The organism is Leifsonia sp. 10N434, from assembly GCF_056394405.1.
This window is the reverse complement of record NZ_JBFTHV010000010.1, coordinates 1-113,619: the sequence shown is the minus strand read 5'-3', so window position 1 is coordinate 113,619 and position 113,619 is coordinate 1. Positions and strand designations below refer to the sequence as shown.

99 protein-coding genes, 1 tRNA gene and 2 pseudogenes (1 of these 102 only partly in view) are annotated in these 113,619 nt (G+C 67.2%); 54 read left to right on the top strand and 48 right to left on the bottom strand.

The window, feature by feature from the left end; all coding sequences use genetic code 11:
* Window positions 1-1,931, bottom strand: the 5' portion of a protein-coding gene (locus AC1DB1_RS19405) for a beta-glucoside-specific PTS transporter subunit IIABC (protein ID WP_477202005.1). The gene continues 67 nt to the left of window position 1, outside the view; 1,931 of the gene's 1,998 nt are visible here — the first part of the coding sequence; its start codon is at window positions 1,929-1,931; its stop codon lies off the left edge, out of view.
* A 377-nt stretch (window positions 1,932-2,308) separates the two neighbouring features.
* On the opposite strand from AC1DB1_RS19405, the gene AC1DB1_RS19400 reads away from it, so the two are divergent.
* Entirely contained in the window at window positions 2,309-2,635 is a 327-nt protein-coding gene (locus AC1DB1_RS19400; RefSeq protein WP_477202004.1) for a hypothetical protein, read from the top strand.
* A gap of 214 nt (window positions 2,636-2,849) precedes the next feature.
* Window positions 2,850-2,993: a hypothetical protein gene (locus AC1DB1_RS19395; protein ID WP_477202003.1), complete on the top strand. Its 144-nt coding sequence runs from the start codon at window positions 2,850-2,852 to the stop codon at window positions 2,991-2,993.
* Window positions 2,994-3,014: 21 nt separating this feature from the next.
* Here the strand turns inward: AC1DB1_RS19395 and AC1DB1_RS19390 are convergent, their stop codons facing one another.
* Together AC1DB1_RS19390 and AC1DB1_RS19385 are read right to left on the bottom strand one after the other, a co-directional pair.
* Window positions 3,015-3,500 (bottom strand): hypothetical protein, encoded by a 486-nt coding sequence (locus tag AC1DB1_RS19390; RefSeq protein ID WP_477202002.1) that lies wholly within the window; start codon window positions 3,498-3,500, stop codon window positions 3,015-3,017.
* 40 nt (window positions 3,501-3,540) lie between these two features.
* Window positions 3,541-4,248: a TetR/AcrR family transcriptional regulator gene (locus AC1DB1_RS19385; protein WP_477202001.1), complete on the bottom strand. Its 708-nt coding sequence runs from the start codon at window positions 4,246-4,248 to the stop codon at window positions 3,541-3,543.
* Window positions 4,249-4,336: 88 nt separating this feature from the next.
* Between AC1DB1_RS19385 and AC1DB1_RS19380 the strand changes: the two genes are divergently transcribed.
* The gene (locus AC1DB1_RS19380; RefSeq protein ID WP_477202000.1) at window positions 4,337-5,365 is read left to right on the top strand and encodes an NAD(P)-dependent alcohol dehydrogenase; all 1,029 of its coding nucleotides are present in this window, start codon (window positions 4,337-4,339) and stop codon (window positions 5,363-5,365) included.
* Between the two features lie 211 nt (window positions 5,366-5,576).
* On the opposite strand, the gene AC1DB1_RS19375 is transcribed toward AC1DB1_RS19380, so the two are convergent.
* The 4 genes from AC1DB1_RS19375 to AC1DB1_RS19360 form a co-directional block, all read right to left on the bottom strand.
* On the bottom strand, window positions 5,577-6,290 hold the full coding sequence (locus AC1DB1_RS19375; RefSeq protein ID WP_477201999.1) for an SDR family oxidoreductase: 714 nt from the start codon (window positions 6,288-6,290) through the stop codon (window positions 5,577-5,579).
* 35 nt (window positions 6,291-6,325) lie between these two features.
* The gene (locus AC1DB1_RS19370) at window positions 6,326-7,147 is read right to left on the bottom strand and encodes an aldo/keto reductase (RefSeq protein ID WP_477201998.1); all 822 of its coding nucleotides are present in this window, start codon (window positions 7,145-7,147) and stop codon (window positions 6,326-6,328) included.
* Window positions 7,148-7,298: 151 nt separating this feature from the next.
* Entirely contained in the window at window positions 7,299-8,117 is an 819-nt protein-coding gene (locus AC1DB1_RS19365) for an alpha/beta fold hydrolase (RefSeq protein WP_477201997.1), read from the bottom strand.
* 57 nt (window positions 8,118-8,174) lie between these two features.
* Window positions 8,175-8,837 carry a DUF4097 family beta strand repeat-containing protein gene (locus AC1DB1_RS19360; RefSeq protein ID WP_271178010.1) on the bottom strand — a complete coding sequence of 221 codons (663 nt, stop codon included), beginning with the start codon at window positions 8,835-8,837 and terminating at the stop codon, window positions 8,175-8,177.
* 238 nt (window positions 8,838-9,075) lie between these two features.
* Here AC1DB1_RS19360 and AC1DB1_RS19355 point away from each other — a divergent pair, with 238 nt between their 5' ends.
* The gene (locus tag AC1DB1_RS19355) at window positions 9,076-9,798 is read left to right on the top strand and encodes a GbsR/MarR family transcriptional regulator (protein ID WP_477201996.1); all 723 of its coding nucleotides are present in this window, start codon (window positions 9,076-9,078) and stop codon (window positions 9,796-9,798) included.
* Here AC1DB1_RS19355 and AC1DB1_RS19350 read toward each other — a convergent pair.
* Entirely contained in the window at window positions 9,786-10,709 is a 924-nt protein-coding gene (locus AC1DB1_RS19350) for an NADP-dependent oxidoreductase (RefSeq protein WP_477201995.1), read from the bottom strand. The genes AC1DB1_RS19355 and AC1DB1_RS19350 overlap by 13 nt on opposite strands.
* A 114-nt stretch (window positions 10,710-10,823) precedes the next feature.
* Between AC1DB1_RS19350 and AC1DB1_RS19345 the strand changes: the two genes are divergently transcribed.
* Window positions 10,824-11,432, top strand: coding sequence for an HD domain-containing protein (locus AC1DB1_RS19345; RefSeq protein WP_477201994.1), 609 nt, complete (start codon window positions 10,824-10,826; stop codon window positions 11,430-11,432).
* Window positions 11,433-11,441: 9 nt separating this feature from the next.
* Here AC1DB1_RS19345 and AC1DB1_RS19340 read toward each other — a convergent pair whose 3' ends face one another.
* Window positions 11,442-12,140 carry a FadR/GntR family transcriptional regulator gene (locus AC1DB1_RS19340; RefSeq protein WP_477201993.1) on the bottom strand — a complete coding sequence of 233 codons (699 nt, stop codon included), beginning with the start codon at window positions 12,138-12,140 and terminating at the stop codon, window positions 11,442-11,444.
* Window positions 12,137-12,898, bottom strand: coding sequence for an SDR family oxidoreductase (locus AC1DB1_RS19335; protein ID WP_477201992.1), 762 nt, complete (start codon window positions 12,896-12,898; stop codon window positions 12,137-12,139). Before AC1DB1_RS19335 ends, AC1DB1_RS19340 begins: the two co-directional genes overlap by 4 nt.
* Before the next feature lie 59 nt (window positions 12,899-12,957).
* Between AC1DB1_RS19335 and AC1DB1_RS19330 the strand changes: the two genes are divergently transcribed.
* Genes AC1DB1_RS19330 through AC1DB1_RS19320 form a run of 3 tightly spaced genes read left to right on the top strand, consistent with a single transcriptional unit; the run spans window position 12,958 to window position 15,482 of the window.
* Entirely contained in the window at window positions 12,958-13,719 is a 762-nt protein-coding gene (locus AC1DB1_RS19330) for an SDR family NAD(P)-dependent oxidoreductase (RefSeq protein ID WP_477201991.1), read from the top strand.
* The gene (locus tag AC1DB1_RS19325; protein WP_477201990.1) at window positions 13,716-14,660 is read left to right on the top strand and encodes an SMP-30/gluconolactonase/LRE family protein; all 945 of its coding nucleotides are present in this window, start codon (window positions 13,716-13,718) and stop codon (window positions 14,658-14,660) included. The genes AC1DB1_RS19330 and AC1DB1_RS19325 overlap by 4 nt, the downstream gene beginning before the upstream one ends.
* A gap of 24 nt (window positions 14,661-14,684) precedes the next feature.
* Complete coding sequence (locus tag AC1DB1_RS19320; RefSeq protein ID WP_477201989.1) at window positions 14,685-15,482, top strand: hypothetical protein; 798 nt, start codon at window positions 14,685-14,687, stop codon at window positions 15,480-15,482.
* Here the strand turns inward: AC1DB1_RS19320 and AC1DB1_RS19315 are convergent.
* The 3 genes from AC1DB1_RS19315 to AC1DB1_RS19305 all read right to left on the bottom strand — a co-directional run bounded on the left by AC1DB1_RS19315 (window position 15,457) and on the right by AC1DB1_RS19305 (window position 19,651).
* Entirely contained in the window at window positions 15,457-16,890 is a 1,434-nt protein-coding gene (locus AC1DB1_RS19315; protein WP_477201988.1) for a DUF1254 domain-containing protein, read from the bottom strand. The two genes, AC1DB1_RS19320 and AC1DB1_RS19315, sit on opposite strands and share 26 nt — an antisense overlap.
* Before the next feature lie 169 nt (window positions 16,891-17,059).
* Window positions 17,060-18,568, bottom strand: coding sequence for a flotillin family protein (locus tag AC1DB1_RS19310; RefSeq protein ID WP_477201987.1), 1,509 nt, complete (start codon window positions 18,566-18,568; stop codon window positions 17,060-17,062).
* A 168-nt stretch (window positions 18,569-18,736) separates the two neighbouring features.
* The gene (locus AC1DB1_RS19305) at window positions 18,737-19,651 is read right to left on the bottom strand and encodes a helix-turn-helix transcriptional regulator (RefSeq protein WP_477201986.1); all 915 of its coding nucleotides are present in this window, start codon (window positions 19,649-19,651) and stop codon (window positions 18,737-18,739) included.
* A gap of 86 nt (window positions 19,652-19,737) precedes the next feature.
* On the opposite strand from AC1DB1_RS19305, the gene AC1DB1_RS19300 reads away from it, so the two are divergent.
* The 3 genes from AC1DB1_RS19300 to AC1DB1_RS19290 are packed head-to-tail and all read left to right on the top strand — an operon-like array spanning window position 19,738 to window position 22,135.
* Window positions 19,738-20,625 (top strand): aldo/keto reductase, encoded by an 888-nt coding sequence (locus AC1DB1_RS19300; protein WP_477201985.1) that lies wholly within the window; start codon window positions 19,738-19,740, stop codon window positions 20,623-20,625.
* Between the two features lie 24 nt (window positions 20,626-20,649).
* A complete protein-coding gene (locus AC1DB1_RS19295; RefSeq protein WP_477201984.1) occupies window positions 20,650-21,669 on the top strand; it encodes an aldo/keto reductase in 1,020 nt (339 codons plus the stop codon).
* Between the two features lie 46 nt (window positions 21,670-21,715).
* The gene (locus AC1DB1_RS19290) at window positions 21,716-22,135 is read left to right on the top strand and encodes a (R)-mandelonitrile lyase (protein ID WP_477201983.1); all 420 of its coding nucleotides are present in this window, start codon (window positions 21,716-21,718) and stop codon (window positions 22,133-22,135) included.
* Between the two features lie 20 nt (window positions 22,136-22,155).
* Here the strand turns inward: AC1DB1_RS19290 and AC1DB1_RS19285 are convergent, their stop codons facing one another.
* Window positions 22,156-22,524, bottom strand: coding sequence for an META domain-containing protein (locus AC1DB1_RS19285; protein ID WP_477201982.1), 369 nt, complete (start codon window positions 22,522-22,524; stop codon window positions 22,156-22,158).
* 122 nt (window positions 22,525-22,646) lie between these two features.
* Between AC1DB1_RS19285 and AC1DB1_RS19280 the strand changes: the two genes are divergently transcribed.
* Window positions 22,647-23,147 (top strand): hypothetical protein, encoded by a 501-nt coding sequence (locus tag AC1DB1_RS19280; RefSeq protein WP_477201981.1) that lies wholly within the window; start codon window positions 22,647-22,649, stop codon window positions 23,145-23,147.
* Between the two features lie 27 nt (window positions 23,148-23,174).
* Here the strand turns inward: AC1DB1_RS19280 and AC1DB1_RS19275 are convergent, their stop codons facing one another.
* Window positions 23,175-25,028 carry a DUF2207 domain-containing protein gene (locus AC1DB1_RS19275; RefSeq protein WP_477201980.1) on the bottom strand — a complete coding sequence of 618 codons (1,854 nt, stop codon included), beginning with the start codon at window positions 25,026-25,028 and terminating at the stop codon, window positions 23,175-23,177.
* A gap of 345 nt (window positions 25,029-25,373) precedes the next feature.
* On the opposite strand from AC1DB1_RS19275, the gene AC1DB1_RS19270 reads away from it, so the two are divergent.
* Complete coding sequence (locus tag AC1DB1_RS19270) at window positions 25,374-27,566, top strand: beta strand repeat-containing protein (RefSeq protein WP_477201979.1); 2,193 nt, start codon at window positions 25,374-25,376, stop codon at window positions 27,564-27,566.
* A 2,554-nt stretch (window positions 27,567-30,120) separates the two neighbouring features.
* Window positions 30,121-30,531 (top strand): hypothetical protein, encoded by a 411-nt coding sequence (locus AC1DB1_RS19265; RefSeq protein ID WP_477201978.1) that lies wholly within the window; start codon window positions 30,121-30,123, stop codon window positions 30,529-30,531.
* Between the two features lie 425 nt (window positions 30,532-30,956).
* Here the strand turns inward: AC1DB1_RS19265 and AC1DB1_RS19260 are convergent.
* Window positions 30,957-31,027: transfer RNA gene (locus AC1DB1_RS19260), tRNA-Gly, on the bottom strand.
* 249 nt (window positions 31,028-31,276) lie between these two features.
* On the opposite strand from AC1DB1_RS19260, the gene AC1DB1_RS19255 reads away from it, so the two are divergent.
* The 4 genes from AC1DB1_RS19255 to AC1DB1_RS19240 all read left to right on the top strand — a co-directional run bounded on the left by AC1DB1_RS19255 (window position 31,277) and on the right by AC1DB1_RS19240 (window position 35,244).
* Window positions 31,277-31,909 (top strand): hypothetical protein, encoded by a 633-nt coding sequence (locus AC1DB1_RS19255; RefSeq protein ID WP_477201977.1) that lies wholly within the window; start codon window positions 31,277-31,279, stop codon window positions 31,907-31,909.
* The gene (locus AC1DB1_RS19250; protein ID WP_477201976.1) at window positions 31,909-32,388 is read left to right on the top strand and encodes a hypothetical protein; all 480 of its coding nucleotides are present in this window, start codon (window positions 31,909-31,911) and stop codon (window positions 32,386-32,388) included. Before AC1DB1_RS19255 ends, AC1DB1_RS19250 begins: the two co-directional genes overlap by 1 nt.
* Window positions 32,385-34,769, top strand: a complete 2,385-nt coding sequence (locus AC1DB1_RS19245; protein ID WP_477201975.1) for a hypothetical protein — start codon at window positions 32,385-32,387, stop codon at window positions 34,767-34,769. Before AC1DB1_RS19250 ends, AC1DB1_RS19245 begins: the two co-directional genes overlap by 4 nt.
* A gap of 73 nt (window positions 34,770-34,842) precedes the next feature.
* Window positions 34,843-35,244 (top strand): hypothetical protein, encoded by a 402-nt coding sequence (locus AC1DB1_RS19240; protein WP_477201974.1) that lies wholly within the window; start codon window positions 34,843-34,845, stop codon window positions 35,242-35,244.
* Between the two features lie 16 nt (window positions 35,245-35,260).
* Here the strand turns inward: AC1DB1_RS19240 and AC1DB1_RS19235 are convergent, their stop codons facing one another.
* Together AC1DB1_RS19235 and AC1DB1_RS19230 are read right to left on the bottom strand one after the other, a co-directional pair.
* Window positions 35,261-37,930, bottom strand: a complete 2,670-nt coding sequence (locus tag AC1DB1_RS19235; RefSeq protein WP_477201973.1) for an AAA family ATPase — start codon at window positions 37,928-37,930, stop codon at window positions 35,261-35,263.
* Window positions 37,931-38,761: 831 nt separating this feature from the next.
* The gene (locus tag AC1DB1_RS19230; RefSeq protein ID WP_374008525.1) at window positions 38,762-39,022 is read right to left on the bottom strand and encodes a hypothetical protein; all 261 of its coding nucleotides are present in this window, start codon (window positions 39,020-39,022) and stop codon (window positions 38,762-38,764) included.
* A gap of 897 nt (window positions 39,023-39,919) precedes the next feature.
* Here AC1DB1_RS19230 and ctaD point away from each other — a divergent pair.
* Window positions 39,920-41,641, top strand: a complete 1,722-nt coding sequence (ctaD, locus tag AC1DB1_RS19225) for an aa3-type cytochrome oxidase subunit I (protein WP_477201972.1) — start codon at window positions 39,920-39,922, stop codon at window positions 41,639-41,641.
* 49 nt (window positions 41,642-41,690) lie between these two features.
* Here ctaD and AC1DB1_RS19220 read toward each other — a convergent pair.
* A pseudogene (locus tag AC1DB1_RS19220) lies at window positions 41,691-43,207 on the bottom strand (phytoene desaturase family protein).
* 147 nt (window positions 43,208-43,354) lie between these two features.
* On the opposite strand from AC1DB1_RS19220, the gene AC1DB1_RS19215 reads away from it, so the two are divergent.
* Both AC1DB1_RS19215 and AC1DB1_RS19210 read left to right on the top strand, forming a co-directional pair.
* The gene (locus tag AC1DB1_RS19215; protein ID WP_374008523.1) at window positions 43,355-44,329 is read left to right on the top strand and encodes an MIP/aquaporin family protein; all 975 of its coding nucleotides are present in this window, start codon (window positions 43,355-43,357) and stop codon (window positions 44,327-44,329) included.
* A 131-nt stretch (window positions 44,330-44,460) separates the two neighbouring features.
* Window positions 44,461-45,000 (top strand): MarR family transcriptional regulator, encoded by a 540-nt coding sequence (locus AC1DB1_RS19210; RefSeq protein WP_477201971.1) that lies wholly within the window; start codon window positions 44,461-44,463, stop codon window positions 44,998-45,000.
* Here AC1DB1_RS19210 and AC1DB1_RS19205 read toward each other — a convergent pair.
* From AC1DB1_RS19205 to AC1DB1_RS19160, 10 genes are all read right to left on the bottom strand, one after another.
* Window positions 44,967-46,097: an enolase C-terminal domain-like protein gene (locus AC1DB1_RS19205; protein WP_477201970.1), complete on the bottom strand. Its 1,131-nt coding sequence runs from the start codon at window positions 46,095-46,097 to the stop codon at window positions 44,967-44,969. The two genes, AC1DB1_RS19210 and AC1DB1_RS19205, sit on opposite strands and share 34 nt — an antisense overlap.
* Window positions 46,094-47,950 carry a thiamine pyrophosphate-requiring protein gene (locus AC1DB1_RS19200; RefSeq protein WP_477201969.1) on the bottom strand — a complete coding sequence of 619 codons (1,857 nt, stop codon included), beginning with the start codon at window positions 47,948-47,950 and terminating at the stop codon, window positions 46,094-46,096. The genes AC1DB1_RS19205 and AC1DB1_RS19200 overlap by 4 nt, the downstream gene beginning before the upstream one ends.
* The gene (locus AC1DB1_RS19195) at window positions 47,947-49,599 is read right to left on the bottom strand and encodes a GMC family oxidoreductase (protein WP_477201968.1); all 1,653 of its coding nucleotides are present in this window, start codon (window positions 49,597-49,599) and stop codon (window positions 47,947-47,949) included. Before AC1DB1_RS19195 ends, AC1DB1_RS19200 begins: the two co-directional genes overlap by 4 nt.
* Entirely contained in the window at window positions 49,589-50,269 is a 681-nt protein-coding gene (locus AC1DB1_RS19190) for a gluconate 2-dehydrogenase subunit 3 family protein (RefSeq protein WP_477201967.1), read from the bottom strand. Before AC1DB1_RS19190 ends, AC1DB1_RS19195 begins: the two co-directional genes overlap by 11 nt.
* Entirely contained in the window at window positions 50,266-50,733 is a 468-nt protein-coding gene (locus AC1DB1_RS19185) for a hypothetical protein (protein WP_477201966.1), read from the bottom strand. The genes AC1DB1_RS19190 and AC1DB1_RS19185 overlap by 4 nt, the downstream gene beginning before the upstream one ends.
* Window positions 50,730-51,527: an alpha/beta fold hydrolase gene (locus AC1DB1_RS19180; protein WP_477201965.1), complete on the bottom strand. Its 798-nt coding sequence runs from the start codon at window positions 51,525-51,527 to the stop codon at window positions 50,730-50,732. The genes AC1DB1_RS19185 and AC1DB1_RS19180 overlap by 4 nt, the downstream gene beginning before the upstream one ends.
* 46 nt (window positions 51,528-51,573) lie before the next feature.
* Window positions 51,574-51,819 (bottom strand): hypothetical protein, encoded by a 246-nt coding sequence (locus tag AC1DB1_RS19175; RefSeq protein WP_477201964.1) that lies wholly within the window; start codon window positions 51,817-51,819, stop codon window positions 51,574-51,576.
* Window positions 51,820-51,919: 100 nt separating this feature from the next.
* Complete coding sequence (locus AC1DB1_RS19170; protein WP_477201963.1) at window positions 51,920-53,251, bottom strand: NAD(P)/FAD-dependent oxidoreductase; 1,332 nt, start codon at window positions 53,249-53,251, stop codon at window positions 51,920-51,922.
* Entirely contained in the window at window positions 53,244-55,067 is a 1,824-nt protein-coding gene (locus AC1DB1_RS19165; RefSeq protein ID WP_477201962.1) for a glycoside hydrolase family 15 protein, read from the bottom strand. Before AC1DB1_RS19165 ends, AC1DB1_RS19170 begins: the two co-directional genes overlap by 8 nt.
* Window positions 55,064-55,831: a glucose 1-dehydrogenase gene (locus AC1DB1_RS19160; RefSeq protein WP_477201961.1), complete on the bottom strand. Its 768-nt coding sequence runs from the start codon at window positions 55,829-55,831 to the stop codon at window positions 55,064-55,066. The genes AC1DB1_RS19165 and AC1DB1_RS19160 overlap by 4 nt, the downstream gene beginning before the upstream one ends.
* A gap of 241 nt (window positions 55,832-56,072) precedes the next feature.
* Between AC1DB1_RS19160 and atpB the strand changes: the two genes are divergently transcribed.
* Together atpB and AC1DB1_RS19150 are read left to right on the top strand one after the other, a co-directional pair.
* Window positions 56,073-56,852: a F0F1 ATP synthase subunit A gene (gene atpB / locus AC1DB1_RS19155; RefSeq protein WP_477201960.1), complete on the top strand. Its 780-nt coding sequence runs from the start codon at window positions 56,073-56,075 to the stop codon at window positions 56,850-56,852.
* Between the two features lie 103 nt (window positions 56,853-56,955).
* Window positions 56,956-58,023, top strand: coding sequence for a sodium:calcium antiporter (locus tag AC1DB1_RS19150; protein WP_477201959.1), 1,068 nt, complete (start codon window positions 56,956-56,958; stop codon window positions 58,021-58,023).
* Window positions 58,024-58,239: 216 nt separating this feature from the next.
* On the opposite strand, the gene AC1DB1_RS19145 is transcribed toward AC1DB1_RS19150, so the two are convergent.
* On the bottom strand, window positions 58,240-59,124 hold the full coding sequence (locus AC1DB1_RS19145) for an ArdC-like ssDNA-binding domain-containing protein (protein WP_477201958.1): 885 nt from the start codon (window positions 59,122-59,124) through the stop codon (window positions 58,240-58,242).
* A gap of 1,081 nt (window positions 59,125-60,205) precedes the next feature.
* On the opposite strand from AC1DB1_RS19145, the gene AC1DB1_RS19140 reads away from it, so the two are divergent.
* The gene (locus tag AC1DB1_RS19140; protein ID WP_477201957.1) at window positions 60,206-61,213 is read left to right on the top strand and encodes a tyrosine-type recombinase/integrase; all 1,008 of its coding nucleotides are present in this window, start codon (window positions 60,206-60,208) and stop codon (window positions 61,211-61,213) included.
* A 286-nt stretch (window positions 61,214-61,499) separates the two neighbouring features.
* Here AC1DB1_RS19140 and AC1DB1_RS19135 read toward each other — a convergent pair whose 3' ends face one another.
* Both AC1DB1_RS19135 and AC1DB1_RS19130 read right to left on the bottom strand, forming a co-directional pair.
* A complete protein-coding gene (locus AC1DB1_RS19135; protein ID WP_477201956.1) occupies window positions 61,500-61,877 on the bottom strand; it encodes a VOC family protein in 378 nt (125 codons plus the stop codon).
* 62 nt (window positions 61,878-61,939) lie between these two features.
* Window positions 61,940-62,866, bottom strand: coding sequence for a slipin family protein (locus tag AC1DB1_RS19130; RefSeq protein ID WP_271177991.1), 927 nt, complete (start codon window positions 62,864-62,866; stop codon window positions 61,940-61,942).
* 124 nt (window positions 62,867-62,990) lie between these two features.
* Here AC1DB1_RS19130 and dcd point away from each other — a divergent pair, with 124 nt between their 5' ends.
* Complete coding sequence (gene dcd, locus AC1DB1_RS19125; RefSeq protein WP_477201955.1) at window positions 62,991-63,596, top strand: dCTP deaminase; 606 nt, start codon at window positions 62,991-62,993, stop codon at window positions 63,594-63,596.
* A 108-nt stretch (window positions 63,597-63,704) separates the two neighbouring features.
* On the top strand, window positions 63,705-64,232 hold the full coding sequence (locus AC1DB1_RS19120; RefSeq protein WP_271177989.1) for a hypothetical protein: 528 nt from the start codon (window positions 63,705-63,707) through the stop codon (window positions 64,230-64,232).
* Between the two features lie 194 nt (window positions 64,233-64,426).
* On the opposite strand, the gene idi is transcribed toward AC1DB1_RS19120, so the two are convergent.
* Together idi and AC1DB1_RS19110 are read right to left on the bottom strand one after the other, a co-directional pair.
* Window positions 64,427-64,978, bottom strand: a complete 552-nt coding sequence (gene idi, locus AC1DB1_RS19115) for an isopentenyl-diphosphate Delta-isomerase (protein ID WP_477201954.1) — start codon at window positions 64,976-64,978, stop codon at window positions 64,427-64,429.
* Window positions 64,979-65,166: 188 nt separating this feature from the next.
* The gene (locus tag AC1DB1_RS19110; protein ID WP_477201953.1) at window positions 65,167-66,318 is read right to left on the bottom strand and encodes a hypothetical protein; all 1,152 of its coding nucleotides are present in this window, start codon (window positions 66,316-66,318) and stop codon (window positions 65,167-65,169) included.
* A gap of 56 nt (window positions 66,319-66,374) precedes the next feature.
* Here AC1DB1_RS19110 and AC1DB1_RS19105 point away from each other — a divergent pair, with 56 nt between their 5' ends.
* Window positions 66,375-67,127 (top strand): MarR family winged helix-turn-helix transcriptional regulator, encoded by a 753-nt coding sequence (locus AC1DB1_RS19105; protein ID WP_477201952.1) that lies wholly within the window; start codon window positions 66,375-66,377, stop codon window positions 67,125-67,127.
* A gap of 150 nt (window positions 67,128-67,277) precedes the next feature.
* Here the strand turns inward: AC1DB1_RS19105 and AC1DB1_RS19100 are convergent, their stop codons facing one another.
* The 3 genes from AC1DB1_RS19100 to AC1DB1_RS19090 all read right to left on the bottom strand — a co-directional run bounded on the left by AC1DB1_RS19100 (window position 67,278) and on the right by AC1DB1_RS19090 (window position 70,596).
* The gene (locus AC1DB1_RS19100) at window positions 67,278-68,801 is read right to left on the bottom strand and encodes an MFS transporter (RefSeq protein WP_477201951.1); all 1,524 of its coding nucleotides are present in this window, start codon (window positions 68,799-68,801) and stop codon (window positions 67,278-67,280) included.
* An 81-nt stretch (window positions 68,802-68,882) separates the two neighbouring features.
* Window positions 68,883-69,728 carry a serine protein kinase RIO gene (locus tag AC1DB1_RS19095; protein WP_477201950.1) on the bottom strand — a complete coding sequence of 282 codons (846 nt, stop codon included), beginning with the start codon at window positions 69,726-69,728 and terminating at the stop codon, window positions 68,883-68,885.
* A gap of 217 nt (window positions 69,729-69,945) precedes the next feature.
* On the bottom strand, window positions 69,946-70,596 hold the full coding sequence (locus AC1DB1_RS19090; RefSeq protein ID WP_477202009.1) for a GTP pyrophosphokinase: 651 nt from the start codon (window positions 70,594-70,596) through the stop codon (window positions 69,946-69,948).
* A gap of 226 nt (window positions 70,597-70,822) precedes the next feature.
* Between AC1DB1_RS19090 and AC1DB1_RS19085 the strand changes: the two genes are divergently transcribed.
* The 13 genes from AC1DB1_RS19085 (at window position 70,823) to AC1DB1_RS19025 (ending at window position 85,732) form a co-directional block, all read left to right on the top strand.
* Complete coding sequence (locus tag AC1DB1_RS19085; RefSeq protein ID WP_477201949.1) at window positions 70,823-71,620, top strand: ABC transporter ATP-binding protein; 798 nt, start codon at window positions 70,823-70,825, stop codon at window positions 71,618-71,620.
* On the top strand, window positions 71,602-73,170 hold the full coding sequence (locus tag AC1DB1_RS19080; protein WP_477201948.1) for a transporter: 1,569 nt from the start codon (window positions 71,602-71,604) through the stop codon (window positions 73,168-73,170). The genes AC1DB1_RS19085 and AC1DB1_RS19080 overlap by 19 nt, the downstream gene beginning before the upstream one ends.
* A gap of 371 nt (window positions 73,171-73,541) precedes the next feature.
* The gene (gene dnaK, locus AC1DB1_RS19075) at window positions 73,542-75,410 is read left to right on the top strand and encodes a molecular chaperone DnaK (RefSeq protein ID WP_477201947.1); all 1,869 of its coding nucleotides are present in this window, start codon (window positions 73,542-73,544) and stop codon (window positions 75,408-75,410) included.
* 2 nt (window positions 75,411-75,412) lie between these two features.
* On the top strand, window positions 75,413-76,099 hold the full coding sequence (locus AC1DB1_RS19070) for a nucleotide exchange factor GrpE (protein WP_271177979.1): 687 nt from the start codon (window positions 75,413-75,415) through the stop codon (window positions 76,097-76,099).
* Between the two features lie 118 nt (window positions 76,100-76,217).
* Window positions 76,218-77,204, top strand: coding sequence for a DnaJ C-terminal domain-containing protein (locus AC1DB1_RS19065; protein ID WP_477201946.1), 987 nt, complete (start codon window positions 76,218-76,220; stop codon window positions 77,202-77,204).
* Window positions 77,205-77,206: 2 nt separating this feature from the next.
* A complete protein-coding gene (locus AC1DB1_RS19060) occupies window positions 77,207-77,620 on the top strand; it encodes a heat shock protein transcriptional repressor HspR (protein ID WP_271178022.1) in 414 nt (137 codons plus the stop codon).
* Between the two features lie 151 nt (window positions 77,621-77,771).
* Window positions 77,772-79,034, top strand: a complete 1,263-nt coding sequence (locus AC1DB1_RS19055; protein ID WP_477201945.1) for an ABC transporter substrate-binding protein — start codon at window positions 77,772-77,774, stop codon at window positions 79,032-79,034.
* 3 nt (window positions 79,035-79,037) lie between these two features.
* Window positions 79,038-80,024 carry a carbohydrate ABC transporter permease gene (locus AC1DB1_RS19050; RefSeq protein ID WP_477201944.1) on the top strand — a complete coding sequence of 329 codons (987 nt, stop codon included), beginning with the start codon at window positions 79,038-79,040 and terminating at the stop codon, window positions 80,022-80,024.
* A complete protein-coding gene (locus tag AC1DB1_RS19045) occupies window positions 80,017-80,874 on the top strand; it encodes a carbohydrate ABC transporter permease (RefSeq protein WP_477201943.1) in 858 nt (285 codons plus the stop codon). The genes AC1DB1_RS19050 and AC1DB1_RS19045 overlap by 8 nt, the downstream gene beginning before the upstream one ends.
* Before the next feature lie 4 nt (window positions 80,875-80,878).
* Complete coding sequence (locus AC1DB1_RS19040) at window positions 80,879-81,910, top strand: LacI family DNA-binding transcriptional regulator (RefSeq protein WP_477201942.1); 1,032 nt, start codon at window positions 80,879-80,881, stop codon at window positions 81,908-81,910.
* Between the two features lie 213 nt (window positions 81,911-82,123).
* On the top strand, window positions 82,124-83,308 hold the full coding sequence (locus AC1DB1_RS19035) for a Gfo/Idh/MocA family protein (RefSeq protein WP_477201941.1): 1,185 nt from the start codon (window positions 82,124-82,126) through the stop codon (window positions 83,306-83,308).
* A gap of 187 nt (window positions 83,309-83,495) precedes the next feature.
* Window positions 83,496-84,539 carry an L-threonine 3-dehydrogenase gene (tdh, locus tag AC1DB1_RS19030; RefSeq protein WP_477201940.1) on the top strand — a complete coding sequence of 348 codons (1,044 nt, stop codon included), beginning with the start codon at window positions 83,496-83,498 and terminating at the stop codon, window positions 84,537-84,539.
* Window positions 84,539-85,732: a glycine C-acetyltransferase gene (locus AC1DB1_RS19025; protein WP_477201939.1), complete on the top strand. Its 1,194-nt coding sequence runs from the start codon at window positions 84,539-84,541 to the stop codon at window positions 85,730-85,732. The genes tdh and AC1DB1_RS19025 overlap by 1 nt, the downstream gene beginning before the upstream one ends.
* Window positions 85,733-85,814: 82 nt before the next feature.
* Here the strand turns inward: AC1DB1_RS19025 and AC1DB1_RS19020 are convergent, their stop codons facing one another.
* Window positions 85,815-86,846 (bottom strand): LacI family DNA-binding transcriptional regulator, encoded by a 1,032-nt coding sequence (locus AC1DB1_RS19020; protein ID WP_477201938.1) that lies wholly within the window; start codon window positions 86,844-86,846, stop codon window positions 85,815-85,817.
* Between the two features lie 143 nt (window positions 86,847-86,989).
* Between AC1DB1_RS19020 and AC1DB1_RS19015 the strand changes: the two genes are divergently transcribed.
* The 3 genes from AC1DB1_RS19015 (at window position 86,990) to corA (ending at window position 92,031) form a co-directional block, all read left to right on the top strand.
* The gene (locus AC1DB1_RS19015; protein WP_477201937.1) at window positions 86,990-88,375 is read left to right on the top strand and encodes an MFS transporter; all 1,386 of its coding nucleotides are present in this window, start codon (window positions 86,990-86,992) and stop codon (window positions 88,373-88,375) included.
* Between the two features lie 120 nt (window positions 88,376-88,495).
* Window positions 88,496-91,018 carry a beta-glucosidase gene (locus tag AC1DB1_RS19010; RefSeq protein WP_477201936.1) on the top strand — a complete coding sequence of 841 codons (2,523 nt, stop codon included), beginning with the start codon at window positions 88,496-88,498 and terminating at the stop codon, window positions 91,016-91,018.
* 41 nt (window positions 91,019-91,059) lie between these two features.
* Window positions 91,060-92,031 (top strand): magnesium/cobalt transporter CorA, encoded by a 972-nt coding sequence (gene corA, locus AC1DB1_RS19005; protein WP_271177966.1) that lies wholly within the window; start codon window positions 91,060-91,062, stop codon window positions 92,029-92,031.
* Between the two features lie 4 nt (window positions 92,032-92,035).
* Here the strand turns inward: corA and AC1DB1_RS19000 are convergent, their stop codons facing one another.
* Both AC1DB1_RS19000 and AC1DB1_RS18995 read right to left on the bottom strand, forming a co-directional pair.
* The gene (locus AC1DB1_RS19000; RefSeq protein WP_477201935.1) at window positions 92,036-92,212 is read right to left on the bottom strand and encodes a hypothetical protein; all 177 of its coding nucleotides are present in this window, start codon (window positions 92,210-92,212) and stop codon (window positions 92,036-92,038) included.
* Window positions 92,213-92,339: 127 nt separating this feature from the next.
* A complete protein-coding gene (locus AC1DB1_RS18995; RefSeq protein ID WP_271177964.1) occupies window positions 92,340-92,714 on the bottom strand; it encodes a YciI family protein in 375 nt (124 codons plus the stop codon).
* 173 nt (window positions 92,715-92,887) lie between these two features.
* Between AC1DB1_RS18995 and AC1DB1_RS18990 the strand changes: the two genes are divergently transcribed.
* The gene (locus AC1DB1_RS18990) at window positions 92,888-94,030 is read left to right on the top strand and encodes a class I SAM-dependent methyltransferase (RefSeq protein WP_477201934.1); all 1,143 of its coding nucleotides are present in this window, start codon (window positions 92,888-92,890) and stop codon (window positions 94,028-94,030) included.
* 99 nt (window positions 94,031-94,129) lie between these two features.
* On the opposite strand, the gene AC1DB1_RS18985 is transcribed toward AC1DB1_RS18990, so the two are convergent.
* Complete coding sequence (locus AC1DB1_RS18985) at window positions 94,130-94,492, bottom strand: VOC family protein (protein ID WP_477201933.1); 363 nt, start codon at window positions 94,490-94,492, stop codon at window positions 94,130-94,132.
* 31 nt (window positions 94,493-94,523) lie between these two features.
* Entirely contained in the window at window positions 94,524-94,697 is a 174-nt protein-coding gene (locus tag AC1DB1_RS18980; protein WP_477201932.1) for a hypothetical protein, read from the bottom strand.
* Between the two features lie 39 nt (window positions 94,698-94,736).
* Between AC1DB1_RS18980 and AC1DB1_RS18975 the strand changes: the two genes are divergently transcribed.
* The 5 genes from AC1DB1_RS18975 (at window position 94,737) to AC1DB1_RS18955 (ending at window position 99,889) form a co-directional block, all read left to right on the top strand.
* Window positions 94,737-96,248 carry an APC family permease gene (locus tag AC1DB1_RS18975; RefSeq protein ID WP_477201931.1) on the top strand — a complete coding sequence of 504 codons (1,512 nt, stop codon included), beginning with the start codon at window positions 94,737-94,739 and terminating at the stop codon, window positions 96,246-96,248.
* 125 nt (window positions 96,249-96,373) lie between these two features.
* The gene (locus tag AC1DB1_RS18970) at window positions 96,374-97,477 is read left to right on the top strand and encodes a fatty acid desaturase family protein (protein WP_271177958.1); all 1,104 of its coding nucleotides are present in this window, start codon (window positions 96,374-96,376) and stop codon (window positions 97,475-97,477) included.
* Between the two features lie 17 nt (window positions 97,478-97,494).
* Window positions 97,495-97,752, top strand: a complete 258-nt coding sequence (locus AC1DB1_RS18965; protein WP_477201930.1) for a hypothetical protein — start codon at window positions 97,495-97,497, stop codon at window positions 97,750-97,752.
* A gap of 64 nt (window positions 97,753-97,816) precedes the next feature.
* Window positions 97,817-98,200, top strand: a complete 384-nt coding sequence (locus tag AC1DB1_RS18960) for a DUF7882 family protein (protein WP_477201929.1) — start codon at window positions 97,817-97,819, stop codon at window positions 98,198-98,200.
* Window positions 98,201-98,266: 66 nt separating this feature from the next.
* Complete coding sequence (locus AC1DB1_RS18955; protein WP_477201928.1) at window positions 98,267-99,889, top strand: carboxylesterase/lipase family protein; 1,623 nt, start codon at window positions 98,267-98,269, stop codon at window positions 99,887-99,889.
* Here AC1DB1_RS18955 and AC1DB1_RS18950 read toward each other — a convergent pair.
* Entirely contained in the window at window positions 99,848-100,228 is a 381-nt protein-coding gene (locus tag AC1DB1_RS18950) for a hypothetical protein (protein ID WP_477201927.1), read from the bottom strand. The two genes, AC1DB1_RS18955 and AC1DB1_RS18950, sit on opposite strands and share 42 nt — an antisense overlap.
* A 216-nt stretch (window positions 100,229-100,444) precedes the next feature.
* Between AC1DB1_RS18950 and AC1DB1_RS18945 the strand changes: the two genes are divergently transcribed.
* From AC1DB1_RS18945 to AC1DB1_RS18935, 3 genes are all read left to right on the top strand, one after another.
* Window positions 100,445-102,124: an alpha-amylase family protein gene (locus AC1DB1_RS18945; RefSeq protein ID WP_477201926.1), complete on the top strand. Its 1,680-nt coding sequence runs from the start codon at window positions 100,445-100,447 to the stop codon at window positions 102,122-102,124.
* Between the two features lie 61 nt (window positions 102,125-102,185).
* The gene (locus tag AC1DB1_RS18940; protein WP_477201925.1) at window positions 102,186-102,419 is read left to right on the top strand and encodes a hypothetical protein; all 234 of its coding nucleotides are present in this window, start codon (window positions 102,186-102,188) and stop codon (window positions 102,417-102,419) included.
* Window positions 102,420-102,659: 240 nt separating this feature from the next.
* Window positions 102,660-104,825 (top strand): ATP-dependent Clp protease ATP-binding subunit, encoded by a 2,166-nt coding sequence (locus tag AC1DB1_RS18935; RefSeq protein WP_477201924.1) that lies wholly within the window; start codon window positions 102,660-102,662, stop codon window positions 104,823-104,825.
* 114 nt (window positions 104,826-104,939) lie between these two features.
* On the opposite strand, the gene AC1DB1_RS18930 is transcribed toward AC1DB1_RS18935, so the two are convergent.
* From AC1DB1_RS18930 to AC1DB1_RS18920, 3 genes are read right to left on the bottom strand one after another with little or no spacing between them, the layout of a single operon-like run.
* A complete protein-coding gene (locus AC1DB1_RS18930; protein ID WP_477201923.1) occupies window positions 104,940-106,616 on the bottom strand; it encodes a phospholipase C in 1,677 nt (558 codons plus the stop codon).
* A 57-nt stretch (window positions 106,617-106,673) separates the two neighbouring features.
* Entirely contained in the window at window positions 106,674-107,933 is a 1,260-nt protein-coding gene (gene efeB / locus AC1DB1_RS18925) for an iron uptake transporter deferrochelatase/peroxidase subunit (RefSeq protein ID WP_477201922.1), read from the bottom strand.
* Entirely contained in the window at window positions 107,930-109,174 is a 1,245-nt protein-coding gene (locus tag AC1DB1_RS18920) for an imelysin family protein (RefSeq protein ID WP_477201921.1), read from the bottom strand. The genes efeB and AC1DB1_RS18920 overlap by 4 nt, the downstream gene beginning before the upstream one ends.
* 205 nt (window positions 109,175-109,379) lie before the next feature.
* Between AC1DB1_RS18920 and AC1DB1_RS18915 the strand changes: the two genes are divergently transcribed.
* Window positions 109,380-110,429: a zinc-dependent alcohol dehydrogenase family protein gene (locus AC1DB1_RS18915; RefSeq protein WP_477201920.1), complete on the top strand. Its 1,050-nt coding sequence runs from the start codon at window positions 109,380-109,382 to the stop codon at window positions 110,427-110,429.
* Between the two features lie 242 nt (window positions 110,430-110,671).
* Here the strand turns inward: AC1DB1_RS18915 and AC1DB1_RS18910 are convergent, their stop codons facing one another.
* Both AC1DB1_RS18910 and AC1DB1_RS18905 read right to left on the bottom strand, forming a co-directional pair.
* Entirely contained in the window at window positions 110,672-111,262 is a 591-nt protein-coding gene (locus tag AC1DB1_RS18910) for a nitroreductase family protein (RefSeq protein ID WP_271177946.1), read from the bottom strand.
* 162 nt (window positions 111,263-111,424) lie between these two features.
* Window positions 111,425-112,789 carry an MFS transporter gene (locus AC1DB1_RS18905; RefSeq protein WP_477201919.1) on the bottom strand — a complete coding sequence of 455 codons (1,365 nt, stop codon included), beginning with the start codon at window positions 112,787-112,789 and terminating at the stop codon, window positions 111,425-111,427.
* 528 nt (window positions 112,790-113,317) lie between these two features.
* On the opposite strand from AC1DB1_RS18905, the pseudogene AC1DB1_RS18900 reads away from it, so the two are divergent.
* A pseudogene (locus AC1DB1_RS18900) lies at window positions 113,318-113,619 on the top strand (glycosyl transferase family 2); the annotation flags it as partial.

Here is a 113,619-nt window from a genome sequence, read left to right as displayed (position 1 = left end):
GCGGGTGCGATCAGTGATGCGTCGTACTCGTGATCGTTGGTGACGACGATGATCGTCGTCGTGTCATACCCCTCGGCAGTGATCGCGCCGAGGTCGGCATCCAACAGGAGATCTCCTCGATCGATACGGTCGCCCTCCGCGATGTGAGGCGTGAACGTCTTTCCCTTCAGCGCGACGGTGTCGATCCCGACATGGATCAGGAAATCGACACCGTCGTCGGAGTGGATACCGACGGCGTGCGGCATCGTCGCGACGACGACGCCGGTCACGGGCGCGTGCACGCGGCCATCGGTCGGTCGAACAGCGAACCCCGGACCCATCACGCCAGAGGAGAAGACCTCGTCGTCCACCTCGCTGAGAGGAATGAGGATGCCGGTCATCGGCGTCGCGGCGACGATCGCGTGCGATTCGGTCGTGGACGTGCCGTCGTTCGCCTCGGTCGACCCGGCGAGTTCTGCGGTGGCAGCATCCCGGTCGTGGGCGATGTCCTTCTTGCTGACGCCGAAGAAGAAGGTGAGCACCGCGGCGAGGACGAACGACACAGCCGTGCCGAGGAGCAGCCACAGGAATGTGTCGCCCAAGCCGAGGGGGTCGCCGTAGCCCAGCGGAAGGGTGAGGATGCCCGAGAGTCCGTAGCCGTAGACTCGCGCCCCGGCGGCGCCGACGATCGCACCACCGATACCGGCGGACACGATCGCGATGCCGAACGCCCGTTTGCGCGGCAGATTCACACCGTAGATCGCGGGCTCCGTGACGCCGAACATCGCAGCGACCACCGCTGAGCCGGCGATGCCGCGCGTGCGGGGTTCCCGCAAGCGCAGGAAGATGCCGAGGGCAGCGCCGGCCTGGCCGAAGACCGCGGGCCACACCAGCGGTTTGAACGTGTCGTATCCGATGGTGGCGATGTTGTTGATGAAGATCGGCACCAGAGCCCAATGAAGGCCGAACACGACGAGGATCTGCCAGAGCGCCGCGAAGAGGAAGCCGGTGAGGATCGGCGAGAAGCCTTGGATGGCGAGGAAGATGTCTGCAATCCCCTGACCGAGCCAATTGCCGACGGGGCCGAGCGCCAAGAGAGCCACGGGGAACGTGACGACAAGCGCGACCAGAGGCACGATGAAGTTGCGCATGGAGTCGTGGATGCGGGGTGCGATCAGCTTCTCGATGACCGACTGCAGGTACACCGCGAGGATGATCGGCACGACCGTGGCGGAATACCCCTGAAGGACCACCGGGATGCCGAAGAAGTCGACCGGGCCGCCGGCATCCTGGAACGCTCGCAGTGGCTGCGAAACGGCTTCCCCATCCAGGAGCAAGCTGACACTCGCGACCTGGGTATAGAGGAGCGCGCCGGCGAGTGCCATCGACGTGTAGATGTTGGCGCCGAACTTCCGCGCCGCAGGCACCGCCAGGATCATCGGAAGGAAGAAGAAGAACGCATCCGCGGCGGTCCACAGGATGACGTAGGTCGTCGACGTCGTCGGCAACCAGCCGACCGTCGAGACGATCATCAGAAGCCCCTTGAGTATCCCCGCCGCGCACAGAGTGCCGATGATCGGCGCGAAGATGGCCGAGACGACAGCGATGGCGCCGTTCAACCCACGCACGATGATGTTGCTCCTCTTCGCCGGCTGTCCCGAGGGGCCGTTGCTCGAGGCCGGACGGCTCTCACTCAGAATCGAGCTCTGCTTCTCGAGCGCAGCGAAGGCGACCGGAACGTTGTTGCCGATGATGACCTGAAACTGGCCGCCACTCTCCACCGCGCTGATCACGCCTGGGATCGTGGAGACCCGGGCCTTGTCGGCCCGTGCCGGGTCCTTCAGCACGAAGCGCAGACGCGTCGCACAATGCGAGACGGTCTTCACGTTCTCTTCTCCGCCGACGCCCGACAGAACGTCTCGTGCCAAGTCGGCGTAGTCGATGCCGGCCATGTCTTCTCTCCTCACTCGCCCATCACGGAACCAAAGAAACACCAACAAAAAAGACCTAGACCTCGCGGAGCTGCCATCGCCTGATGCGAAGGAAACCGTGTGGTCTAGGTCTTGCCTGATCGAGTCAGTAACAACCCTGGGTGCGCACTCTCGGGTGCTTTCGCCGCCAACGGTAGCCGGTGACATCCCAGCGAGTAGGCGGCAGAGCTCTCGCGCTTAGGCCGGGTGGACGGAACGAAGCGTGGGGTGGCCGAGTCCAAGGGTCTCCGGCCACCGGCGTCAGGGTGAGGAGTGCGCTCCATAGGGCTCAGACGCCACAGCATCGTCATCCTTGCGCGTGACGCCCCAGCCGGTACCAGCCGCCTACCGTGGGCAACATGAACGCTGCGACGAGCGAGGCGACCATCGTGCCCCCGATGCCCGGACGCGCGATCGCCTGGTGGGTGGCAGCCCTGGGTCTGGTGGCGACACTGCTCGTCGTTGCGGTGACCGTGTGGCTCGACATCATCGATGCCATCAATGTCGATCGGGCCGACCCCGTCGGCATGCCGGAAACACTTCTTCTACCGCACGAGCTGATCATGGTGCCCATCGCCAATGTCGCGTCGGTCACAGTCGTCGCGCTTCTTGTTTTCGCGATCATCAACGTGAAAAAACTCGAGCGCGGGATACGGAAGGCCAGCGTCGCTCGGGGCGACACCTAACCCGGCCGTCTCGGCGGGCCGATCACGTCGGTGGGTGCTTAGTGCGTGGTGATCGTGTGTGCGGCTGGAACGTTCGCGGTGGGCTGTCGGCGAGAGGTGCCGAATGTCGTTCATTTCGACTGAATGAGCGACATTCGGCACCTTTCGTGCTGACGCACCCAGCGTCAGGGAGCGCGCGGTAGAGGTTGGCCTCGAACCGGTACGCGTCACCGAGGTGACACCTCACCCGTCCCTCGTCGACGACGGGGAACTCGCGGTGGAGGTCACCCGCCGCATCCCGCTCGCCGAGCTGCCCGCCCTCCACGCCGAGGCCAGCGCGGGGCGCATCGCCGGAAAGGTCGTCGTCCTCCCTGCCTGAAGACGATGGGGTTCCGGCGCACTACCCTTCCGAATCGCTCACCAGGACGAGCCAAGCGCTGCTCACTCCGCCGACGAACCCGACGAGCGCGGCCAGGGCGACGAGGTACAGCCCGGCGTCGAACCCGATCGCGACGACGATGCCGGCCAGGGCGAGCAGAACCGAGGTCGAAATGTTCGGGTTGACCCGATCCAGGATGCGCGCCAGCGTCCCTCCTTCGCGGGAGGCCTTCGCCCGGTGGTCGAGGATCAGCAAGGCGACCCCGAGAAGCACGGCGACCACGAGCAGTTCGACGCCGAGTGTCCAGGGCGCCGGCTGGGGAAGGGCGATCGCGATGCTGGCGATCAACAGGGCAAGGAAGACCCCGAGTACCTGCGAGATACGCGATCGCAGCACGTGCGATCTGCCGATCACGTCGGCCCGGATGGACGCGGCGACGAACAGCAGTCCGAGCAGCGCCGCGGCGGCACCTCCCGTGATGACGGCGAAATCGCCCCATCCCTCCATGCGTCAACAATAGGACTGGGGCGCAAGGGGCATCCCGCCGTCAGCCGGCCTCCCGCGCCAGCGCCTTCGCGAGTCCGTCGAGGATGAGGTCGATCCCGAAGCCGAACTCGTTGCCGAAATCGTAGTCGGGCTGCGCCACCACGTGGAGGGCGAGCTCGACGAGGTGCGGATACTCGCCCGGTGCGAACGGCTCCATGATGGCGTCCGCGACTTCCGACGCATTCTCCGCGTCGAACGGCAGAGCCGCCTCCTGCAGCGCGAAGCCGTACACGTAGCTGTCGAGCAGGGCGTAAGCGTGGGCGGTCAGCTCGACCGAGAAGCCGGCGCCCCGCAAGACGGCGATGATCCGGTCGTGGTGTCGCAGAGTCGCGGGGCCTGGCGTGGCGCGCGACTCCAGCAGGGTGATGGCCCACGAGTTGCGTGCCAGAACGCGGCGCGCGTTGTCCGCCCAGGTGCGCAACTCCTCCCGCCAGTCCCCCTCGAGCGATGGCAGCTCGATCTCGGCGAACACGAGATCGACGATGCCGTCGAGGATCTCGCTCTTGTTGGCGACGTGATGGTAGACGGACATCGGCTTCGTGCCGAGGTGCTCGGCCAGCGACCGGATGGTCAGCGATCCGATGCCCGATTCGCCCGCGACGGCGATGGCGCCCCGAAGCACGCGCTCGCGACTCAGGCGTGGGCGCGGGCGGGGGGTGTGCTGTCCATCGAGGATGGCCGGATGTTCGCCTGCTGGTTCCGAGCTCATGGGACCAACCTATCGCATTCTCGTACTAAGTACGCTAACGTTCGTACTTAGTACGAGTCGACTCCCCGTCGGCGCGGAAGGGAACACGATGACTCCACTCGACAAGGCGACCGACGCGACCGAGGTGTCGCCATCGGTCGCGGCGGCGCCCACGATGCGAGCGATCGTCCAAGACCGGTACGGAAGTGCCGACGCCCTGGAGCTCCGCTCCGTGCCACGGCCGGCGATCGCCGCCGATGAGGTGCTCGTGCAGGTGCGCGCCGCCGGACTCAGCCGAGCCACCTGGCACCTGATGACCGGCACGCCGTATGCCATGCGCGCGGCTTTCGGGCTCCGCGGGCCGAAGCAGTCGGTGATCGGTCAGGATGTGGCGGGCACGGTCGTCGGGATCGGCGCCGACGTCGAGCGGTTCGCGATCGGCGACGAGGTCTTCGGTGTCGGGCACGGCACGTTCGCCGAGTATGCCGTGGCGTCGCCGTCCAAACTCACGCGCAAGCCGGCGAACGTCAGCTTCGTCGACGCCGCTGCGGCGCCCGTCCCGGCGATCACGGCCATGCAGGCCGTGCGCGCGGCCGGCATCGAGGCTGGCCAGCGGGTGCTCGTCTCCGGGGCCGCGGGCGGGGTCGGCAGCTACATCGTCCAACTGGCGAAGGCGGCCGGCGCCGAGGTCACGGGTGTGTGCAGCACGTCGAAGATCCCGTTCGTGCGGCAACTCGGGGCCGACCACGTCAGCGATTACACCAACGGCGGCTTCCCGAGTGAAGGCGGACCCTACGACGTGATCCTGGATGTCGCGGGGAACCCGTCGCTCGCCCAGCTCCGCGGTGCTCTCACTCCGAACGGCGCGGCGATCATCGTCGGCGGGGAGGGCGCGGGCGAGTGGCTCGGGATGGGCCGCCAACTGCGCGCGCTGGTGGTCTCCCCGTTCATCCGGCAGCGGCTGGTGATACTGATGGGCTCGCAACCCACGGCCGATCTCGACGACCTCGCATCCCTGCTCGCAGACGGGACCCTCTTGTCGCGCGTCGACAAGACCTTCCCGCTCGAGCACGCCGCCGACGCGATGCGCTACTTCGAGTCGGGCAGGGTGCAGGGAAAGGTCGTCATCACGGTCTGACGTGCGACACCGAGAAGTCGAAGATGCCCGGCGGCGGATGGGACCAGTCGTGCTCTGCTTGGCGCTGCCTCGGCGGAGGCCGCCTGAAACCCCGTGCTTCCGCTCTTACCTCACGGCTCGGCCGGACATCCCGGTCTCACCATGATCCACCCCCGCAGGCGTTCTGTGCAGCCCCTCACCACAGGTGAGCGGGGATGACGAACCCGGCCCGTCAACGACGGTGGACGGGGCGCACGCTGAGCGACTCGATAGTGCCCGTCGGCGGCAGATCAACGGCCGTGCGTACGGTCGCCGCCACCATCTCCGGCGAGATCGTGTAGGTCGTGTCGTAGTCGTCGCCTTCGCGGGCGACCAGTGCCCGCTGCATCTCGGTGTCGACGCGTCCGGGGTGGATGCTGCTGACCCTCACTCCGTTCCCGCGCTCCTCCTCGCGCAGGGCGTCAGTCAGCGCCCGGAGCGCGAACTTGGAGCCGGCGTAGACGCCGCTCCCCGCCCCGCTCGTCAGGCCGGACCCGCTGTTGATCACGACGACGAGCCCGCCCGCCGCGCGCAACGAGGGAAGCGCCAGGCGCGTGAGCTCGCCGACGGCGTAGACGTTCACCTCGAAGACGCGGCGCCACAGGTCGAGTGACGTGTCCTCGATGCGCCCGCCGTCCTCGACGCCGGCCGAGTGGACCAGGACGTCGAGCCGGGCGGGCAGCGGCGGGATGCTCCCGTGCGTGAGATCTCCGACGAACGGCTCTGCCGACGGGAGCTCCGAGACGACAGCGTCGACGGCGGCCTCGTCCCGCCCGCCGACGAGCACATGGTGGGTGCTGCCCAAGTCGAGGGCGATCGCCCTGCCGATGCCGCGCGACGCTCCGGTGACGAGCGCGATCGGGCGGCCGCTGTCATCCGGAGTCTGATCCTGGTCGGTTGAAGCCATGATCCGACCCTACGGGACCGCGCGATGCCGCTGTCTCAGCGGTCCCCGCCCTCGAGCGCATCCAGTGCGGCCACGTCCTCCGGCGCCAGTTCGAAGTCGACGTCCGCGTTCTCGACGATGCGCGACGGCGTCGTGGATTTCGGCAACGGCAGCACGTTCTTCTGCAGCAGGTACCGGATGCTCACCTGAGCCACCGACTTGCCGTACTTCTCTGCGATGGCCGCGATGTCCTGGTTGCCGAGCAGGCGCCCGGTCGCGAGCGGTGAGTACCCCTCGACGAGGATGTCGCGTTCGTGGCAGTAGGCGGTCGTCTCCGGCTGGGTGTTGCCGACGAACCAGCGGATCTGGTTGGCGTGTGGGAGCACGGTCGTCGCCGCGGTCAGCGACTCCAGGTCATCGACCTCGAAGTTGCTCACGCCGATGGAGCGGGTGCTCCCGGCCTCGTAGAGCTCCTCGAACACCTTCCACACCTCGATGTTGCCGGCGCGGTGATCGCTTCCGATCGCGTTCCAGGGCCACGGCGCGTGGATCAGGTAGAGGTCGACCGGGCCGAGGTCGAGGGCCGCGGTCGACCGCTCGAACGCATTACGCGCGCCCGCGGCGTCCTTGACCTCGGCGGGGCATTTCGTCGTGATGAAGATCTCGTCGCGCGGAATGCCGCTGTCGCGCACGGCACGCCCGACGCTCGCCTCGTTGCCGTACGCGCGCGCCGTGTCGATGTGGCGGTAGCCGGCATCCAGTGCGGTTCGCACCGAGTCGTAGGTCTCCGGTCCGTCGGGGATCTGCCAGGTGCCGAACCCGATCTTCGGAATGGTGACGCCGTTCGAGAGCGTGAAGGTGTCGGTCAATGAGGGCATGGGGGTTCCTTCCGTGGGGTGCGGTGGGTGCCGTGAGGTGCGATGCCCGCCATGGTAGACCCACGCCTGCGCAGGCTCTCCGCGCCCTCGGCGGCTTCACCGGCCGGCGCGCAGAGGCGGGGCCGACCGTGAGGCCGGCCCCGCGTCGCGGTCAGTGCTCGTGGAGGCCGAGCTCCGCGACTTCGCGAACCGCCGCCGCGACCGCTGCGTGGTCCTTCTTGAGGATCGCACCGTGGTTGCTCGGCACCTTCGCGCTGATCGCGATGTTCGGGTTGCGGGCGACGACCTCGGCGAGGCCGGCGCGGATGACCTCCTGCTCGTCGCCGCGGCTTCCGAGCGAGGTGCCCGACGCGACCACGTGGCGGGTCGGAACGACGATGCTGTCGAGCACAGGACCGAGCTCGCTGGTGCTGCCGAGCTTGCCGAGCTCGATGTTGCTCTCGGCCTGCTGCGCGGCGGACATCCGCGGGGTTAGGCCGGTCGGGCGCAGCAGCGGCGTGAACCAGCCCATGCGTCGGAACAGCGTGCGGATGCGCTCCTCCATCGCGTCATCCAGCCAGTCGTACGGCTGGGCGCCGTCGACCAGCACGGCGCCGATCGTGCGTGCCGGGTTGCGGCTCGCCCAGTGGGCCGCGACATACGCGCCGTACGACCAGCCGACGAGGAGCGCACGCTCGACGCCGCGGGCGGCGAGCACGGCGTCGACGTCGCGCACAGCGGCCTCGAACGAGTAGTCCGCCGAGGTCAGGGACTTGCGTCCGCGGGCGCGCTCGTCGTAGGTGATGTGCCGCCACGACGGCCCCAGGTCTGCGATCACCCGCCGCCAGTACCCCTGGGTCGCGAACTGACCGTTGAGGTAGAGGACGGGGGTGCCGGTGCCGCCGGTGTCGGTGACGGCGAGGGCGGTGTCGTCGACGGGGACCATGCCGGTCCACGGTGACAGGGCTGCGGATGTGCTGTTGCTGGTCATGATCTCCTCCTGGACGGTTTGTCGAAGCGGGATGGTTCGTGTCGAAACGGGATGCGCTCAGACGGTGTGAGCGTCGATGTCGCCGGATGCGGTGGTGGCGTGGATCTCGACAACGGGAGCGCCGCCCGTGTTGGCGAGTGCGTTGCTGATGCGGCCGTAGGGGGTCCCGGCGTTCAGGCTGGCCGTGACGCCGGCGGGGACGCCGACGCTCACGTTGCCGAGCTGGGTGCTGAGCGCGAGCGTGCCCTGCAGCGCCTCGCCGACGCGGACGTCGCCGCGTGCGGTGGAGACTTCGGCAGGGCCGGTCAGACGACCGATGGTGATGTCGCCGTCGAGTGCCCCGAGCTGCGCGGTCGTCGCTTCGTCGAGCTTGATCGGGCCGTAGGCGTTCTGGACGCTCACCTCGCCGAGGCGCCCGGCGCCCCGCAGCTCCGCGCTGCCCGTCGCCTGGATGCGTGATCCGGCGGGCAGCTGCACGGTCACCTCGACGGTGCCGGTGGGGCCGAAGGCTGCGTTCTTCTCGGGAGTCTCGACGCGAAGGACGCCGTCGGCGAACTCGATGGTCGTGCGCTCCGCCGCCTTGACGTCGCGCGCCTTCGACGCATCGACGGGCCGGACCTCGACGAGCGTGTCGGTGCGCTCGGCCGCGATGAAGCGGAGGTGGCCGGCCGGAACGTCCAGTACGGCGGTGATGGCGGTCGGGGTGTTGTAGGTCTGCATTGTTCTCAACTCCAGTGATCGGTGGTGCTGGTTTATGTTTCCGATATGAGAAACGCTACGTTGCGTTCAGCAAGTGCGCAAGACAAATATTGCGTTAGAAATGTGAATTAGCAGATCAGACCCGCTATATCGTTGCACTCGACCAGAAGAGAACGCAATTAATGAAACTCAGCTCGTTGCACTAGAGCAAAGGTGAACGCTACGATCGACTCATTCGACGATGCGGAAGGGATCCCGGATGCCGGCAGGCAGACTCACCAGGCAGGAACGTCAGCAGATCGCCCTCGGGCTGGCCGACGACCTCGCGTACGCCGAGATCGCGCGGCGCCTCGAACGACCGACGTCGACCATCACGCGCGAAGTGCTGCGCAACGGCGGCCCCGCCGCATACCGCGCCGACGTGGCTCAGCGTGCCACTGAGCACCGCGCGCACACGCGTCGCGGCGCCGTACCTCGCCCGTCGGGCGCACCCGACGGGGATGGGCGGGACTCCCAGGCCGTGCGGGACTACGAGGAGACCTTCACCACGCTCTTCATGCAGTCGGGCCTGCCGCGCGTCGCCGCCGGTATCCTCACCAGCCTCTACACCACCGACGCGGGCAGCCTCACGGCGGCCGAGCTCGTTCGGAGGCTCGAGGTGAGCCCGGCGTCCGTCTCCAAGGCGATCGCGCTCCTCGAGAGTCAGGGCCTGGTCATCCGGGACCGCAGCGAGGGCCGCCGGGAACGGTACATCGCCGACGGCGACGTCTGGTACCAGTCGATGATCGCCGCGGCGCGGTCCAACGCCCAGATCGCCGAGACGGCTCGCGAAGGCGTCCGCCTCCTCGGCAGCGACACCCCGGCGGGTAGCCGTCTCGAGAACATGGCGCGCTTCATGGACTTCGTCGGAGAGAGCATCGCCCGGGCCGCCGAGCAGGCACGCGGGCTGCTCGCCCCGGGCACGCCCGATCAGGCGGAGTGATCCACGGCGATGATGGTCTTGCCCGGCACGCGCGTCGCCGGGGAGAAGGCGGCGGGCGCCTCCTCGAGTGAGCGCACGGCGCCGACGATCGGTGTCAGTCGCCCGGTGGTGACGCGCAGAGCCAGCTCGGCCAGGGTGGCGCGGTCCGGCTCGACCACGAAGAATAGGGCCTGGCCGTCGTCGGGCTGCGCGGGCGGCGGCGCCGCGATCGTGACGATGCGGCCGCCCGGGCGGACGAGCGGGAGCGAGCGATCGTAGACGTCTCCACCGATCACGTCGAAGACGAGATCGACCTGGCCGGCATCCTCCAGCCGATCGCTCTGGAGGTCGATGAACCGGTCGGCGCCCAAGCCGCGCGCCGTCTCGCGATCCGCGGCGCGTCCGGTGGCGATGATCCGGGCGCCGGCGTCGCGGGCGAGCTGGGCGGCGATGGAACCGACGCCGCCGGCCACCCCATGGATGAGCACCGTCTGGCCCACCTGGAGGCGCCCGTGCTCGAAGAGCCCCTGCCACGCGGTGAGGCCGGAGATCGGCAGAGCGGCCGCGGTGGTGACGTCGATGCTCGCGGGGAGCGGCGCGAGGTTGCGTGCTTCTACCGAGACGTACTCGGCCAGTGATCCGTTCCGCGTCCAATCGGTGAGCCCGAACACGTGCTGGCCCACGGTGAGCCCCGTGGTGCCGTAGCCGAGCTCGGCGACGATGCCGGCCACCTCGTGGCCCGGAACGCTCGATGTACGATCGCGTCCCGCACGGTCCGTCCAGGTTGCCGGCCAGCCGAGTTCACCCGGGGTGAAGCCGGCCGCGTGGACTTCCACGATCACGTCGTTCTCCGCAGCGTGCGGGTACTCGAGTTCGCTCAGGCTGAGCCCGTCGATTCCTGCCGCCTGATCCGACACAGTGATGGCTCGCATGGTTCTCCCCGGTCTCGTCCGTGGACGGATCCTCTCCCGCCGCGCAACCATCATCCAGCGTCCGAACGCCGTGCGCGAGGGTCCAGTGCGCGCAGCATCCGGGAAGATGGGTCCATGAGACTGAGTGAGATCACCGCCCCCGACACGTCGGCTGCGCGCGCCGCCCTCGAGATCGCCACCGCCTACCACTCGCCCTCGCTCCTGAACCACGTGCAGCGGTCCTGGCTCTGGGCGCTCGGCTTCGCTGAAGCGCGGGGGCTCGAGCCCGACCACGAACTGCTCTATGTCTCCGCGCTTCTGCACGACCTCGGGATCGTGCCCGCGTTCGACAATCACACTCTCGCCTACGAAGACGCCGCCGGGCACGTCGCGATCGCCCTCACCGCGGGCAGCGGCTGGCCGGATGCGCGGCGCGTGCGCGCTCACGAGGTGATCGTGCGGCACAACTGGCCGGAGGTCGATCCGGGGTTCGACGTCGAGGGGCATCTGCTCTCGACCTCGACCGCCCTCGACATCTCGGGCGCGAACGCCGACGAGCTCTCGCTCGACTTCCGTCGCGAGGTGCTTGAACGCTACCCGCGCGGCGAACTGGCTGCGGAATTCACGGCGTGCGTCAAAGACCAGGCCATCCGCAAGCCGGAGACCGCCGCGCGACGCCTGGTCGACGGCGGGGTGGAGCGCAAGCTCCGCGAGAACCCGCTGGAGCGCCTGCTCGAAGGGTGACCGGGCGCGTCAGCGCTGCGCGTGCGCGCGATCACCGCGCACGATGAGACTCATGAGGTCGCGGGCGCCGTCGGGGTCGCGCTGATCGATCGCGTCCGCCAGGGCGACGTGGAGGTCGACGTCGGCCGGGGCGTCGTCCCAGGTGAACGGCTCGCGCGGCGTCCGCTCGCGGAGGGCCTCTCTCAGCACGGATTGCAGTCGGGCGAACATCCGGTTCTCGCTCGCGGTCGTGACCAGGCCGTGGAACCGGGCGTCGGCGTCGAAGAAGGCCGCGCCATCACGCAGGCTCGCGGCGGCTCGGAGCTGCTCTCCAGCGGCGATCAGCTCGGCGGCCTGGTCGTCGGTGCGTCGCCGGGCAGCGCTCTGAGCGGCGGCGGGCTCGATCGCCAGGCGCAAGTCGAGCAGCTCCGCGATCTGCTCCGAGCGCTGGGGCGAATCGAGGCGCCAGCGCACGATGTCGCTGTCGAGGGCATCCCAGTCGCGTCGATCGGCGATCCGGAGCCCGACCTTCGGGCGCGCGGTGAGCAGCCCGACGGATGCGAGCACGCGCGTCGCCTCGCGGACGATGCTGCGGGATGCTCCGGTCAGGTCGACCAGGGCGTCCACGCTGATGACGCTGCCTGCCTCGAGCTCGCCGGAGACGATCGCAGCGCCCACCCGGTCGAGCACCCGCTGGTAGGCGCTCCTGCGCACCCCGCCCGAGCTCATCGCTGCGAGGTCGGCGAGATCACGAGCTCGTCGTAGCGCACGTGGCCCGGCGCATCGAGCACGAACTGGATGGCCCGCGCGACCTCATCGGGCTGGAGCATCGCGGCGCGTGCGGCGTCGTCGGGGACCTGGGGTCGGAGTTCGAGGAAGTCGGTGTTCACGTCACCCGGGCAGAGATGGCATGCGCACACGCCCGACTCCGCCTCCTGGGCGTTCAGGGTGCGGCTGAGCGCGGAGAGACCGGATTTGCTCGCGCTGTATGCGACGCCGGCGATCGGGTTGAACGCCCAGGCGGCGTACGAGGACACGAACACGACGACGCCGTGGGCCCCGCGCAGCGCGGGCAGCGCCGCGGCCACGACGTGCGCGGGTGCGACCAGGTTCACGCTCACGATGTCGTCGAAGGCGGGCAGGTCCTGGTCGCTCCAGCGACGGCGCGGCGAGTTGAGCCCGGCGGCCAGCACCAGGCCGTCGATCCGCCCCCACCGGTCCAGGATGCGGTCGCGCGCGCTCTCGATGTCGGAATCGTCCGTCACGTCGGCGGTGACGACGATCGCCTCCGGATGCCCGGGCAGGTCGCGCACCGCGGCCGCCGTCTCCTCCAAGGCGGCGGACCGGCGGCCGGTCAGGGCCACCCGCCATCCGGCTTTCGCCGCCTCGATCGCAGCCGCGCGTCCCATCCCGGAACCCGCGCCGGTGATCCAGACGACCTTGCGGGTCTCGGTCGCTTCCGACCCGACCGTTTCCGGATTGCTCATCGCTGTTCTCCTCGATCGTCACTACGATGAGTCCCAATAGTATGACTATTGGAGGAAGAATGCTGATCGACTTCGCCGGGCAGGTCGTCATCGTGAGCGGGGGCGGCCGTGGCATCGGGCGGGGGCTCGTCGAACGGTTCCACGCAGAGAACGCGACCGTGGTGGCCCTCGATCTCGACTTCGCCGAGCCGATCGACGGCGTGCGCACGATTCGCTGCGATGTCACCGACACCGGCTCCGTGGACGACGCGATCGCGGCCGTCGAGCAGGAGTTCGGCCGCATCGACGTGCTCGTGAACAACGCGGGCATCAACGTCGAGGGGGCGGTCGAGTCGCTCGACCCGGAACGCTGGCGCGCCTGCTTCGACGTGAACGTGTTCGGCGTCTTCGCCCTCTCGCAGGCCGTCATCCCCGCGATGAAACGAGCGGGACGCGGGCGCATCATCAACGCCGCCTCGTTCGCGGCGATCATCCCGAGCGTCGGCGCCGCGGCATACGGCGCCTCCAAGGCGGCCGTCGTGCAGTTCACGCGCGTACTGGCGTCCGAACTCGGCCCGTGGAACATCACGGTGAACGCGTACGCTCCCGGAATGATCCCGACCGCGATGAACGGCTTCGCCGACATGGCCGTCGACCGCCAGGAGCGCCTGCTCGACACGCTCTCGCTGCGGCGCTGGGAACGGCCCGAGGACGTCGCCGACCTGGTCTGCTTTCTCGCCAGCGACTATGCGGGCTACATCACGGGCGCGCTTGTCGACGTCAGCGGAGGAAAGTTCGCGACGCAGATGCCGAGCCTCGGCTACGACCGGGCGGCGCTGTGACGGACGGCGACGCTGTGACGGACGGCGACGTCGTCGAGCGGGTCGCGGAGATCGTCATCGACGACGCGGTGGAGCATGCGGAGGGCCCGATCTGGGACGGCCGTGACGACACGCTGCTGTGGGTCGACCAGTACCGGGGAGGCATCCGCCGAGCGCGGCGTGCGGCATCCGGGGCTCTCGTCGAGTTCGAACGCTTCGACCTCGGGATGACCGTCGGCGCGGTCGTTCCCGCGGCCGACGGTTGGCTCGTCGCGGCCGGTGACGGCTTCCATCGCCTGGCGCGGGACGGGCGCCTGACACCGATCGCCGACGTGTTGCCCGGCGACGGGGTGCGGCGCCGGATGAACGACGGCAAATGCGACCCGCAGGGACGGTTCTGGGCGGGGTCGATGGCGTACACGAAGCAGCGCGGTGCAGGCGCCCTGTATCGGCTGGAGGCCGACATCCCGCAGCTCGTGCTCGACGGCGTGACGATCTCGAACGGTCTCGCCTGGACGCCGGATGGCGGCACCATGTTCTACATCGACACACCGACCCGGACCGTCCGGCGTTTCCGGGTCTCGCCCGCCGGGCTGTCGGACGGCGAGGTCGTGGTGAGCATCCCGCCGGAACAGGGAGCTCCCGACGGCATGTGCATCGACGCCGACGGCTGCCTCTGGGTCGCGCTGTGGGGCGGCGGTGCCGTGCAGCGGTACAGCACCGACGGCCGCCTTCTCGAGCGCGTGCACGTCGGCGCCGCCCAGGTCTCGAGCTGCTGCTTCGGCGACTCCGACGGGTCGACACTTTTCATCACGACGTCGCAAGAGGGCTACGACGAGCGGGCTCTGGCCGCCGATCCGGATGCGGGCAAGATCTTCGCCGTGCGCACCGGCACCTCGGCCGGCCCCGCCGCGGAGTATCGGGCGGGCCATAGCGGACTGAAATCGACCGGGCACGCGTAACGCGTCGGGTTGTAGCGTCGTCGCATGAGCGCTCCCTCTGACAGCGAGATCGTCCTCAGCGACGGGCCGACGACGCGCGACGCGCGGATCTACCACTGGTTCCTCGACCATTTGGCGAAGTTCCCCGGCCGGGTCACGGCGGTGACCTTTGCGGCCGGCGTGGTCGTGACGCTCGTCGTCGTGCTCGTGGGCGGTGACACGAGCCCCACCGGGGTCATCGGCCTCGTCGCGACGCTCTGGGCGCTCTTCTTCGCGGTCATGATCTACCTGCTCACGGCCCGCGACACCGACAAGGTGCTCGATCAGATCGCGGACCTGCACGAGCAGCTCGCGACCGCGCTCGCGTCGCCGGATGACGGGGACGCCGAGGCGGCCGAGGCGTCCGGACGCATCGAGGCGGAAGAGGCCGACGAGTCCGCGCAGGAACCGGCCGGGGCCGAACGACCGACCGCCCCGACACGCGACACCGCGCCGGACACGACGCAGGCCGACGGACGCAGGCGCCCTGCCCGGGGCGAGCGGGCAAGGCCGGGGACCGGCGCGCATCCCGAGCCGCGCATCCTCGTCGGTCAGCCCGCGATCGCGAGCGGTGTGCCCGCCCAACTGCTGGACGCCTGGACGTCGACGACGGGCGAGAAGCGGGATGCGCTCACCCGCGCCTGGACCAGGGACCCGCGGTCGGACAAGCAGTGGGTGCTCGAGACCTCCGACGGCGAACGGTGGGTCGTCTTCTCCCGCGGCGCACGCGGAGCCGGCGTGATCTCGCTCTCTGCGCCCGATTGGGGCCGGGGCGGGTTCAGGCGATCGGCTCGAACTCGTTGAGCCGCCAGGTCTGGTCGAACCACGGTTGTAGGGGGCCGTATAGGCGGAACAGCTGGAACCAAGATTTGCCGGGGATCGTCTCGACCCAGTTCGACTCCTTGCCCTCGGGTGCGCGCGGCCCGAAGTAGAGGTCGTACGAGCCGTCGTCATTCGCCTGCACCGCCCCGTCGTTGCTCGCGACGGCGGGGTAGGGCGTGGACGGGACGACGATCAGCGAACGGGTCTGCGTGTCGTAGACGTCGACGGCCCAGAAGTTCTTCGCGGGCGGATCGGGCTCGACGTGCAGCCGGTAGGTGCGCGCACCGTCGAGGATGTCTCCGTTCGAATCGTGCACCGTGTACGCGTACGCGGATCCCGCGCCCACCTGGGCGTGAGCCATCGCGGGCGTGATGACCGTCGCGATGTAGTGGAACTGCGTGCGGGCATCCAGCAGCCGCGCACCGTTGCGGAGGAACTCATAGCTGCCACCCACGAAAGCGTTCTTCCACGACCCGTACAACTCGGCCTGCGGGTCGCGCGGCGCATACGCGAGCACACGCGCGATGCCTGCGCCGACCGGCGCAGCTTCCGTGAGGATGCGGCGCAGCCGGTCATCCGGTTCGAAGGCCTTGCCGTTCTCGATGCCGATCGCCGCGAGCTGGCCGGCGCGCTCCGCATCGAGGGCGTCAGCCGGCTCCTCGTCGACGAGCGTCGCGACCTCCTCGAAGAACGAGAAGTCGTTCGCGTGCACGGTGTTGAACGGCGTGTCGGCCAGGTTGATGAACTCATTCGGCTTCGGGTCGGCCGCTTCGGAGAGGGGGTAGATGCGTGTTTGCTTCATGGCGGGGACGCCACCGAGCGCACGCAGCACCACGAAGTTCGTGTAGGTGGGCGTGCGGAACGTGAAGTAGCCGTCCGGTACCTCGCCGTCGTAGCCGGGCGGTAGGAACAGGTACTTTCCGCCTTCACCGCGGTCGGGGCCGGCGATCCCCATGTCGGCCACGTAGCGGAACCAGAAGTCGTCGACGACGCAGAGCGACTGCGGCGGCGCCTCGATGACGGTCGGACCCCACGCCTTCAGGTCGAGCATCGTCGTTCCGTAGGTCGTCTCGGTGTTCGGGGTCAGGAGAAGGGCCTTGGACGTCGCTCGCGGCTCGGTGATGCCGATCTGGCGGGGCGACGTGAGGCCGGCTTGGCGGAGGCCGGCGCGAAAAGCAACCAGGGACGCCCCGGGGACGGCGTTGAGGAAGACTTCGATTCCGCGCATCAGATCGAGAGCGTCGTACGCCGATTCGACGGTTGCCGGAGTCGGGACCCCGTCGAAGAAGGCCCACTCGCCGAACGGTGTGGTCACCGTGTCGGGGGAGCTCAGCGAGGCGACCGCCGCCGCCAGTTCACTCTCGGAAAGCCCTGTCGGTCGGTCAGTCATCGCATACCCCCATCGTGTCGGTGCTGTCGGGGACAGGCTCTCATTCGACGCAGCCACGGCGCAATGCATTTCGGCGAACGCGGCGCGACGCCTCGCGAACGGGCGAAGCAACGCGAACGGCGGCGCAACCGTGGTGGTCGCGCCGCCGTCGGCGGTCATCCGGGTCGGTCTAGTCGACGGGGAGAAGGTCCTCCGAATCCGCGGTCTGGCCGTCCGTGACGACCAGTGCGGTGCCGACAGCAGGGTCGACGGTATTCGCGACGGCTGCTGCCGCCGCAGCCAGGTCAGCGGTCGCAGTGGACGAACCGCCACTCGACGCGACGGCCCTGCCGGCGGCCAAGCCGCCGGCCACGTTGCCGAGCAGGCCCCTGATGCTGACGCCGAGAGACGACTGGAGCATTGCATCCAGCTGCGTGACACCGCCGACGACGTTCTTCGACAACTCGGATGCGCCGTCGGTCGACACCACGGTGAGGGTGTCGATGTTACCCATCGGTGCGGCGATCTCCTTCGCAAGCGCCGGCAGAAGCTCGATCAGACGCAGCGCGAGGAGCTGCTCCGAGTTCTCGGCCGTCGCCTGCGCGGAGAGCTTGGTGGACTCGGCCTCGGCCTTACCCCGTGCAAGGATCGCGTCGGCTTGAGCGACACCCTCGGCAGTGACCGCCTCCGCAGAAGCCTTGCGGGCGTCGCGGTCGGCTTCGGCGGCGGTACGGGCGGCGATCGCCTGAGCTTCGGCATTCACCCGGATCGCGTAGGCGTCGGCATCGGCTTTCGCGTTGACCTCGGACTCGAGCTCGGCCTTGCGGAGTTCGGCGCGGCGTTTCGCGGCCTGCTCCTGTTCGCTGATGATCGACTGCTGCGCCTTCGCCTCCGCGATCGGTTTCGCGGCCGCAGCTTCCGCCGCGGCACGGTCTGTATCCAACTGCAGAGCGGCCTTCTTCAGAGCAAGGGCGTTCTCCGCCTCCGCGATCGCCTGCTCGGCCGTGACGGCCGCCTCGCGGGACTCGCGGTTCGCGACGTGCTCGGCGATCTCCGCCTGCTTGCGCACCTTGGCCTGCTCAGCGCGCCCGATGTCGTTGATGTAGTCGTTCTCATCCGTGATGCCCTTGATCTCGAACGAGTCCACGTCAAGCCCCTGGCTGGCGAGCGACTCGCGGGCCGTGTTCAGCACGGTGGTTCCGAGTTCGTCGCGCTTCTGGATGATCGTCATCACGTTCGTCGAACCGATGGATGCGCGCAGCGAACCGGAGAGGACCTCCTGCGCGAAGCTGTCGATGTTCTTGTCCTGGCCGAGGAACCGCTGGGCGGCCGCCCGGATCGAGCTCTCCGCGTCGCCGACCTTCACGATGGCGACCGCGTCGACGGTGAGGGTGATGCCGTTCTGGTCCTGCGCAGCGGCGCTGATGTCGATGGCGCGGGAACGGAGGCTGATCTTGTGCGCCTTCTGAAAGAACGGCGTGATGAACACGCCCTGCGCGTGGACGATCCGGGTCCCGGAGCGTTCCGTGGTGGTTCCGTCCGCACCGCGCTCCTTCTTCGGGCGCTTGCCGGTGATGATGAGCGCCTCGTCGGGGCCGGCGTTCCTGTACACCGTGCGTGCGTAGATCAGTGCGATGACGCCGACCACGATGACGAGCAGGATGATCCCTGCAACTGGACCGGTCAGGAAGTCGAACATGGGTTCCTTCCGCCGCGGCGCCGCCGCGGTCTTGTGACGGATGGACCGGCCCGAGGTCGGGTTCGGCCGTGCACGAGCCCCTCTGCACGACGGGTCGAGTGCTTGTACCCTATGGGCGGCCTGACCGTTCACTGCATAGACGCGCTCTAGCCGGTCGGTGATATCCCGCTACGGAGTGCTGCGGCCGCTCTGCTCGATATCGGCCGTCTCCGCGGCCGTCGCCTCGGCGGTCTCCCGCTCCTGCGTCGCGGCCCAGCTGGCAAGGACCTTGAGCGCATCCTCGGAGGGGGTGCCGGGGTCGGCCGTGTAGACGTTCATCCGCAGTCCGGGATCGGCGGGCAGCTCGAACGCCTCGAAGGCGAGGTCGAGGTCGCCGACGATCGGGTGATGGATGCGCTTGCGCCCGGTGCGGTGATGGCGCACGTCGTGTCGCGCCCACCGGATCCGGAACTCTTCGCTCCGCGTGCTGAGCTCGCCGATGAGGTCGGTGAGGTCTTTGTCGTACGGGTTGCGACCGGCGGCGGAGCGCAGGATGGCGACGATGTCGTCGGCGGCCTGCTCCCAGTTCCAGTAGAACTCGCGCGCTCGCGGGTTGAGGAACGTGAACCGCGAGTTGTTGGGCGGCTGCACGGTCTCGGCCATCAGGTCGAGGTAGAGGGCACGGCCGAGCTGATTGGCGGCGAGCACGTCGCCGCGATCGTTCCGGATCCAGGCGGGCGCGCCCACGATGGCGTCGATGATCCGCTGCACGCTGGGACGCACCGTCGTCGGGCTGCGCTTGCGCCGCACACGCGGCGCGAGGCCGGCCGCGCGCGCCAGGTCGTAGAGGTGCGCGGTCTCGGCGTCGTCCAGTTGCAGGGCACGCGAGAGGGCTTCGAGCACGCTGTCGGATGCGCCCGAGAGGTTTCCGCGTTCGAGACGCGTGTAATAGTCGACGCTCATCCCGGCGAGCATCGCGACCTCTTCGCGGCGGAGTCCCTTCACCCGGCGGTTGCCGCCGTACGCGGGCAGGCCGGCCTGCTCGGGGGTGATCTTCGCGCGGCGGGAGGTGAGGAACTCCCGCACGTCATCGGTCTGCGCCATAGCCCGACCCTACGCCGGGGCCCGCGACCGAGGGAGGCACTGACGTGCCCTCCCTGTCGCCGCGAACCGCTCCTATCGTGAATGGCATGGTCACAGAACTCACCCTCAACAACGGCGTCCGGATGCCCGCGCTCGGGCTCGGCGTCTTCCAGTCATCACCCGAAGAGACGACCGGCGCCGTGCAGGCCGCTCTCGACACCGGCTACCGGCACATCGACACGGCAGCCGCCTACGGCAACGAGCGGGAGGTCGGCAAAGGCATCCGTCGCTCCGGCCTCGACCGTTCCGACGTGTTCATCGAGACCAAGGTGTGGGTGTCCGACTACGGCTACGACGAAACCCTGCACGCCTGGGAGAAGGCGACCGGCAAGCTCGGCGTCGATCAGCTCGATCTGCTCATCCTGCACCAGCCGGCACCCGACCGCTTCGAGAAGACCATCGCCGCCTACCGGGCGCTGGAGGCCCTCGCGGCCGACGGCCGGGTGCGCGCGATCGGTGTCAGCAACTTCATGCCGCACCACCTCGAGCGTCTTCTCGCCGAAACAGACGTGGTGCCCGCGGTGAACCAGATCGAGCTGCACCCGTACTTCACGCAGCCGGCTGTTCAAGGCGCCGACGCCGCGAACGGCATCATCACGCAGGCGTGGTCCCCGATCGGCGGCATCACCTTCTACCCGGGGTGGGGCGAGCAGCGGAAGAGCGTGATGGACGACGCCACGATCGCTTCGATCGCCGCCGCCCACGGCAAGACCCCGGCCCAGGTGATGCTGCGTTGGCACCTTCAGCAGGGGCGCTCCGCCATCCCGAAGTCGGTCAACCCCACGCGCATCGCCGAGAACTTCGCCGTCTTCGACTTCGAGCTGACGCCGGACGAGCTCGACCGCATCGACGCTCTCGACACCGGCGTGCGCAGCGGTCCCGACCCCGACGAGCCCCGCGTCGAGCGGTTCGCGATGGTCATCCCCGAAGTCTGAACGGTCAGAGTAAGTAGGAGAATCATGGACTACCGTCCTCTCGGCCGAACCGGTGTGCAGGTGAGCCCGCTCTGTCTCGGCGCGATGATGTTCGGCCCCTGGGGCAACGACGATCGCGCCGACAGCATCCGGATCATCCACCGCGCTCTCGACGCGGGCATCAACTTCGTCGACACCGCCGACGTCTACTCGAACGGCGTCTCGGAAGAGATCGTCGGAGAGGCCCTGCGGGGTCGACGCGACGACGTCGTGCTCGCCACCAAGTTCTTCATGCCGATGAGCGACGACGCGAACCAGCGCGGCGGTTCGCGTCGGTGGATCATCCGCGAGGTCGAGAACTCGTTGCGCCGCCTCGACACCGATTACATCGATCTGTACCAGGTGCACCGCCCGAGCCCGGACACCGACGTCGAGGAGACCCTCGGCGCACTCACGGATCTGGTGCGGCAGGGCAAGATCCGGTACATCGGCTCCTCGTCGTACTCGGCATCCCAGATCGTCGAGGCGCAGTGGGCGTCACGGGAGCGCAACCTGGAGCGCTTCGTCACCGAGCAGCCGCCGTACTCGATCCTCGTGCGCGGTATCGAGGAGGACGTGCTGCCGACGATCCAGCGGCACGGGATGGGCTCCCTCACCTACAGCCCGCTCGGCGGCGGCTGGCTCTCCGGCCGGTGGAGGAAGGACGCGGCATCCACGCCGACGTCGTCCGCGCGCCCGAGCGCCCGCTTCGACATGAGCAATCCGGCCAACCAGCGCAAGCTCGACATCGTCGAGGAGCTCGCGCTGCTCGCCGAACAGGCAGGGCTCGCCCTCATCGAGCTCGCGATCGCTTTCGTCATCACGCATCCGGCCGTGACGGCCGCGATCGTCGGCCCGCGCACGATGGAGCAGCTCGAGTCGTACCTGCCGGCGACCGAGGTGGTCCTCACCGCGGACGTGCTGGACCGGATCGACCAGCTCGTCGCGCCGGGCGTCACCGTCAACCCCGACGACAACAGCTACGGCGCCGCAGAGCTGACCCCCGCTGCACGTCGCCGGCCGTGAGCGGCTGGGCGAGCATCCGGACCGATCGAGAAAGAGAGCATCGAGCATGAACATCGAACCCACTCCGCCGACCACCAAGAATCCGCCGGAGCAGTTCATCGGCGACGTCTGGGTCGACCCGGTCGCTGTGCCTCACGACGCCGATCAGCGGATTACCGTCGCGCTGGTGCGCTTCGCACCCGGGGCGCGCACCGCCTGGCATTCGCATGCACGCGGCCAGTACCTGCGCATTACCCAGGGTCTCGCCTGGTTCGGCGACCGCGAGGGAAACGTCATCGAGGTGCGCCCCGGCCAGACCGTCTACACGCCTCCCGGCCAGGATCATTGGCACGCTGCGGCGCCCGGCTGTTTCATGGAGCACATCGCGATGCTCGAAGGCGCCGACGACCCCGCCGCGACCACGAACTGGAAGGAGCACGTCAGCGACGAGGAGTTCGATCGGTCTTCACCGCAGTCCGGGGCGTGAGCCTGCCGCGCCCGCCGCCGTCAGCGCTTGTCGAGCGTGCCGATCTTGTCGCCGCCGTTCTTGTAGACGACGAGGGTGTCGCCGTCGACCTTGGCCGTGCTCGCAATGTTGAGCCAGGGGTGAACGCCCTCGCACGCCTTTTGAGTGGTGGCGAACGGCCCGAAGGTGAACGTGTCGCCGGAGATGGTGCCCTTGCCGCTCATGTCGTTGCAGCCGTCGTTGCCCGAGAAGCTGCCGTCCTCCTTGATCGTGAGGGTTGGCTGGCCAGGGGAGTCCTGACCCCAGGTCCCGGTGAAGGAGGAGCCCGAAGACGAGCATCCGGTGAGAGCGGCGAGCACGACGGCGGCGGCGATGGCGAGAGTAGGGCGAACGACCCTGGCAGTCCTCATGGGCAAAACCTACTGGTACGCGGCCGCCGAACGGAATACCGGCTGCTCGCCGATGGGATACCGGGTCGCGCACCCCGGGAATTGATCGACGGATCGTGTTCGCGGCCGATACGATCCCTCTCGTGAGATCGAGCTTCGTGCGGGGGACGGCACTGGCGTTCGCCTTGGCGGGGGCGATAACCCTCTCGGGGTGCTCGACCCCGGTCATCCCCTCGCCCGCGACACCGTCGGCGGGCAGCGGCTCGCCCTCGTCCTCGTCCTCGTCTGATTTCGACATGCCGCAGGGCAGCGTCCCCGGCCAAGTCGCGTTCGCGCAGGTCGACAGCGTGTCGTCGATGCCGACGAACGGAAGCACTGTCGGTCCCGGGCTCCTCGTTCGTGGCCGAGCGTTCGTCATCGAGGGTGGCTGTGTCGGCCCGAGTGGTGGTCGATTCCGGCTGACGACAGCCGAGGTCAGCAGTGCGCCACGCACCCTTACGGAGGGCGAACTCGCATGCGGTCAGGCCGTGCGCGATCAGACCAGCGGTGTGTCGGGCTACAGCGGACCGGTGCAGCTGGCGTTCATCTCGACCGACGGCATCGAGCTCGGGTGGCTGCGCGTCATACAGGAGCCGGCCGGTTAGGAGGGCTCAAGCGATGGGGAGACCAACCTAGACGCCGCCACCACCGCCTCCTCCGCCTCCGCCGCCGGAGAACCCGCCGCCTCCGGTGCCCCCAGATGACGAGCTGCTCGCGATGGTCGTGCTGGAGGAGATCCCGCTGACCATCTGGGAGAGCACAGCGGCGTTGAAGGCGGTCTGGCCGGAGTACCAGGTCGGCGTCTGTCCGGTCTGTTCGTAGAATCTCCCGAGCTCCGCCAGCCACTTCTTCTCGTCGCCGAACAGCACGGCCCAGGGCAGGAGACGCTCGGTGAGCTTCAGCATCTCGCGCGGGTCGTCCACGGCGACGGGCACGCGCTCCGCTCCCTGCGGCGATTGCAGGTACCGGATGCGGTCGGCCTCGGCGAGGTCGACGTACATCCGCAGGCCGTCCACATACTCGCGGAGAGTCGTGCCTGTGCTGGTCAGAGGCGAGCGCGACAGGAGCACGGCGACGGCCACGAAGAGCAGGACCGAGCCGATGAGGGTCGCGATCGGCACCGCTCCTCCGTAGACGCCGACGATGCACAGCACCGAAGCGACGACGGCGAGAACAGTCGCGCCCAACGCGGTGAAGAACACCGCGCGGACCGGCCCGCGCGGTCCGGTGGTGCGGTAGCCGAAGCCGGTGGCGTCTTTGTGCACGCGCTTCAGCAGCGCGGAGATGGCGCGGGCGACACGAGAGTTGGTGGAGCCGAGCTCGAGCGTTCTGCCCGGGACGACCGCGTCCCCGAAGAGGGCTTGCAAAAACTGCAGCTCGTCGGCGGTCGGGTGCGGGTCGCGCAGCGCTTGGAGACCGGTCGCCTCCGTCGAGACGAGCTCCAGCGTGTAGGAAGGGCGGCCCAAGAATCCCGTGGTCTGCAGCACGCGCACCCGGCCCGATACCGCGAGGTCGAGCGTCTGCGCGGCGACCGCCTTCTTGCTGCGTCCGGTCACGTCAGCAGCGAGGAGAAGCCCCTCCTTCGGTGGAACGTACTCGGGAATGATCGTGCCGCGCCCGGGAGCGTCGCGCAGCAGGCGCACACGCACGACGATCGCGCCGACCAGCGTCAGGATGCAGAGCAGCAGGCCGGCGACAGCCGCATAGCCCCAGCCGGTGTCGAACAGTCCGTCGGCGCGTGCGGTGAACGTGCCCGGGGCGAAGCCGATGGCGAACGTGAGGTTCTCACGCGGACCGAGCTGGTCCGCACTGAAGCGGAACCCGTCGTCGGTGTGCTCGACGCCCGCAGCCTGGGCGGAGCCTTGGGCGCCGCGATAGGCGGATGCGGTGCCCTCCAGGACATCGGTCAGGCCGGAACCGAGGTGCACAGTCGCCGTCACGCGATCGAAGGGCTGCGCCCACTCCGTGCCGTTGGCGTCCCAGTAGAACTCGTCATTGTCGGTATCGGAGAAGTAGCGCGTGACATTCGTCTGCGTGTAGGTGATGACGTAGGTCTGGTCGCCGTGGACGTAGCCTTTCGCCGCGATCGTCAGCGAGAGGATCCCGTCGTCGGATTCGCTGCTGTACGGGCGCGGCTTGCCGTTCTGGTCGGCCACCGAAACGACTTTCAGTTCGGTCGGGTGACCGTCGTAGTCCTCGACCAGCTCGCGCCGGATGCCGTGGTTCTGGTCGGTTTCGGGGAATCGCGCCACCAGCGTTTCGACGGTGGTGAGCGTCGAGTGCCCCTCGGCATCGCGGCCGAGCCGGTAGTCGCCGTCGAAGCTCGCGAACGTGAAGTCGTCGACCCCGGTGGGGGCCAGGGCGGCGGCCGGCGCGCCGCCGGCGGGGTGGGCCTGCGCAGGCGCGGCTGTTGCGGTTGCGGTCAGGAGGGTCCCCGTTACGACGAGCGAACACAACGCTACGGCGACCGCATGCGCGGCCAGCATCCTGCCCCAACGGCGCGAGCGCCGGTCTCGAGCGCGGACTCCCACGTGTCCCGCCGTCCTCCGTCCCACCGGACGGTTAACCATGGCTGCCGGCCCTCCCGGCAGCACGCGTCCCATCCTGACATGGCGGATGTCACCGAGAGTGCGCGGTTCGTCGAATCGAGGGGTCGAGTTTCAGGGGTCGCCCTTCTGATCCACCTGCGAGCGCAGAGAGCGCCTCACATCGCGCCCTAGATCAGGCCGTAGCAATGAGTGGTCCGCTGGGCGTACTCTCTGTCTCGAAACACTCGTGACACGCAAACAGGGGGAGACGGCCACGTCGACTTCCCGGGAAAGGGTTGTCCGATGGGGGTCGCGAAGAGGGTCGGCGTCGCTGCGCTTGTGATGGCTGTGGTCGCCCTGGGAGTGAGTGTGCCGTTGTCGGCACAGGCAGCTCAGGCGCCTGCCGGCGCTGCGGGCGCACAGTGGACGAATGGAGTCGCCACGTTTCCGGGCGGCGTCACCGTGACCCTGAGCGCGCTCGGCAGCATGGGGCCGTTCGCCGGTGGAGGAAGCCTGGCTCCGCGAGGCGGTACCTACGCGCCCACCGGAATCCTGAACGCGGACCAGACGCGAACCGCGTTCGTTCCCTCCGGTGCCACGGATGACGTGTACCGCCCGGTCGGAATTGTCACCTACACGTTCAGCCGCCCGGTCACCAACCCGTCGATCCACTTCACAAATCTGAATGGGAGCCCGGCTGCCGGTTCGACTCCGACGATGTTCGCCTCCAGCACGCTGCGCCTGGATCTGCAGGGCGGCCTGACGATGACTCCGACAGCCGGCTGGACGGGCTGGACGGTTGGTGCGACGTCGATCGTCGCCGACCGGCCGGCCGCGACAGCCGGCGGTGGGGCTCCGGCCTGCACATCTCCACTGGGCCCGAATACGTCCCCGCAGGGCTGCGGCTCGGTGCAGGTCAGCGGGACGGTGACGCAGGTGACGTTCGGGGTATCGCTCGCACGGCACGCTGAAGGCGGAGCTACGCCGAGCACGGCGTCAGCGTTCTACTACACGACCGTCTCCGCCGATGAGGACGGCTCGAACCTCGGCGGCACCTACGGTGCAGCCTCCGCGCTCCGCTCCGACGTGGCGATCGGACCGTCGACATCCAACGACAACGCCGAAATCCTGAACACGACTGCTGTCGCAGCACCGTCGAGCTCGAACGACGGAACCCCCGCATGGCCGGCGCTCTCCACAGCGCTGGCCGGGCAGGCCTACACGGCGACCGTTCCGGTGTCGAACGCAGCAGGCGGCCCGACCAAGACGGCGTCGACCCTCGCCGGCTGGATCGACTTCAACGGGGACGGCGTGTTCGGCGCAGACGAGCAGGCGACAGCAGTGGTTCCCGCAGGTGCGGCAACCGCAGACCTGACGTGGACGGTGCCGGCGGGAGTGGTGTCCGAGGTCGCCAACGCACGACTCCGGATCGGTTACGACAGTGCGCAGTCGACGGTGCCGGCCGGCATGTCGGATTCGGGAGAGATAGAGCATTCCACGCTGCGGATCACTCTCACCCCGGTCACGATCAGCAGCCCGACGAACGGGAGCACGGTCACGACAGCGACCCCCGTCATCACGGGAACGGGTGAACCCGGTCAGATCGTCACCGTGACCGACGAGACCGGCGCAACCCTCGGCACGCCCACCGTCGGGGTGGACGGTTCATGGACGCTGACCCCGGCCACCGGCCTCTCGAACGGGCCGCACACGATCACGGCCACCCAGGGGACCGGGACGACTGCGACATCTGCGTCCACCGCAATCACCGTCGCCATCCCCGCACCGATACAGATCACCTCACCCGCAGACGGTTCGACCATCGCCACCGACACCCCGACCATCACCGGAACGGCGACGCCCAGTTCGACCGTAACGGTGACCGACGAAACCGGCGCCGTCCTCGGGACGACGACGGTCCTCGCGGACGGCACCTGGTCCCTCATCTCAAGCGCACTTTCGAGCGGCTCGCACACCATAACCGCAACAGATTCGGACGGCAGCACTGCCGTCGTCGCCATCACGGTCAACGGTCCTTTGGGAATCGCCCCTGTCACCATCACCGCTCCGGCCGATGGGTCGTCGATCACAGACCGCACACCCACCTTCGCCGGAACTGGCGAGCCGGGCGCGACGATCACCATCACCGACGAGGCCGGTGCGGTCATCGGCAGCGCCACTGTCGCACCCGACGGCACCTGGACGGTCGTCCCGGTCGTCGCCCTCACGGCCGGGCCACACGAATTCACCGTCACCCAGACGGTCGGCACAGACACGACTGTGGCCGTGGTCGCTCTCACCATCACCACCCCCGCCGGCCCGACACCACCGATCAGCCCTGCGCCACCCACTACCTCGGGAGGTGCGAGCGGTGACGGTGGCCTCGCCGCCACCGGCAGTGACATCGCTCTGCCCGCCGGCCTCGCCATCCTGACCATCTTCTGCGGCGTCGGGGCGCTGCTGAACCGTCGTCGCAGCGCGAGCCGCAGCGCGTAGGGGTTGGCTATTCGGCAGTGGGCGCCAAGCTCGAACCCTTATGCCGGTCGAGGTTATCGACGTCCTTACGACGAGAGCGACTGTTTGCAGTCGCAGTACGCACACACCAGATGCCCGTTCGTGTACTCCCACCGGTGCGGGTGAGGTGAGGCGAAGAAGTCGCAGAGGTCTAGGGCGACCATGCTGTCGGGGCGGGCGGTGATGGTGTCTGTGGTCGGCATTTCGGTTCGGCTTTCGGCGGCTCGGGTGCGGCGCGATTGGCGTCATCTCATGTGACTGCGTTGGGTCACATCAGTATCCAGCGTCGGATGAAACCACAAAATACCTAGAACTGGTGCCGCCCTATGTGGGGTCACCGCGCTGGAGTTCGTGGCCCGAGCGCGTTCTGGGTCCTTACGAGGCACGAGGTCGGCGGCTTCGGCTCGCCGGAGGCTAGTTGGCGTTAACGCGAAAGTTGAGAATTCGACATGGTCTTGCGCCGTTCCAATGTGGCTACGCAACAGATGCAGTCCTGACCGGTATCTTCAACTCGTGAAAGAGACTCGCCTCCGACGGCACGCGCCCATGATCGCCCGAATGTGGCAGCTCGCGTCAGTCACTGTGCGTGAAGGGCAGGGTGAGTGACAGGCGTCGATTGGGGAGATTACGAGTCCTATGTCCCACCGGTGCTGGGCCTGCCTGGTGAGATGAGCAGATCGGATGCACGGATCGCATACCAACACGCGATGGAGCACAAGGGCGAGCGGATCGAGATCCTTCGAACGTTGGCCCGACGCAACAGCGTGCCCATCCGCGCGGACCGCGCATCGATCGATGCTTTCGGTCGGTGGCTCGTCTCGAGTGTTCGGAGAGATCCAGCTGAGCCGGGTCGTCTCGCGGACCCGTGGTACGGGGTTGTCTTTGACACGGGGTTGCTCGTTGGCGACCTGATTATCAATGAGAACCCAGTGTTGGGGTGGAAGTTGCAAGGAGGCGGGCGGAGTCACATTTGGTTTCAGAAGCCCGTCATCTCCGGCTATCCGAGCGATGCCCGATACAGCGTTGACCCCGATTGGTACGTCGCGGGCCTCGCGCACCGAGCTTCTGTGAATGAGGACAGCCAGCAAGCGTCGCTGTGGGAGTATGTGCGGATTTCCGCACAGGACTAAGCGTCCCTAGTGAGACCGCAATGATGGACGTCGAGTGCCGGCTCTGGCAGCGTGACGCTTGACGCCGAGGGAGAATCGATTGAACCGTAGAGATCCTGGGCCCGATGCGCTGATACGGGTTCGCTTCCGTACCGAGGAGGAAGGCGGCAAACACATCGACCTCACGGCCGGAGGTGAGATGCCCTTCTATTCGTGTCCACTCGCGGTCGGCGGAGAGAATTTTGATTGTCGGCTCTACTATCCCGATCGAGTGCTACGCGGCGAGACGTACGACCTGCCCGTTAGATTCCTTAGCCCGGAAATGGCGCTCGAAAAGATGAGACCCGGTTCGGCTATCCAGTTGCTGGAAGGAAGAGTCGTCGCAGACGGCGTGGTCGTTGACACGTATCCGACTAAGAGGGGCTGACAAAGAGTGTGAAGAATCTATCGGAGCTCTTTCAGGAATCGCGTGGTGCGCGGATCGCGTTCGGAGATCGCACCATATGGTCGCTGTTCGAAATCGACCTGCCTGGGGGTGAATCGCGGGTAGAGGTGACGTTTCGGACCCGGCCTGTCGGTCACGGAATCCGTCTTAGGGTCACTCGCGGCTCACTGGTCGCGGGCGGACTGACTACTTCGGTTGTCGACCTATGGCCAGAGACGGCGCCGTCTACAGACTCGGTCGCGGTCAGCGGGGTGACTCAGCCCGCGGCGCTGAAGGTTTGGAACGTCTGGCGAACGGAAGGGGACGTAACGCAGGCGTGGATCGGTAACGCTGGAATGCTCGTTGAGCCAACCCATCCGGGAGGGTGGGAGTTCTCGGCGAGTAGCGGGAGCGGCTCGATCGACTTTCTAGAGCTTCTGTTCGCCGTGCGGCTCATCTCGTAGCTACGGTGGAAGCGAATGAGTTTCACGGAGGCGGAATCCGTCGCCGACCGAGAAACTCTATTTGTTGGGCAGCCCAATCCAGGAAACCGCCAACAAGAGCGTCTCAAGTTGGCAAGGGTAATCAGCGGAACAAGTGATGGACGTCTTCAAGTCGCATCCGACGGAAATCTTCCCGTTTCCTGTGCGAGGTTGCTCGGCCTTTATCAACGAGTGGAGTTGTACTCTGCTTGCGACCCCGCTCGCGAATGGGACCGGTGAGGTGAAGGTGCGAACTTCGACGAACGTGACGTTCACCGTCACTTCCGAGATTTATTTCGACGAACCTGGTTCGACCATCGAGTTCCAGACTATAACGGGGGACGGTGAAATAATTTCGCTTCAGCAGATTGCACACGGTCGGACAACGGACGTGAGCGTGCTAATTGGGGTGGAAGTACTCGGCATCTCTACGATTCAGTGGCGAGCGCAGGCTGCCAACCTCAGAGCAGCAATGCAAAAGTACGGACCTGGGACACTTGTCTACTGAAAAGCGCCGGCCAATGGTTCAATTCCCGGTTCGATCTCTGCTGCTCATCATGGTCGGCGCATTCGCCGTCATTTCGGTTGCCGTGTATTGCGTCCGCGCGGCGCAGATCGGGTACTTCGGAGCTTGGGTGGCCTACCTGGTGTTCGTTCCGCTGTTGATCGGGCTGATTTCTGGACTGATTGTCGGCGCAGCAGCGGTCCTCGGCCGACGGATCGTCGAGCGCGGCCCGATACTTGTGCAAGCACTAGTGGCCGGTCTGGCTTCCGGCGTCGTCGGGTATGGATTGTTTCTGCTCATGTGGTCGCAATTTCTGAGGCTAGAACTGCGGCCGGACGCGCCGTTGTGGGCAGCGGCCGCTATTGCGGCGGTCGGGGGCATCTCGGTTTCGTTTCTTGCCTCGCGCCCATCGCGGCGCAGGGTTTGAGACCGAATCATGCCAAAGACGAGCTGCGGCGCTCTCTGCTCGTTGCTCGGTGCGTCCCAAGAGGGGATACAGCAACGGAGCCGGACCATTCGAAATCGGGAAACCCGCGTCGCGACCCAGGGCGCGTGGCGAAGCTCGCTTCGATTGCACGATACATCCCTCGCCGTCGGGCTGCACGAAGGGCTAGCGAATTGATCAAACTGAGTTTGCCCGACTGATCTGACCGCGCCACAGTCAACGAACTCCCCGCACGCCCTCGCAGCGTTAGGCGACGTGGATGGCTTGTTGAATGGCGACGAGTGGTGGACAGACGGCCGATCAGTTCGTGTCTATCGAACGGCCGCGAGACGTGACTGGTCCAAAGTGGCCTGAGACAAGTCGCGGGATGCGTGAGAATTCACACAAGCTCGCGAAGTGACAAAGAGAGCGAGTGACGGGAATCGAACCCGCGCTATCAGCTTGGGAAGCTGAAGTTCTACCATTGAACTACACTCGCGCGGCCCGGAATCCCAGTAAAACACTGGGAAGTGAGGCTGCCGCCCAGACTACCCGCTCAATGGTTTTTGGCCAAACTCACCGTTTACTCAACGCTTTGAGATCTGTTCCTTCGCTTGGGTCCCTTGATTCGAACGACGGATGCCGCTCCCTGCCGTCCGGCTTGGTTGATTTTCAGTCAGCACTTGCGATTTTGATGACGTCGATCGAAATGTGCGCGATGCGACTCCGCGACTTGTAGGGTGCATCCATGGCTGAGGACTCGAGTGAGCATCTTCGGGCTTCGGCCGAACGCAACTCGGCATACCGAGCGCGCTGCGCGAATGTGGCAACGCTGTGTGGGGCCGCCGCGGGCGTCCTCGCAGCTGCGCTGTTCGTGCAACAGGGACGCGTTCCCGCTGGCGGATACCTATACATCGGGGTGGCCGGCTTTTCGTTACTGGTGTTAGCCACGGTGGCGTTCGCGGCTGGCTCGATCTATTTTGCGGAAAGCGCTGAGGAACTCGACGAGGCTCCGGAGCAGCGCGAAAAGCGGCTCCGGAGTCACGCCGACAGCGTGCTCAGTCGGATCAAGACGTATCTCAGGGTCGGCAAGTGGTGCGCCGGCGCAGCCGCGATTGCCGTTTGCGTGTCTCTTGCTCTGGCGTTTTCGGGAATTGCCGATACTCAGAGTGTTCGCATTGTGGGGACCGGAGTCGAGGCCGCGCGAGCGGCATGTCCATTGTTTGACGGGTCGACGGCGCTACGCGCCGAGTCAGCAGACCTGGATAGCGGCGCAGAACTGGTCGCAGTCGAACTCGCGTCTAAGGATTGTCGGCCGGCCGCCGAATCATCAACGACAACACTCTTTGTGAGTCGAAGCGATTTGGTGATCGACCGCTGATGCCCGGGGTTACCGTCGCCTGGGCAGAGGCCGAACGCCTTGGCGATATTTCGTGGCAAGCGAGCCTGGTGGGCTTGATCGGCGAACTTAGCACTGACTATGAGGTGCGCTTCGCTGCGCCAGGTGAGCCGGTGAACGTACTGATAGTGGTTTACCGCGCATCAGAGCACGCTCACGTAGACGGTGGACAGCGCGTGACCAACCAAGTTTTCAGATGTCGATTGGACGCTTTGGAGGCTGTGGCACTGGTGGCCTGCGACAGGTGCGAGCCAACCCTGTCAGTAGAGCCAGTACGGCGACTGCTAAAGGAACAAGTCCCGGAGCAGGTGTTGTTTGTCGACGGCTATCGGGCTGATTCAGCCTACGAACTTGGCCTCTATTTGAGGCAATTCTTGATGACCTACATAAGCCACAAGAATCTAACGGGGCTTGGCCTGGCAAGGCGCGAGCAGCCGATTTTGAGAGGAGATGACTTTTGACAAACACCGGAATTGAGTGGGTTGCAGCAGTCGTCGCGCCCTGGACGGTGTCAATTCATCCGAACTTCTCGGGGCCAATCGTGAACGAGGCCACGCGCCTCGCGCTGCTCGTGGAGCGTCGACAATTCGAGAGGGAGCAGGACTCGGATACGTCGTCGGAGCCGTCGCTCGAAAGCGCAAACATCGTCGATCTGATTGAGATGTCGCTTTCGTCCGAAACGCAGGTAGATGCGACACTTCGACTTTGGAGTCTGGCAGCGGACGCGACCCTGTCGTACGGCGAACGAGTTGCTTCGGCTGCGTTCGCAGCACTTGGGTCGCTCGAACTGGATGAGCCTGAGCTCGCTGCAGACAACCTGAGCGCGCTCGCCGAGAGCGGAAAAGAAGCGTTGCGCGCGACTTCGCCGTATACCGGAAGTGTCGATCTTCTCCTGGCATACCTATTGTTGCTCGTGTGCGCTCGACGCCAGGACGCCCAGCAGTTCGAACTGGCTCGGGCGGCCTGCGCTGAATGCCTCGAGATCCTCCGGGGCCATGATCTTGGATTGCTCGAGACGTTTTCTGTCAGCGAAGGGATCAGCTGGGACTCCGCCGTCGTACAGGCGGACATGCGTGAGACTCTTTTCCGACGCGCCTTGGGTGAATGGGCGCATCTCCAATTTATGCGCGACAACAGCTGGACCGACGCCGTTCGGAGCCGGGCAACTTGGATCGACTATCGCGTGGAGAACGTCTTCGAGGAGCGCGATGCGCGAGTTCTGCTCGAGCAATGGGAGGAGCGGTTCGAGTCCAACTCCGGGAAAGTTGTAATGGGCCGAACCCCTCTCTCAGAGTTCGCGTACAGCGGGTACCTGATCGCTGAGCTCTCTGGATCAACCTCGTTGATGAGTCGTGCAAGGGAAGCGCTAGGCAAGCTTCGATTGCTTTCGAGTGAAAAGGGCATTTTCGAAGCTCGTGAAGCGATTCGCCTACTTCGGCAGGCAGGCAGAACAGGACCGCTGCAGACGGCTCTTCGATTCATTCAAAGTGAGGGACCCAGCGACGCGCTGTATCGAGAGGCGAAGACCGTTGTTGACCGCTCGCCGGCCATCTCGCGAGTTACAGAAGCGGACCTTCTTGTACTCGATTTCGCCGCCGATCTGCTTGGGCAAGATGAATTGCTGCAAGCAATTCCAATTGCAGAACGCTCCATAGACAGTGAGCGTCTCAATGGTCCAGCGGGGTGGTCGGCTCTTGACCGGATGTGGAGGACGCTGCGACGCCTGGTCCCAGGAAGCGGAGCCGACGACTACGTGGCGAAGAAGGCGCTCGGTTCTCTGACAGAGGGTGTGGACGAGCCCGTCGCATCTGCAATTGCGTTGACATTAGAGAGCCTGGAGTGGAGCGCCGTCGACGAAGAAGTCAGAGCAGCATGGTCCGATTGGTATGACGCTCACCCAGATGGTCCGTCCGCATTGAGGGAGGTCCTGGCTGAGTGTTTAGGCCTTCAGAACGCTCGAGGTCTGTCTAACGTGGTAGATGTCGCGCGAATGGTTGATGATCGCAGAAACGAGCCAACTGCAGACGACTTGTGGCAAGCGCAGAACATTATTGTGGGCGCGCTACAGACGGAAACTAACGCGGCTGTTGCGGGCCAATACTCCTTCGGCGGGGTCGACACTGGCGATGTGGCTGTTGCATTCGCTATGCGTTTTGAATCAGCGGACGTCTGGCAGGAGGTCACGGCCATGCTGCTTGCAAACGTAGATGCCGTTCTCAAGGCAAAAGCTCTCGAAAGAATCGCGAATTTTGCGGCGCAGGTTCCGGAACCGGTTCGTGAAGAGTTCGCGGCCGGCTGGAGTGCTATTTCCGGAAGTCCCTACAGAGTCTCGATGGCTCGCTCTCGTGTGAGGGAGGGATTCCCTGCGGCGCTCCGAGCGGGTGCGTCTCTTGGAATCGACGGAGGCAGTTCGGTTATCGACCAGCTCTTGCGTTGGTCGTCTGGTGACGAAGGCTCTCGGATCGAAACAGCAAAGTCAGTGCCGTACGCAATCTCGGGTGCCGCCGATTCGACCTGGGGGCACTACCTGCTGCTGCAGCTCTCATACGATCGGAGCCCTGATGTCCGAGCAGAGGCAGGGCAGGCGATGGTTCGGGTCTCGGCGATGAGTCCCGACGCCCCGCAAGAACTTACAAGGAGGCTCGAGGAGTTGCTGACTTCCGATGGCGTACGAGTCCCTTTGCGAATCATCCACGCGATACAGAGAGTCGGGCTGAAAGGCGGCATCGTGTCGCTGAACGAATCGCTGCACGCAATCGCAGATGGAGAGACGCCACGAGTTCTTTGTCGCGCGGCTCGGTACGCATTTGAATTGGAAGCCGAGCGAGCGGGCGAGGATTAATCTCATATTTGCGGCGTATTTCCGGCCGGACAGCTCCTCTCATTACAGCGGTGGCTTACGGCAAACTGGGACTATGCCCTACGAACCGCCGAGCCCGAGATTGTCTGGGGTTTCTGACAAGGATGCGGTTGAGTTGTGCAGAGAGTGGATGATCTACCTCGGCGCAACCGACACTGTCCTCTCGGAAGGGATCGCTCGGGATTCCTGTGATCTTTACAGCTCTCGCTATCTCGGCTGGGTCTATAACGGGCGCGGAAACCTGGATGTCGACGCTGTGGAGTCTGCTGCGGCACTGTCTGGAAAAGACGGACGTCAACCGCTCATCTTCCTGCGAGGCGGTGTGCGCCCTGTTTCGCAACAACGCGCCGACGTTCTTGGGGTGGCACTCCTCAACTATCGTGAACGGGACCGTGCACTCGACGGTAGAAGCCGCCTTGGGCGGGAGATCATCGCGCTGGGACTGGCTGGGCGATAGACCGGCGCTTGCCGGCTCACCTCGACAATGTGGGCGACGATGGGTCGACGGTCGCAACCGGCAGTGGAGCGTCGCTTCTCGCCGCACGGGCGAGCTCTTGCCGAGCAGCGACACGAGACTTCTCGATCGTTTCTTCCCCAAGCTGCCGCTGCATCGTGGCCGCAAGTTCCATTTTCGCGGCCTCGAGCGTCGACGCGATGACAACAACGTCATTTCGCGCGCGCCCTCGAGTAAGCCCCACGTAGAGGCCAGCAGCGTCGACGCCGGGTCCCACGATCGAGCGTTCGGTGGTTTCGCCTTGAACGCCGTAGACAGTGCTGGCGTACCCGAGGTGGAGGTGGGAGCTCGCGTATTCGCGTGTGATCTGTCGTAGGGCGGTCGAATCGGAAAGGGATGCCAAGGTAATGTGCTCGTCCGTGATGTTTCTGACAATCCAGTTCTGCCGATTCTCGACGGCGGATGCGTTGTCATTCCTTCGGGTCTGAACCACGTCCCCAACGAACACGGGCTGGTCGGACTGCGCCATCGCCGAGCGACCTGTGTTGAGCGCGCCGGACTCGATGCGTCGGGCCTGAATCGCTTCGTTGACCTGTTGGGCCTCGGAGTGCGTCGCGGTGACAAGTGCGATTGTCTCCGCCCTCCGGGACGACTCCAGCCACGCGGTGACCATCGCCTGATGAGCCTCCGCCTCGCTGGTGACGCGCACAAGATGCCCCGTGCGTTCTATCTCCTCAGCGATCGCCAGAGTCTCAGTCGAACCACGTGAGTCGCGCAGACGCGCGGACAGGTCGGCCCATTCCGGCTCGTGGAATCGGTGGATCTCGGTGAGCTCGATCTTCTCGAATGCGGACCGGCGGAAGAGGGCCATGGCGCCGGAGTGCCCGACGGGAACTGCTTGGTAGTCGTCGCCGACGACCGCGACCGTGGCGTCGGTGCGGTGGAGGATGTCGATGAGGCCATTGGTGGCTTCGAGGTCGAGCATGCCGGCCTCGTCGACGACGATCCGGTCGCCGGGCCGAATCCGGATCCGCGGACCCTGATATTGCTGTCCAGTCGTGGGGTCGATCTCGCCGATTTGAAGCCGTGCCCATTCGGTGTTCCCGGCGACTCCAGTGCTCCATCGCCAGCCGTAGTCGTGTAGGAGCTGGTGGAGGCTCGAGGCAGCGCTGTCGGTTTCTCGTCCGGCGACGGTGGAGGCCTTCTTGGTCGGGGCGACGACGATCATGTTCCGCCCGTGACGGCGCAGGGTGGCGCCGGCGACCTTGAGCATGGTCGTCTTTCCGGTGCCAGCCGCTCCGGTGATTGCGACGACGGACGCAGTCCCAGCGATAGCGGATGCGCCGTCGGTTTGATCATTGTCCAGGACCCGCTCGGGGTCGAGCGCGTGAGCGATCGCGGTGATCTCCTCCAAGTGGGCCGCGGCGCCGGGAGCCGACAGCGCTTCGACTCGGTTGGCAATCGTAGCCTTCAGCGCTGCCGTAGAGGCGGCCATTCTGCACTTGATGTGCGCAGGGACGTCAGGCTCGTCGAGCAGTGTGACGGTGTGTGCTCGTGTGGCGGCAATGACCTGCTCGGCTATGGTCGCGAGTTCCGTGCGCTCAGCGATGACACCGGTCGCCGCCAGGGCGCGTAACGCGCCAGCGCGGACGTCGACCATGCTGAACCGGCCACCGGTGCCAGTTGATCGAGCGTCAGCATCGACGATGGCTCTTGAGGCGAGAAGTTCGATGTCGAGATCTTCGATCGATGCCGAAGGCGGCTCGATACGGGAACGCGCCAAGAGGAGCGCGGGGTCGGCGGCAGCGAGTTCTTCGCGGACAAGCGCGGCCCAGTCGTATTCATCCAGATCGCCGGGTTTGCTGGGTCGGCCGGCGGCCCAGGCCCATCGGTCGATCTGATTGAGCACATCGTGGGACGGCTCCTGCCCGGGGTGCTGTTGCTTCCACCACCCGATCCGCGCGATCTTGTTGCCTTCAATCTGCGCGGACCGCTTCGACAACGGACGCACCAGGTGCTGCAGCTGGGTGATCTCCCCGTCCTCATTCAGAGTGAACCCTCTCGCCGTGAGGGCGGTGATCCATGCGGGGTCGGTGCGGGCGGCAAGGTCGCCTTCGGCATTGATCACGTTCTGGAACCGCAACGCAACCCGGGTGTCCACGTTCGACCATTTCCCGTCGATACCTTGGACTTTCACGTTCAACCACAGATGCCGGTGCTTGTGCGGATCCAGCGAGCGGGAGCGTTCATGCTTGAGCTCGACCACCTCGACTCTAGCGAGGTCCTCCCTGATGCAGCCGCCCTTCCCACGTCGCGCGTTGAGTTCCTCCTGCCAGAGGTGGATGATCCGGTCTCTCAGCCGGTCCTGCAGGTCCTCGTACGCGGCCGCTAACTCCGGGTCCAATATCGCCGCGATCGAGAACGACTTCGGGGCGTTGATCGTCGCGTCCAGAATCAGGTCCGCGACCGGCGACTCCAGATCCCGCCCTCGGCGTTCACCGGTGAGCGGGTCGACGCCGTCGACCCAATCCTTCAGCTGGGAGCGGGTGAGGAGGTCATCCCGGATGGCCCCGCTCTCCACGATGTAGCGGGTCATCACGGCGTCCGCGTAGCCGGCCGCGGCTAGGGCGCCGTCGGTGGTCTTGGCTGTCAGGGTGGCGTCGCAGACACCGCCGAAGGCGTAGTGCACGGCCTGCTTGACTCCTTGGGCCGCGTGCCCGCGCTTCCAGCGCGCTACTCCACCTCTCACACTTAGAACTTCCGGTTGCGCGCGCTTTTTGGCGCGCATGGAGCGCGCACACTCGAAGAGTGCCTGCGTGCATTGCCATTTCCCGCTTGCTCTTCCCTCCCGTCCCTTCTCTGTCTCTTTCTCGTTGTCGGTTTCTTCTCTTTCGTCCCTCTTCGCCTCATCTGTCTCTTCCACTTCGTCTTCTCAGCTCGTGTTCGCAACCCGCCTCGGTCGCCGGCCATCTCGTCACTCATTGATCCGTTGTGCGGACAGGAAAAAGACCCGCCCTAGATGGACAGGTCTTCTTGGTCTCGCGCTGGTGGCTAGTCGCGGCTGCCGATGATTGCTGCGACCGTGTGGCAGTCTTCAGGACTCGCTCTACCGTGTCCCAGATGGCTGTTGCGTCTTCGTCCGCCCATCCCGTGATGTAGCCGATGCTGTAGGTGTCGAACGCGCGGCGGCCAGCGACGATGAGCAAGGCATCGACTGCCGAGCTCACTCCTACCGGTGAGGGCATGCCCCGCTACAAAGCCGCTGACCGTCAGGGTTTTGGGCAGTTCGGACAACCGGCCGGACGTCCTCGTCGAACAGCATGGGTGCTCCAGCGTGCGTTTCGTAGTTGTCGACGAGTGGGGCACCTCAACTAGGTGCTCCCGCAAACGGCTGACCGCATCTACTCGTTGCCCCGTCTGTGCCTTGGCCTTCAGCCACGCCATCGCTTCTTCGCTGTGGCACGCGACGCTTCTCGCTGATGAGAATGCTGATTGCGGCTCGACGGTTGTGATGGTCACATCATGAGTCGCCGGCCGGCGGGTCGGCGGTTTCGGTCGCCGCTTCGCCGTGTTCGGCTTTGGGGTAGTTGCCCATGCGCTGGTGTGTGCTTCGCACCAACGGCTCCTTGCCCTCGCGTTCGGCACCTACGTAGGTCCCGACAGCGTCCGGCTCGGGTCCAGCCCCCGCTTCTTCTGTGTACTGTCCGTGGACCTTGCGGATTTCCGCCGTCTCCGGTTCTGCTTGCGTGTATCGCCCTTCCAGGTTGTCGCGCTCGTTCATTGCCACCATCTCCTTGATTGCGCTACCGCAATTGTCCCACCTCCTGCCGCGAATCGACCCCGCCAAGACGGTATGGTTCGCCCTGGATTATCGGCGGCGGTGCGACCGGAGGATGGGTGACGATGATCTGGGAGATGAGGCGCTCCCGACGGCGGATCTCTTGATGCGCGTCGGAGCGCGCCGCACCCCGGGCCGGGGGCGGCGTCGTAGGAGGCAAACGCGGTGTGCCCTGCGACGTGTGCGCGGAACCGACCGCCGGGAATCGCCGCGCGCGAGGATGCGGTGGGGATCGGGAGCGAATGCAACCATCATGGAGTGGTGGCGGCACCCTGTCGCCTTGAGGAATACCGCAAGCGGAGCGACGGTACGCCGGAAAGCCTGGCACGGAATGGTTGGGCATGCGCAATGCTGCAACGTCCATTCTGATTGCGCTTTCGCAAGTATTGCATCATGATGACTTTGTTGGCGCAGTGAGCGAACTGGCTCGGTAGGAGGTGTGGGATGACTGACGACACGATTCCGGCCTTGGGGACGGCTTGCGGCCGCCAACGTCGGCGTGCGATCTGGGCGAGATTTGGCTGAGTTCAAGGGCACCTTCGTGCGATCGCAATTGGCAACGGCTTTGTCGCCATCCCGGTTGCAAATCCGCCCCGTTCCGGCGAGGTCGAGGGTCCGATCACCACGAAACGCGTGCGGTCTACCGCGTACTCGACCGCGGGCTGGCGTGTCGGGCGCCAGCGGTTGCCGGTGGCGTAGCTGGCAAGAGGGCATCCCTGTCCGCACAAGCGTTCCGATCGTGGAGATGGCAGTTGTCGGGTTGCTCGATCGAACGGTCCTTCTTGGAAATGAATCTCCTGCCGTCGGCCGCTGAGGCCAAACACTGAGGAGAAGATCGACATGGTCATCATTGGAGACCGCCCCGACACAGGCGTCGTCCCGAACGGTGTGCAGCGCAAGGGCAACATCCTCGTGAACTACATCACGTCGACGGATCACAAGACGATCGGGTACATGTACCTGATCTCGTCCTTCGTCTACTTCCTGGTCGGCGGTGTGATGGCGCTGATCATTCGCGCTCAGCTGTTCGAGCCGGGTCTGAACGTGGTGCAGACGAAAGAGCAGTACAACCAGCTGTTCACGATGCATGGCACGATCATGCTGCTGATGTTCGCGACGCCGCTCTTCGCCGGTTTCACGAATGTGCTCTTGCCGTTGCAGATCGGCGCGCCGGATGTCGCGTTCCCGCGATTGAATGCGCTGGCGTATTGGTTCTACTCGTTCGGGTCGCTGATCGCGGTGGCTGGCTTCCTGACCCCGCAGGGTGCGGCTTCCTTCGGCTGGTTCGCCTACGCCCCACTTTCGAGTACGACGTTTTCGCCCGGTATCGGCGGCAATCTCTGGGTATTGGGCCTGGCGCTCTCCGGCTTCGGCACCATCCTGGGTGCTGTGAATTTCATTACGACAACCATCACCATGCGTGCCCCGGGCATGACGATGTTCCGGATGCCGATTTTCACCTGGAACACCCTGGTGACCTCGATCCTCGTGCTGATGGCCTTCCCGGTGCTGGCCGCCGCGCTGTTCGCCCTTGCTGCGGACCGCGTCTTCGACGCTCATATCTATGACGCCGCGAACGGCGGAGCTCTGCTGTGGCAGCACTTGTTCTGGTTCTTCGGTCATCCGGAGGTCTACATCATCGCGCTGCCGTTCTTCGGCATCGTGACGGAGATCTTCCCGGTGTTCAGCCGGAAGCCGGTCTTCGGGTACAAGACGCTGATTTACGCGACGATCGCGATCGCCGCCCTGTCGGTCACCGTGTGGGCGCACCACATGTACGTCACCGGTTCTGTGCTGCTGCCGTGGTTCTCGTTGATGACGATGCTGATCGCGGTCCCGACCGGCGTGAAGATCTTCAACTGGATCGGGACGATGTGGCGCGGGTCGCTCACATTCGAGTCGCCGATGCTGTGGTCCATCGGCTTCCTGATCACGTTCACCTTCGGTGGCCTGACCGGCGTGATCCTGGCATCTCCGCCGCTCGACTTCCACGTGTCCGACACGTACTTCGTGGTCGCGCACTTCCACTACGTGGTGTTCGGCACCGTCGTCTTCGCGATGTTCGCCGGGTTCTACTTCTGGTGGCCGAAGTGGACCGGCAAGATGCTCAACGACCGGCTGGGAAAGTGGCACTTCTGGCTGCTGTTCATCGGTTTCCACACGACGTTCCTCATCCAGCACTGGCTCGGTGTCGTGGGAATGCCGCGTCGGTACGCGACCTACCTGCCGTCCGACGGTTTCACCTGGATGAACCAGGTCTCGTCGATCGGCGCCGGTATCCTCGCGATCTCGATGATCCCGTTCTTCGTGAACGTGTACCTGACCGCGCGGAACGCGCCAAAAGTCACCGTGAACGACCCGTGGGGTTACGGCCGTTCGCTGGAATGGGCGACCAGCTGCCCGCCGCCGCGGCACAACTTCACGTCGATCCCGCGCATCCGTTCTGAGTCGCCGGCGTTCGACCTGAACCACCCCGAGGCGGGCATCCCGGTCGGTGTCGGTCCGGCGAAGGACGCCCCCGATGCGGCGACAGCCGATCCCGCCGAGGGGAGAATCAAGTGATTCGCTAGACCTCCCACCGGGCGCGAAAACTTCATCCGCGCATGTCTGGCTACTGCTGCAGCGGTGTGCCCGGGCCGATCGCGTCGGTGGCGACGGACGGCGCAGCGCCGCGTGTTTCGGGGGCGAGCGACGGCATCCGAGTGACGCCGAACTCGTGCCGTAGAACACTGCGTGCGGCGTAGTATCCACGGAGGCCGTGCACGCCGGGGCCGGGCGCGGCGGCCGAGGAGGCGAGGTAGAGGCCGCGGCCGGGCATCCGCCATGGCTCGGTCGAAGTCACCGGCCGGGCGATCATCAGACGAAGTGTTGGCGCCCCCCGACGCGGTGTCGCCGCCGATGTAGTTCGGGTCGTAGCGTTCCATGTCTGAGGCGGAGCGTGAGGAAGTCGCCAGGATCAGGTCCCGGAGCCCCGGAGCGAAGCGCTCAATCTGACGGATGATCGCCTCCGATCGATCGATCGTTGAGCCGCACGGCACGTGCGTGTACGCCCACAGCACGTGCTTCCCCGCCGGCGTACGACTGGAATCGAACACCGAGGGTTGGGCGACCAGCACATACGGGTCGTCACTGTACCGCCCCGCTGCAACCAGGCGTTCGGAGCGGGCGACCGCCGTCCGCGTACCGCCGAGATGGACGGTAGCGGTGCCGGTTAGCTCCGAGTTGATACAGGGCACCGGGCCGGCGAGTGCAAGGTCGACCTTCGCGACGCCGTTGCCTGCGCGGAACCGGCTGATACGGCGAAGGTAGCGGGGCGGCAGTCGGTCTGCTCCAAGGCGTGCGGCGGCGTCCGCGCTTGTGTCGACAACGATGGCGCGTGCAGCGGGCAGTTCTCCAAGGCTCGTGATGTCTGCGCCTGTGACGACCTCGCCGCCGTGATCGACTAAGTCGGCGATCAGCTCATTCGTAATGGACTGGTTCCCCCCGACCGGCACCGGCCAGCCACCGGCGTGCGCGTAGGTGGCCAGTGCCAGGCCGGCCGCGGCGGCCGCGAGGCTTGGCAGGGGGAGGTTGGAGTGCGCGCAAACACCGGTGAGCAGAGCTGGCGCCCGCTCCTCGCGGAAGAGTCCATTCCACCACGGGCCGCCCTGGGTAAGCGTGGTTGCCCCGAAACGTGCAGCGATGAGGGGATGCTGTGGAAACTGGAGGATCTCGGAACCGGTGAATTGAGCAACCGCGTCGACGTGGTCGACCAAGGGCTGAAGCAGGCGACGCCACGCTGGTCCGTCCGCGCCGAGCGATTCCACCGTTCGGTCGAGGTCCGGTAGGCGATCGCCGCGCGGCCTCCGTCGAGCGGCTGAGCATACGAGATGGGCGGGACCACGAACCGGATCAGATCGGCCAGCGTGAATTTCCGGAAGAACGGGGAGGCGAAAGCAAGCGGATGTATGGCCGAGCAAATGTCGTGGACAAAGCCCTCCAGTGTGATCGGCTCGGTACGCGCCCCGCCGCCGGGGTCGCATTGCGTTCGTACACGGTTACCGAAAGACCGGCGCGTGCCAGGGTGACGGCCGCGGCCAGGCCGTTCGGTCCAGAGCCGGTGACAATCGCGTCGGGGTTCGAGCTCATTCGACGTTTGTACCCTTCGGATCGGAGCGAACCACTTCGAGCCGGGACCAGCATCGGTCTCAGAAAATCTCATTGCGCTTTCGCAAGTATTGCATCATGATGAGTCATATCGGTGCAGTGTGGCACTGGCTCCGTTGGAGGTATGCGATGACTGACGACACGATTCCGGTCCTGATGAAGGGTTGGGGGCTGAAGCGTCGGAGTGGGCTCTGGGGTGAGTGTCTGGCTGAGCTGCTGGGCACGTTCGTGCTGATCTCGTTCGGCGACGGTGTTGTCGCTATGGCGGTTGCAGCGCTGCCGGGTTCCGGGCGAACCGAAGGTCCGACCACGTTCTTCCTGGGTGCAGGGGACTGGCTCCTGATCACCTGGGGGTGGGCGATGGCGGTTGTGTTCGGCGTGTACGTCGCCGGCGGAGTGAGTGGCGCTCACCTGAATCCGGCGGTGACGTTGGCCTTCGCAATTCGTCGTGGGTTCGCCTGGGTGAAGGTGCTGCCGTACATGCTGTCCCAGCTGATTGGGGCATTCCTGGGCGCCGCTTTGGTGCTCGGGGTGTACGCCGCGGCGATCGGTGCCTTTGATGCGGCGAGCAAGGGACCGAAGGTCAACGGGCATACCCTCGCCTCGTTCTCGATCTTCGCCACGTTCCCTGCCCCGTATTACGACGGGAACATGTGGGGACCGTTGTTCGATCAGATCGTCGGGACGATGTTCCTGCTGATGCTGATCGCCGCGGTCATCGATTTGCGCAATACGGCCGTGCAGGCCAACCTCGGTCCGCTCATCATCGGCTTCGCTGTCGCGGCGATCGGCATGTCCTTCGGGGCGAATGCTGGTTACGCGATCAACCCGGCTCGTGATCTCGGTCCACGGCTTCTGGCGTGGGTAGCTGGATGGGGTGATCTCGCCGTTCCGGGCGACGGGCCGTGGTTCAGCGGCTACATGTGGGTGCCGATCCTCGGGCCGCTGATCGGCGGCATGATCGGCGTCATCCTCTATGACTTGTTCATCGGGGACATCCTGCACGCTCGTCTTCTGCGTGGCGGGCCCGCGATGCATGCGCAGGCCGAGACTCCGGCACGTCCACCTGGGCCGGACACCACGGAGCCGCGTTCCCGCCGATAGCCGATCGGCGGCGGCTTCGTCACAGGTGCGGGGAGGGGTCGTCCACGTCCCCTCCCCGCGCCCTGTTTTGCCGGCCCACTGGGATCGGCGCAAGATTTGCGTAGCCGCAACGAAGAGGGAATACTGAGCGGATGACCAGCCCTCACGCCACGGACGACCGTGCGTCAGCCGACCGCGCTGTCGATGCAGCTCTTTCGGCGGCGAACGTAATGATGCGCGTCGCGGCCAGGTCGGTGCTCGAGGTCGAGGATCGGGTCACCACGCCGCAGTTGCGGGTGCTGATGATGATCGCCGCCGCGGGGCCGCAGAATCTCGGTGCGGTCGCCGAGGAGCTGAACGTTCACCCGTCGAACGCGACCCGGGCCTGTGAAAAACTGGTCCAAGCTGGCTACATAGTGCGCTCGGACGACCCCATGGACCGTCGCTACATCCGACTGCAGCTGACGCAGGCAGGGGTCGAGCTGGTGAACCACGTGCTGGACCAGCGCCGGCGTCAAATGGCCGAGGTGCTTGCCAGCCTCTCAGCGGAGGAGCAGAGTACGGTCGCCACCGCGCTGGAACTGTTCGCCGGTGCAGCAGGTGGGGAACCCATCCATGACGGCCGCTTCACGTTCTCGCTGCAGCCCGGGCACGACAGCTATTTCGCCGAGGACCATTCCTCGACGAGGTAGCGTTCCGCGTCCGCGTGTTTAAAGGCCAGACCGTGGCCGGCCGAAGCGCGAAAAACTTGAAGGTCTCCTCCCGACAGTGTGGGTCCACCGTCGAAGAACGCTGCCTCGATCTGCGCGTGGTCGTGGAAGTACTCCACATGCACGACGTTGGCCAGCGCAGCCCCCAGCGTCGCATGGATGGCCGGGGCGGTGTGCGCACTCAACGGTATGCCGGCGGCGTGGGCCAGGGTGGATGCGCGGAGGAAGCCGGTCACACCGCCGCAGCGGGTCGCGTCGGCTTGCAGGGTGTCGACCGCGCCGGCCGCCAACATGGTTGCGAAGTACTGGGTCGTATAGCCGTATTCGCCAGCGGCGACCTGCATGCCGGCGGGCCCGTGATTGCGGATCAGACGTAGCCCCGCGAGGTCGTCGCTGGAGACGGGCTCCTCGAACCAGGTGACGTCCTCGTCTTCGAAGTGCGCGGCGAAACCGAGGGCCTGTTTGACGTTGTATGCGCCGTTTGCGTCGACGAACAGCTGCACTTTTGGACCGATCGCGTCCCGGGCCGCCCGTACGCGTTCCAGGTCGTCCGCGGGCGCGGATCCGATCTTCATCTTCACCGCGCGCAGCCCGTCGTCGGCCCAGCCTCCGAGCTGATTCTGGAGTTCCGGGATCGAGTAGCTGGTGAACCCGCCGCTCCCGTAGGCCATCACGTTGGTCGCTGAGCCGCCTAGTAGTTGGAGGAGGGAGACCTCCAGCTTCCGGGCGCGTAGGTCGTGGAGTGCGATGTCCACGGCCGAGATTGCACTCGCGCATACTCCGGCCCAGCCGAGGTTGCGGACTGCGCCCGCCATCGTCCAGAAGGTTGACTCGGCGGCGAGCGGATCCGTGCCGATGATGTGGGGTGCCAGGACCCCTCTGATGATGGCGAGGGCGGCCGGAGAGGTGTAGGAGTAGCCGAGCCCGGTGCGGCCGTCCGCCTCGACTTCGACGATGAGCATGCCGGTGCTGTCCCACTGGGCGGTTCCGTCCGACTCGGGCTGCGCTTCACCTGCGGTGGTTGTCGGCACCGAGTACGCGGACACTCTCACTCGGTTGACCTGGCCGTGCTCCGTCATCTATTCCCTCTGGGAACTCGTGTCGCGCTGTCGTCCGAGTTGTCTCCGAGGTGCAGTTTGCCCTTGACGCGCTCCACGCCTTCGGTGATCAGGGCGGTCGCAGAGTCGCGGATTACACCGAGCTCGCTGGGGTCGCCCTTCAGCAGCGCCTTGGCCGTGTTCTTCGCGTATTCGAGGGTGATGTGCGGCGGGAGCGGGGGGACGTTCTTGCTGGTGTGTGCATCGAGGAGGGTGACGCCTTGGTGCGCGAAAGCTGCATCCCAGGCGTCGGCGATCTGATCGTCATCGGTGACCGTGATGCCTTGGAAGCCGAGGAGTTTCGCCCACCCTGCGTAGTCGACCGATTCCACCTCCTGTGCGGTGTTCCATACCGGGTTGCCGTCTTCGGTCCGCATTTCCCACGACACCTGAGTGAGGTCGTTGTTGTGCAGGACCAGGATGATCAGCTGCGGACTTTGCCACCGGTCGAGGTACTTCTTGATGGTGATGAGCTCGTTCATGCCCAGCATCTGGAATGCGCCGTCGCCGATGGTGCAGATCACCGCCCGATCCGAGTAGGCGAATTTGGCCGCGACCGCGTATGGCATCGCGGCGAGCATGGTTGCCAGGCGGCCCGAGAGGTCGCCCATCATCCCTCGTCGCAGGCGGATGTGGTGACCGTACCAGTCGGCGGTCGTTCCGGCGTCGGCCGTGACGATCGCCCGCTCCGGCAGGCGCTTGTTGAGCTCGTAGTACACGCGCCGAGGGTTGACGCCGTCGTCATAGTGCGCCATGGCCTGCGCGTCCATCTCGCCCTCCCACTGAACCATCTCGTCCGCGATGCTCTGCTGCCAGTCGAGGTCCGTCGTTTCGTGCAGCAGCGGGATCAGCGCGGTTAGGGTGCTCTTGACGTCGCCCCAGAGGTTCAGCTCGGTTGGGTAGCGGAGTCCCATCTGCTCGGGCTTGAGGTCGACCTGGATGGCGCGGGCCTGCCCGGTGGCCGGCAGGAATTGGCCGTACGGATAGTTCGTGCCGAGCAGGAGGAGCGTGTCGCATCCCTTCATTTGGTGCAGGCTCGGCACCGATCCGAGCAACCCGACTTGTTGTGAGTGGTATGGCACGTCGGAGGGCACGACCTGCTTGCCCCGCAGAGCGGTGACGATGCCGGCGCCCGCCAGCCTCGCCGCCTCCAGCACCTCGTCGGTCGCCCCGTTGGCGCCGTGTCCGACGAGGAAGGTGACCTTCTGGCCGGCGTTGATGATCTCCGCCGCTTTCAGCAGCTCGCTGTGCGGAGGAACGATCGCCGTCGATGGTGCGACCGCGCTCGACCGGGACACCCACATCTCAGGTTCCGGTTCGACCATCTTCATGCCCTGGATGTCGTGAGGAAGGATGACGACGGCGGGCTGCAGTCGCACGCGTGCTGTCCGGAAGGCGGTGTCGACGACGGCCTGCGCTTGCTCGGGGGAGACGATGGTCTGCACGTAGCAGGCCACGTCCGAGAAGACGCGTTCCAGGTTGCTCTCCTGCTGGTTGAAGGTGCCCAACGCGTTCACGCCCTGTTGGCCGACGATGGCGACCACCGGCTGGTTGTCCATCATCGCGTCGTAGAGCCCGTTGAGCAGATGAAAGGCGCCGGGGCTCGAGGTTGCGGTGCACACCCCGATCTCGCCGGTGAATTTCGCGTGCGCTGTCGCCATCAGGGCGCAGATCTCCTCGTGGGTCGGCCGGATGTACTCCAGGCCCGTTCCCGCGCGCTCGGCTCTGCCGAGCGCGCCATCGAAATCGCCGATGCCGTCGCCGGGAAACCCGAACACGCGGCTGACCCCCCAGTCGCGGATGCGCCGGATGACGAAGTCGCTCACGCTGGTCATTGTGACTCTCTTTCGGTTTTGTCCGGGTGCCGGATGAGACGGTCGGCCGCTCGCGCGGCGATCGCCATGATGGTCAGTGCCGGGTTGGCGCTTCCCTGGGTCGGCAGTACGCTGCCGTCGGTGATTAGTAGGTTGGGGACGGCGAAGCTGCGGCAGTCCGCATCCACCACACCGTCCTCCTGGTTGGGGGCCATGCGGGCGCCGCCGACCAGGTGGGCGTAGCGCTGGATTGTGATGGTTTCGCTGGCGCCGGCTGCGGTGAGGATCCGCTCCATGACGGCTTGCGCGGCCCGTGCGAGGGCCCGGTCGTTGTCGCACTGGCTGTACGAGAAGTGCGCAACGGGCAGGCCGTAGCGGTCCTTTTCGTCGCTCAAGGTGACGCGGTTGTTCGGCTGTGGAAGGAATTCGCAGAGGGCGCCCAGGCATGCCCAGTGCACGTAGTCGGACATGTAGTTGCGGAGCTCCGCACCCCAGCGTCCCTCGGCCATGACGTGCTCCGCCCAGGTGATCGGCAACGGCGATACGGTCTGGATCGAGAACCCTCGTTTGTATGGCTTGCTCGGGTCGGTCTCGTAGAAGTCCTCGGTGCTGACCTCGGGCGGTGGACCTTTCCACATCCGGATCTCGGAGTCGAACCGGCCGGCGGTTTGCGGGGCCCCCTGAACCATCAGGTAGCGGCCGACCTGGTCGAAGTCGTTGCAGAGCCCGTCGGGGAAGCGTTCTGACGTGGAGTTGAGCAGCAGTCGCGGCGTCTCGATGGAGTAGCCGGCGACAGCGACCATCCGCGCCCGCTGGAACCGCTGCCTGCCGTTCTTGACGTAGTGGACGCCGGTTGCGCGTCCGGTCCGCTGGTCGATCTCGATCGAGGTGACCATGCTGTCGGCGCGTACTTCGGCCCCGTGGTGGAGGGCGTCCGGGATGTGGGTGATGAGCGGAGACGCTTTGGCATTGACCTTGCACCCTTGGAGGCAGAAGCCGCGGTAGATGCAGTGCGGCCGGTTCCCGAAACGGCCGTTCGCGATGGCGACCGGGCCGACCTTGGCGGTGATCCCGGAGGCCAGGGCCCCGCGCTGGAACACTTCGCCGTTCCCTGAGACGGGATGCGGCCGGTGCGGGTAGGAGTGGGGGTCGCCCCAGGGCCAATGCTCCCCGGCGACCGGCAGCTCGCCCTCGATGGCGGAGTAATACGGCCGGAGGTCGTCGTACTCGATGGGCCAGTCGGCTCCCACGCCGTCTTGGCTGCGGGTGCGGAAGTCGCTGGGATGGAAGCGGGGGACGTAGCCGGCGTAGTGAACCATTGACCCGCCGACGCCTCGGCCCGAGTTGTTCGAGCCGAGGGGGACCGGGTCTGCGCCACCGATCTGCCGGGGTTCCGTCCAGTACAGTTCGTGCGATCCGGCCTCGTCGCTCACCCAGTCGGTCTCCGGATTCCAGAACGGTCCGGCGTCCAGGGCCACGACCGTCCAGCCCGCGCGCGCCACGCGTTGCAGCAAGGTCGACCCGCCTGCGCCGCACCCGACGATGACCAGGTCAACGATGTCCGCGTCGCCGAAGCGGCGCATGTCGTCGCGGAGCCGGTGCTCGGGGGCTGCGCCGTTCGGGGTCAGCAGCCAGGCCGAGTCGTTGCGTTCGCGGACGTCAGTGCTCATGGGATGTTCCAGCCTCGGAGGAGGTGCCGTGATCGTGCGCGGTCTTCGTCGGATCGTCGGCGGGGTTCGCGTCGGCGACCTCGAACGGTTCGAGCCGGTCGATACCGAGGTTTTTGTAGCCGCGTGGGTAGGCCGGGCCGGCGAACCCGATCTCGTTCCAGGCCCACGGGTGGGAGTAAAACGCGGTGCAGGCGTACCGGGTCCACAGACCCCACACCTGGGAGGCCGTAAGGTCGTGCCAGGGTTGTTCCCCGATGTGCTGGATGCGCGCGAGCATGCTCTCCTGGTCGGTCCAGGAGCAGTCGACGAAGCACGTGCCGTACGCGGCCGAGGCGTCCTCATCCAGGGCGGCCAGCGACTGCCGCCACGCGACGGCGTCCTCCGGCATTGAGTCAAAGTGCCAGCCGTCGGTCTGCTTCTCCGCCAGGCGGGCGTCCACCATAGCGGTCACTGGAACCCGCGGCTCTTTGCGCTGGTCGAGGAGCTGGTCGAACAAAGCGGTGGCGCAGGCTTCTTCGGTGACGTCGAAGAACCGCATCTGAGGAAGCAGGCTCAGCCGCGACAGCACGAGCGACCGGGTGACCTCGTCCCAGTGGTCGCGCTGCGCGAGCGCATCGAAACCAGGGAAACGGTTGCCTCCGCGCGAGGACGGCAGGGGAAGCCCCGTCATTTTTCGCGCCTCAGGACTGCCGCGAGCAGCCCCATCCCGCCGACCAGGGTCACGAGAAGCGGGGCGAGCAATGGCGGGCCCATCTCGAGGTTGTAGCGCAGGTTGTGCCATCCTCCCGGCTTCTGAGCGACCCCGCGTGCGTGCAAGTAGGTACCTTGTAGTCCATTGGCGACGATCGTCGCTGCCGCGACGGGCAGCACCGTCTTCGCCAGGCGGCGGCTGGTCACACCGGCAATGCCGGCCGCGGCACCGATTGGGCCGAGGATCACCGGCACCCACATCCACTTGTTGCCGAAGCTCGCCTTGTCATGCTCGAAGTAGATTTCTGCCGCGGTAACCAGAGCGCCCGCAGCCGTTAGTGCCGATAGTGAGCGTTCGAAGCGTCCAGTCTCGACGTTCTTGACCAGTCGGTCGATACCGTGCAGGGCTCCGGCGGGCGCGGTCCTTCTGCTGCGTGCCGTCATCGATCTCCGTCCTGGGGCCCTAGCTGCCCGTGTTCGGGGGCGACGTGCTCGAGGATGCTTTCCCATGTGCTTGCAATCAGGTCCCGGCCCCCGTGTTCCGCTACGACGATCCGGGAGTTGGGGATTTCATCGGCGAACCAGCGTGCGTCGCGCGGAGTGGCATAGGTGTCCTGCCGCCCGACCAGTACGAGCGTCTCCGCGGCCGTAGTGGACAGGCTCGGCGGCTCGGCGCGGAAACACTGCAGGTCGGCGTCGACGCCGGCGGTTCCCTGCAGTTGAGCGTCAGCCATCATCCGGTCGACACGGCGTTCGTAGGAGGTGGCGTCCCATCGCGGGCCCGCCGATGTCACGCGCTGGGGGTCGAACCAGGCGGCGTCGGCCTTGCGGGTTCGGGCCCGGGCCCCCGTTTCGGCCAATGCGGGCAGGGCCGGGCAGCCGATCAGCGCGAGGCGGTCGACGAACTCGGGGTGCCGCGCCGCGAGGGCCGCGGCGAACAGGCCGCCCTCCCGCCAGCCGACGACGCCGATGGAGCCGAAGTCGGTGCTGGCGGTCGAGCTCGCGGAACTTTCCGCCTGGTCGAGGTAGGCGGCGACTGCGTCAGCCCACCGGTTCGCCGATGGCTCGCTCTCTGTCGGGTAGGGGTCGGATGCTCCATAGCCGGGACGGTCGAACGAGACCAGGTGAAGCCCCCAGGTGGATGTGAGGACGGGGTCTGGGTCGAACCCGGAAGATCCTGCCGTCGGGTGGCAGAGCACCACGAGGCGTTTCGCGGCCGGATCGCCGATGGCCGTCAACCCGACGATCCGTCCGTCTGGGAAGCGTACGTGCAGTCCCGCCACGTCAGTGCTCGGCCTTGGGGTAGTTCCCGTGCCGCTCATGCGTGCTCGCGACCTCTGGCGGCTCGCCGTGGTGCGATGCGCCCGTGTACTCGCCTTCGGCGAGTGGATCGGGTGCGTCGGTGCTCGTCTCGGTGTATTGGCCGTGGACCGTTCGGGGGCCTGTCTCGCCTCGCTGGGTGTACTGGCCTTCCAGTGCGTCCCGGTCGGCGCTGGAACCGCTTCGGTCCGTGTCGTCGTGTTTGCCCATCGTGCCACCTCCTTTAGTTGCCTTTACGCAATCATTGCACTAACGCGACTGCTAGTGAAGGGGGGTGAACCCGAGACCCAGCCGATTGCTAGGAGGTCGCTCAGTCGTGGTTCTGTTGAGCGGCCGCACGAACGAACCGCGCGCGGGGGTCCTGCACTGCACTCGTGGATGCGGTGTCGCGAGGCGCCAGTGCGTTCGCGATCCACCCGAGGACGAGACGCAGCCGCCGTCCGGCGCTGGGTAGTGCCACCGCGTGGTACACCTTGTCGACCGCCCACGCGGCCGCGCCATGCAAGGGCAGTGTCCGCACGACCGCAGCGCCCTGGTGGCCGCTGTAGCTGGCAAGCGTGCCGAGACTGCGGTGCCGGTACTCGATCGCTTCCGCGCCGTGGATCGCCGCGCGGATGTTCGATGCCAGGACTTTGGCCTGGCGGATCGCGTTCTGCGCGTTGGGCGGGCAGAACGCTGGTTGCTTGTCGGCGGTCAGGTCCGGGATTTGCGCGTTGTCACCGAGGGCCCACACTCCCTCGATGGGGGAGCCGTCGTTGCGTACCGCCTGTAGCCGCGCGTTGCACTGCACGTGGCCCTTCGCGCCGCGTGGAACGTCGGCCCGGTCGAGTACTGGATTCGGGGTGACGCCGGCGGCCCAGACGAGGGTGTCGCAGGGGTGCGCGTCGCCGTTGTCGAGGTGCGCGATTCCGTCTTCGCACGAGATGAGCTTCGTGTGCAGGAGCACCGTGATGCCCCGGCGTCGAAGCAGCTGGAGAGTCCACTGCGACAGTTTCGGCGGCAATTCGGCCGCGATACGGCCAGCCTCCTCGACCAGGAGCCACGACATCCGCTCGCGCTCGAGCGCCGGGTAGCGGCCGAGCTCCATCCTCGCCAGTCGATGCAGCTCGGCGATCGCCTCAACCCCCGTGTAGCCGCCACCTACGAAGACGAAGGTAAGTGCTCGCTGCCGCTCGGCCGGATCCTGCGTCGCCGACGCGAAACGCACCCTGTCCACGACATGGTCGCGCAGGTACACCGCTTCTTCCACGCTCGAGAACCCGATCGCGTGCTCGGAAAGTCCGGGGATGGGCATTGTCTTGCTGACTGCTCCAAGGGCGAACACGACATGGTCGAAAGCGACAGTGCGTACCGTGCCATCGAGCAAGCGGATCACCGCTACCTTGGCCGATGTATCCACCGCCTCCACTGCTCCTGCCATGAGCTGCGCGTGAGGGAAACGGCCTGCGAGCGGCACCAGCGTGTCGCGAGGCGCCGTCTCCCCGCCTGCCACCTCGGGCAGCAGCGGTTTGTAGGTCAGGTACTGTTCCGGCTCGACCACGGTGACCCGGAGGCGTTGGGCTGTCGTATCGCTTCGCAGCTGACGGGCAAGAGTGAACCCGGCGAATCCGCCACCGAGGATGAGGATGTGTGGTTCAGGCATGGCTGGATTCCTTGGTACTTTCGATGTGGATGCGGTCCTCTGTGGTGCCGGCGTCCCCGGCCAGGAGATGGAAGGCGCTGCGGACGAGCGCGAAGTGGCTGTACGCCTGCGGCGTGTTGCCCAGCTGGCGGTGCTCGCGCGGGTCCCACTCCTCGCTCAGGAGCCCGACGTCGTTGCGGAGGTTCAGCAGCCGCGCGAAGAGGTTCTCGGCCTCCGCGGTTCGCCCCGCACCGATCAGCGCGTCGACCAGCCAGAAGGAGCAGGCGATGAACACGCCTTCTGTGCCGGGCAGGCCATCGTCGCTGAGTTCGGGACGGTAGCGGAGCACGAGTCCGTCCTCGGTCAGGTGCTGCTGGATGGCGTCGATCGTGCCGACGACCCGGGGGTCGTTCCCGGGCAGGAACCCGACGCGGGGGATGAGCAGCAGCGCCGCGTCCAGCTCCTGGGACCCGTAGGCCTGTACGAAGGTGTTGCGGGAGGCGTCATAGCCGTTCTCGAGGATGTCGCGCCGGATCGCCGCCCGCAGACGCTCCCAGCGTCGGACGGGCCCGGGCAGGTCAAAGCGACGCGCGCCCTGAACCATGCGGTCCGCCGCAACCCAGGCCATGAGTTTCGAGTGGGTAAAATGTTGCTTGGGTCCGCGGATCTCCCAGAGCCCGTTGTCAGGCTCCCGCCACACGGTCTCCAGGTGCTCGATCAGGGCGATCTGCAGGTCCCACGCGTCCTCCTCGCCGGACCCGATGGTCGAGCGGGTAAGCGCCAACCCGTCCAGCACTTCACCCCAGACATCCAGCTGCAGTTGGCCCGCAGCGGCGTTGCCTACGCGCACCGGCGACGAGCCGGCGTAGCCGTCCAGCCAGTCCAGCTGCTCCTCAGGCAGGCGGCGTCGCCCGTCGATGCCGTACATGATCCGCAGGTCGGCGGGGTCGCCGGCGACGGCGCGGAGCAGCCAGTCGCGCCAGGACCGGGCCTCGTCGGTGTAGCCGGCGGTGAGGAGTGATTGAAGCGCCAGCGTGGCGTCGCGCAGCCAGCAGTACCGGTAGTCCCAGTTCCTTGGCCCCCCCATCTGCTCGGGGAGAGATGTCGTGGGTGCCGCCACGATGCCTCCGGTCGGTTGATAGGTGAGTGCTTTCAGGGTGATCAAGGACCGCTGGATGGCGTCCATGTTCGGGCCGTACGCGGTGCTCCGGCTGCTCCACTCGGTCCAGAACTGCTCGGTAACGACCAGCGCTGTGTCCGGGTCGGCTGGTGTCGGCTGCGGCTCATGGCTCGGGGACCAGGTGAGCACGAACCGCACCCGGTCACCGACCTCGACCGTGAACTCCGCCACCGTGCTCAAGTCACGACCGTTCAGCGGCACGTCGGCGGTCACCTGCACTGCCTCGGGCCCAGCGACCGCCAGAATCCCTCGCTCGGTCCGGGTCACCCACGGGACGACGTGGCCGTAGTCGAAGCGGAGGAGGAGATGGGTCACCATCTCCACCGACCCCTCCAACCCCTCGACGATTCGCACCAGATCGGCCGCGTGCTCGCGCACGGGCATGAAGTCCGTCACTCGGACGTGCCCGGTACTCGTCTCCCACTCTGTCTCGAGGATCAGCGTGCCGTCGCGGTAGCCGCGGCGGGTGCATCGTCCCGCGCCGACCGGAGCGAGGAGCCACCGGCCGGCGGAATCCTCGTCCAGCATTGCGGCGAAGCAAGCCGGCGAGTCGAACCGTGGCAGGCACAGCCAGTCGACGGACCCGTCGGCGGAGACCATCGCCGCAGTGTGGAGGTCTCCAATCAGCGCGTACTCCTCGATGCGGGAGGCGCTCACAGCCCCGGGCCGCCCTGCATAATCCCGCCGTCGACGAAGACCGTCGTGGCCGTCATATAGTCGCCGCCGGCGGAGGCCACGAACGCCACCACCCGTGAGATCTCGGCCGGGTCGGCCACCTTCCGGAGCGGGATGGAATCCTCCAGCTTCTCGCGGAGCGAGTCGTCCTGCATCGTCTGCGCGTTGATTGGGGTGGCAACGGCTCCCGGAGCGACGTTGACGACGCGGACGCCATGCGGGCCGAGTTCGACGCCGGCGGTCCGTGTCAGCATGCGCATCCCGCCCTTGGAGACGCAGTAGGCAAGGTTGCCGGGCATCGGCCAGTCCTCGTGTACGGACGAGACGTTGATAACGACGCCACCCGACCCCTGGTCGATGAAGGTTTGGGCCGCACGCTGGGTACCGAAGACGGCGCTCTTCAGGTTCACGGAGATCACCTTGTCGAAGCTGTCCTCGTCGAGGTCAAGCAGCCCTTGACGCGTTTCGATCCCGGCGTTGTTGACGAAGATGTCGAGCTGACCGAACTCATTCTTAGCTGTGCTGATCAGCTTGTCGATACCCGCGGTTGTGCTGACATCCGCGTCGGCGCCGAGAGCTTTGCCTCCTGCCGCGCTGATCTCCTTCACGAGGTCTGCGGTGTCCTCCGGCCGCGCCACGTAGTCGATCACCACGGAAGCCCCCGCCGCAGCGAGCCCCCGGACGATCGCCGCACCGATCCCGCTGTTGCCGCCGGTCACAACCGCGACCTTGCCTGCCAAATCCATGCGCACCACCTTCTGTGAGAGTCGCCGCCCATTGAAACCCGTTACTTGCGCAAATGCAACTGTTTCGCGGTCCGCCGCGGATCGGTCGGTGCATGCTCGATCGCAACGGTTGCACTATCGCAATGGTGACTGTTAGGATCTCAATGGTTCAGTGGTCAGGAGGCCGCCGACCAACCATTTCGACGATCCCTGCCCGCGAATTTGCCTCGCTGCCCCGGGCATCACGGAAAGCAGATTCTTCGTGCTCCTCGCTGACTCAGGGTTCTCCGGCCCGTCCATCAACGACTTCTTCCCGCCGCCGATCCTGTTTTCGGGCACCCCGTTCGAGATCAATCGGGTCACTGTCATCCGGTTCATCGCGACGCTTGCGATCCTGCTGATCTTCGGCCTCGGTACCCGGCGTATGCGGGTGGTGCCGGGACGCTTCCAGAGCATCGTCGAGATGGGACTCGACTTCGTTCGCGTCAACATCGCGGAAGACCTGCTGGGGAAGAAGGACGGCACACGCTTCCTGCCTCTGCTCACAACCATTTTCTTTATGGTGTTGTTCTTCAACCTCACCAGCATCGTCCCCGGCTTGAACATGGCGGGTTCTGCAGTGATCGGGGTCCCGCTGGTGTTGGCGATCGTGGCGTACGGGGCCTTTATCTACGCAGGAGTGCGGCGCAGTCCGAGCGGGTTCTTCCGCGGTTCGCTGTTCCCGCCCGGCGTGCCGTGGCCGCTCTACATCATCGTGACCCCCATCGAACTGGTCTCTACCTTCATCGTGCGCCCAGTGACCCTCGTACTTCGGCTGATGATGAACATGGTGGTCGGGCACCTGCTACTCGTGCTTTTCTTCTCTGGGACTGCCTGGTTCCTCCTCCAAGCGCCGGCCGCCTTCAAGCTGCTGGGCCTGGGGACGATGGTCTTCGGCTTCGCGTTCACTCTCATGGAGATCCTCGTCGGGGTGCTTCAGGCCTACATCTTCGCTTTGCTCACGGGTGTCTACATCCAGTTGGCCGTCGCCGACGAGCATTGACCCTCCCTTTTGGATCACGGGCACAAGTGAAATGAATCGGCGTGTTGTGATTGCTGAATCGCAATAGTTGTAGAAACGCACGTGCCGGGGTTTCATGGGGCCCATGGACTCTTTGCCGATGTGGCTGCTGGTGCTCATCTTCGTGGCAGCTGCGGCGGTCATCTGGTTCTCCGGTATTCAGCTGTCGAAGACGACTGATGTTCTGGACAGCCGGTTGCATCTCGGGAGCGCGCTCGGTGGCCTGATCGTGCTCGCCGTGGCCACGAATCTGCCGGAGATCGCGATCACCGTCAGTGCCGCGGTTTCCGGTTCAATCGGCGTCGCCGTTGGAAACATCCTGGGTGGTATCGCTCTTCAGACGGTCGTCATCGCCGTTCTGGACGCGTTCGGCAAGCGTGGCAAGGGCGTGAAGCCCATCACCTACCGGGCGGCGTCCCTCGGTCTCGTCCTGGAAGCAGTGGTGGTGGTCGCCGTCCTCTCGGTGGTCATCGCTGGCAGCCAGCTCCCTGCCGGCCTGCTGTTCGCCCGCCTCACGCCTGACGTTGTCCTGATCGCGGCGATCTGGCTGGTTGGCCTCTTCTTAGTGCGACGTGCAGGCAAAGGCCTCCCCTGGCAAGAGGACGGCACGGCCCCGGACACGACGACGCCCCACCCCAGCGCGCACCGCACTCGGAAGCCGGCGAGTCCTGAGCAGATGAGCACCGCGAAGGCGGCAATCATCTTCAGCGTGGCGGCGCTGCTTACCCTGGCGTCCGGAGTCGCTTTGGAGCTCGCTGGAGACGCGGCCGCCAAGCAGGTCGGGGTTTCCGGAGTGCTTTTCGGTGCAACGGTGCTGGCGCTGGCCACCAGCCTCCCGGAGATCTCTACCGGCCTGCAGGCGGTGAAGCAAGGCGATGACAACTTGGCCGTCAGCGACATTTTCGGCGGTAACGCATTCCTGCCGGTTCTGTTCCTCGTCGCCACGCTGATCAGCGGCAAAGCCGTTCTCCCGCAGGCGAACGCAAGTGACATCTACCTGACGGCGCTGGCGGGCCTGCTGACCGTCGTGTACGCCATCGGCCTCATATTCCGGCCACGCAGGCACGTCGCCGGCGTGGGCCCGGACTCGCTTGCTGTGGTGGTTCTCTACCTGATCGGGGTCGGGGGACTTGTGGCAATCGCCATCAGCTGAGACGAGCGGTTGCCGCTGGTCTGCGTGGTCGCCGATATTCAACTAGGCGCCGCCGCAATGATGCCGAGCGTGTTTGTGCAGTTCGCCTCCCTTTGCTGGCGCAGGGCTGATTGTGGTGAGACCGCTGCACTCTTACCGAATTCCTTGGACTCTTAGCGATCGAACTAGAGATCACGTCCCACCGTCGCTAGCGCCAGCCAAACACTTGTAAACGCTTCAGTCTGAGCTGTTTGGAGCGTTCCGCTCCTCCATCATTTGGGAGAGCGTTTGTGCGCAGCGCAGGACGCGTGCTGCAATTTCGCGAATGAGGTCGAGGTCTTCGTCGGCCCATCCGTCGATGTAGCCAATGCTGTACGCGCTGGTGTCGAACCCGTTGAGGCCGCCCACGATGTAGGCGACCGACTCGGCTTCCACTTCCATGCGGCCACGGTGCTGGCGGTATTCGTTGACATCGTCGATGTGTTGCAGTTTGATGTGGGCGGCTTCGTGGATGAGTGTCTTCGCGGCGTGCTCGGGTGCCAGATCGCGGCCGATGACGACGACATGGCGGTTCGTGTCGGTGTACCCGTTCGCGTGGGTCAGCGGTTCGCGGAGGACGGCCCATCCGTCGCTGTGAAGGTATGCGGTGAGTGGCTGGAGGACTCCGTGGTCGTCGTCGCCGGTGAGGTGCTGGGCCGGATTCTCCGGTACCGGGGTCGCGCCGGGGATCGGGTCGGTTTGCGAGATGTCGAATACGGATAGCACCGGGAAGTAGTGAATGGTTCGTTGCTGTTCGCGCTCCGTTGATTCATTTTCGTCGTCGTTGCCGATCTTCTTGGTGCTGTGGCCGAAGATCTTGATCGCGGTTTCGTTCTTGCGGACCTGGCGCCCCTTGGCCTGCCATTGCCGGTATCCGGCGACCATGGTCGCGTCCGGTTTTTGGGCGAGGATCAGGAGCAGGTTGTTCAGGCTGTACTGGTGGAAGGACCTAGCGAAGTCGAGGAATCGCCGCCACTGTCCACTCTGGGAAAGCCGCTCGACCTGTTCGAGGATTGAGGCGTGGAGTGCTTCGGCCTGCGCCTTGCGTTCTTCCGCACTGTGCCTGGTCGATGTCCTGTTCATGGTGTGCTCCCTCGTGTGATCAACCGTGGTTTGGTGCTGTCCGGCAGAGGGAATCAATCGGGAGCGTGAGCGCCGGGAGTGCCCGCCGATCTGCCGCGAGATAAGCCCGGAGGGCGCGTGGCAGATCGGCGGGAACGGCAAGGTGCGTCAGCGAGCTACGATGACGGATCCGGACAGGTCACCAACAGCCAGAGGGGCGTGCTGCGGTAGCAGCTCCACCGGCTTCACCAGCCACTTCGACCGCGGGTCTTGTTGTGCCATGCGGTCCGCACTGTCGGGTGCTGTTGTGGGTGGAGCCGCCTGAGGGCGGCGCTCCGCCTGCTGTTTTGTTTGTCTTTCCGGCGGCCGATCGTAGCTCGTTCCCGGGTTGTCCGTGCCGGGCTTTCGCGGCATATCCTCACTCGCTTCGCTCCCTCCGGTATTCCACGGTCCCGGCACTCCCGCCCCTCCCACTCGCCATCGATCTCTCCGCCGGAAGGCAAACAAAAACGATCGACAGGGGAGTGATTGTGATGCGGGTATTCGTCATTGATGCGAGCAACATGGGCCCGGAACTGCGCGGCGGACTTATCGGCGTAGTCGGCTCCAACAGCCCGAGCTCGGAAGAGACGCACGAATGCATCGAGACCGTCAGCCGATACGTGCTGGACGGTTGGGCGGTGGCGGCGGATCCTGCCACACCGATCGGACGGCTAGCAGCGCTCACCGCAGAAGCGGCATGCGTGCCGTTCGTGCGTCTCGGCGGAGCTCGCCTGCCGCACTGGCCCGCGCGTACGATTGGGCTAACGCGTAGTCCCGAGCGGGATTCCGCTGACCTCGACGGCTCGTCCCCTCCCGCCCGCCTGCCGGACACTCGCATTGACCGAGTCGGGCACGGTGGCTCGCGCATCGAGAACGGGGGTCGGTGATCATGTCCCGTCCGCCGCTTGTCTCCGAGACCTGGGGCACCGTCTCGACCCGGATGCTCACGCGAGGCCGCTGGGCCGCCCGCGCGCGTTACCGCGACGTCGACGGTCGCACGCGTCAGATCGAACGCATCGGCACGACGAAGCAGAAGGCTGAGGCGCTGCTTCGCGTCGCGATGCGCGATCGCATCAAACCGCTGAGCGAGGGTGAACTCGGCCCAGAAACTCGGCTGGCCGACCTGGCGCTCCTGTGGTGGGACGAGTTCAGCCAGTCGTCCCGCTCGAACGGCACGCTTCGGCGCTATGAGACGGTGCTCGACAAGTACGTCATCCCGAATCTCGGTGGCTGGATGATCCGTGAGGCGACCGTGTCCAAGCTCGACCGGTTCATCAAGCAGACGACCCGACTCAACGGATACTCAAACGCAAGTATCGCCACCGTTCTACTCACGGGAATGTTCGGCATGGCCGCGCGGCACGACGCCATCGACGCCAACCCGATGAAATCCGTCGCTCCCGTAGAAGAACCCAACCACCAGGTCGTGACCTTTTCTCTCGAGGATGTCGCGGAGCTTCGCGAGATCCTCGCCCGGTGGGATGCGGGGTTGGATGCGTCAGGGCGACGGAGAGGAAGTGACCTGGCTGACCCCGTCGACTTCTTCCTCGGCACCGGCTGCCGGCCCGGCGAGGTGTTCGCCCTGATGTGGGAGGACGTCGACTTCACCGTCCAGCCGTTCACAGTCGACATCCACCGCACGATGGCGAAAAACCGGGAAGGCCGCTGGACCGTTCAGAACAAGACGAAGACCGGCGGCGGACGACGACTGTTCCTGCCCACATTCGTTGGGAAGATGCTCCTCCGACGGCGCGTGGAATCATATTCGGAGCTCGTCTTCCCGTCCTCGACGCTCACACCACGGATCCCGGACAACTTCCGGCTCCAGTGGCACATTGCGCTCAAGGGAACGCGGTTCGAAGGTCGGGTGCCCAAAGAGTTCCGCTCGACCGTCGCGACCGCGATCCGCGACGCCGTCGGACTTGAGCGCGCGCAGCATCAGCTTGGCCATTCGACTTATGCGACGACCGAGCAGTCGTACCTCCCGCGGGTGGTGCAGGTTGCCGACTCGACAGCTATTCTCGAGCGTTTCAACGTGCGGGGCGACCCCGGCGCTGAGCTTTCGTAGCTCACCGTTTACTCACCGCTTTGGGCGTGTTCGACGGCGTGTCGTAGAGATCAGGCGGGTACGCCAATGGTGGGAAAAGTCCCGATCAACGGAGCTAACGAGGCCGAATAGGATTCTCTGATATCCAGAGTGGTAGAAGCTGAAGTTCTGCCATTGAACTACACTCGCGTCCTCCGAGAATAGCAGTTCAGTCGTTGCGGTCGAGTCCGGTGGAAATCAGGTTCAGGGGCGCGTGAGGCGCGAATACTCCCGGACTCGCTGAGGAGGCGGCGGCGCGGCGCAGCGCTCAGGGGTCGTGCCGCGGCTCGTGCGAGACAAGGCCGACCGTGTTGCCCTCGCTGTCCTCGATGAACGCCACCCACTCGTCGGTCCCGGCCGGCCCGAGGGTGTCGTCGGTGTGGCTGAAGATCACGTGGGGCTCTCCGACGATCCGGATGCCCGCGGCGCGAAGCTCCGTAACGCGCGTGGCGACGCTTTCGACCTGGAAGTAGACCAGCGCGGAGGGTGCGGCCTGCTCGAGCAGCAGGCGCGCGATCCCGACGTTGAAGAACACCAGGCCCGGCGGGTCGTACCGGGCGGCAGGCGGGCTGCCGAGCAGCAACTCGTAGAAGGCCGCGGCGCGGTCGAGGTCGCCGGCGTGCTGCGCAACCTGAAGGATCTCCATCGGGCGCCCTCCTCGATGTCTGCGCCCCAGTATTCGCCCCTCGAAGGCGGTGCGCTATACCCTCACGCCGCATCCGGAATCGATGGATCGGGCCGCGGCGCGAGGGGAGCCGGCGTCGGAGCCGGCGCGATACTCGCCGCGGAGGCGGCAACCATGCCCGGAACCCCGGAGAGGCCGGGGGCGGCGACGCCGTTGGCGCCACCCCCGTGCTCGGCGCTCGCGGCGGTCTCGTGCGCGAGGAAGGTTCCGAGCTCGCCGATCGTGCTCATCAGCGGGGCCGGGAAGACGACGATCGTGTTCTTGTCGACGCCGATGTCGACAAGCGTCTGCAGGTTGCGCAACTGCAGTGCGAGCGGGTGCGCCATCATCGTGTCCGATGCCTCGCCGAGCGCCGCCGCCGCCAGGGACTCGCCCTCGGCCGCGATGATCTTCGCCCGCTTCTCGCGCTCGGCCTCCGCCTGCTTCGCCATCGCGCGCTTCATCTCGTCGGGCAGCAGGATGTCCTTCAGCTCGACGAGCGTGACCTCGACGCCCCAGTCGAGCGTGAGCAGGTCCAGGATCTGCCGGATGCTCCCGTTGAGCGTGTCCGTCTCGGCGAGCGTCTCGTCGAGGGAGTGCTGGCCGACGACCTTGCGCAGGGTGGTCTGGGCGATCTGATCGATGGCCTCGTTCACATCCTGGATCGCGATCACCGACTTCACCGGATCGATCACCCGGTAGTAGGCGACAGCCGAGACACCGACGCTCACATTGTCACGCGTGATGATGCCCTGCGACTGGATGGGCAGCGTCACGATTCGCAGTGAGACGCGGTGCATGACGTCGACGATCGGGATGATGAAGCGCAGCCCAGGATCGCGCACGCCGATCAGCTTGCCCCAGCGGAGCACCACGCCGCGCTCGTACTGCTTGACCACGCGCACCGACATGAAGAACAGGATGACCGCGACGATGATCACGATCGTGAGGACGATATAGAAGGCAACCATGAGTCTCAACTCCATGGCGTCGGGAGGATCTCGACGTCGCTCCCTTTTATTGTGCGTCCGTTCGCCCGCTACGCACGGTTTCGTGGGCATCCTCACAGCGACCCGGCCCCAGTAGGCTACGAACGTGCTTCTCTCTGACCGCGACATCAAGTCCGAACTGGACGCCGGCCGCATCGCTCTCGAGCCGTACGAGCCGGCGATGATCCAGCCGTCGAGCATCGACGTGCGCCTCGACCGGTACTTCCGCCTGTTCGACAACCACAAGTACCCGTTCATCGATCCGGCCGAGGACCAGCCCGAGCTGACGCACCTCGTCGAGGTCGACCCCGACCAGCCGTTCATCCTGCACCCGGGTGAGTTCGTGCTCGGCTCCACGTTCGAGCTCGTCTCGCTTCCGGATGACGTCGCTGCGCGCCTCGAGGGCAAGAGCTCGCTCGGCCGCCTCGGACTTCTCACGCACTCCACTGCCGGATTCATCGACCCCGGATTCTCGGGGCACGTCACGCTCGAACTCAGCAACGTGGCGACCCTGCCGATCAAGCTCTGGCCGGGCATGAAGATCGGGCAGATGTGCTTCTTCCGCCTGTCGTCGGCCGCCGAGAAGCCGTACGGCTCGTCCGAGTACAGCTCGCGCTACCAGGGCCAGCGCGGCCCGACCGCCTCGCGTTCGTACCTCAACTTCCACCGCACCGACGTGACGACCACCGAGGCGGGCCGCCCCACCACCTGACGCGCGCCGTCCGGATGCGACCCTGCGACTGCGCGCATCCACCGACCACCGCACCCGACCACCGCATCCGACCACCGCATCTGTCGACCGCACCCGGAGGCCAGCGCAATGAGCGAGAACAGCAACGAGACCTTCGCCAGGGCGCTGGTCGCCTCGGGCCCCACGCCGGTGCGCCCGCAGCGGATGCACCTCTTCGGGCAACTCGTCGGCAGCTGGAAAGCCGAGTGCCGGTTCCTCGATGAGGAGTCCGGCGCCTGGTCCGAGTTCACCTACGACTGGACGTTCGCGTACACGATCGGCGGCCGCGCCGTTCAGGATGTGCTGGTCGCCCCGAGCGCATCCGATCCGGCGGTCCTCGAGACCAAGGGCACGACGGTGCGCGTCTACGATCCGGTGCTCGGAGCCTGGCGCGTGAACTGGTTCGGCGCCGTCGGCAACGACTTCTGCACGCTGGTCGCGACGGGGCACCGCGACGGCATCCGGCAGGATGGCACGCAGACCGACGGCCGCCCGATCCGCTGGAACTTCAGCGAGATCACGGCGGATTCGTTCCAGTGGGACGGCTGGGTCTCCGACGACGAGGGCCGCACCTGGTGGCTGGAGCAGCACATGGACGCGACCCGGGTGAGCAGCTAGCGCGGTCGCGACGACCCGTTTGTCTACTGCCGCGCCCGCCGTTCGACGGGCCCGCCCTCAGCGGCGAACTGGTCGCCATCCGGCGACGCGTGCCGAGGTGTCCCGCGTTCGGGTGACACGGTCATACGTGTCGGGGCATGCCGGATAGGTAGTTATCCACAATCAATTCCACAGGTGGAAATCATGAGTTCCGCTCACAGCTGATCCGAAGCTTCGAGGGAGCGATCGGCGTAGAGCGCGGGCAGCTGCAGGGTCAACCACGGACTGAACGCCCAGGGTGTCGCCTCGACCGCGGCGAGCAGGGTGCGCACGTCGACCCACTCCCACTCGACGACCTCGGACGGCGCCGGCGCGAGCTCGCCGGCAACGGTCGCCGTGTACACGGGGCAGATCTCGTTCTCCACGACCCCGGATGCGTCGATCGCCCGGTAGCGGAAATCGGGGAGCGCGATCGTGAGGTTGTCGATCGCGGCACCCAGTTCGTCCTGAGCACGGCGCTCCACCGCGTCTTCCATGGCCTCGCCTGGCGCGGGATGCCCGCAGAACGAGTTCGTCCACACGCCGGGCCAGGTCAGTTTGCCGAGCGCGCGACGGGTGACGAGGATGCGCCCCTCGCCGTCGAACAGGTGGCAGGAGAAGGCCAGGTGGAGCGGAGTGTCCTCGGTGTGGACGGTTGCCTTGTCGGCCACGCCGACGGGGGTGCCGTCGTCGGACAGGAGCACGACCTGTTCGCGGGGTGCGGTCATGGCTCCATTCTCGCCGATGGGATGCTCGGGTCGGTTCGCCGGCCGGGTCCGCCCCTGGGAACTCTGCGAGCCCTCACAGAAAGCGACACGCCCGGGTGGCGAGCGTCGCGCGAAAAGAGGGGTCCCGCCACGCCGTCGCACAGGGGCTGTGGACGGCGCGGCGGGACCCCTCGATGGAGCCGGCCGGGTCAGGACTCGGGGGTGGAGGCCCCCGTCGTGGGCTCGTCGGGCGACTCGCTACGGGCGCCATCCCAGCCGAGGTTGCGGGCCATCGCTTCGAGGGTCGCCATGGTGGTGGCGTAGTCCTCGTCGGTGATGCCCTCGGCGACGGATGTGCGGAGTGCCCGGATGCGCTCGAAGGCGGCATCGTGGGCGGCGCGTCCATCGGGGGCGAGCTCGGCGACGCCGTCGGTGACGGTCACCCAGCCCTTCTCGACGAAGGCGTCGAGGGTGGAGGCCACGCGGCCGGCGCGGTCCCGACCGCGGCCGCCGTAGCGGCGGCGGTGGTCGTGGTCGTGGCCGTGGCCGCGGCCATGGTCGGCCTCGGGGTCGTGGTGGTGGTGCACCTCATGACCGTCGTGACCCTTGTGGTCGTGGTGGTCCTCGGCGCCGTGGTGGTGGTGCTCGTGGTGACCGTCGTGGCCCTCGTGGTCGTGGTGGTCCTCGGCGCCGTGGTGGTGGTGCTCGTGGTGACCGTCGTGGCCGTGGTGGTCGGGATGTGCGTCGCCGCCGTGCCCGCGGAAGCCGTCGGCTCCGGGGTGACGGCGCCAGGAGCGGCCGCCGCGAGCGAAGCCCGCTGCGCGCATTCCGGCGAAGAACGCCTCGCGCTCCTCGTCCGTCGAGAACGGCGGATGTCCGAACTGTTCGCGCTTCCTCTCGAAGAACGCCTGGCGCTCTTCGTCGGAGGCGAAGCCGAAGCGTCCGCGTCCACCGCGGCCGACGGGTCCGCCAGCGGCGTCGGTGCCTGGGCCGAAGCCGGGCTCGCCGCCAAAGCCACGCTCGCCGCCGAAACCGCGCTCGCCGCCGTAGCCGGGCTCGCCGCCGAAGCCGCGCTCGCTGCCGAAACCGCGCTCGCCGCCGAAGCCGGCCCAGCGGCCGTATCCGTGGCCGCGACGTCCGCCGCGCGAGCGGCCGTGTCCCTGGTGGCGGCGGGGAGGCAGGGACGCCTCGATGTCCTCGACGGAGGCCGGGCCGTCCGCGAGGGTGTGCAGGATGCGCCAGCTTCCGCGGCGCAGGCCGAGCTCGGCGAGCTCGTCGCGCATCGAAGCGCGCAGGTTGTGTTCGATCACGCCGAACCAGTAGCCGGGCGGCGTGCCAGGTGTGTCTGTGGTGGTGTTCATCAGAGAACCCCTTTCTTGTTGTATGTACTATTACAACCAAATGTATGATTGCATACATGGAAATGGACGGTCAAGCTCGTGAAGAGAACTCCCAGCCTGCGGACGTCGTTGCACTGATCGAGCAGGCGCTGGTCGCCGTCCGTCACGATCAGTCGCGGTGGCGGATGCAGCACCGCGGAGGTTTCGGCGGCCCGGGCGGCCCCGGCGCGGGCGGTTTCGCTGGTCCGTTCGGGTCGGCCCCGTTCCCCGGCGGACCCTGGGGCGGCCGCCAGTTCGGCCCCGGCGGCGGTCACTACGGCCACGGTCTCGGCGCCGACGCCCATGGTCACGGCCACGACGACCACGACCACGACCATGGCGGCCACGATCACGGCGACGGCTCCGACGGCAGCGGCGCTCCCGGCGGCGGCCCCGGCCCTCGCGGACGCGGTGGACGACGCGGGCGCCCCGACGGCTCCCTCGGCCGAGCGGCACGCTTCCGGATGCTCGACGCGCTCGAGTCCGCAGAGAAGGCCGGCTCCGAGCTGTCGATCAGTGCGCTCGCCGACGCGGTCGGTGTGGATCAGCCGCGCGCCAGCCGCCTCGTGCAGGAGGGCGTCGAGCGCGGTCTGGTGCGCCGGGTCACCGATCCGTCGGACGCCCGCCGCACGCTCATCCAGCTCACGACTGCCGGCCGTTCGCTGATCTCCGAGGTCAGATCGCACCGCCGCTCATCCGTGGAGGAGGCGCTCGCCGGCTTCACCGAAGAAGAAGCCCGCACCTTCGCGCAGCTCTTCGACCGCTTCGTGCGCGCCTGGCCCCGCGACTGACTCTCGCCCGGCCCGACCCCGACCCCGACGCCCGCTCACAACTCCGGAACCTCGAGCCCGAAGCGCCGCATCTTCCGGAGTTATGCCCGCCCCGGCGGCGTGTCGAACGCAACTTCCGGAGTTGCGCAGCGCGCAGCCGCCGCACCGACCTCAGCGTGACGCCGACCCGGCCCCCGGTCCCGCCCCGGCCCCCGCCGGCCCGGCCCCCGGCGCCCCCAGCTGCGACTGAGCCCGCACCGGGATCAGCAGCGCCAGCCCGATCGCCAGCACGATCACGATGCCCAGGATGCCCCAGTACTGCGCGCCGCCGACCGCCACGAACGTCGCGAACAGCAGCGGCGCGAGGAACGACACCGCGCGTCCGGTCGTCGCATAGAGCCCGAACACCTCGCCCTCGCGCCCCGTCGGGGTGATCCGTGCCAGGAACGTGCGACTCGCCGACTGCGCCGGCCCGACGAACAGGCAGAGCACGAGCCCGCCGATCCAGAATGCCGTCGCACCCAGGTCGTGCGCGAGGAACACCGCCAGCCCGGCCACGATGAGGCCGACGAGCGACGTCACGATCACGGGTTTCGGTCCGAACCGGTCGTCGAACCGTCCCGACACGAGGGTGCTCACGCCGGCCACCACGTTCGCCGCGATCGCGAAGATGATCACCTGCCCGCTCGAGAACCCGAAGGTCCCCTGCGCCAGGATGCCGCCGAAGGTGAACACGCCGACCAGCCCGTCGCGGAACAGCGCCGAAGCGATCAGGAACAGCACCGTGTTGCGGCTCTCCTTCCACAGGCGGCCCACATCGCGTACGAGTACCGCGTAGGAGCGGAAGAAACCGACGCGAACCGACCGGGCGTGCTTCGGCATCTCCGGAACCGCGATCAGCACCGGCAGCGAGAACACGAGAGTCCAGGCGGCCGCGATCAGCGCGATGATCCGGATGTTCAGCCCGCCGTCCTGCGTGGCGTGCAGGAAGCCCGCGGTGCCGTCCGGGTTCTCGACCACCAGGCCGAAGTACACGATGAGCAGCAGGATGATCCCACCGAGGTAGCCGGCGCCCCAGCCGAAGCCGCTGACGCGCCCCACCGTCTTCGGCGTCGACACCTGCACCAGCATGGCGTTGTAGTTGACCGTCGCGATCTCGTAGAACACGGTTCCGATCGCCACCAGCGCGACCCCGAGGAGGAAGTACGACGGCTCGCCGACGACGAAGAACATCAGAGCCGTCACCAGCACGACGACGCCCGTGTTGATCCCGAGCCAGAGCTTGCGGCGCCCGGATCCGTCGGTGCGCTGGCCGAGCACGGGAGCGAGCAGTGCCACGATGATCCCGGCGATCGCCAGGCCCCAGCCCAGCCCGCTCGACAGTGGCGCCTCGGCCGCTGTCACGGCCGCGTGGGCCGGTCCGTGCACGTCCGTCTCCGCGTCCCGCGCCGACACCAGGGCCGGATCGACGAACAGGCTGCCGGTGAGGTACACGGTGAAGACGAAGGTCGTGATCACCGCATTGAACGCGGCACCGCCCCAGTCCCAGAGAGCCCATGCCACGACGCGCCCCGTCGGGATGTCCCGCTTGGTGCTGCTGTCGATGAAGAGGGGACTCGCGGCGGTGAGGAGCGCATCCGTGCTCGCTGCTCCACGGCCCGCGTCGTCGCCGGGCCCGGTCGGGTCGTTGGTCATGAGCACACAGTAGCGAGCACCGGTGAACGGTGGGGGATGCGCGCCTACGCCGTACGCGTGCGGCGCGAGCGCAGCTGCGCGCTACCCGAACGCCTCCGCCACCAGCTCGCCGAACAGCTCGTCCGCGTCGCACTCGAAACCTCGGCGAGTGAACCAGTCGCAGATGTTCACGCAGTCCCGTTGCAAGAAGTCCATGCCGCTCGGGTTGCTCACCACCTCGACGACCTGCGGCAGATCGATCACGACCACCCGGCCGTGGTGCACGAGCAGGTTGTAGGCGGACAGGTCGCCGTGGGCGAGCCCGGCAGCAGCGAGCGCCCGCATGATGGCGACGACCTGGTCGAAGCATCCGGCGAGTTCGGCGCCGTCGAGGCGCTGCTGCGCCAGACGGGGCGCCGCCGTCATCCCGTCGCCGATGAACTCCATGAGCAGTTCGGTGCCGTGCACCTGCACCGGGTACGGCACGGGGAGTCCGAGCGTCTGCAGCCGGCAGAGCGTCTCGAACTCCGCGTACGCCCAGCGCCCGGCGGCGACCTGGCGTCCGTACGCGGAGCCGCGCGCGACCGCCCGGCTGTCGCGGGTGTTGCGCATCCGGCGGCCCTCTTGGTAGCGGGCGGAGCGGTGGAAGTCGCTGGTCGCGGCGTCGCGGTAGCGTTTGGCGGCGAGCAGCACGGTTCGGGACGGGTCATCCGGCACGGCGCGCTCGATCAGGTGCACGTCGGCCTCTTTGCCGGTCTTCACGATGCCGAGTTCGGTATCGAAGGCGCCGGCCGAGGTGACGAGCCAGGCGGGCCACGGCTGGGGGCCGCGCTCGCTCGGCATCGTGGCGGGCCAGGTGGACCAGCGCTGCCCGTCGATGGGTTCGTGGGTGGCGAAAGTGGGTACGGAGAAAGCGGGTACAGCGAACGACGGTTCGTCGAATGTCACGGTGGTGAGCTCCAGAGAACGGAGGCCACCGAACGTCAGATGTTCGCGGTGGCCTCGAAGAAGAGGGGGCCGGATGCGGGCACGGCAATCGCAGTCATGGTGTCACGCATCCTCTCCGCTCCTGGCTCAGGAGACGACCTCCCGGCAGAACCTGATCAGGCTAGCGTCTGCCGCCGCCCGTTATCAAGACCCTGGATCAAGACCCTGGATCAAGACCTCAGATCGCGATCGCCCGTGACTGGACCGCGCCGCCGCGCACCTGACGGTGCAACTTCTCCATCGTCACGTCGAGCTCGTTGGCCGTCGCCGCCGCATCCGTGAGGTCGCTCAGCAGCCCAGCGGGCACATCCCCGTCGTACTTGTAGTAGATCTTGTGCTCGAGGCTCGCCCAGAAGTCCATGGCGACGGTGCGCAGCTGAACCTCGACGGGCACCAGCACGCTGCCCTCGCTGAGGAACACCGGGATCTCGAGGATCACGTGCAGGCTCTTGTAGCCGTTCGGCTTGGGGTCGGCGATGTAGTCCTTCACCTTGACGATGTGCACGTCTTCTTGCGCCGCGAGCAGCTCGTACACCCGGTAGACGTCGGAGACGAAGCTGCAGACGATGCGCACGCCGGCGATGTCGGTGATCGACTTGCGGATCTCGTCGAACGACGGTTCGCACTGCTTGCGGACGATCTTCGCCTCGATGCTCTCCGCCGACTTGAGGCGGCTCGAGATGTGCTCGATCGGGTTGTAGTCGTGCAGCTGGGCGAACTCCTCGCGCAGGATGCTCACCTTGGTCGAGATCTCGTCGATGCCGAACTTGTACGGCATGATGAAGCGGGCGAAGCTCTCCCGGAATGCGCGCATCTCGAACAGCGTCATCGGGTCGATCTGCTGGAGCGCCAGGATCGCGCGCTCCGACAGGAGGGGTTCGCCGGGTTCAGCTGGGAGAGGTTCCGAAGTCACGCATTCGACGCTAGCGAAGCCGCTTGTGGGCCCGGTGTGAAAGCCTCGGTGTGAAAGTAAAGCGACCACCGGTCGGCCTCTTTGCCCGGGGGTGGACCGCTTGTACTGTTGGCGGAGTTGTCACCGACGAACGGGAAGCCGAATGAGCAGAGTCAACGCCGCGAGCGAGCTACCACCGCATGACCCGGGCACTGCGTTGAGCATCCGGAACCTGCACAAGAGCTTCGGCTCCAAGGCGGCCGTCGACGGCATCGACCTGGATGTGCCGAGCGGGAGCTTCTACGGGCTGGTCGGCCCGAACGGCGCGGGCAAGACCACGACGCTCAGCATGGCGACGGGGCTGCTGCGCCCGGATGGCGGGCAGGTGTCCATCCACGGCGTCGACGTGTGGCGCGACCCGATCGCGGCCAAGTCGATGGTCGGGGTGCTCTCCGACGGCGTGCGGCTGTTCGACCGCCTCACCGGAACGCAGCTCGTGGAGTACGCCGGGCTGCTCAGCGGCATGGATCGCGCGACGGCCACGCAGCGGACGGCCGACCTGTTGAAGCTCCTCGATCTCGAGAAGGACGGCGGCACGCTCGTCGTGGACTACTCCGCCGGCATGACGAAGAAGATCGCGCTCGCCTGCGCCATGGTGCACGCACCTCGGCTGCTCGTGCTCGATGAGCCGTTCGAGTCGGTCGATCCGGTGTCCGCGGCGAACATCCGCGACATCCTGGCCGGTTTCGTCCGCGGCGGCGGCACGGTGATCGTGTCGTCTCACGTGATGGATCTCGTGCAGCGGATGTGCGACCACGTCGCCGTGATCACCGCAGGCCGCGTCGTCGCATCCGGAACCGTTGACGACGTGCGCGGCGCGTCCACGCTGGAAGACCGGTTCGTCGAGCTGGTCGGCGGCCGTCGCGTCGGGGAGGGGCCGGAGTGGTTGCAACACTCGTAAGGCTGCGGCTCCTCGTCCTCCGCAACTCGTTCCGGCGCAGCACGAGCCAGCTCGTCGCCGTGATCATCGGCGCGGTCTACGGCCTCGGGATGCTCTTCGCGGTGATCGTCGGCCTGTTCTTCCTCAATCTCGCGCCGGTCGACGTCGTGCGCACGGTCGTCGTGCTCGCCGGCTCGGCCGCTGTGCTCGGCTGGGTGATCTTCCCGCTGTTCCTGGGCGGGGAGCAGACGCTCGATCCGTCGCATCTGGCGGTGTACCCGATCCCGCTGAATCAGCTGCTGACCGGGATGCTGCTGAGCGGCATCGTCGGGGTGCCCGGCGCGGTGACCACCATCGCCGCGCTCGCGACGTTCGGCTCGTGGCTCCGGATGCCGGGGGTCGCGCTGATCGCGCTCGTCACCGGTGCGCTGGGGGCGGTCACCTGCGTCGTCGCCGCGCGGGCGGTCACCTCGGTCTCGAGCGGGCTCTCGTCCGGGCGACGATTCCGGGAGGCCAGCGGCCTGCTCATCATGATCCCGCTCATCCTGGCCGGTCCGATCATCATCGGCATCACACAGGGCCTGCGCAGCACGGCGGACGGCCTGCCCGGCGTCGCCGACGCTCTGTCGTGGACGCCGCTCGGCGCGGTCTGGGCCGTCCCCTCGTCGGTCGCGCTCGGCGATCCGGTCGGCGCGCTGCTGCGGCTGCTCATCGCGCTCGCGACGCTCGGGGTGCTGCTCGCGCTCTGGCGCTGGGGGCTGGCGCGCTCGCTCGTCACCCCGGCGCATTCGGCGTCGCGCACCCGGGCGAGCAGCAGCCTCGGCCTGTTCGGGCTGTTCCCGGGCACGCAGACGGGCGCCATCGCGGCTCAATCCCTGACCTACTGGTTCCGTGACCCGCGGTATCTGCGGCAGCTGATCGTCATCCCGCTGCTGCCGCTGCTGCTCTGGTTCTACGCCAGCCTCAACAACAGTTCCGGCTTCCTCATCGCGTCGGGCCCGATCGTGGCCTTCCTGCTCGGGATCTCGCTGCTCGCGGACGTCTCGCTCGACTCGACGGCGTTCGCGCTCCACATGTCCAAGGCGGTTCCGGGCAGCGCAGACCGTCTCGGCCGCGCGTCGGCCGTGCTGGTGTTCGCGATCCCGATCGTGCTGCTGCTGACCATCCTCCCCGCCGCCCTTCAAGACGGCTGGCTGGCGCTCCCCGGCCTCCTCGGGCTGGCCCTCGGGCTGCTGCTGAGCGGCTTGGCGGTGTCGTCGGTCACCTCGGCGCTCTTCGTCTTCCCGGTGCCGGCGCCCGGTGACAATCCGTTCCGTTCGCGTCCCGGCTCGAATGTCGCCAATGTCGGGGCCACGTTCGTGTCGTGGGCGGTTCTGGCGGTGCTCTGCCTGCCGGAGGCGGTGCTGCTGATCGTCTCGCTGGTCACTCAGGAGGCGATGTGGGGGTGGGTCGGACTCGTGGTGGGCGCCGTGCTCGGCGCCGTGCTGCTCGCCGTCGGCGTGCGCGTCGGCGGCCGCCTGCTCGAGGCCCGCGCGCCCGAGCTGCTGATCCAACTCGCCAAAGAGGCGTAGCGGCGGGCGCACGCGGCGCAGGCACAGGATGCGCCGGTGGCCATCCTGTGCCTGCGCATTCGTCGGGCGTGGAGGCCACGCGTCGTTTGCCAGTAACGGTGGCTAGGACGACGGCTCAGCCACAACTACTGGCAAACGACGCGTGGCGGCCATGGCCGCCGAAACGGTGCAGAAACCGCCCGGCCGGGGCGAGAGAAAAGCGCGCGCCCGAGGAATGAAAAGACGGTGCACAAAGTTGAGTTAAGTACGCTCAAGTTTCCGTCGGTCGTCTTGACAACCCGGATGCCCGATGAAACACTTGAGTCATCAAGACTCAAGTCTTGACCCTGACTTTCAGAGCAACACCCGCAACAACAAGGAGAGAAGCACATATGTCACGTGCAGTAGGAATCGACCTCGGAACCACGAACTCCGTCGTCTCGGTCCTCGAGGGTGGCGAGCCCACCGTCATCGCCAACGCCGAAGGCTTCCGTACGACCCCGTCGGTCGTCGCCTTCACCAAGGACGGCGAGGTGCTGGTCGGCGAGACCGCCAAGCGCCAGGCCGTCACCAACGTCGACCGCACGATCGCCTCCGTCAAGCGCCACATGGGCACCGACTGGACGGTCGAGATCGACGGCAAGAAGTACACGCCGCAGGAGATCTCCGCGCGCATCCTGGCCAAGCTGAAGCGCGACGCCGAGCAGTACCTGGGTGACACCGTGACGGATGCCGTCATCACCGTTCCCGCGTACTTCAACGACGCCGAGCGCCAGGCCACCAAGGAGGCCGGCGAGATCGCGGGCCTCAACGTTCTCCGCATCATCAACGAGCCGACCGCCGCTGCGCTCGCCTACGGCCTCGACAAGGGCAAGGAAGACGAGCTCATCCTGGTCTTCGACCTCGGTGGTGGAACGTTCGACGTCTCCCTCCTCGAGGTGGGCAAGGACGACGACTTCTCGACCATCCAGGTGCGCGCCACCGCCGGTGACAACCGCCTCGGTGGTGACGACTGGGACCAGCGCGTCGTCGAGTGGCTCATCAAGCGCTTCAAGGACAGCACCGGCGTCGACGTCTCGAAGGACAAGATCGCCCTCCAGCGTCTGAAGGAGGCCGCGGAGCAGGCCAAGAAGGAGCTGTCGTCGAGCATGTCGACCAGCATCCAGCTGCCGTACCTGTCGCTCACCGAGAACGGTCCGGCCAACCTCGACGAGACGCTCACCCGCGCCCAGTTCGAGCAGATGACCAGCGACCTCCTCGACCGCACCAAGAAGCCGTTCCAGGACGTCATCCGTGAGGCCGGCATCAAGGTGTCCGACATCGCGCACGTCGTGCTCGTCGGTGGCTCCACGCGTATGCCCGCCGTGAGCGAGCTCGTGAAGCAGGAGACCGGTGGCAAGGACCCCAACAAGGGCGTGAACCCGGATGAGGTCGTCGCCGTCGGCGCAGCCCTGCAGGCCGGTGTCCTCAAGGGCGAGCGCAAGGATGTGCTGCTCATCGACGTCACCCCCCTGAGCCTCGGTATCGAGACCAAGGGCGGCATCATGACCAAGCTCATCGACCGCAACACGGCCATCCCGACCAAGCGCAGCGAGACCTTCACCACGGCAGACGACAACCAGCCGTCCGTCGCGATCCAGGTCTTCCAGGGCGAGCGCGAGTTCACTCGCGACAACAAGCCGCTCGGCACCTTCGAGCTGACCGGTATCGCCCCGGCTCCCCGCGGCATCCCGCAGGTCGAGGTCACGTTCGACATCGACGCCAACGGAATCGTGCACGTGTCCGCCAAGGACAAGGGCACCGGCAAGGAGCAGTCGATGACGATCACCGGTGGCTCGTCGCTGCCGAAGGACGACATCGAGCGCATGGTGCGCGAGGCCGAGGAGCACGCAGCCGAGGACAAGAAGCGCCGTGAGACCGCCGAGACCCGCAACACGGCCGAGCAGCTCGCCTACTCGATCGAGAAGCTGATCAAGGACAACGAGGACAAGCTCCCCGAGGACGTCAAGAACGAGGTCCAGGGCGACGTCGACGCGCTGAAGAGCGCACTCGCCGGCGACGACGAGGACGCGGTGAAGACCGCGTACGACAAGCTCAACGCGAGCCAGCAGAAGCTGGGCGAGGCGATCTACTCGTCGAGCCAGGCCGACGCTGCCGCCGGTGAGCAGGCTCCGGCCGCCGACCAGGCCGAGGGCGAGTCCTCGTCCGACGACGAGGACGTCATCGACGCCGAGGTCGTCGAGGACGAGGAGAAGAAGTAAGCATGTCCGACCAGAACCCCAACGGACAGGACTCGAACGAGCCTGAGCACGAGGAGCCGATCATCCGCGACAAGCGGCGCATCGACCCCGAGACCGGAAAGGTTCGGCAGCCGGCTGACGGGGCGGAGGACGCGTCTTCGGACGCGGCCTCCGACCCCGACCTCGCCCACGAGGAGCTCGTGGACGTCGGGCCGACCGAGGGCGGCGACGGCTTCGCGTCGCTCCTGAGCGACGACGACCTCGACCTGCTCAGCGGTCAGGCGACCGCCGACCAGCTGGCCGCCGAGCGGCTCGCGGATCTGCAGCGGGTCACCGCCGAGTACGCGAACTACCGCAAGCGCACCGAGGCGAACCGCGAGGTCGAGCGCGAGCGCGCGATCGGCGACACCGTGAAGGGTCTCCTTCCGGTGCTCGACGATCTGGACCGGGCTGAGAAGCACGGCGACCTCGAGGAGGGCAGCGCGTTCGCGACCATCGCGGCCAAGCTGCGCACCACGGTCGAGCGTCTCGGGCTCACCTCGTACGGCGCCGCAGGCGACCCGTTCGATCCGCAGATCCACGAGGCGATCTTCCAGCAGCCGAGTGCCGATGTGACGGCCGACACCGTCGCCGATGTGGTCGAGACGGGCTATCAGCTCGGGTCGACGATCGTGCGCGTGGCCAAGGTCGTCGTGGCGGTCCCCGCTTAGACGGAACATGCGGCCGGGGAGCGAAGGGATGAACATCCCACCGCTCCCCGGCTTCACAATGCACACTTCATTCAGGCAACATCAGACACAGCAGCAGCAGACGTAGAGAGGAGGCGCCGTGGCAAGCCAGGATTGGTTCGACAAGGACTTCTACAAGGTCCTTGGTGTCTCCAAAGACGTCACCCCGGCGGAACTCAAGAAGGTCTACCGCAAGCTCGCACGCAAGTACCACCCCGACTCGAATCCGGGTGACGCGGCGGCGGAGGCCAAGTTCAAGGAGATCAGCGAGGCCCACTCGGTGCTCGGTGACCCGGAGCAGCGCAAGGAGTACGACCAGATCCGCGCGATGGGCTCCGGCGCCCGCTTCACCGCCCCCGGTTCGGCCGGTCAGGGCGGCTTCGACGACGTGTTCGGCGGGATGTTCGGTCAGGGTGGCGGCGCTCGCGGTTACACGACCCAGCAGGGCGGCAACTTCGACGACGTCTTCAGCGGCCTGTTCGGCAACGGCGGCTTCGGCTCGTCGAGCGGCGGCTACCGCGGTTACGGCGGACCGACCCGCGGACGCGACGTGACCGCGCACACCACCATCGATTTCCTCACCGCGACCAGGGGCGAGACGATCACGCTGCAGGCGTCGGACGGCAAGCCGATCAAGGTGAAGATCCCCGCCGGTGTCGCCGACGGTCAGAAGATCAAGCTGCGCGGCAAGGGCCAGCCGAGCCCGGATGGCGGCGAGGCCGGCGACATCGTGCTGACGGTCAGCGTCCGCAAGCATCCGGTGTTCGAGCGCGACGGCCTGAACCTGCGGGTGAACGTGCCGGTCACCTTCACCGAGGCCGCTCTCGGAGCGACCATCGAGGTTCCGACGCTGGGCGGGGATCCGGTCAAGCTGCGCGTCGCGCCCGGCACGCCGAGCGGCCGCGTGCTGCGTGTCAAGGGTCGCGGAGTGCAGACGGCCAAGGGCACGGGCGACCTGCTCGCCGTCGTGCAGGTGGCCGTGCCGTCGCACCTCTCCGCCGAGGCGGAGGAGGCGCTCAAGTCGTTCGCCGAGAAGCTCCCCGACGAGAACCCGCGCGACGACATCCTGGCGAGAGCACGCGGATGATGATGGACGAGAACAGCCAGGTCTTCGTGATCTCGATCGCGGCCGAGCTCGCGGGGATGCACCCGCAGACGCTCCGGCAGTACGACCGGCTCGGACTCGTCAGCCCCACCCGCACGTCGGGGAAGTCGCGACGGTACTCGATGCGCGATGTGGCCAAGCTGCAGGAGATCGCCCGGCTCGGGGGAGAAGGTGTGAGCCTCGAGGGCATCCGCCGCATCCTCGAGTTGGAAGACCAGGTGGGCGCACTGACCTCGCGCGTCCACGAGCTGGAGAGCGCGCTCGCCGACGAGCTGCTCAACCGCCCGGGCCGCCGCGTCTTCGCGGCGGGCTCGGAGGGCGAGGTCATCTCGATGCGCGCGGGCACCCGCGTGCGCCGCAGCAACCAGATCGTCGTCTGGCGCCCGCTCGAGCGCTGAATTCATCGTCGCTCTTCAATGCAATCGAACCGCGCACCTGCGGTGATCGTTGCTTGACGCATCCGGTGGCCGTTGCTTAGAGTCGCCGTTAATCGATTAACACGTTAATCGATTAACGACCTTGCACCGCCCCACATCAAAGGAGATCGAGATGCGACGCACCACCCACAGATTCCGGATTGCGGCCGCCGTTGCCGCGACTGCGCTGGCCGCCGTCGGCCTGAGCGCCTGCGCGAGCGGCTCGGGCGGAGATGGCGGCAACGTCACGCTGCAGTACGGAATCTGGGACCCGGTGCAGCAGCCGGCGATGGAGAAGATCATCGCCGCGTTCGAGAAGAAGAACCCGGACATCGACGTCAAGATCCAGCTCACCCCGTTCGCCCAGTACTGGACGAAGCTGCAGACCGCAGCGACCGGTGGCAGCGCGCCCGACGTCTTCTGGATGAACGGCCCGAACATCAAGCTCTACGCCTCCAACGGGATGCTCGCCCCGCTCGATGACGTCGATGCCGCGAACTACTCCAAGGGGCTCGTCGACATCTACACCTACGACGGCAAGCTCTACGGCGCCCCCAAAGACTTCGACACCATCGGTGTCTGGTACAACAAGAAGCTTTTCGACGCCGCCGGCGTCGCGTACCCCAAAGCCGGCTGGACGTGGGACGACTACCTCGCCGACGCCAAGGCCCTGACGAACAAGAGCGCCGGCGTCTGGGGCAGTGCCGCCGCCCTCAACGACCAGCAGAACTACTACAACACCATCCCGCAGGCCGGTGGCTACGTCATCAGCAAAGACGGCAAGACCTCCGGCTACGACGACCCGGCCTCGCTCAAGGGCATCGAGTTCTGGACGAACCAGATCAAAGACGGCGTCTCGCCGACCCAGCAGCAGATGACCGACACGTCGCCGGAGGACGCGTTCGTCTCCGGCAAGATCGCGATGTACTGGAGCGGGTCCTGGAGCGCCAACAAGTTCGGTCAGGATGCTGCGACCAAAGACCTCGTGAACGTCGCGGCCCTGCCCGCCGGGCCCGAAGGAAACCAGTCGGTCGTGCACGGACTCGCGAATGTCGCCAACGCCAAGTCGCCCCACCTCGACGCCGCGAAGAAGTTCGCCGAGTTCGCCAGCGGCAAAGAAGCCGCTGACATCCAGGCAGAGGCCGGCGCGGTGATCCCCGCCTACAACGGCACCCAGCAGACCTGGGTGGACTCGATGCCGAAGTTCGATCTGAAGATCTTCACCGACGGGCTGAAGACGGCCGTGCCGTATCCCGCCTCGAAGAACACGGCCGCCTGGACGACCATCCAAGACCAGACCCTGTCGCAGGTGTGGGCGCTGAGCGTCTCGCCGGAGGACGGGCTGAAGACGCTGGCCACGAAGATGCAGGCCGCGCTGGACAAAGAGAACAAGTAGCCCATGTCCGTCGCAACCGAATCGCGAGGGCGCACCGTCTCGGCGCCGGGGATGTCCCCGGCGCCGGGCGGGGCGGCCCCGGCCGCGGGTGGATCCGCGACCCGGCGGCGCAAGAGCCCCTCGGCCTCGCCGTGGTGGGCGCTGCTCTTCATCGGGCCCACCGCCCTCGGCCTGGTCGTCTTCTACCTCTGGCCGACGATCCGCACGTTCATCCTGTCGTTCACCCAGTCGGGCGCGTTCGGCGGTTCGACGTTCGTGGGGCTCGACAACTACTCCCGACTGGTGAGCGATCCGGACCTGCTCGGTGCCCTCGCGAACACGGCGATCTACACGGTCATCGCACTGGTGGGCATCCCGATCGCCGTGGTGATCGCGAGTCTGCTGAACACCAAGGGGCTGGCCGGCCGCGGCCTGTACCGCGTGCTGTACTTCCTGCCGGTCGTGACCATGCCGGCGGCGATCGCGCTGGTGTGGCGGATGCTCTACAACGGTGACTACGGCATCCTGAACGAGGCGCTGCGGGTCGTCGGCATCCAGGGGACGAGCTGGCTGACGAACCCGGCGACCGCGCTGTACGCCGTGGCGCTGGTGGGCATCTGGGCGGGGCTCGGCACGAACATCGTGATCTTCCTGGCCGGCCTGCAGTCCATCCCCGACACCGTGATGGAGGCGGCGGATCTCGACGGCGCCGGTCCCGTGCGCAAGTTCTTCTCGATCACGGTGCCGCTGCTCAGCCCGAGCATCTTCTTCGTGAGCGTGATCAGCGTGATCGGCTCGCTGCAGGTGTTCGACCTGGTCTACCTGATGATCGGGCGCACCAACCCCGCCATGCCGGACACGCGCACGATCGTCTACCTCTTCTATCAGGCGGGCTTCCTCGACAACGACCGGGGGTATGCGGCGGCCATCGCGTTCCTCCTGCTGATCATCATCCTGGGGCTCACCGTCGTGCAGTTCCGGCTGCAGAAGAAGTGGGTGCACTATGAGTAGCGTTTCGAGCCTCTCGACCAGGGGTTCCGAGCCGCGCCGGCGTCAGCCCTGGCTGGTGCACGGGCTGCTTATCCTCGGGGCGATCGTGATGGTCTTCCCGTTCGTCTGGCAGGTGCTCACCGCGTTCAAGACGTTCAACGGCTCCGTTCAGGTGCCCCCGCAGCTCATCCCGAGCCCGTGGGAGTTCGGCAACTTCGCCAAAGTGTTCGACTCCATGCCGTTCGCGATGATGTTCGTCAACTCCGTGGTGCTGACGATCGGGCGCACCGTCGGACAGGTCGTGCTCTGCACCATGGCGGGCTACGCGTTCGCGCGCATCCCGTTCCGTGGTCGCAACGCGCTGTTCGTCGTGTTCCTCTCGGTGCTGATGGTGCCGTCGCAGCTCTACCTGCTGCCGCAGTACGAGATCGTGCAGTCGCTCGGCTGGCTCAACTCGCTGCAGGGTCTGATCATCCCGGGCATCTTCAGCGCGTTCGGCACCTTCCTGATGCGTCAGTTCTTCATGTCGATGCCTGCCGAGCTCGAAGAGGCGGCGCGCATCGACGGAGCGAGCGTGTGGCAGACGTTCTGGCGGATCATGCTGCCGCTGGCCAAGCCGGGCATCGTGGCCCTGACCGTTTTCACGGTGCTCTGGTCGTGGAACGACCTGCTCTGGCCGCTCGTCATCACGACGGATCCATCGAAGATGCCGCTGTCCGTCGGGCTCTCGCAGCTGGTCGGTCTGCATGGAACCGACTATCCGGTTCTGATGGCTGGCGCGTTGCTCGCGTCCCTTCCTATGCTGATCACGTTCGTCATACTCCAGAAGCAGTTCATCCAGGGCATAGCCTTCTCGGGATCGAAGGGATGAGCCGGTGACGGAAGCAGCGCAGCGCGAGTCGACCCGCCCCACCCTGAAGACAGTGGCGTCGGAGGCCGGGGTCTCGACCGCGACGGTGTCGTACGTGCTCTCGGGCCGTTCCAAGGGCGGCCCAGGCGTGAGCGAGGACACGGCCCGCCGGGTGCACGAGGTGGCTCGACGGCTCAACTATCACCCCAACCGTTCGGCTCAGGCCGTGCGCACCGGGCGCACCGGCGTGGTGCAGTTGTCGCTCCACATGCTCAGCGACCCCTGGTCTCTCGCGGTGGCGGCGGCCGTCAACGCCGCGGCCAACGAGCACGACCTGACGACGATGATCCTCGCCGACGGCGACTGGTTCGGCGCGCTGGAACGTCAGCACGCGGATGTCGCCTACGTCGACGGCATCGGCGCCGACCGGGTCGAGGGCGAACGCAAGCTGGCGGCCCTGGTCGAGCGGGGCCAGAAGCTGGTCGTGTTCGACGAGACCCTGGAGCCCAACGGCTTCGACGTCATCCGGTCGGATGCGCTTCCCGGAGCGAGGCTCGCGGTCGAGCACCTGCTCGAGAGGCACACCGAGGTGGCCTGTCTCACGACGCGCAGCTCGTTCGAGTCGCGGGGCGAGACCCGCTACTCGGCGTATCGGGATGCGCTGGCCGAGCGCGGCATCGCGGTGCGACCCGAGTGGGTCGGCTTCTTCGAAGACACCCAGGCGAGCGCGTTCACGGCGGCGCTCGAGGTGCTCTCGCGCGACGACCGGCCGACGGCGCTGTACGCGACGACGGACTTCGCGGCGATCGCGGCCATCAACGCCGCCCACCGGCTCGGGATGCGCGTGCCGGACGACGTCGCGGTCATCGGCGTCGGCAACACACCGGATGGCAGCCTGATCCAGCCCGCGCTCTCGACCGTCGGCCCCACCGACTTCTATCGGCGGCAGGCGGAGATCATCGTCGACCGAGCCCTGGAGGGCCGCGGCGAACCGGAGCCCGGCGAGCTGCACGTCTTCGAGTGGTCGCTCATCGTGCGCGAGTCGACCGGGGCGTAGGCAGGTCGTCCGGGCCGTCGGCGGCGCTCCGGCGCTCCGGCGGCATCGTGGGTGCCGCCTCCCGTGCGAATCGGCGCACCGAGCGCTCGACTACACCATCGCACCATCGCACCATCGCACCATCCATCACCACCGCACCACCCATCACCACCGCACCACCCATCACCACCGCACCACCCATCACCATCAGCACCACAATCGAAGGAGTTTTTCGTGGACGTCAAAATCGGGGTCGTCGGATTCGGGCTGCGAGGGCACCTGGCCCTCGAGGCGCATCGGCCGGGGGCCGGGTCCGCCGTCGTCGCCGTGTGCGACCTGAGCGAACGATCGCGCGAAGAGGCGCTGGCGGCGTTCCCGGATGCCGCCGTCACCGCGAGCCTCGAGGAGTTCCTCGCGCTCGATCTCGACGCGGTCATGGTACTCACGCCGGACGACCAGCACGCGGCGGTCGCCATCCCGGCCCTGGAGGCGGGGTTCGCCGTGTTCTGCGAGAAGCCGCTGGCGATCTCGATCGAGGACTGCGACCGCATCCTCGATGCGGCTCACCGCACGGGGTCGCGCCTCTATGTCGGGCACAACATGCGTCACATGCCGGTGATCGCGCTGATGCGCAGCCTCATCCAGGAGGGCCGCATCGGCGAGGTCAAGGCCATCTGGTGCCGGCACTTCGTCGGCAACGGCGGCGACTTCTACTTCAAGGACTGGCACGCCGACCGCTCCAAGTCGGTCGGGCTGCTGCTGCAGAAGGGCGCTCACGACATCGACGTGATCCACTGGCTGGCCGGCGGCTACTCGAGCCGGGTGCAGGCGATCGGGTCGCTGAGCGTCTACGGCGACATCGACGACCGCCGCGACCGATCGGGTGAGCGGATGCGCGACTGGTTCAGCCTCGACAACTGGCCGCCCACGGCCGCCGAGGGCCTCAATCCGGTGATCGACGTCGAGGACATCTCGCAGGTGAACATGGTGCTCGACAACGGAGCCCTGGCCTCGTACCAGCAGTGCCACTTCACACCGGACTACTGGCGCAACTACACGGTGATCGGTACGGAGGGGCGCATCGAGAACTTCGGCGACGAGTCCGGGGCCGAGGTCAAGCTGTGGAACCGGCGGCACCAGGGCGCGGCGCCGGCGGACGAGACGTTCGTGGTGCCGGAGGCGGTGGGCGGCCACGGTGGCGCCGACGGCCTGCTCATCACCGAGTTCGTGCGCTTCGTGCGCGACGGCGGCGCGACGGAGACGTCGCCGGTCGCGGCACGCAACGCGGTGGCGGCCGGCGTCGTCGCCACGGAATCGCTGCGCGGCGACGGCCGCACGCTCCCCGTCCCGACCCTCGCCCCCGAGCTGATCGACTACTTCGACCAGGGCCAGCCCGCGCGGAGCGCCGCCTCCCGCTGAGCGCGCGGCCAGAACCTTTCGTCGAGGGGCGGCTAACGCATCCAAAACCGCCGTTTTGGCTGCGTTAGCCGCCCTTCAACGGGAAGAGACGACTCGGCGCGCGCCGCGTAGGCTTACTGCGGTGAATCCGCAGCCTCACGAGGGCCGCGCGCACCATGAACACAGAATTCCTACAAGGAAGGTGGCGATGAAGGCGCTGTTCAAGAGCGAGGCCGCACCAGGCCTCGAACTGGTCGACGTACCAGAACCCGAGATCGGTCCGGAGGACGTCAAGATCCGCGTGCTCCGCACCGGCATCTGCGGAACCGATCTGCACATCCAGCGCTGGGACGACTGGGCGGCCTCCGCTGTGAAGGCCCCGCTCATCCCCGGCCACGAATTCTTCGGCGAGGTCGTCGAGGTCGGCCCCCTCGTGCACGACGTCGCCCTCGGCGACCTGGTCTCCGGCGAGGGGCACATCGTCTGCGGCACCTGCCGCAACTGCCGCGCCGGACGCCGCCAGATGTGCATCCGGACTCAGGGGCTGGGCGTTCAGCGCAACGGGGCGTTCGCCGAGTTCCTCACGCTACCGGCCACGAACGTCTGGGTGCATCACAGCGCGATCGAGCCCGAGGTGGGCGCGCTGTTCGACCCCCTCGGCAACGCTGTCCACACCGCACTCGCGTTCCCGGTCGTCGGCGAAGACGTGCTGGTGACCGGATGCGGCCCGATCGGTCTCATGGCGATCGCGGTCGCGCGGCACGTGGGCGCTCGGTTCATCGTCGGAACGGACATCAGCGCATCCCGTCTCGCGCTCGCGATGGGGATGGGAGCGGACTTCACGGTCGACGTCTCGAAGGCCCCCATCCGGTCGGCGCAGGAGGCGCTCGGGATGCGCGAGGGCTTCGATGTCGGCTTCGAGATGAGCGGCGCACCGACGGCCCTCCCGCAGATGATCGAGAACTTGAACCACGGCGGTCGCGTCGCGATGCTCGGCCTGCCGTCGTCGCAGATCGCGGTCGACTGGGGCATCGTCGTCACCCACATGCTCACGCTCAAGGGGATCTATGGGCGCGAGATGTTCGAGACCTGGAACGCGATGGGTGCCATGCTGCAGACCAGCGAGGTGCTGCGCACGGCGATCGCGTCGATCGTCTCCGACCGGTTCGCGGCGCGCGACTGGCAGGACGGATTCGCCGCGGCGGCTGCCGGCGGCGGCGGCAAGGTCATCCTCGACTGGACGGAGCTCTGATGTACGGAACGTTTCGCGAACACGTCGCGGCCCAGCTGGCGGAGATCGAGGAGGCCGGGCTCACCAAGCACGAGCGCAGCATCCTGGGTCCGCAGGCGGCGCTGATCACGGCCGATGGCGCCGAGGTGCTCAACTTCTGCGCCAACAACTATCTGGGGCTCGCCGACCACCCGGCGCTCGTCGCCGCGGCGAAACGCGCGCTCGACGAGTGGGGCTACGGGCTGGCGAGCGTGCGTTTCATCTGCGGAACCCAGGAGCAGCACCTCGAGCTGGAGCGCCGGGTCTCGCAGTTCCTCGGAACCGAGGCGACCATCCTGTTCTCGTCGTGCTTCGATGCGAACGGCGGTGTCTTCGAGACGCTGTTCTCCGCCGAGGACGCGATCATCTCCGACGAGCTCAACCACGCGTCGATCATCGACGGCATCCGGCTGTCCAAGGCCAAGCGCTACCGCTACAAGAACCGCGACATGACCGACCTGCGCGCGCAGCTCGTCGCGGCTCAGGCGGCGGATGCCCGGCACATGGTCATCGTGACCGACGGGGTCTTCTCGATGGACGGCTACATCGCACCCCTGAGCGAGATCTGCGACCTCGCCGACGAGTTCGGTGCGCTGGTCTTCGTCGATGACTCGCACGCCGTCGGTTTCGTGGGCGAGCACGGGCGGGGCACACCCGAGTTCTGCGGTGTGGCCGACCGGGTCGACATCTACACCGGAACCTTCGGCAAGGCGCTGGGTGGAGCATCCGGCGGCTATGTGTCGTCGCGCCAGGAGATCGTGGATCTGCTGCGCCAGCGCGCGCGTCCGTACCTCTTCTCGAACACGCTCGCGCCGTCGATCGTCGCCGGTACGCTGGCCGCGCTCGACCTGCTCGAGCAGTCGGACGGCCTGCGGTCGCAGCTCATCGCGAACGCCTACCTGTTCCGGTCGCTGATGACGGATGCCGGCTTCGAGCTGCTCGAGGGTGAGCATCCGATCGTTCCCGTGATGTTCGGGGATGCGGCGCTCACCGCGCGCATGGCCGACGAGATGCAGAAGCGCGGCGTCTACGTGACGGCGTTCTCGTTCCCGGTGGTCCCGCGCGGCAAGGCGCGGATCCGGGTGCAGCTCTCCGCAGCGCACACCGACGACGAGATCCGTCGCTGCGTCGACGCCTTCGTCGCCGCCCGCGACGCCGTCGCCGCCGCCGCCTGAGCGATTCGCCTCATCCCTGCAATCGAGTCCGAACTTGTTGCCCCGACACGCAGAGCGGAGGGAGCAACAAGTTCGGACTCGATTATGGGCGGGCCGGCGCTGCGGTCGACTCGCGCGCGACGAGGGTGATCGCGGGGGCGTCGACGCGCTCGACGCGGGTGCCGGCGCGCATCTGCGTGTAGGCGTCGAGCAGGTGGTCCGCGAGCAGGTCCGCCGCGAAGGTCACCGTGGTCAGGCGCGGGATGAAGTCGGCACCGGCCGGATGATCGTCGGCTCCGATGACGGAGACATCGCGCGGCACCCGGATGCCCGCATCGGCCAGTGCCCGCACCGCCGCCATCGCGATCCGGTCGTCGTACGCCACCACAGCCGTCGGGGCGTGCGGGTCGTACCGCCAGGCGTGGGCCCAATCGCGCAGTGACGCACTGGATGCGGCGGCAGGCGAGACGGTGAGGATGATGCCGGCGGCGTCCGCCGCGGCGCGCGCGCCGGCGAGCCGCTCGCGCGCGGTTTCCGCGGAGGCAGGGTCGGTCGGCGTGAGGAACGCGACGCGCGTGTGCCCGAGTGCAGCCAGGTGCTCGACCGCGACCCGCCCGAACGGCTGCTGCGGCACGACCAGAGAGGGCGCGTAGTCGACGGGGACCGAACCGTGCACGATCAGCGCGCGCACGCCCGCGAGGCGCAGGAGTTCCGTCGCCTCCGCGTCGCAGCGGGACGACTCGGCGAGCACCGCCTCCGGTCGCAGTTTCGCCCAGAGCTGGGCCGCCTCGGCGCCCGCCTGCTCCGTGTCGGTGTGGCGGAGTGCATCCGTGCCGTCGTCGGTTGTGCGGGCGAGCAGGCCGTCGAAGGTGCGGGCGAGGGTCGCCCCGTAGTCCTGGCGCGACGCGGAGAGGAGGAACCCGGCGACGGCCTCGCCGCTGGCGAGCGATCGTGCTGCGTTGTTCGGTGTGTAGCCGAGCAGCCGGGCGGCCTCGAGCACGCGATGACGCGTGTCTTCGGAGACGCGCGAGTTCGGCTTGTCGTTGAGCACGAACGACACGGTGGCGCGCGACACTCCGGCCGCGAGCGCAACGTCGGTGCTGGTCGGTGCTTTGACGACCTGAGGTGTGAACATGCTGGCTTCAGTCTAGGCGTCGGGTGACAATCTGCTTACGCGGGTAACCGAAAACCGAGCAACGGCTTGTATTCGGTGGTGGTCGTCGGTTATGGTTACGCGTGTTAGCACGCAAAGTCGCCTGCTGTGAAAGGACACCCCTCGTGACATCGCCGTCAGATCCGAACCAGCCCCGCCCCGTTCAGCCGACCATTCCGCCGAATCTCACCGGCACGGTCGAGAGCTCGTCACTCGCTTCGACCCTCACCACCTCCGGCTCCGCGTTCAGTGCGGCACCCACCTCCGCCACCGCGGCCGTCGTGCCGAAGGTCAAGGTGCGCGGCAAGCTGCTGAAGCTCATGATCTCGATGCTGTTCGCCAATATCGGCATCTTCATGATCTGGGGAGCGGTTCCCGGCATCCTGCTTCCCCTGCAGATCCAGGGCATCGTCGGTGACAGCGCCAAGGCGGGAACGCTGGCCGTGGTCGCCACGATCGGCGCCTTCGCCGCGATGCTCGCTCAGCCGATCGCCGGCATGGTGTCCGACCGTACGCGCAGCCGCTTCGGCCGTCGCGCGCCGTGGATGGTCGCCGGCGCTCTCGTCGGCGGACTCGCCCTGGTCGGGATGGCTGCAGCCAACGGCCTCGTCCAGGTCGCCATCGCGTGGATCATCGTGCAGATCGCCTACAACTTCGCGCAGGGCCCGCTGAGCGCCATCCTCCCGGATCGGGTCCCCAGCGCCGTCCGCGGCACCTTCTCCGCTCTCGCAGGCATCGGACTCATGTTCGGAGCCCTCGGCGGCCAGGTCGTCGGCGCCTCGTTCGCCACGGCGATCCCGGCCGGCTACCTCACGTTCGCCGGTCTCGCGCTGATCATCGTCGTGCTGTTCGTCGTGTTCAACCCCGACAGCTCGAACAAGGGCGAACCGAAGCCGCCGTTCAACTGGGTCGTCTTCCTCAAGACGTTCTGGGTGAGCCCGCGCAAGCACCCCGACTTCTTCTGGGGCTTCACCGGTCGTCTGCTGCTCTACGCCGGCTACTTCATGGTCACGGGCTTCCAGCTGTTCATCCTGCAGGACTACATCGGCCTCAAGGACAAGGCCGTCGGAGTGATCCCGCTGCTCGGCGTCGTCAGCCTCGTCGGCATCATCATCGCTACGCTCATCGGCGGCCCCCTCAGCGACAAGCTCGGCCGACGCAAGATCGTCGTGATCATCGCGGGAGTCATCCTCGCGATCTCGCTGATCTTCCCGCTGGTCATGCCGACCGTCACGGGCATGCTCCTCTTCTCGTTCGTGAGCGGCCTCGGCTTCGGCGCGTACCAGTCGGTCGATACGGCCCTGATGAGCGAGGTGCTGCCGTCGAAGGACGACTTCGCCAAAGACCTCGGCGTGCTGAACATCGCCGCGACCCTGCCGCAGACCCTCGCCCCGGGCCTCGCAGGCCTCATCGTCATCGCGTTCAGCGGTTACGCGGCGCTGTTCCCGATCGGCATCGTCATCGCCCTCGTCGGCGCCTTCGCGGTGCTGCCGATCAAGTCCGTCCGCTGACAGACGGCGCGCGGCTGAGTACGCTCGGGCGCGTCGCACCAGACCCGGTGGGTCGCCGACAGGCGGCCCACCGAACCACCCGCACCACCTGCACGACCAGAACGAAAGCGATCCTCCGTCATGACCGACACCACCGCCGCCTCCGACAACTCCACGGCCGAGGACACCGACGAGTTCATCGCCGGGCTCGTCTCCGACCTCAGCCTCGAGCAGAAGGTGCGCCTGCTCACCGGCGCCTCCTTCTGGACCCTCCACGACGAACCGCAGATCGGCCTCGAGACGATCGTCGTCTCCGACGGTCCTGCCGGCGTGCGCGGGCAGCTCTGGGATGAGCGCGACAGCTCGGCGAACCTGCCGTCGCCGACCGCGCTCGCCGCATCGTGGGATGCCGAGCGCGTGTTCGAGCTCGGACAGCTGATCGCCGCCGAGGCGCGGCGCAAGGGCGTCGGCGTCGCGCTCGGCCCGACCGTGAACATCCAGCGCTCGCCCCGTGGCGGCCGCCACTTCGAGGCGTACAGCGAGGACCCGTGGCTGTCGGGTGTCGTCGGCACGGCTTTCGTCAAGGGCGTGCAGTCGCGCGGCGTCGGAGCCACGCCCAAGCACTACGTGGCGAACGACAGCGAGACCGACCGGATGACCGTCGACGTGGTGGTTGACGAGCGCACCCTGCGCGAGGTGTACCTCGCCCCGTTCGAGCGGATGGTCACCGAAGGAGGCGCGTGGCTGGTGATGTCGTCGTACAACTCGGTCGACGGCACCACGATGACCGAGAACGAGCTGCTGCGCTCGCCGCTCAAAGACGAGTGGGGCTTCGACGGCGTCGTGGTCTCCGACTGGATGGGCGTGCGCGACACGGTCGCCGCCGGTGCGGCCGCGCAGGACCTCGCGATGCCCGGTCCCGACGGCGTCTGGGGGGATGCGCTGGTCGAGGCCGTGCGCGCCGGCCAGGTCTCCGAGACCGACATCGACGAGAAGGTGCTCCGCATTCTGCGGCTCGCCGGGCGCATCGGTGCCCTCGCCGGCGTCGAGGCGGCTGCGCCGCTCGCCGAGCCCTGGCCGCAGGAGCGCATCGACGCCCTGCTGCGCGAGGCGGCCGCCGATGGCATCGTGCTCGTGAAGAACGACGGCGTGCTGCCGCTCGACGCCGCCTCCGGTCAGTCGATCGCCGTCATCGGCCAGCACGCCCGCATCGCGCGCAGCCAGGGCGGCGGATCGGCGACGGTGTTTCCCGACCACGTCGTCACCCCGCTCGCCGGTCTGACCGAGGCATTCGGCGACGCCGTCCGGTTCGCCCCGGGCGTGCGGTCGTCCGAGTCGTTGCTGCCCGTCGACGCGTCGGTGGCGTCCGATCCGGTCACGGGCGAGTCCGGCGTGCACGTGCGATTCCTCTCCGACGACGGCCGGGTCGTGCTCGACGAGCACCGCGGCAGCGGCCGGCTGATGTGGCTGGGCGACCCGATCCTCGGCGACACGGCCGTCGTCGAGGCGAAGACGACGTTCACCGCGCCCGCCGACGGCGAGTACGCGGTCGGCTTCGCCGGGCTGGGCCTCTTCCGCTTCGAGGTGGACGGCGAGCTGAAGAGCGACGGCCTGTTCTTCCCCGAGGGGACCGACCCGTTCATGGCGTTCCTGAACCCGCCGAAGCAGTCGTTCCCGATCCGCCTCGCGGCCGGTCAGACCGTCGAGCTTCGGCTCGAGCACCGCCCGCAGCAGCAGGCGGGCCTCTCGGCCGTGATGTTCACCCTCGGCTACGAGGAGCCGTTCTCCGACGCCCACGCCGAACTCGAACGAGCCGTGGCGCTCGCCGCCGCGTCGGATGTCGCTGTGGTCGTCGTCGGCACCACCGACCAGCTCGAGTCCGAGGGCTTCGATCGCGCGAACCTGAGACTTCCCGAAGGTCAGGACGAGCTCGTGCGCCGTGTCATCGCGGCCAACCCGCGCACTGTCGTGGTGGTCAACTCGGGTGGTCCGGTCATCATGCCGTGGCTCGACGACGCCCCGGCCGCTCTTCTCACCTGGTTCCCCGGGCAGGAGATGGGCGCGGCGATCGCGGACGTGCTCAGCGGCGCCCGTGAGCCGGGCGGGCGCATCCCGACCACCTGGGCGGCGGCCGAGGACGACGTTCCTGTGTGGCAGGTCGAGCCGGTGGACGGCAAGCTCTTCTACAGCGAGGGCCTCAACGTCGGCTACCGCGAGTGGGCGCGTCGTGCGGCCGTCGGCGGGCCTGCTCCGGCCATCCCGTTCGGTCACGGTCTGGGCTACACCGAGTGGGAGCTCGGCGAGCCGACGCTCGGTGGCGGCGCGGCAGCGGGTGCTCACGAGGGGGACGTCGCGACGCACGGCCTCACGGTGAGCGTGCCGGTGACCAACGTCGGCGACCGCGCCGGCAAGCAGGTCGTGCAGGTGTACCTGCAGCGGGTGTCCGACTCCGCGATCGAGCGTCCGGTGCTCTGGCTGGCGGGGTACGCCGTTGTGCGCTCGGAGCCGGGGGCGGCGACGGTGGCCACTGTGGAGGTCGAGCCGCGCTCGCTGCAGTACTGGTCGGTCGACGATCACGCGTGGCGCACTGAAGAGGGGACCTACGCCGTGCGCGTCGGAACCTCGGTCGCGACACTGTCGGCACCCGTCGAGTTCACAGTCTGAACGGGATAGCGTGGCGGCAGCCGAGAGAAGGGGCCGCCGCCATGCTGGTCGACAACGCCGTCTATGTGGAAGGACGACGCACCGCCGATCCCACCTCGCTCGAGGAGACGTTCGAAACGGTGCGCGACCGCCACGGCTTCGCCTGGATCGGCCTCTACCGGCCGTCGGAGTCGGAGCTCGGCGCCGTCGCGACCGAGTTCGACCTGCCGCACCTGGCCGTCGAAGACGCCCTGACCGGTCACCAGCGCGCCAAGATCGAGAAGTACTCGGGCACGACCTTCGTGGTGCTGCGCCCCGCGCGCTACATCGACGAGACCGAGAAGGTCGAGTTCGGCGAGGTGCACGTCTTCCTCGGGGAGCAGTTCGTGATAACCGTCCGTCACGCCGAGAAGCCCGACCTCGCCGCCGTGCGGCAGCGGATGGAGGCGGACCCGGTGATGCTGGAGCACGGCCCGATCGGTGCGCTCTACGGCATCATCGACGAGGTCGTCGACGAGTACGCGCCCGTCATCGCCGGCCTCGAGAACGACATCGACGAGATCGAAGACCAGCTCTTCAACGGCGACCAGGCGGTTTCGCGGCGCATCTACGAGCTCTCCAACGAGGTGATGCTGTTCCAGCGCGCCGTCGCGCCGCTCGGTGCCGTGCTGCAGACGCTGCGTGACCACCTCGAGGCGGTGCACGCCGACGCGGCACTGCGCGAGGGGTTCCGCGACGTGCACGACCACGTCATCCGGATCACCGAGCGCGCCGACGGGTTCCGGCAGGTTCTGCAGAACGCGCTCACCGTGCACACGACCCTGGTGGGTCAGCGCCAGAACGACGAGGTGAAGAAGATCTCGTCGTGGGCGGCCATCCTGTTCACGCCGACCCTGGTGGGAACGATCTACGGCATGAACTTCACCCATATGCCCGAGCTGCACTGGGCGTTCGGGTATCCGTTCGCGGTCGCGTTGATGGTGGCGATGGGGTTCGGCCTATATTTCGCGTTCAAGCGCAAGGGCTGGCTGTAAGCCGCTACCCCTGTTCGTCGTCGATCGGAGAAGCCTCGCCCGCGGCGGCGGGGTCGTCCTCCCGCCAGGCGGCACGGCGGGCGGCGCGCGCGGTACGAGCGGTGTGCTCGCGCTTGAGTTCGTTCCATCGTGCGGCCGTGACGATTTTGCGCGTCGATTCGCCGGAGGGTGGAGCGGTCATGGTGGAGCCTTTCGCGTCGACGCGAGGTTCCACGCCGGTCGTCGATGCCGGCCATCGTCGCCCGAGCCGTATTCACAATTCTACGCTCTGTAGAAAATGCAAGTGAACACGGCCCGGTCGTCGATGCTCACGCGACCGGATGCACCAGCTGCCGCACCTCGACGGGGGAGTAGCGCGCCTCGACGAAGCGCCCGGCGATCTCGACCGCCCGCTCGACGCTCTCGCAGTCGACCGTATAGAAGCCCCCGACCCACTCCTTGGACTCGCTGAACGGCCCGTCGGTCGAGCGCACCCGATGCGGGGCGTCCCGGTCCTGGCGTACGACGACCGCGGTCTGCTGGCTGTATTCGTTGGAGTCCAGCAGCTCGTCGGATGCCCGGAGCTCGGTCTGCAACTGCTCGTGGACCTCCTTCCACTCAGCCGTGACCGCCGGGTCGGCATCCGGCCCCTCGATGGCGGCGTCGAACTCGGCGTTGTTGTAGATCAGAATCTCGAATCGCATCGTGCTCTCCTGTCGGTGGTGGTGACACCTGAACGTCGAACGGCTCACGCCCCGTTCGACATTCTCTGCCCGATGCTTTTCCCATGACGCGAGAGGTGCCGGATGTCGCTCATTTCGCCCGAATGCCCGACATTCGGCACCGCTCGTGTCGAATCTCGGGTAGGAAAGAGGGCGTGCCTGGATTCGCCTTCGAGAGACTGCGTCGCTGGCCGGACGTCGAAGCGCCCAACCTCTTCGCCGCCGACGCCGCCGACCGGCTCATCCTTGACACCGCGGCCGAAGCCGGCGCGTTCGATGCGCTCGGCGACGGCGAGCTCGTCGTCATCGGCGACGCCTACGGCGCCCTCACCCTGGCCGCTGCCGACCTCGGCGCACGTGACATCCGCGTGCATCAGGATGCGCTGACCGGCACCCGCGCGCTCGCCGCCAACGCCACGACCCTCGGCCTCGAGACCGCTTATGCCGACCACGACCTCGACGCCGCGCTGGTCGCCGGCGCCCGCGTCGTGCTGCTGCGACTACCGCGCAGTCTCGACGCCCTCGCCGAGATCGCCGCGCTCGTCGCCCGGCACGCGCATCCGGATGTCGTGGTCTTCGCGGGCGGGATGGTGAAGCACCTGACGACGGCTATGAACGGGGTGCTCGCCGAGTCGTTCGGCAGTGTCGCCGCCTCGCTCGCGCGGCAGAAGGCGCGTGTCCTCACAGTGACGGGCGCCCGCCCGGATGCGGCGGAGTCGCTCGAGCCGTGGCCGCGCCGCGCGTTCGACGACGAACTCGGTGTCTGGGTCTGCGCGCATGGCGCTGCCTTCGCGGGGACCTCCGTCGACATCGGCACCCGGTTCCTCCTCTCGGTGATCGACGACGCCCTCCCGGACGCGCAGACCGCCATCGACCTCGGCTGCGGCACCGGGGTGATCGCGACCACGCTGGCGAGGCGGCGGCCGGGCATCCGGGTGCTGGCGACCGATCAGTCCGCGGCGGCGGTCGCGTCGGCGCGGGCGACGGCGGAGGCGAACGGGGTGGGCGATCGGGTGGAGGTGGTGCGCGACGACGCGCTCGGTTCACGGCCGGACGCGAGCGCCGACCTCATCGTGCTGAACCCGCCGTTCCACATCGGCAGCGCTGTGCACACCGGCATCGCGCTCCGGATGTTCGCCGACGCCGCCCGTGTGCTGCGGCCGGGCGGCGAGCTCTGGACGGTGTGGAACTCGCACCTCGGGTACCGCTCGGCGCTCGAGCGCACGGTCGGTCCCACCCGGCAGATCGACCGCAACGCGAAGTTCACCGTCACGGCGTCGCGCCGCCCACCGGCCTAAGTCGATGCGACTCAGCGCGCGACGGCCCGGGGGTGGCGGCCGCGGTGCCGTCGACGAGCTGCGCGCCCTCAGGGAGGGTGTCGCCGATCCGCACGGCCATCAGTACCGTTCGCGGAAGCCGCCGATGAGCGTGACGACATTGCCGTCCGGGTCATAGAGCGAGCAGAGCCGCACGCCCTTGTTCGCCTCGATGACGTCGCCCACGATGATCCCGCGCGCCTCGATCTCGCGCAGCTTCTCGTCGAGGTCGTCGACGGCCAGGTTCAGCTGCGACGATCCGAAGCGCTCCCGGTCCTCCGTGACCTGCACCCAGCCGTTGCCGGTGACCCGCCACTCCACCAGGATGCCGGGCATCGGGATGTTCGTCGGTTCGACGCCGAACAGCCGTTCGTACCACGCGGCGCTGGTCTCGACTTCGGACACAGCGACGACGGCGAGCACATGATCGACGGTGAGAGCCATGCCGCCACACTGGGCCGGCTCCGACGCGAAGTCAAGATCTCGCGTTCGCCGACGCCGCAGCCATCCCGCAGGCCAGGGCTTCGGTTTCGGTGGTGATCTCGGCGAAAGCCAGGCCGTTTGCGATGCCGATGTGCGATTCGACAACGAAATCCGCGTAACGCGACTTGTCTCCGTCGCAGACCGCTGCTAGGTTCTGCCTGGACATCCAACGTAGGACCTCCATGACGGACCCCCAGGGAGAGCAATGACGCGCACCGATCCTGCCGGCGACCAGGCGACAGCACCAACGACGGGACCGGCCGACCGTTCCGGCCACCCGCACAAGCTTCAGTCCGACGGTGTGAGCGCCGCCGGCTCGATCGTGATGGCCGTCGCCGGAAGCGCACCCGCCTACTCGATCGCCGCCACTACGGCGACGCTCGTAAGCACCGCCGTGCTCGGTGCTCCGGGGGCGCTGCTCTGGTCGGCCATCCCGATGATGGGGATCGCGTGGGCCTTCCTCTATCTCGGTCGGGCCGACGTGAACGCGGGAGCCTCCTACTCGTGGGTCGCGCGGGCGCTGCATCCGGTGCTGGGCTTCCTCTCCGGTTGGGCGCTGGTGATCTCGGCGACGATCTTCATGGTCGCCGGAGCGCTGCCGGCCGGTGCGATGACGGTCACCCTGTTCAGCCCGAAGGACGCCGGCAACGTGGCGCTCATCACGGCCGTCGGCGCCCTCTGGTTCCTGGTGATGGCCGCCTGCGTGCTGTTCGGCGTGCACGTCACCGCGAGGGCCCAATGGATCATGTCGGTCATCGAGGTCGGCATCCTCGTGCTCTTCGCCGTGCTCATGATCGTGCGGGCTGCGACCACGAGTCACGCAGGGCCGTCCTTCTCGTGGGACTGGCTGGGCTTCTCGCATCTGTCGGGCGCGGGCGTCTTCGTCTCGGCCGCGCTCATCGCCGCGTTCTACTACTGGGGCTGGGACGTCAGCGCCAACCTCAACGAGGAGACCAAGGACGGCCACAAGAGTGCAGGCGCCGCCGGGATCATCGGCGTCGTCATCGTCTTCCTGCTCTTCGAGATCTTCACCATCGGCACATTGATCATGCTGCCCGCGAAGACGATCGAGGAGAACAGCGGCAACATCCTGTCGGTCCTCGGCGACGTGGTGTGGCCGGGCATCGGCGGCAAGATCCTCGTCGTGGCGGTCGCGCTGTCGACCATCGCCACGCTCGAGACCACGCTGATCCAGGTCACTCGCACCCTGTTCTCGATGGGCCGTGATCACACGATCCCGGCAGCCTTCGGGCGCATCCACCCGAAGTGGCGCACGCCGGCCTTCGCCACCCTGATCGTGGTCGGCGTCTCGATGGTGCTGTTCATCGGCTCGAACTTCCTCGGAAGCGTCGGCGACATCATGAACAACGCGATCCTGTCGATCGGTCTGCAGATCGCGTTCTACTACACGCTCGCCGGTGTCGCGGTGGTCGTGGCCTATCGGCGGGTGCTCTTCCGCTCGGTGAAGAACTTCCTGCTCATCGGGCTCTGGCCGGCGGTCGGCGCCGTCTTCATGGCGTGGATCTTCATCGCGTCCATCCCGAGCAATGACGCGATCGTCAACATCCTCGGAATCGGGCTCATCGTGCTCGGGATCATCCCGATGCTGATCTTCTTCCGCAAGGCGCGCGGCTACTACACGCGGCGGCCGCTCGAACTGCCGGAGGAGCTCGACGCCACGGCGCCCGCCCACGTGGACGACGGCCCGATCGGCTGAGGATGCCCGGCGCGGCGCCAGCCGATTCACGGGCGCTGGTCAGGGTAGCGCGGTAGCTTTGCGACATCTGAGGGTGAATACCCGACCCAGCGGCTGGGAAGTCGAAATCGACAGAACGGCGCGCAATGTCCGCACCCGCTCCTACCCTCGCACCCATTCTCGGTCCGATCCGTAGAACCGGCCCGCGTATCACTACGCAGCCGACCGGCACGGCCAGCTACTCGCGGCTCCTCAACACGGTGCGCGACGCGGGCCTCCTGCGCCGCTCGCCCGTGTTCTACGCGCTGCTGTTCGCCGGCCTCGTGATCGCATTGGGCGCCGGCATCGCCGGTATGGTCCTCCTCGGCGACAGCTGGTTCCAGCTGCTCGTCGCCGCCGCACTCGGCATCATCTTCACCCAGTTCGCGTTCCTCGGGCACGAGGCGTCGCACCGTCAGATCGCGTCATCCGGCCCCGTGAACGATCGGATCGGCCGGCTGCTCTCCACACTCGTCGTCGGCATCAGCTACTCGTGGTGGATGACGAAGCACACCCGTCACCACGCGAACCCGAACACCATCGGCAAAGACCCCGACATCGAGGTCGACACGATCTCGTTCCTCGAGGAGGACGCCGCCAAGCGCACCGGCATCATGGCGAAGATCACCGAGCGCCAGGGCTATCTCTTCTTCCCGCTGCTGATGTTCGAAGGCATCAACCTGCATGGCCGTTCGATCGCCACGCTGTTCGGCAAGGGGAAGATCGACGGCCGCGGCAAGGAGCTCACGTTCCTCGCCGTCCGCTTCACGGTCTACCTCGGCCTCGTCTTCTGGCTGCTGCCGTTCGGCATGGCCGTCGCGTTCCTCGGCGTCCAGCTCGCCGTGTTCGGCGTGTACATGGGAGCGAGCTTCGCGCCCAACCACAAGGGCATGCCCATCATCGAGCCCGGCGTCAAGGTCGACTTCCTCAGCCGCCAGGTGCTCACCTCGCGCAACGTCGAGGGCGCGGGAACGACCGCGTTCATGGGTGGCCTCAACTACCAGGTCGAGCACCACCTGTTCCCGTCGATGGCGCGGCCGCACCTGCGCAAGGCCGCGGCGATCGTGCGCGAGCACTGCGAGGCCGAGAACATCCCCTACACGCAGACCACCTTGATGCGGTCGTACGCCATCGTCATCGCGTACCTGAACCGCGTCGGCCTCTCGGCCCGCGACCCGTTCGACTGCCCTGCGGCGGCCGTCCTACGCTGATCCGGCTCCGGCGGGCCATGGCCCTCCGGCATCACCTGGTCACGGTGGCCGCGTTTCTCGTCTACCCGAAGCGGGAGGGCGGAGACGTGCTGGCCACGTTGACCGCGGACCCCGACGAACTGCCGAGCAGAATCGCTCTCGAGTCGGAGAGCGACGCCTCCGTCGACCTGTTCGCGCTCTACGACGTCTCGGACGCGCCGCGATTCGTCACCTACGTTTTCCAGCGCACCGTGGCCGCGCCCCGTTCCGCTCGACATCGCGGAGTCGCCGCCTGATCGCATCTTGACTCAGCGCCCGCGCCAGGCGAAGGTACTCCCAGAGACCTGAGAGGAGATCGCGGTGGGGAGCCTGATCTATGACGGCAGCGCCGAGTTCACATTCGACGACCGGGTGCTCGCGCACCTGCAGATCGTCGTCAGCAGCAAGTTGCGGAGACGCGAGGGTTTCCTGCTGATCTGGACCGATCGCACCGCGTCTCCCGAGGGACACCTGCGCTCGATCTGGCTCGATCCGTCCATCAGCGTGCAGTTCGCCTTCGCCGGCACCACGCTTCCGGAGATCCAGCGCGAATGGCTCGAGATCCTCACGGAGAAGGCGAATTCCAATCCCGGTCTCCGGCTCGACGACGACCTGCGCGCGGAGATCAGGGAAGAGCTTCCTCAGGGCACAGCGAAGGCGCAGCGCTCGCGACGCAGCCAGCGCGTCCCCGTGAACGAGAGCTGAGTCCGCCCGCCCCGCTTACATTGCAGCAGGATGCGTGTTCTATGGCCAGCGGGACGGAGGTGCCCGATGAGCCCTCGCCGAGACGCGGAGCGCCGGCTGCGCGTGCACGTCACCGGCGGCGAGGTACTGGGTGTGCGCGAGGGGGCGATCTGCGCCTGGCGCGGCATCCCCTACGCAGCGCCGCCGACGGGTGAACGGCGCTTCCGCGCCCCGGCACCGGTCATCCCGTGGACCGGCACCCGAGACGCCTCCGCGTTCGGCGCCATCGCTCCGCAGACGCTGCGGCGTCGGCTGCGCGGAGCGCCGGCGCTCGTCGCGACGGACGAGGACTGCCTGACCGTCAACGTGCAGGCTCCAGACGACGACGACGGCGGCGAACCGCTGCCGGTGATGGTCTTCATCCACGGTGGAGGCTACAGCTCCGGATCGTCTCGTGAATTCTCGGGCCGCGGGGAGAGTTTCGTCGCGTCCGGCCGGGCCGTCTACGTCAGCTTCAACTACCGGCTCGGACCGTTCGGCTACCTCGACTTCTCCCGCTACTCGACGCCGGCGCACCCGTTCGACAACAACCTCGGGCTCCGCGATCAGCTCGCTCTGCTGCGATGGGTTCGGGACAACATCCGGGAGTTCGGCGGGGACCCAGGCAATGTGACGGTGTTCGGGGAGTCCGCCGGCGGCAACGCGGTGATCGCGCTGCTGGCGACGCCGACGGCCGAGGGCCTCTTCACCCGCGCGATCGCCCAGAGCGCGCCGCCGTCCGCGATGTACGGGCCGGAACTGACGTCGGCGTGGGCGGCGGACTTCGTCGACATCCTGGCCGCCTCGACCGGGGCCTCGCCAGGGGACGAGCAGGAGGCGGGCGACCTGATCGCCGGCGCCGAGGTGGCCGACCTGCTCGCCGCTTCGCTGGTGCTGCAGACCCGGACCCCCGAGGTGTACCCCGGCCGGTTCTGCCTCGCGCCCGTGATCGACGGCGACCTGCTGCCCGAGCATCCGATGACCGCGATCCGGATGGGCCGGGCGCATCGGGTGCCGCTCATCATCGGCACCAACGATCGCGAGGGCACGGTGTTCCGCGGTCGTGTCGACATCCTGCCGCGCTCGCCCCGCCGGATCGCCGCCGTGTTCGGTCGCGCGCCCGTGTGGTCCCGCGACCGGATGAGGTCGGCGTATCCGGGGCTCCCCGACGCGCGCGGGGCCGCCGCCGACTTCAGCGGCGACTACGGGTTCTGGTACCCGAGTGTGCTGACGGCCGACTTCCACTCGGCGTACGCGCCCGTGCACTCGTACCGGTTCGACCTCGCACCCCGCCTGCTCAAAGTGCTCGGGCTCGACGCGACGCACGGGGTCGAGATGTTCGCGCTCTTCGACAGTCTCGATCTGCCGCTCGCCCGGGCGATGACCTCGCTGGGCGGCCGCGAACCCTATGCGTCGGCGGGCGAGCGGATGCGTGCGTACTGGCTCGACTTCGCCGAGGAGGGCCGCGTGGCCGACACCTGGCCGCCGTACGACGTCGAGCGCCGCGCCACGCTGATCATCGACCAGAACGACCGGATCGAGAACGATCCGCATCGAGCGCGGCGGCGGGCGTGGGGGCTGTTCCTGCCCGAGCTGTCGGGAGGTCTGCGGTTGTGGGCGGCCCGGTCGTCAGCCCAGGCCGAGCGCGCGGAACAGAGCGGACCAGCGTGACGGACGCGCGCTGGTCACCGTCACCGGCGACGCGGGCGGCGACGTGCGGTGCGCCGCTGAACGCAGGGAGCGACGCCCGGCCGCCGCGAGATCGTGCAGCTGGTTGCGCCGCGAGCCGTCCCAGTTCGCGTAGAGATAGGTGCCGCCCGCGTCCGAGAACGCTCTGACGGGCGCGCGCACGTAGGCGTCGGGTCCGGCGAAGTAGCGGGCGCGCCCAGTGGCGATCTCCGCGGATGCCGTGCAGACGTCCACGACGCCGTCGGTCGTGATCAGGGCGACGATCGACCCGATGTCGTCTCGGGCTACGATCTCGATCTTCAGGTCGCGAATCTCGGGCACCTCGTGTCTCGGGGCCCGCACGCGCGGGCCGGTGATCTCTCCGAGGACGAAGGAGTGTCGTCGTGCCGGCAGCCGCCGCTCACGGCGACGGCGCCAACTTCCCCACGCTCGATGCTAATCCCACCCCATTGATCGATTCCAACAGGAGTTTGCGATGCCATTCAGCAGACGACCGGATGAATCGCGGCCCGGAGTACGGTGTGGCCAGGAGGCGCGATGAAAGTCAGTGACACGAGTGACCTGTGGTGGAAGAGCGCGGTGATCTACTGCCTCGACGTCGAGAGCTTCATGGACGGCGACGGCAACGGGATCGGGGATCTCGGGGGTCTGGCGACCCGCATCGATTACCTCGCTGAGCTCGGGGTCACCTGCCTGTGGCTGATGCCCTTCTACCCGTCGCCCGACCGGGACGACGGCTACGACATCACCGACTTCTACGGCGTCGATCACCGGCTGGGGCACCTCGGCGACGTCGTCGAGGTGATCCGGATCGCGCGCGACCGCGGCATCCGGGTGATCGTCGACCTCGTCGTGAACCACACCTCCGACAAGCATCCGTGGTTCAAGGCGGCGCGATCGAGCCGCGACTCCCCCTACCGCGACTTCTACGTCTGGCGCGACGAGCCGCCCGCCCACCAGCCGGCCCCGGTGTTCCCTGATCAGGAGACGAGCGACTGGCAGTGGGACGAGAAGGCCGGCCAGTACTACCAGCACGTCTTCTATCGCCAGCAGCCCGATCTCAACATCACCGACGAGCGCGTGCGCGACGAGATCGTGAAGGTCATCGGCTTCTGGCTGGAGCTCGGCGTCTCCGGGTTCCGGATCGACGCGGTGCCGTTCCTGCTGCAGACCGACGGGGTCATCGACGGCGCCCGCAAGCTGCCCGACCCGCACGCCTACCTGCGGTCGCTACGGGCGTTCCTCGGGCGGCGCACGGGCGACGGCATCTTCCTCGGCGAGGTGAACCTGTCGCGCGAGGGGCAGAACGAGTTCTTCGACGGCGCGGAGGGCGACGAGCTGACGATGCAGTTCGACTTCATCGCGATGCAGAATCTGTACCTGTCCCTCGCCCGCGGCGACGCGCGGCCGCTCGCCGAGGCGTTGCTCTCGCGGCCGGAGGGCTCTCCCGACATCCAGTGGGCGAACTTCGTGCGCAACCACGATGAGCTCACCCTCGACAAGCTGACGGACGACGAGCGCCAGGAGGTGTTCGCCGCGTTCGGACCTGAGGAGCGGATGCAGGTGTACGGCCGCGGTCTCATCCGGAGGCTGCCGCCCATGCTCGACGGCGACCCGCGCCGCATCCGGATGGTCTACAGCCTGCTCTTCTCACTGCCGGGCACCCCCGTGCTGTTCTACGGGGAGGAGATCGGGATGGGCGAGAACCTCGATGCCGGCGGCCGGATGTCGGTGCGGACGCCGATGCAGTGGACCGCCGGACGCAACGGCGGATTCTCCACCGCCCGGCCGTCACGGCTCCGCACGCCGATGACCGAGGGTGCGTTCGGCCCCGAGCATGTCAACGTCGCGGACCAGCGGCCCGACCCGGACTCGCTGCTGCAGTTCATGACCGGCCTGATCCGGCACTACCGCAACGCCCGCGAGCTCGGCTGGGGAGCGTTCGAGGTGATCGAGCAGCCCGACTCCGCGGTGTTCGCGCACACGCTGACCGCCGGGCGTCACCGCACCGTCGCCGTCCACAACTTCTCGCCGGATGCCCGCACGGTGCGCCTTCCGGTGGGCCTGCCCGACGCGGCACTCGCTGCGGAGGCTGGCGGCGAGCACGGCATCCGGCTCGTCGACCACTTCACCGGCGTGACGGTGCCGGTCGAGCGCGGTGCCGCGGAGGTGCCGCTCGACGGGTACGGGTACCGCTGGTTCCGCGTCGAGGGCTAGAGGATGGAGGGCTAGAAGATCGGGGGCGCGCTCGTGAGCGGCCGGTGGCAGACTTTCGGGCATGGACATCGAACAGTGGTGGCCGCGGCTCGCGCAATCCGCTCGAGAGTGGCTCGTTGCGAACAACGGCGATGAGGTTCCGTCGGAGATCGTCGAAGAGATCGAGGCCGCCGGCGGCCCCGGCCTGCACGACTCGTGGTGGGGCGATGAGGTGCCGAAGCACCACGCCATGCCCGACACGGCCGTCGACTGGATCGAGGCCTCCGCGAACGACGAGCCGACCGACGTGCCCTAGCCGGCCGGCGGCCTGCCCGGTTGGCCGGCGTGGCCGGCCACCTGCCGCCGACGCATTTCCGGAACCTCGAGCGGACACGCCGCGTCGACCGGCGCAACTCCGGAGAACGCGCGCCGACGGCCCCGATCATCCGGATTCACGCGGGGCGGCCCGCATCCGCTCATGGCCGGAATACGGGGATGCGGATGAAAGTTGAGCTTAGTAGACTCAACTTTGTCCGACCCGTCTGAAAGGAGACCCATGGCCAACATGCAGGGTGCACCCTCCACGCAGGAGGAGCAGAAGAGCGCGCTCGAACAGTACGGTGTGAACCTCACGGAGATCGCCAAGAGCGGCAAGCTCGACCCGGTCATCGGGCGGGACGCCGAGATCCGCCGGGTGAGCCAGGTGCTGACCCGTCGCACCAAGAACAACCCCGTGCTCATCGGCGAGCCCGGTGTCGGAAAGACCGCCGTGGTGGAGGGCCTCGCCCAGCGCATCGTCGCGGGCGACGTGGCCGACTCCCTCAAGGGCAAGCAGCTCGTGATGCTCGACCTCTCCGCGCTGGTCGCCGGCGCGATGTACCGCGGCCAGTTCGAGGAACGCCTCAAGGCCGTGCTCAAGGAGATCAACGATGCCGAAGGCGGCATCATCACGTTCGTCGACGAGCTGCACATCCTGATGGGCGCCGGCGGTGGCGAAGGATCCGTCGCGGCCTCGAACATGCTCAAGCCGATGCTCGCGCGCGGTGAGCTGCGGCTCATCGGCGCCACCACGCTCAACGAGTACCGCGAGTTCATCGAGAAGGACGCCGCCCTCGAGCGCCGCTTCCAGCAGGTGTACGTGGGCGAGCCGAGCGTGGAAGACACGGTCGCCATCCTGCGCGGGCTCAAGGGTCGCTACGAGGCGCACCACGGTGTCACCATCGAAGACTCCGCTCTCGTGGCCGCGGCGTCGCTCTCGAACCGCTACATCACCGCCCGGCAGCTCCCCGATAAGGCGATCGACCTCATCGACGAGGCGGCCAGCCGGCTCAAGATGGAGATCGACTCGGCGCCGGTCGAGATCGACACGCTGCAGCGCGTCGTCGAGCGCATGAAGCTCGAGGAGTTCGCGCTCAAGAAGGAGAAGGACGACGCCAGCAAGGACCGCCTCGCCCAGCTGCAGGAGCGGCTGCGTGAGAGCGAGAGCGAGCTCGAAGAGCTGCAGGAGCGCTGGCGGCTCGAGAAGGCGTCGCTCAACCGCGTGGGCGCGCTGCGCTCGCAGCTCGAGGAGGCCAAGACCAAGCGCGACCTCGCCCTGCGCGACGGCCGCTACCAGGAGGCGTCCAAGATCGAGTACGAGACCATCCCGTCGATCGAGCGGGAGCTCGCGGAGGCCGAGCAGGCCGAGCAGCACCCGGATCGCCCGCGGATGGTGAACGAGCAGGTGACCAGCGAGGACATCGCGGCGGTCGTGGCGGCGTGGACCGGCATCCCGGTCGATCGCCTGACCCAGGGCGAGACGGAGAAGCTGCTCCACCTCGAGGCGGAGCTCGGCCGCCGGCTGATCGGGCAGAAGCGTGCGGTGACGGCCGTGGCGGATGCGGTGCGCCGCACCCGCGCGGGGATCTCCGACCCCGACCGGCCGACCGGGTCGTTCCTGTTCCTGGGTCCGACCGGTGTCGGAAAGACCGAGCTGGCCAAGGCGCTCGCCGCGTTCCTGTTCGACGACGAGAAGGCGATGGTGCGCATCGACATGAGCGAGTACGGGGAGAAGTTCTCCGTATCGCGGCTCGTCGGCGCCCCTCCCGGCTATGTCGGTTACGAGCAGGGCGGCCAGCTGACCGAGGCGGTGCGGCGTCGTCCGTACTCCGTCATCCTGCTCGACGAGGTCGAGAAGGCGCACCCCGAGGTCTTCGACGTGCTGCTGCAGGTGCTCGACGACGGCCGGCTGACCGACGGTCAGGGCCGTACGGTCGACTTCCGCAACGCCATCCTGATTCTCACCTCCAACCTGGGCAGCCAGTATCTGGTGGACCCGACGTTGAACGAGGTCGAGAAGGAGGAGGCCGTGCTGCAGATGGTGCGCCAGGCGTTCAAGCCCGAGTTCGTGAACCGCCTCGACGACATCGTGGTGTTCTCGACGCTCGACAAGGAGGAACTCGGCGAGATCGTCGAGCTGAACATCGACCGCCTGATGCGGCGCCTGCAGGACCGCCGGCTCGAGCTGGCCGTCACGCCGGATGCGCGTGCCTGGCTCTCCGAGCGCGGCTATGACCCGATCTACGGTGCGCGTCCGCTGCGCCGGCTGATCCAGCACGAGATCGAGGACCGGCTCGCGACGGCGCTGCTCAGCGGGGTCGTGCGCGACGGGGACCTCGTGCGGGTCGACATCGCACCCGGCGGCGGCGCTCTCACCGTCGTCCCCGTGCGCGACGAGGAGTAACCCCTCCGCCTGCAGCGCACCCGGCGCCCCGGCACACACGATCGAGTCCGAACTTGTTGCGCCGAAATGCGGCGTGTTGCAGCAACAAGTTCGGACTCGATTTCGGTGGAGCCGCTACGGCTGGGCGAGCCAGCCGTGGCGCGGCGGAGTCGGCCAATGCGGCTTCGTGGAGACGATCGACGACACGGCGCCGGTCGAGGGCGACAGCAGCACCTCGCGCTGCTGCGGGTGGAACCAGTCGAACAGTCCACCGAGCGATCCGGCGCGGCTGTCGAACGACGAGTCGCCGATGCGTCCGGTCAGCCAGTTGTTCTCGATGAACCGCAGCACCGACGTCTGCTCGATCGCCGTGTGGTCGACCTTGTTCTTGGCCGCGTACGGCGAGATCACGAGCAGCGGCATGCGCTGGCTCGGTCCGCAGCGGTCGGCGTAGCCGCCGGCCACGTGCTTCACGCTCGTGCAGACGGCCGAGTCCGCGGCCGGGTCGTTCGACCCGTTCGCGACCTTCGGCGCCACGTGGTCGTACCAGCCGTCGGAGTCGTCGTAGGTGACGACGACGGCAGTGCTCGACCACGAGCTCGACTTCTGGATGGCGTTGATCTCGTTGACGAGGAACTTCTGCTCATCCAGCGGGTCGGAGTAGGCGGCGTGCCCGTCCTGAGCCTCCGGAGCCTTGAGGAACGACACCGACGGGAGGTTGTTGTTCTTCAGGGCGGCGTCGAACGAGGTCGTGTCGTACTGGTGGTTGGCCTGGTCGGTGTGACCGATCGCCTTCTCCGACGACGGCGCGAGGTGGTGCGGATTCGACGTCGACTTGTAGTACTGGAACGGCGAGTGGTGCGGCGAGTAGTCCTTCACGGCCGCGCCGGTGATGTTCGCCGTGGTCGCGTCGCACTTCGCGTAGCTTCCGGCGGCGCCGCTCCACGGCGTGGTCGGCGTGAACCCGCCCTGGAACCAGCCCCAGGTCACGTTGCGCTTGTTGAGCAGGTCGCCGATGTTCTTGCCCGACATCCCGACGACCGCGCTGGTCGACGTGTGGTCGTTGTCGGAGCAGTCGTCGTACGCGGGGTCGGGGTCGCCGATCACGCTTCCGACACCGGCAGCATTCGGCGACGAAACCGCCGTCGAGGCGGGCAGCACCGCGCCGGACTTCGGGTCGTACGCCGTGCCGCCGTGCGTCTGGCCCGAGATCAGGTTGAGCGCGCCGGGCGTCGACGGTCCGAACAGGGTGTCCCAGTTGTTGTCGCTCATGGAGTAGTTCTGGGCGTAGTTCCAGAGACCCGTGACGGTGTTGCCGTCGTAGTAGTCCATGGCGAGCCCGGGTGCCCCGAAGAGTCCGGTGCAGGTGTCGGTGGACGTCTTCTGCACGAAGAGGTCCATCTTGCCGTTGTCGACCGCCTGCTGCTCAGCGCTGTAGCCGTGGTTCTGGTCGCAGGTCGCTGCCTGCGACGGCGCCAGGCGCTTGGGCGGGTAGAGGTTGGGGTTCTTCGTGAGGGCGCCCGAGGTGACGAGGGTGTTCGCCTTCGGGGTGCCCTTCGCTGCGGTGAAGGTCGTGCCGTCGGTGTTGGCGGCGGTGGGATAGGTGCCGAAATAGTGGTCGAACGAGACGTTCTCGTCGAAGATCACGACGAGGTGTTTGATCGGCGTCATTGTGAACGACGACGACGAGCGTGAAGGCGAATGGTCGGTGCCGGCGACCGCCGGTGATCCCGCGAGTATCCCTGCGCCGACCAGGGCTGTCGCGCCGACGAGCGCGAGAGCCGCATGACGCAGACGGAACGTGCTGAACACTGGTTCCTCTTTCTCTTCTCTGGTGTCGGCGCGGGCGCGCCGAGTCTGTACGGCCGGTCAGGCGAGCATGCTGCGCCCGAGCCAGTCGGAGCTGTCGCGCGCACCGGGCAGCGCGAAGTAGTAGCCGCCCCCGAACGGCGAGATGTAGTCGACGAGCGGCTCGTCGGCGAGCCGCTTCTGCACGGTGACGAACTGGCGCTCGAGGTCTTGATTGAACGCCGTGAAGATGAGGCCCATGTCGAGGTTGCCGTTGCTGTCGAGACCCGCGTCGTAGTTGTATGCCCGGCGGAGCATGCGCTGATCGGCCGTCACCGCCGTTCGCGGATTCGCGAGTCGCATGTGCGCGTCGAGCTGGATGACGTCGCCCGTTGCGTCGTTCTCGTAGTGCGGGTCGTCGAACTCGTGGGAGGCCGTGAGGGGTGCGCCGCTGTCACGCCGACGGCCGATCATGTTCTCCTGCTCGTGCAGATTCACCCGATCCCAGAACTCGACGAGCATCCGGATGAGGCGCACCACGTGATAGCTGCCGCCGGAGACCCAGGCCGGTTCCGCTCCGCCGGCCTTCGCCCAGACGAGGGATGCCATCAGCGCGGCATCCGTCACCGCGGGGTTGCCGGTGCCGTCTTTGAACCCCATCAGGTTGCGCGGCGTTCCCGACGGCCGCGGAGGCGACACGAACCCGTCCTGCCGCCAGCGCACCTGCATCGCGCCACGCGTCGCGCGGGCGATCTCGCGCACGGCGTAGGTCACGGCGTCCTGGTCGTTCGCGCAGACCTGCAGCAGTAGGTCGCCGTCGCAGACCTCGCGGCGCAGGGCGTCGTTCGGGAAGTCCTCCATGGTGCGCAGCCGGGCAGGCTTGGCCGCCGCGAGCCCGAACCGGTGGTCGAACAGCGACGCCCCGACCGAGAGCGTCACAGTGAGGCCATCCGGTCGCACCGTGCCGCCGAGGATGCCCGAGTCGCGTGGCGGCGAGGTGAGTCCGGGGTCGGGCGGGGTACCGCCGGTCGTGGCGAATCGCGCGCGAGCGGTGATGGTGCGGAACAGGTCGGCGAGTTCGGCGCGATTGTCCGCGGTGACGTCGAGGGCCACGAACGCGGAGGCGCGCTGGGCCGGGGTCAGGATGCCCTGCTGGTGCACGCCGTGGAACGGGAACGCGCCGGATCGCTCCACGGTGCTCGCCGCGGTTCCGCCCGGCGACGACGCTGCGGCAGCGGGCGACCCGGCCGTCAGCGTTGCGCCGGCGGCCGCCGCGAGTGGCGCCGCCACCCCGGCCCCGAGCGCCGCGCCCAGAAACCCCCGTCGATCGATCCCCGTCATGATTCCCTCCGCATGTCGCAGATGGCCGCCACCGGGGCCAGCAGTTCGGCCGCCTCGTCGAGTGCTGCGTCGAGGCGCTGGCGGTCGGCCCGCGGCAGCGAGGCGAGCGGTGTCCAGGTGCCGTCGGCGTGGCGGTAGGTCTCGACCAGGCGGTGCGACGAGACGAGCGAGGCCGTCGTTGCCGCGAGCGCCTCGTAACGCGAGCTCAGGATGTCGTGCAGCGGGGCCAGGGCCTGCTCCGCCCCCGTGAGTTCGGCGTCGATGCTGGCGAGGGCGGACCCGGAGCCCGCGTCCGTCGCATCCGTGAGGTCGAACTGGATCGCGTTCTCGACGATCTCGTGCGCGCGGAGTCCGATGTCGTTCGGATCGATCTCCGCGTCGGCGAAGTCCGTGGCGAGCTGTGCGGTGTCGGAGGCGAGCCGCGCGATCGCCGCTGGGATCGCGCCGGACGTCGGGTCGGGCACGGCTCCCGTGCCCGACCAGAGGAGTGCCTCGATCTTGTGGAAGCCGGTGAGGCCGGGGTCGTCGGCGACCGTGCGGCCCGGCGCGGGCATCCCGTCGATCGCATCGCCGAGGTCGCCGAAGGCATCGTATGCGGCGCCGAGCGTCTGGTAGGTCTGGTGAGCGGTCAGCCAATCAAGGCGTGAGGCCGCTAAGTGGCCCTCCGATGCGTCGTCGCCGAGGAGCGCGACCTGCTGGCGGAGCACGGGGATGCGCGAGGCGACCCAGCGTCCGTAGGTCTGGGCGACGGGTATGAGGTCGTTGCGCGTCACCGGCACTATGCCCGGCGTCAGCTGAGCTCCCGGTGGTGCGGCGCCGACCATCACGGTGGGGCCGCGGACCGGATCGGCGTCGGCGGGCAGGCAGACGAAGCGGTAGCGTCCGGAGCCGAGCGTCACCCGGGCGGTCGCCCGCGCCGCGGCGCCGATGCTCTCGAGGTCGAGGTACACCTTCTTGCTGTCGGCGGCCTGCAGGTAGACCTCGATGCCCGCGACCGTGCGGTTGGTCACGGTGAAGGTCTGGTCGCCGCCGTTCACGTGGACCTTCGCGCCGGAACCCCAGCCGGCGCCGCACGTGTCGAGATCCGCCGACACCGAATAGGTGGTCGACGACGCGGCACTGCCCGGATGCGCGGCGGCCGACACCACGCCCGGTCTGGCCGCGATCGTCAGCACCACCGCGACCGCCACCAGCACTCCGAGTGCCGCGAAGAACGCGGCGATCCGGGAGCGCTTGGACATCGCGCGATGCCTCCTCGAGGTGATGGGTGGGGGTCGTCCGCGGGGCGAGCAGAGAGGTGCGACGCCAGCGGACAGTGCGATGCTAGGGCGGCGCCGAGCGACCGGAGCCCGGCTTCACGTTCTGTTCACCCGACCGCCACGCGCCGTACCTCGAACGGGGGACTCCGGCCCCGGCGCCCAGCCGTGGCGGCGTAGGCTTTCAGCCATGCTTGCTACCGTCATCCACGGCGAACGGGACATCCGCGTCGAAGAGGTCCCCGATCCCGTTCTTTCCACCGGAGGCGACGCCATCGTGCGCGTCGTCGCCGCCTGCGTCTGCGGTTCCGACCTGTGGCCCTATCGGGGTGTCACCCCCACCCATCACGCGCACCGCATCGGACACGAGTTCGTCGGCGTGGTCGAGGAGGTCGGGCCGGAGGTCACGACCATCGCCCCCGGCGACTTCGTGATCGCGCCGTTCTACGACTGCGACATGACCTGCGTCAACTGCAAGAACGGCGTCAGCACGTCGTGCCTGAACGGCGGCTGGTGGGGCTCGGACGACAAGCTGGGCGGGTTCGCCGACGGCGGCCAGGGCCAGAAGGTGCGCGTTCCGCACGCCGACGGCGCCCTCGTGGCGACGCCCGAGTACCCGAGCGAGGAGCTCATCCCGAGCCTGCTGACGCTCTCCGACGTGATGGGCACCGGGCACCACGCCGCGGTCTCGGCCGGTGTCACCGAGGGAAGCACGGTCGTGGTGGTGGGCGATGGAGCCGTCGGCCTCTGCGCGGTGCTCGCGGCCTCGCGTCTCGGTGCTTCGCGGATCATCGCGATGTCGCGGCACGAGCCGCGCCAGGAGCTGGCCCGCGCCTTCGGAGCGACGGACATCGTCGCGACGCGCGGCGACGAGGGCGTCGCGGCCGTGAAGGAACTGCTCGACGGGATCGGCGCCGACTGCGTGCTCGAAGCGGTCGGCACCAAGGAGTCGATGGACCAGGCGATCCGCTCGGCCCGCCCGGGTGGGATGGTCGGCTACGTCGGTGTCCCCAACGGCGGCCCCGAGCTTCCGGTTCGCCCGCTCTTCAACGACAACATCGGCGTCAACGGCGGTGTCGCCCCGGTGCGCAACTACGTCGAGGAGCTGCTGCAGGACGTGTGGTCGGGCGCGATCGACCCCGGCCGCGTGTTCGACCTCGAGCTGCCGCTCGAAGAGGCCGCCGAGGCGTACGCGGCGATGGACGAGCGCCGCGCGATCAAGGTGCTGCTACGCCCGTAGAGCGTGACCGCGGGCTGCCGGGCTGCCGCGCGACCGCCCGGCGTGAGTGGTCGCTAACTGTCGCGCGCAAGGGCCCTCAGGCGCCGGCAGCGACAGTTCGTGACCGTTCACGCCCCGGCGCCCGCCCAGGCTGTGGAAAAACACGAGTGGCGCCGATCGACCTTCCGGAGTCGGGTGAAGGTCGAGTCGGCGCCACTCAGTGCCGTGCCGCGTGCGGGCGCGGCACGGCGCGTTGCGCGCTGCTAGGCGTTGACGACGAGGATGTCGTCGAGCGCGACGCGCGTGCGGGGGGCGAGCTCGCGCTCGCGCAGGCGGTCGGGAAGGGCATCCGGGTCGCCGACGGTGCCGAGGGTCGTCACCGAGACAGGAACGAAGCGCTCGTCGATGTCGAACGCCTCGCGCAGGCCCTGTGCGTCGAAGCCGCCCATCTGGTGGGCGTGCAGTCCGTCGTGGTGGGCCTGGATGGTCAGGTGGGCGACGGCCTGTCCGAGGTCGTAGTTCGCCCAGCGGCGCTCGTTGCCCTCGGGGTCGATGACCTCGGCGAGGGCGACGATCAGGGCACCGGCCGAACCGGCCCAGGTGGCGTTGAAGCCGAGGAGGTTCGCGACGATCGCGTCGAAGGCGGGCGTGCCGCGACGGGCGACGATGAAGCGCCACGGCTGCGTGTTGGCGGCGGAAGGCGACCAGCGCGCCGCTTCGAGGGCGGCGTTCAGCTTCTCTTCGTCGATAACGGCTGCGGCGTCGTACGACCGCGGGCTCCAGCGCTCGGCGAGGGCCGGAAGCAGCTGTGCGGTGGTGTCGGCGGTGCGGGTCGACAGGTCGGCGAGTGACATGGAACTCCTGGAGTCGAGGGTGGGTGAAGACGCGGCTCCATTGCCTGCCTATCTATTTCTGTTCATCCATGTAAACGCATCAATCTGTGAGGTATTCCCAGAGTCCGGCGCTCCGCATGACGTTCCTCGTCAGCGGCGGCGCCGCCGTAGCGCGGATGCCGATCACGCGGCGATCGGCGCCTCGCCGTCCTGGTACTCCTTCGAGAGCATCCGGTACGACTTCGTGAGGAACGCGCCGAGCGCGAGCAGCACCAGCACGATGCCGGCGAAGAAGAACACGAGCGCGATGCCGCGGGCCTCGCCGTCGCCGACCAGCCATCCCCAGTTCGCCTGGCCCGCCTCCGTCTCGAGGAACGGGATGATGATGAACTCCGCGATCGGCGCGATCAGGAAGGCCGTGATCGGAGCGGCGGCCGACTCGAAGGCCTGGGCGAAGCCGAACACCCTGCCCTGCCGGCGGAAGGTCACGACCTTCTGGATGACCGTCTGCTCCGAGGCCTCGACGGCCGGGATCAGCGTCATGTAGAGCCAGATGCCCGCCGCGTACAGCCACCACCAGTCCCGGATGGTGAACAGTGAGCCGAGCACGCCCATCACGACGACGAGCACGAGCATCGTGCGGATCGGGTTCGCGCCGAGGCCGAACTTCGCGACGACCAGGCCGCCGACGATGAAGCCCGTCGACGCGACGCCGAACACCACGCCCCACAGGGCGACGGGGAACAACTCGAGACCGTACGGGTCCATCAGGGCCAGGTAGACGCCGCCGATGAAGTTGTTGAACGTCGAGAAGATGATCAGCGCGAACAGCCCGGGAGCGCTCCGGATGGCCGCGATGCTGCCGCGCAGATCGACGGCGGGCCGCTTGCCGCCTTCGACGTGCGGCGCCTCCTCCGGGATCCGCAGGAACAGCAGGTGCAGTAGCGCGATCGCCGTGAGCAGGATGGCGATCACGAGCGTCCAGCCCATGCCGAGCAGGCCGATCGCCAGGCCGCTGAAGACGCTCGTCACGATGAACGCGAGGCCCTGCACCGTGCCGACCATGCCGTTCGCGTTCGCGTGCCGCTCCACCGGCACGAGGAGGGTGACCGTGGTCGACAGCGCGATGTTCCGCATGTTCTCGATCACCGAGCCGAACAGTATGACGCCGGCGAAGATCCAGAAGATCGGGCCGCCGAGATCGATGATCGCCGACTCCGGGTACAGCAGGTAGAAGACGCCGGCGATGCTGAAGGAGACGAGCGTTATCACGCTCGCGAACAGCATCACGTGATACTTGCGATGACGGTCGACGACGGTGCCGAACACGATCGAGAACACGGCGACCAGCAGCATGTAGGTGCCGCCGACGATGCCCGTGGCGAGCACGGATCGCGTCTCCAGGTACACCCAGAACGTCAGCGCGAACCAGAGGAAACTCGTCGTGATGTTCGCGATCATCGTGTTGATGAGCACCTGAGCGAACGTGCGCATGCCGCCCGCAGGCGGGGTGGATCTCTCTGACGCGACTGCCGACGGCTCCGTCATGCGTCGAGGCTACGGGATGCCGCCGACGCTGTCACGGGTGCGCGCTGATCGTGGAACGCGTTCTCGCCTCGCTGTCGAGTCCGCATTGCGGAGGACGTGGGAGTGCTCAGTGCTGTGAACGGCTTGTGTCCGCTGTGTAAATTTTCACGAGTTCTGGAAGCGCTTTCAGGCCCTCTTTCGGGGGTCACAAACCGGGGTACAAGCCGGGGTACACGGGCGCTGCCGGAGATTGATGCGGGTTCAATGCACGACGAAAACGGAATGCCGCGTGACCGGCCATTCTGCGACCCCCACTCGGGGGTGTGTCCGTCATTTCGCCGACGCGTTTCCGATGTCCGCGTGTCGGCGGACCCGGGTGCCGTCGACGCCCTCGAAACCGCGCGGTGGGTGGGTCTCCGAACGCGGGCGGAGGACCCGATTTTCGACTTGCGCCGGGTCTGAGAAGGCGGCTAGAAACAGGACATCCCGAATCCGACCAGGTCCCCGACGTTGTGGATTTCACGCCCTCGACCACGAAAGGTCTCATTCGTGTTTATTTTCATTCTTCAGATCAGGCACATGATCGAAGGTCATCCGGAGTTTTATCTGTTTGCGGTGTATTCGGCGTTGATCTGGGTGATTTGGATCATCAAGGTGGTGGTGTCGAAGCGGTATCGGCCGTATGTGGAGCCGCATGTGGTCTCGACGAGTGTGGTGGTTCCGGTGGTGGATGAGCCTCTGGAGTTGTTCCGTGATGTGTTGGGGCGGATGGTGGAGCAGCGTCCGGGGGAGATCATCGTGGTGATCAATGGGGCGCCGAACCCGGGTCTGGTGGGGGTGTGTGAGGAGTT

Bases quoted from the DNA above. Each gene is read 5' to 3' on its own strand.
- AC1DB1_RS19340 (WP_477201993.1), bottom strand. From the start codon at position 12,140: ATGAGCTCGGGCGGGGTGCGCAGGAGCGCCTACCAGCGGGTGCTCGAC.
- AC1DB1_RS18980 (WP_477201932.1), bottom strand. From the start codon at position 94,697: ATGTCCAGGCAGAACCTAGCAGCGGTCTGCGACGGAGACAAGTCGCGT.
- AC1DB1_RS19085 (WP_477201949.1), top strand. From the start codon at position 70,823: ATGAGCAGAGTCAACGCCGCGAGCGAGCTACCACCGCATGACCCGGGC.
- AC1DB1_RS18975 (WP_477201931.1), top strand. From the start codon at position 94,737: ATGACGCGCACCGATCCTGCCGGCGACCAGGCGACAGCACCAACGACG.
- AC1DB1_RS19120 (WP_271177989.1), top strand. From the start codon at position 63,705: ATGAGCGAGAACAGCAACGAGACCTTCGCCAGGGCGCTGGTCGCCTCG.
- AC1DB1_RS19385 (WP_477202001.1), bottom strand. From the start codon at position 4,248: ATGAGCTCGGAACCAGCAGGCGAACATCCGGCCATCCTCGATGGACAG.
- AC1DB1_RS19265 (WP_477201978.1), top strand. From the start codon at position 30,121: ATGGTTCAATTCCCGGTTCGATCTCTGCTGCTCATCATGGTCGGCGCA.
- AC1DB1_RS18965 (WP_477201930.1), top strand. From the start codon at position 97,495: ATGGCCCTCCGGCATCACCTGGTCACGGTGGCCGCGTTTCTCGTCTAC.
- AC1DB1_RS19270 (WP_477201979.1), top strand. From the start codon at position 25,374: ATGGGGGTCGCGAAGAGGGTCGGCGTCGCTGCGCTTGTGATGGCTGTG.
- AC1DB1_RS19200 (WP_477201969.1), bottom strand. From the start codon at position 47,950: ATGACCAGCGTGAGCGACTTCGTCATCCGGCGCATCCGCGACTGGGGG.
- AC1DB1_RS19210 (WP_477201971.1), top strand. From the start codon at position 44,461: ATGACCAGCCCTCACGCCACGGACGACCGTGCGTCAGCCGACCGCGCT.
- AC1DB1_RS19390 (WP_477202002.1), bottom strand. From the start codon at position 3,500: ATGGAGGGATGGGGCGATTTCGCCGTCATCACGGGAGGTGCCGCCGCG.
- AC1DB1_RS18905 (WP_477201919.1), bottom strand. From the start codon at position 112,789: ATGACGGAGCCGTCGGCAGTCGCGTCAGAGAGATCCACCCCGCCTGCG.
- AC1DB1_RS19380 (WP_477202000.1), top strand. From the start codon at position 4,337: ATGACTCCACTCGACAAGGCGACCGACGCGACCGAGGTGTCGCCATCG.
- efeB (WP_477201922.1), bottom strand. From the start codon at position 107,933: ATGACGGGGATCGATCGACGGGGGTTTCTGGGCGCGGCGCTCGGGGCC.
- AC1DB1_RS19355 (WP_477201996.1), top strand. From the start codon at position 9,076: ATGCCGGCAGGCAGACTCACCAGGCAGGAACGTCAGCAGATCGCCCTC.
- AC1DB1_RS19345 (WP_477201994.1), top strand. From the start codon at position 10,824: ATGAGACTGAGTGAGATCACCGCCCCCGACACGTCGGCTGCGCGCGCC.
- AC1DB1_RS19045 (WP_477201943.1), top strand. From the start codon at position 80,017: ATGAGTAGCGTTTCGAGCCTCTCGACCAGGGGTTCCGAGCCGCGCCGG.
- AC1DB1_RS19140 (WP_477201957.1), top strand. From the start codon at position 60,206: ATGCGCGATCGCATCAAACCGCTGAGCGAGGGTGAACTCGGCCCAGAA.
- AC1DB1_RS18915 (WP_477201920.1), top strand. From the start codon at position 109,380: ATGCTTGCTACCGTCATCCACGGCGAACGGGACATCCGCGTCGAAGAG.
- AC1DB1_RS19130 (WP_271177991.1), bottom strand. From the start codon at position 62,866: ATGGTTGCCTTCTATATCGTCCTCACGATCGTGATCATCGTCGCGGTC.
- AC1DB1_RS19160 (WP_477201961.1), bottom strand. From the start codon at position 55,831: ATGGATTTGGCAGGCAAGGTCGCGGTTGTGACCGGCGGCAACAGCGGG.
- AC1DB1_RS18940 (WP_477201925.1), top strand. From the start codon at position 102,186: ATGGACATCGAACAGTGGTGGCCGCGGCTCGCGCAATCCGCTCGAGAG.
- AC1DB1_RS19315 (WP_477201988.1), bottom strand. From the start codon at position 16,890: ATGACTGACCGACCGACAGGGCTTTCCGAGAGTGAACTGGCGGCGGCG.
- AC1DB1_RS18995 (WP_271177964.1), bottom strand. From the start codon at position 92,714: ATGCGATTCGAGATTCTGATCTACAACAACGCCGAGTTCGACGCCGCC.
- AC1DB1_RS19240 (WP_477201974.1), top strand. From the start codon at position 34,843: ATGCCCTACGAACCGCCGAGCCCGAGATTGTCTGGGGTTTCTGACAAG.
- AC1DB1_RS18935 (WP_477201924.1), top strand. From the start codon at position 102,660: ATGGCCAACATGCAGGGTGCACCCTCCACGCAGGAGGAGCAGAAGAGC.
- AC1DB1_RS19285 (WP_477201982.1), bottom strand. From the start codon at position 22,524: ATGAGGACTGCCAGGGTCGTTCGCCCTACTCTCGCCATCGCCGCCGCC.
- AC1DB1_RS18955 (WP_477201928.1), top strand. From the start codon at position 98,267: ATGAGCCCTCGCCGAGACGCGGAGCGCCGGCTGCGCGTGCACGTCACC.
- AC1DB1_RS19050 (WP_477201944.1), top strand. From the start codon at position 79,038: ATGTCCGTCGCAACCGAATCGCGAGGGCGCACCGTCTCGGCGCCGGGG.
- AC1DB1_RS19110 (WP_477201953.1), bottom strand. From the start codon at position 66,318: ATGAACACCACCACAGACACACCTGGCACGCCGCCCGGCTACTGGTTC.
- AC1DB1_RS19100 (WP_477201951.1), bottom strand. From the start codon at position 68,801: ATGACCAACGACCCGACCGGGCCCGGCGACGACGCGGGCCGTGGAGCA.
- AC1DB1_RS19145 (WP_477201958.1), bottom strand. From the start codon at position 59,124: ATGAACAGGACATCGACCAGGCACAGTGCGGAAGAACGCAAGGCGCAG.
- AC1DB1_RS19195 (WP_477201968.1), bottom strand. From the start codon at position 49,599: ATGAGCACTGACGTCCGCGAACGCAACGACTCGGCCTGGCTGCTGACC.
- AC1DB1_RS19275 (WP_477201980.1), bottom strand. From the start codon at position 25,028: ATGCTGGCCGCGCATGCGGTCGCCGTAGCGTTGTGTTCGCTCGTCGTA.
- AC1DB1_RS19025 (WP_477201939.1), top strand. From the start codon at position 84,539: ATGTACGGAACGTTTCGCGAACACGTCGCGGCCCAGCTGGCGGAGATC.
- AC1DB1_RS19010 (WP_477201936.1), top strand. From the start codon at position 88,496: ATGACCGACACCACCGCCGCCTCCGACAACTCCACGGCCGAGGACACC.
- AC1DB1_RS19335 (WP_477201992.1), bottom strand. From the start codon at position 12,898: ATGAGCAATCCGGAAACGGTCGGGTCGGAAGCGACCGAGACCCGCAAG.
- AC1DB1_RS19375 (WP_477201999.1), bottom strand. From the start codon at position 6,290: ATGGCTTCAACCGACCAGGATCAGACTCCGGATGACAGCGGCCGCCCG.
- corA (WP_271177966.1), top strand. From the start codon at position 91,060: ATGCTGGTCGACAACGCCGTCTATGTGGAAGGACGACGCACCGCCGAT.
- AC1DB1_RS19360 (WP_271178010.1), bottom strand. From the start codon at position 8,837: ATGCAGACCTACAACACCCCGACCGCCATCACCGCCGTACTGGACGTT.
- AC1DB1_RS19295 (WP_477201984.1), top strand. From the start codon at position 20,650: ATGGACTACCGTCCTCTCGGCCGAACCGGTGTGCAGGTGAGCCCGCTC.
- ctaD (WP_477201972.1), top strand. From the start codon at position 39,920: ATGGTCATCATTGGAGACCGCCCCGACACAGGCGTCGTCCCGAACGGT.
- AC1DB1_RS18970 (WP_271177958.1), top strand. From the start codon at position 96,374: ATGTCCGCACCCGCTCCTACCCTCGCACCCATTCTCGGTCCGATCCGT.
- AC1DB1_RS19000 (WP_477201935.1), bottom strand. From the start codon at position 92,212: ATGACCGCTCCACCCTCCGGCGAATCGACGCGCAAAATCGTCACGGCC.
- AC1DB1_RS19055 (WP_477201945.1), top strand. From the start codon at position 77,772: ATGCGACGCACCACCCACAGATTCCGGATTGCGGCCGCCGTTGCCGCG.
- AC1DB1_RS19305 (WP_477201986.1), bottom strand. From the start codon at position 19,651: ATGGCGCAGACCGATGACGTGCGGGAGTTCCTCACCTCCCGCCGCGCG.
- AC1DB1_RS19060 (WP_271178022.1), top strand. From the start codon at position 77,207: ATGGACGAGAACAGCCAGGTCTTCGTGATCTCGATCGCGGCCGAGCTC.
- AC1DB1_RS19070 (WP_271177979.1), top strand. From the start codon at position 75,413: ATGTCCGACCAGAACCCCAACGGACAGGACTCGAACGAGCCTGAGCAC.
- AC1DB1_RS19250 (WP_477201976.1), top strand. From the start codon at position 31,909: ATGCCCGGGGTTACCGTCGCCTGGGCAGAGGCCGAACGCCTTGGCGAT.
- AC1DB1_RS19320 (WP_477201989.1), top strand. From the start codon at position 14,685: ATGAGCGCTCCCTCTGACAGCGAGATCGTCCTCAGCGACGGGCCGACG.
- AC1DB1_RS19205 (WP_477201970.1), bottom strand. From the start codon at position 46,097: ATGACGGAGCACGGCCAGGTCAACCGAGTGAGAGTGTCCGCGTACTCG.
- AC1DB1_RS19105 (WP_477201952.1), top strand. From the start codon at position 66,375: ATGGAAATGGACGGTCAAGCTCGTGAAGAGAACTCCCAGCCTGCGGAC.
- AC1DB1_RS19150 (WP_477201959.1), top strand. From the start codon at position 56,956: ATGGACTCTTTGCCGATGTGGCTGCTGGTGCTCATCTTCGTGGCAGCT.
- AC1DB1_RS19330 (WP_477201991.1), top strand. From the start codon at position 12,958: ATGCTGATCGACTTCGCCGGGCAGGTCGTCATCGTGAGCGGGGGCGGC.
- AC1DB1_RS18985 (WP_477201933.1), bottom strand. From the start codon at position 94,492: ATGGCTCTCACCGTCGATCATGTGCTCGCCGTCGTCGCTGTGTCCGAA.
- AC1DB1_RS19370 (WP_477201998.1), bottom strand. From the start codon at position 7,147: ATGCCCTCATTGACCGACACCTTCACGCTCTCGAACGGCGTCACCATT.
- dnaK (WP_477201947.1), top strand. From the start codon at position 73,542: ATGTCACGTGCAGTAGGAATCGACCTCGGAACCACGAACTCCGTCGTC.
- AC1DB1_RS19400 (WP_477202004.1), top strand. From the start codon at position 2,309: ATGAACGCTGCGACGAGCGAGGCGACCATCGTGCCCCCGATGCCCGGA.
- AC1DB1_RS19255 (WP_477201977.1), top strand. From the start codon at position 31,277: ATGGCTGAGGACTCGAGTGAGCATCTTCGGGCTTCGGCCGAACGCAAC.
- AC1DB1_RS19135 (WP_477201956.1), bottom strand. From the start codon at position 61,877: ATGGAGATCCTTCAGGTTGCGCAGCACGCCGGCGACCTCGACCGCGCC.
- AC1DB1_RS19190 (WP_477201967.1), bottom strand. From the start codon at position 50,269: ATGACGGGGCTTCCCCTGCCGTCCTCGCGCGGAGGCAACCGTTTCCCT.
- AC1DB1_RS19185 (WP_477201966.1), bottom strand. From the start codon at position 50,733: ATGACGGCACGCAGCAGAAGGACCGCGCCCGCCGGAGCCCTGCACGGT.
- AC1DB1_RS19090 (WP_477202009.1), bottom strand. From the start codon at position 70,596: ATGACGCTGTTCGAGATGCGCGCATTCCGGGAGAGCTTCGCCCGCTTC.
- AC1DB1_RS19020 (WP_477201938.1), bottom strand. From the start codon at position 86,846: ATGTTCACACCTCAGGTCGTCAAAGCACCGACCAGCACCGACGTTGCG.
- AC1DB1_RS19175 (WP_477201964.1), bottom strand. From the start codon at position 51,819: ATGGGCAAACACGACGACACGGACCGAAGCGGTTCCAGCGCCGACCGG.
- AC1DB1_RS19350 (WP_477201995.1), bottom strand. From the start codon at position 10,709: ATGCGAGCCATCACTGTGTCGGATCAGGCGGCAGGAATCGACGGGCTC.
- AC1DB1_RS19170 (WP_477201963.1), bottom strand. From the start codon at position 53,251: ATGCCTGAACCACACATCCTCATCCTCGGTGGCGGATTCGCCGGGTTC.
- AC1DB1_RS18920 (WP_477201921.1), bottom strand. From the start codon at position 109,174: ATGTCCAAGCGCTCCCGGATCGCCGCGTTCTTCGCGGCACTCGGAGTG.
- AC1DB1_RS19290 (WP_477201983.1), top strand. From the start codon at position 21,716: ATGAACATCGAACCCACTCCGCCGACCACCAAGAATCCGCCGGAGCAG.
- AC1DB1_RS18945 (WP_477201926.1), top strand. From the start codon at position 100,445: ATGAAAGTCAGTGACACGAGTGACCTGTGGTGGAAGAGCGCGGTGATC.
- AC1DB1_RS18910 (WP_271177946.1), bottom strand. From the start codon at position 111,262: ATGTCACTCGCCGACCTGTCGACCCGCACCGCCGACACCACCGCACAG.
- AC1DB1_RS19310 (WP_477201987.1), bottom strand. From the start codon at position 18,568: ATGTTCGACTTCCTGACCGGTCCAGTTGCAGGGATCATCCTGCTCGTC.
- tdh (WP_477201940.1), top strand. From the start codon at position 83,496: ATGAAGGCGCTGTTCAAGAGCGAGGCCGCACCAGGCCTCGAACTGGTC.
- AC1DB1_RS19230 (WP_374008525.1), bottom strand. From the start codon at position 39,022: ATGAACGAGCGCGACAACCTGGAAGGGCGATACACGCAAGCAGAACCG.
- AC1DB1_RS19300 (WP_477201985.1), top strand. From the start codon at position 19,738: ATGGTCACAGAACTCACCCTCAACAACGGCGTCCGGATGCCCGCGCTC.
- AC1DB1_RS19215 (WP_374008523.1), top strand. From the start codon at position 43,355: ATGACTGACGACACGATTCCGGTCCTGATGAAGGGTTGGGGGCTGAAG.
- idi (WP_477201954.1), bottom strand. From the start codon at position 64,978: ATGACCGCACCCCGCGAACAGGTCGTGCTCCTGTCCGACGACGGCACC.
- AC1DB1_RS19365 (WP_477201997.1), bottom strand. From the start codon at position 8,117: ATGACCAGCAACAGCACATCCGCAGCCCTGTCACCGTGGACCGGCATG.